General features: G+C 72.8%; 95 protein-coding genes (1 of these 95 running past the window's edge). 44 read left to right on the top strand and 51 right to left on the bottom strand.

The genetic code is table 11. The features are described from left to right. The 3 genes from ACFY01_RS01010 to ACFY01_RS01000 form a co-directional block, all read right to left on the bottom strand. Positions 1–188: the 5' end (the start) of a hypothetical protein gene (locus ACFY01_RS01010; RefSeq protein ID WP_390733491.1), read on the bottom strand. 1048 nt of this gene lie to the left of the window's left edge; 188 of the gene's 1236 nt are visible here — the first part of the coding sequence; it begins with the start codon at positions 186–188; the stop codon falls past the left edge of the window. Between the two features lie 237 nt (positions 189–425). Continuing rightward, a complete protein-coding gene (locus ACFY01_RS01005) occupies positions 426–1133 on the bottom strand; it encodes a DUF4232 domain-containing protein (RefSeq protein WP_390733490.1) in 708 nt (235 codons plus the stop codon). 151 nt (positions 1134–1284) lie between these two features. After that, complete coding sequence (locus tag ACFY01_RS01000) at positions 1285–2694, bottom strand: serine/threonine-protein kinase (RefSeq protein WP_390733489.1); 1410 nt, start codon at positions 2692–2694, stop codon at positions 1285–1287. Between the two features lie 46 nt (positions 2695–2740). Here ACFY01_RS01000 and ACFY01_RS00995 point away from each other — a divergent pair, with 46 nt between their 5' ends. Continuing rightward, on the top strand, positions 2741–3289 hold the full coding sequence (locus ACFY01_RS00995) for an RNA polymerase sigma factor (protein ID WP_390733488.1): 549 nt from the start codon (positions 2741–2743) through the stop codon (positions 3287–3289). A gap of 55 nt (positions 3290–3344) precedes the next feature. Here ACFY01_RS00995 and ACFY01_RS00990 read toward each other — a convergent pair whose 3' ends face one another. Further along, on the bottom strand, positions 3345–5747 hold the full coding sequence (locus ACFY01_RS00990; protein WP_390733487.1) for a SpoIIE family protein phosphatase: 2403 nt from the start codon (positions 5745–5747) through the stop codon (positions 3345–3347). Positions 5748–6004: 257 nt separating this feature from the next. On the opposite strand from ACFY01_RS00990, the gene ACFY01_RS00985 reads away from it, so the two are divergent. Both ACFY01_RS00985 and ACFY01_RS00980 read left to right on the top strand, forming a co-directional pair. After that, entirely contained in the window at positions 6005–9109 is a 3105-nt protein-coding gene (locus tag ACFY01_RS00985; RefSeq protein WP_390733486.1) for a glycoside hydrolase family 2 TIM barrel-domain containing protein, read from the top strand. A 123-nt stretch (positions 9110–9232) separates the two neighbouring features. After that, a complete protein-coding gene (locus tag ACFY01_RS00980) occupies positions 9233–11476 on the top strand; it encodes a glycoside hydrolase family 9 protein (protein WP_390733485.1) in 2244 nt (747 codons plus the stop codon). Positions 11477–11484: 8 nt separating this feature from the next. Here the strand turns inward: ACFY01_RS00980 and ACFY01_RS00975 are convergent, their stop codons facing one another. Then, entirely contained in the window at positions 11485–12207 is a 723-nt protein-coding gene (locus ACFY01_RS00975) for a 2OG-Fe(II) oxygenase (RefSeq protein WP_390734016.1), read from the bottom strand. 188 nt (positions 12208–12395) lie between these two features. Between ACFY01_RS00975 and ACFY01_RS00970 the strand changes: the two genes are divergently transcribed. The 3 genes from ACFY01_RS00970 to ACFY01_RS00960 all read left to right on the top strand — a co-directional run bounded on the left by ACFY01_RS00970 (position 12396) and on the right by ACFY01_RS00960 (position 15080). After that, positions 12396–12635 carry a hypothetical protein gene (locus ACFY01_RS00970; RefSeq protein ID WP_361445826.1) on the top strand — a complete coding sequence of 80 codons (240 nt, stop codon included), beginning with the start codon at positions 12396–12398 and terminating at the stop codon, positions 12633–12635. A gap of 3 nt (positions 12636–12638) precedes the next feature. After that, entirely contained in the window at positions 12639–13016 is a 378-nt protein-coding gene (locus tag ACFY01_RS00965) for a toxin Doc (protein WP_390733484.1), read from the top strand. A gap of 402 nt (positions 13017–13418) precedes the next feature. After that, positions 13419–15080, top strand: coding sequence for an RICIN domain-containing protein (locus tag ACFY01_RS00960; protein ID WP_390733483.1), 1662 nt, complete (start codon positions 13419–13421; stop codon positions 15078–15080). 9 nt (positions 15081–15089) lie between these two features. On the opposite strand, the gene ACFY01_RS00955 is transcribed toward ACFY01_RS00960, so the two are convergent. The 5 genes from ACFY01_RS00955 to ACFY01_RS00935 form a co-directional block, all read right to left on the bottom strand. Continuing rightward, positions 15090–16256: a lactate 2-monooxygenase gene (locus tag ACFY01_RS00955; protein WP_390733482.1), complete on the bottom strand. Its 1167-nt coding sequence runs from the start codon at positions 16254–16256 to the stop codon at positions 15090–15092. A 73-nt stretch (positions 16257–16329) separates the two neighbouring features. Continuing rightward, a complete protein-coding gene (locus ACFY01_RS00950; RefSeq protein WP_390733481.1) occupies positions 16330–17025 on the bottom strand; it encodes an alpha/beta fold hydrolase in 696 nt (231 codons plus the stop codon). A gap of 96 nt (positions 17026–17121) precedes the next feature. Further along, entirely contained in the window at positions 17122–17793 is a 672-nt protein-coding gene (locus ACFY01_RS00945) for a cyclase family protein (RefSeq protein WP_390733480.1), read from the bottom strand. Further along, entirely contained in the window at positions 17790–19385 is a 1596-nt protein-coding gene (locus tag ACFY01_RS00940; protein WP_390733479.1) for a purine-cytosine permease family protein, read from the bottom strand. Before ACFY01_RS00940 ends, ACFY01_RS00945 begins: the two co-directional genes overlap by 4 nt. Positions 19386–19541: 156 nt before the next feature. Beyond that, the gene (locus ACFY01_RS00935) at positions 19542–20105 is read right to left on the bottom strand and encodes a hypothetical protein (RefSeq protein WP_390733478.1); all 564 of its coding nucleotides are present in this window, start codon (positions 20103–20105) and stop codon (positions 19542–19544) included. A gap of 323 nt (positions 20106–20428) precedes the next feature. Here ACFY01_RS00935 and ACFY01_RS00930 point away from each other — a divergent pair, with 323 nt between their 5' ends. Continuing rightward, entirely contained in the window at positions 20429–20860 is a 432-nt protein-coding gene (locus ACFY01_RS00930) for a subtilase-type protease inhibitor (protein WP_390733477.1), read from the top strand. Positions 20861–21014: 154 nt separating this feature from the next. Here ACFY01_RS00930 and ACFY01_RS00925 read toward each other — a convergent pair whose 3' ends face one another. The 6 genes from ACFY01_RS00925 to ACFY01_RS00900 form a co-directional block, all read right to left on the bottom strand. Next, positions 21015–21251 carry a CDGSH iron-sulfur domain-containing protein gene (locus ACFY01_RS00925; RefSeq protein ID WP_390733476.1) on the bottom strand — a complete coding sequence of 79 codons (237 nt, stop codon included), beginning with the start codon at positions 21249–21251 and terminating at the stop codon, positions 21015–21017. Then, positions 21241–21894, bottom strand: a complete 654-nt coding sequence (locus ACFY01_RS00920; RefSeq protein ID WP_390733475.1) for a HemK2/MTQ2 family protein methyltransferase — start codon at positions 21892–21894, stop codon at positions 21241–21243. The genes ACFY01_RS00925 and ACFY01_RS00920 overlap by 11 nt, the downstream gene beginning before the upstream one ends. A 21-nt stretch (positions 21895–21915) precedes the next feature. Continuing rightward, complete coding sequence (locus tag ACFY01_RS00915; protein ID WP_390733474.1) at positions 21916–22941, bottom strand: iron-containing redox enzyme family protein; 1026 nt, start codon at positions 22939–22941, stop codon at positions 21916–21918. Positions 22942–22982: 41 nt separating this feature from the next. Beyond that, on the bottom strand, positions 22983–23162 hold the full coding sequence (locus ACFY01_RS00910) for a hypothetical protein (RefSeq protein ID WP_390733473.1): 180 nt from the start codon (positions 23160–23162) through the stop codon (positions 22983–22985). 49 nt (positions 23163–23211) lie between these two features. Beyond that, complete coding sequence (locus ACFY01_RS00905; protein WP_390733472.1) at positions 23212–24219, bottom strand: Ppx/GppA family phosphatase; 1008 nt, start codon at positions 24217–24219, stop codon at positions 23212–23214. A gap of 154 nt (positions 24220–24373) precedes the next feature. After that, positions 24374–25876 (bottom strand): MFS transporter, encoded by a 1503-nt coding sequence (locus ACFY01_RS00900; RefSeq protein ID WP_390733471.1) that lies wholly within the window; start codon positions 25874–25876, stop codon positions 24374–24376. 143 nt (positions 25877–26019) lie between these two features. On the opposite strand from ACFY01_RS00900, the gene ACFY01_RS00895 reads away from it, so the two are divergent. Continuing rightward, on the top strand, positions 26020–26556 hold the full coding sequence (locus ACFY01_RS00895) for an SRPBCC family protein (protein ID WP_390733470.1): 537 nt from the start codon (positions 26020–26022) through the stop codon (positions 26554–26556). A 4-nt stretch (positions 26557–26560) separates the two neighbouring features. Here the strand turns inward: ACFY01_RS00895 and ACFY01_RS00890 are convergent, their stop codons facing one another. From ACFY01_RS00890 to ACFY01_RS00870, 5 genes are all read right to left on the bottom strand, one after another. Continuing rightward, the gene (locus ACFY01_RS00890; protein ID WP_390733469.1) at positions 26561–29413 is read right to left on the bottom strand and encodes an NHLP bacteriocin export ABC transporter permease/ATPase subunit; all 2853 of its coding nucleotides are present in this window, start codon (positions 29411–29413) and stop codon (positions 26561–26563) included. A gap of 1 nt (position 29414) precedes the next feature. Next, positions 29415–31637, bottom strand: coding sequence for an NHLP family bacteriocin export ABC transporter peptidase/permease/ATPase subunit (locus ACFY01_RS00885; RefSeq protein ID WP_390733468.1), 2223 nt, complete (start codon positions 31635–31637; stop codon positions 29415–29417). Then, a complete protein-coding gene (locus ACFY01_RS00880; RefSeq protein ID WP_390733467.1) occupies positions 31634–32440 on the bottom strand; it encodes an HlyD family efflux transporter periplasmic adaptor subunit in 807 nt (268 codons plus the stop codon). Before ACFY01_RS00880 ends, ACFY01_RS00885 begins: the two co-directional genes overlap by 4 nt. Positions 32441–32536: 96 nt before the next feature. Beyond that, the gene (locus ACFY01_RS00875) at positions 32537–32752 is read right to left on the bottom strand and encodes a type A2 lantipeptide (protein WP_390733466.1); all 216 of its coding nucleotides are present in this window, start codon (positions 32750–32752) and stop codon (positions 32537–32539) included. Between the two features lie 456 nt (positions 32753–33208). Beyond that, positions 33209–33622 (bottom strand): PaaI family thioesterase, encoded by a 414-nt coding sequence (locus ACFY01_RS00870; RefSeq protein ID WP_390733465.1) that lies wholly within the window; start codon positions 33620–33622, stop codon positions 33209–33211. A gap of 225 nt (positions 33623–33847) precedes the next feature. On the opposite strand from ACFY01_RS00870, the gene ACFY01_RS00865 reads away from it, so the two are divergent. Continuing rightward, positions 33848–35326, top strand: coding sequence for a S1 family peptidase (locus tag ACFY01_RS00865; protein ID WP_390734015.1), 1479 nt, complete (start codon positions 33848–33850; stop codon positions 35324–35326). A gap of 117 nt (positions 35327–35443) precedes the next feature. On the opposite strand, the gene ACFY01_RS00860 is transcribed toward ACFY01_RS00865, so the two are convergent. Further along, a complete protein-coding gene (locus ACFY01_RS00860; protein ID WP_390733464.1) occupies positions 35444–37597 on the bottom strand; it encodes a SpoIIE family protein phosphatase in 2154 nt (717 codons plus the stop codon). Positions 37598–37895: 298 nt separating this feature from the next. On the opposite strand from ACFY01_RS00860, the gene ACFY01_RS00855 reads away from it, so the two are divergent. Then, the gene (locus ACFY01_RS00855) at positions 37896–38504 is read left to right on the top strand and encodes a LuxR C-terminal-related transcriptional regulator (RefSeq protein WP_390733463.1); all 609 of its coding nucleotides are present in this window, start codon (positions 37896–37898) and stop codon (positions 38502–38504) included. Here ACFY01_RS00855 and ACFY01_RS00850 read toward each other — a convergent pair. The 4 genes from ACFY01_RS00850 to lanKC form a co-directional block, all read right to left on the bottom strand. Next, a complete protein-coding gene (locus ACFY01_RS00850; protein ID WP_390734014.1) occupies positions 38481–40505 on the bottom strand; it encodes an ATP-binding cassette domain-containing protein in 2025 nt (674 codons plus the stop codon). The genes ACFY01_RS00855 and ACFY01_RS00850 overlap by 24 nt on opposite strands. Positions 40506–40507: 2 nt before the next feature. Next, positions 40508–42232: an ABC transporter transmembrane domain-containing protein gene (locus tag ACFY01_RS00845; protein WP_390733462.1), complete on the bottom strand. Its 1725-nt coding sequence runs from the start codon at positions 42230–42232 to the stop codon at positions 40508–40510. 97 nt (positions 42233–42329) lie between these two features. Then, positions 42330–42443, bottom strand: coding sequence for a SapB/AmfS family lanthipeptide (locus ACFY01_RS00840; RefSeq protein WP_390733461.1), 114 nt, complete (start codon positions 42441–42443; stop codon positions 42330–42332). Positions 42444–42519: 76 nt separating this feature from the next. After that, on the bottom strand, positions 42520–45132 hold the full coding sequence (gene lanKC, locus ACFY01_RS00835; protein ID WP_390733460.1) for a class III lanthionine synthetase LanKC: 2613 nt from the start codon (positions 45130–45132) through the stop codon (positions 42520–42522). Positions 45133–45318: 186 nt separating this feature from the next. Here lanKC and ACFY01_RS00830 point away from each other — a divergent pair, with 186 nt between their 5' ends. From ACFY01_RS00830 to ACFY01_RS00820, 3 genes are all read left to right on the top strand, one after another. Further along, the gene (locus ACFY01_RS00830) at positions 45319–47772 is read left to right on the top strand and encodes a SpoIIE family protein phosphatase (protein WP_390733459.1); all 2454 of its coding nucleotides are present in this window, start codon (positions 45319–45321) and stop codon (positions 47770–47772) included. Between the two features lie 91 nt (positions 47773–47863). Continuing rightward, positions 47864–48139, top strand: coding sequence for a hypothetical protein (locus tag ACFY01_RS00825; RefSeq protein ID WP_390733458.1), 276 nt, complete (start codon positions 47864–47866; stop codon positions 48137–48139). Continuing rightward, the gene (locus ACFY01_RS00820; RefSeq protein WP_390733457.1) at positions 48136–49638 is read left to right on the top strand and encodes a cytochrome bc complex cytochrome b subunit; all 1503 of its coding nucleotides are present in this window, start codon (positions 48136–48138) and stop codon (positions 49636–49638) included. The genes ACFY01_RS00825 and ACFY01_RS00820 overlap by 4 nt, the downstream gene beginning before the upstream one ends. 218 nt (positions 49639–49856) lie before the next feature. Here the strand turns inward: ACFY01_RS00820 and ACFY01_RS00815 are convergent, their stop codons facing one another. Continuing rightward, entirely contained in the window at positions 49857–50240 is a 384-nt protein-coding gene (locus tag ACFY01_RS00815; protein ID WP_390733456.1) for a cytochrome c oxidase subunit 4, read from the bottom strand. Further along, positions 50237–51919 (bottom strand): cytochrome c oxidase subunit I, encoded by a 1683-nt coding sequence (gene ctaD / locus ACFY01_RS00810; protein ID WP_390733455.1) that lies wholly within the window; start codon positions 51917–51919, stop codon positions 50237–50239. Before ctaD (ACFY01_RS00810) ends, ACFY01_RS00815 begins: the two co-directional genes overlap by 4 nt. 98 nt (positions 51920–52017) lie before the next feature. Here ctaD (ACFY01_RS00810) and ACFY01_RS00805 point away from each other — a divergent pair, with 98 nt between their 5' ends. The 6 genes from ACFY01_RS00805 to ACFY01_RS00780 all read left to right on the top strand — a co-directional run bounded on the left by ACFY01_RS00805 (position 52018) and on the right by ACFY01_RS00780 (position 56499). Next, positions 52018–52386, top strand: a complete 369-nt coding sequence (locus ACFY01_RS00805; RefSeq protein WP_390733454.1) for a DUF6479 family protein — start codon at positions 52018–52020, stop codon at positions 52384–52386. Between the two features lie 61 nt (positions 52387–52447). Beyond that, positions 52448–52624 (top strand): hypothetical protein, encoded by a 177-nt coding sequence (locus ACFY01_RS00800; RefSeq protein WP_390733453.1) that lies wholly within the window; start codon positions 52448–52450, stop codon positions 52622–52624. 135 nt (positions 52625–52759) lie between these two features. Continuing rightward, the gene (locus ACFY01_RS00795; protein WP_390733452.1) at positions 52760–53827 is read left to right on the top strand and encodes a glucose-1-phosphate thymidylyltransferase; all 1068 of its coding nucleotides are present in this window, start codon (positions 52760–52762) and stop codon (positions 53825–53827) included. Further along, a complete protein-coding gene (gene rfbB / locus ACFY01_RS00790) occupies positions 53824–54801 on the top strand; it encodes a dTDP-glucose 4,6-dehydratase (protein WP_390733451.1) in 978 nt (325 codons plus the stop codon). Before ACFY01_RS00795 ends, rfbB begins: the two co-directional genes overlap by 4 nt. After that, positions 54801–55694: a dTDP-4-dehydrorhamnose reductase gene (gene rfbD, locus ACFY01_RS00785; RefSeq protein ID WP_390733450.1), complete on the top strand. Its 894-nt coding sequence runs from the start codon at positions 54801–54803 to the stop codon at positions 55692–55694. Before rfbB ends, rfbD begins: the two co-directional genes overlap by 1 nt. Continuing rightward, positions 55681–56499, top strand: coding sequence for a hypothetical protein (locus ACFY01_RS00780; RefSeq protein ID WP_390733449.1), 819 nt, complete (start codon positions 55681–55683; stop codon positions 56497–56499). The genes rfbD and ACFY01_RS00780 overlap by 14 nt, the downstream gene beginning before the upstream one ends. On the opposite strand, the gene rfbC is transcribed toward ACFY01_RS00780, so the two are convergent. The 4 genes from rfbC to ACFY01_RS00760 all read right to left on the bottom strand — a co-directional run bounded on the left by rfbC (position 56484) and on the right by ACFY01_RS00760 (position 60475). Further along, complete coding sequence (gene rfbC, locus ACFY01_RS00775) at positions 56484–57089, bottom strand: dTDP-4-dehydrorhamnose 3,5-epimerase (RefSeq protein ID WP_390733448.1); 606 nt, start codon at positions 57087–57089, stop codon at positions 56484–56486. The genes ACFY01_RS00780 and rfbC overlap by 16 nt on opposite strands. A 4-nt stretch (positions 57090–57093) precedes the next feature. Next, on the bottom strand, positions 57094–59070 hold the full coding sequence (locus tag ACFY01_RS00770) for a glycosyltransferase family 2 protein (protein WP_390733447.1): 1977 nt from the start codon (positions 59068–59070) through the stop codon (positions 57094–57096). A gap of 122 nt (positions 59071–59192) precedes the next feature. Beyond that, positions 59193–59777 carry a hydrolase gene (locus tag ACFY01_RS00765; protein ID WP_390733446.1) on the bottom strand — a complete coding sequence of 195 codons (585 nt, stop codon included), beginning with the start codon at positions 59775–59777 and terminating at the stop codon, positions 59193–59195. A 251-nt stretch (positions 59778–60028) separates the two neighbouring features. Beyond that, on the bottom strand, positions 60029–60475 hold the full coding sequence (locus tag ACFY01_RS00760) for a MarR family winged helix-turn-helix transcriptional regulator (protein WP_390733445.1): 447 nt from the start codon (positions 60473–60475) through the stop codon (positions 60029–60031). A 170-nt stretch (positions 60476–60645) separates the two neighbouring features. Here ACFY01_RS00760 and ACFY01_RS00755 point away from each other — a divergent pair, with 170 nt between their 5' ends. The 6 genes from ACFY01_RS00755 (at position 60646) to ACFY01_RS00730 (ending at position 68702) form a co-directional block, all read left to right on the top strand. After that, entirely contained in the window at positions 60646–63690 is a 3045-nt protein-coding gene (locus tag ACFY01_RS00755) for an FAD-binding and (Fe-S)-binding domain-containing protein (protein WP_390733444.1), read from the top strand. A 64-nt stretch (positions 63691–63754) separates the two neighbouring features. Next, positions 63755–64864: an enolase C-terminal domain-like protein gene (locus tag ACFY01_RS00750; protein WP_390733443.1), complete on the top strand. Its 1110-nt coding sequence runs from the start codon at positions 63755–63757 to the stop codon at positions 64862–64864. 15 nt (positions 64865–64879) lie between these two features. Continuing rightward, entirely contained in the window at positions 64880–66637 is a 1758-nt protein-coding gene (locus tag ACFY01_RS00745) for a glycoside hydrolase family 15 protein (RefSeq protein ID WP_390733442.1), read from the top strand. Positions 66638–66639: 2 nt separating this feature from the next. Then, positions 66640–67665 carry an SDR family oxidoreductase gene (locus ACFY01_RS00740; protein WP_390733441.1) on the top strand — a complete coding sequence of 342 codons (1026 nt, stop codon included), beginning with the start codon at positions 66640–66642 and terminating at the stop codon, positions 67663–67665. 10 nt (positions 67666–67675) lie between these two features. Continuing rightward, a complete protein-coding gene (locus tag ACFY01_RS00735; protein ID WP_390733440.1) occupies positions 67676–68176 on the top strand; it encodes a metallophosphoesterase family protein in 501 nt (166 codons plus the stop codon). A gap of 61 nt (positions 68177–68237) precedes the next feature. After that, a complete protein-coding gene (locus ACFY01_RS00730; protein WP_390733439.1) occupies positions 68238–68702 on the top strand; it encodes an MFS transporter in 465 nt (154 codons plus the stop codon). 144 nt (positions 68703–68846) lie between these two features. Here the strand turns inward: ACFY01_RS00730 and ACFY01_RS00725 are convergent, their stop codons facing one another. After that, the gene (locus ACFY01_RS00725; protein WP_390733438.1) at positions 68847–69953 is read right to left on the bottom strand and encodes an XdhC family protein; all 1107 of its coding nucleotides are present in this window, start codon (positions 69951–69953) and stop codon (positions 68847–68849) included. Between the two features lie 178 nt (positions 69954–70131). Between ACFY01_RS00725 and ACFY01_RS00720 the strand changes: the two genes are divergently transcribed. Beyond that, complete coding sequence (locus ACFY01_RS00720) at positions 70132–72111, top strand: GTP-binding protein (protein ID WP_390733437.1); 1980 nt, start codon at positions 70132–70134, stop codon at positions 72109–72111. A gap of 100 nt (positions 72112–72211) precedes the next feature. After that, positions 72212–74089 carry a cellulase family glycosylhydrolase gene (locus ACFY01_RS00715; protein WP_390733436.1) on the top strand — a complete coding sequence of 626 codons (1878 nt, stop codon included), beginning with the start codon at positions 72212–72214 and terminating at the stop codon, positions 74087–74089. Positions 74090–74140: 51 nt separating this feature from the next. Here the strand turns inward: ACFY01_RS00715 and ACFY01_RS00710 are convergent, their stop codons facing one another. Then, positions 74141–75400, bottom strand: a complete 1260-nt coding sequence (locus ACFY01_RS00710) for a YncE family protein (RefSeq protein ID WP_390733435.1) — start codon at positions 75398–75400, stop codon at positions 74141–74143. A 137-nt stretch (positions 75401–75537) separates the two neighbouring features. Here ACFY01_RS00710 and ACFY01_RS00705 point away from each other — a divergent pair, with 137 nt between their 5' ends. After that, the gene (locus tag ACFY01_RS00705; RefSeq protein WP_390733434.1) at positions 75538–76197 is read left to right on the top strand and encodes a TetR/AcrR family transcriptional regulator; all 660 of its coding nucleotides are present in this window, start codon (positions 75538–75540) and stop codon (positions 76195–76197) included. Positions 76198–76240: 43 nt separating this feature from the next. Here ACFY01_RS00705 and ACFY01_RS00700 read toward each other — a convergent pair whose 3' ends face one another. Beyond that, positions 76241–77470, bottom strand: a complete 1230-nt coding sequence (locus ACFY01_RS00700) for a glycosyltransferase (protein WP_390734013.1) — start codon at positions 77468–77470, stop codon at positions 76241–76243. Positions 77471–77698: 228 nt separating this feature from the next. Between ACFY01_RS00700 and ACFY01_RS00695 the strand changes: the two genes are divergently transcribed. Next, positions 77699–79675 (top strand): ricin-type beta-trefoil lectin domain protein, encoded by a 1977-nt coding sequence (locus ACFY01_RS00695; protein WP_390733433.1) that lies wholly within the window; start codon positions 77699–77701, stop codon positions 79673–79675. 6 nt (positions 79676–79681) lie between these two features. Here the strand turns inward: ACFY01_RS00695 and ACFY01_RS00690 are convergent, their stop codons facing one another. From ACFY01_RS00690 to ctaD (ACFY01_RS00675), 4 genes are all read right to left on the bottom strand, one after another. Beyond that, the gene (locus tag ACFY01_RS00690) at positions 79682–84193 is read right to left on the bottom strand and encodes a hypothetical protein (RefSeq protein ID WP_390733432.1); all 4512 of its coding nucleotides are present in this window, start codon (positions 84191–84193) and stop codon (positions 79682–79684) included. Then, the gene (locus tag ACFY01_RS00685; protein ID WP_390733431.1) at positions 84190–84591 is read right to left on the bottom strand and encodes a hypothetical protein; all 402 of its coding nucleotides are present in this window, start codon (positions 84589–84591) and stop codon (positions 84190–84192) included. The genes ACFY01_RS00690 and ACFY01_RS00685 overlap by 4 nt, the downstream gene beginning before the upstream one ends. Before the next feature lie 96 nt (positions 84592–84687). Continuing rightward, positions 84688–85044: a hypothetical protein gene (locus ACFY01_RS00680; protein ID WP_390733430.1), complete on the bottom strand. Its 357-nt coding sequence runs from the start codon at positions 85042–85044 to the stop codon at positions 84688–84690. Then, positions 85041–86672: a cytochrome c oxidase subunit I gene (gene ctaD, locus ACFY01_RS00675; RefSeq protein WP_390733429.1), complete on the bottom strand. Its 1632-nt coding sequence runs from the start codon at positions 86670–86672 to the stop codon at positions 85041–85043. Before ctaD (ACFY01_RS00675) ends, ACFY01_RS00680 begins: the two co-directional genes overlap by 4 nt. 106 nt (positions 86673–86778) lie before the next feature. Between ctaD (ACFY01_RS00675) and ACFY01_RS00670 the strand changes: the two genes are divergently transcribed. Together ACFY01_RS00670 and ACFY01_RS00665 are read left to right on the top strand one after the other, a co-directional pair. Beyond that, complete coding sequence (locus ACFY01_RS00670) at positions 86779–87327, top strand: RNA polymerase sigma factor (RefSeq protein WP_390733428.1); 549 nt, start codon at positions 86779–86781, stop codon at positions 87325–87327. Continuing rightward, the gene (locus tag ACFY01_RS00665) at positions 87320–88294 is read left to right on the top strand and encodes a CU044_5270 family protein (RefSeq protein ID WP_390733427.1); all 975 of its coding nucleotides are present in this window, start codon (positions 87320–87322) and stop codon (positions 88292–88294) included. Before ACFY01_RS00670 ends, ACFY01_RS00665 begins: the two co-directional genes overlap by 8 nt. 350 nt (positions 88295–88644) lie before the next feature. Here the strand turns inward: ACFY01_RS00665 and ACFY01_RS00660 are convergent, their stop codons facing one another. Both ACFY01_RS00660 and ACFY01_RS00655 read right to left on the bottom strand, forming a co-directional pair. Further along, on the bottom strand, positions 88645–89007 hold the full coding sequence (locus ACFY01_RS00660; RefSeq protein WP_390733426.1) for a nuclear transport factor 2 family protein: 363 nt from the start codon (positions 89005–89007) through the stop codon (positions 88645–88647). A 117-nt stretch (positions 89008–89124) separates the two neighbouring features. After that, a complete protein-coding gene (locus tag ACFY01_RS00655) occupies positions 89125–90882 on the bottom strand; it encodes an ABC transporter ATP-binding protein (RefSeq protein ID WP_390733425.1) in 1758 nt (585 codons plus the stop codon). Positions 90883–91040: 158 nt separating this feature from the next. Between ACFY01_RS00655 and ACFY01_RS00650 the strand changes: the two genes are divergently transcribed. The 3 genes from ACFY01_RS00650 to ACFY01_RS00640 all read left to right on the top strand — a co-directional run bounded on the left by ACFY01_RS00650 (position 91041) and on the right by ACFY01_RS00640 (position 93745). After that, positions 91041–92126 (top strand): S-(hydroxymethyl)mycothiol dehydrogenase, encoded by a 1086-nt coding sequence (locus ACFY01_RS00650; RefSeq protein ID WP_390733424.1) that lies wholly within the window; start codon positions 91041–91043, stop codon positions 92124–92126. Then, positions 92126–92755: an MBL fold metallo-hydrolase gene (locus ACFY01_RS00645; RefSeq protein WP_390733423.1), complete on the top strand. Its 630-nt coding sequence runs from the start codon at positions 92126–92128 to the stop codon at positions 92753–92755. The genes ACFY01_RS00650 and ACFY01_RS00645 overlap by 1 nt, the downstream gene beginning before the upstream one ends. 75 nt (positions 92756–92830) lie before the next feature. Next, positions 92831–93745 (top strand): SDR family oxidoreductase, encoded by a 915-nt coding sequence (locus ACFY01_RS00640; protein WP_390733422.1) that lies wholly within the window; start codon positions 92831–92833, stop codon positions 93743–93745. Positions 93746–93897: 152 nt separating this feature from the next. Here ACFY01_RS00640 and ACFY01_RS00635 read toward each other — a convergent pair whose 3' ends face one another. After that, the gene (locus ACFY01_RS00635; RefSeq protein WP_390733421.1) at positions 93898–94437 is read right to left on the bottom strand and encodes a hypothetical protein; all 540 of its coding nucleotides are present in this window, start codon (positions 94435–94437) and stop codon (positions 93898–93900) included. A 50-nt stretch (positions 94438–94487) separates the two neighbouring features. Between ACFY01_RS00635 and ACFY01_RS00630 the strand changes: the two genes are divergently transcribed. Continuing rightward, positions 94488–95276, top strand: a complete 789-nt coding sequence (locus tag ACFY01_RS00630; RefSeq protein WP_390733420.1) for an SDR family NAD(P)-dependent oxidoreductase — start codon at positions 94488–94490, stop codon at positions 95274–95276. Between the two features lie 4 nt (positions 95277–95280). Here the strand turns inward: ACFY01_RS00630 and ACFY01_RS00625 are convergent, their stop codons facing one another. Further along, positions 95281–96669 carry a pyridoxal phosphate-dependent decarboxylase family protein gene (locus tag ACFY01_RS00625; protein WP_390733419.1) on the bottom strand — a complete coding sequence of 463 codons (1389 nt, stop codon included), beginning with the start codon at positions 96667–96669 and terminating at the stop codon, positions 95281–95283. Between the two features lie 189 nt (positions 96670–96858). Between ACFY01_RS00625 and ACFY01_RS00620 the strand changes: the two genes are divergently transcribed. Next, positions 96859–97554, top strand: coding sequence for a L,D-transpeptidase family protein (locus ACFY01_RS00620; RefSeq protein ID WP_390733418.1), 696 nt, complete (start codon positions 96859–96861; stop codon positions 97552–97554). Between the two features lie 4 nt (positions 97555–97558). Here the strand turns inward: ACFY01_RS00620 and ACFY01_RS00615 are convergent, their stop codons facing one another. After that, positions 97559–98770 carry a Gfo/Idh/MocA family protein gene (locus ACFY01_RS00615; RefSeq protein ID WP_390733417.1) on the bottom strand — a complete coding sequence of 404 codons (1212 nt, stop codon included), beginning with the start codon at positions 98768–98770 and terminating at the stop codon, positions 97559–97561. 99 nt (positions 98771–98869) lie between these two features. Between ACFY01_RS00615 and ACFY01_RS00610 the strand changes: the two genes are divergently transcribed. Further along, entirely contained in the window at positions 98870–100039 is a 1170-nt protein-coding gene (locus ACFY01_RS00610) for an ROK family protein (protein ID WP_390733416.1), read from the top strand. Between the two features lie 110 nt (positions 100040–100149). Further along, the gene (locus ACFY01_RS00605) at positions 100150–100335 is read left to right on the top strand and encodes a hypothetical protein (RefSeq protein ID WP_390733415.1); all 186 of its coding nucleotides are present in this window, start codon (positions 100150–100152) and stop codon (positions 100333–100335) included. A gap of 59 nt (positions 100336–100394) precedes the next feature. Here ACFY01_RS00605 and ACFY01_RS00600 read toward each other — a convergent pair whose 3' ends face one another. Both ACFY01_RS00600 and ACFY01_RS00595 read right to left on the bottom strand, forming a co-directional pair. Continuing rightward, positions 100395–101771 carry a S1 family peptidase gene (locus ACFY01_RS00600; RefSeq protein ID WP_390733414.1) on the bottom strand — a complete coding sequence of 459 codons (1377 nt, stop codon included), beginning with the start codon at positions 101769–101771 and terminating at the stop codon, positions 100395–100397. 128 nt (positions 101772–101899) lie between these two features. Next, on the bottom strand, positions 101900–102730 hold the full coding sequence (locus ACFY01_RS00595; RefSeq protein ID WP_390733413.1) for an SAM-dependent methyltransferase: 831 nt from the start codon (positions 102728–102730) through the stop codon (positions 101900–101902). A 154-nt stretch (positions 102731–102884) separates the two neighbouring features. Between ACFY01_RS00595 and ACFY01_RS00590 the strand changes: the two genes are divergently transcribed. The 3 genes from ACFY01_RS00590 to ACFY01_RS00580 are packed head-to-tail and all read left to right on the top strand — an operon-like array spanning position 102885 to position 105276. Beyond that, on the top strand, positions 102885–104063 hold the full coding sequence (locus ACFY01_RS00590) for a MalY/PatB family protein (RefSeq protein WP_390733412.1): 1179 nt from the start codon (positions 102885–102887) through the stop codon (positions 104061–104063). A gap of 58 nt (positions 104064–104121) precedes the next feature. Continuing rightward, entirely contained in the window at positions 104122–104880 is a 759-nt protein-coding gene (locus tag ACFY01_RS00585; protein WP_390733411.1) for a type 1 glutamine amidotransferase domain-containing protein, read from the top strand. Positions 104881–104889: 9 nt separating this feature from the next. Continuing rightward, positions 104890–105276 carry a PPOX class F420-dependent oxidoreductase gene (locus ACFY01_RS00580; protein ID WP_390733410.1) on the top strand — a complete coding sequence of 129 codons (387 nt, stop codon included), beginning with the start codon at positions 104890–104892 and terminating at the stop codon, positions 105274–105276. Positions 105277–105366: 90 nt separating this feature from the next. Here ACFY01_RS00580 and ACFY01_RS00575 read toward each other — a convergent pair whose 3' ends face one another. From ACFY01_RS00575 to ACFY01_RS00565, 3 genes are all read right to left on the bottom strand, one after another. Beyond that, positions 105367–108141 carry an alpha/beta hydrolase family protein gene (locus ACFY01_RS00575; protein WP_390733409.1) on the bottom strand — a complete coding sequence of 925 codons (2775 nt, stop codon included), beginning with the start codon at positions 108139–108141 and terminating at the stop codon, positions 105367–105369. A 180-nt stretch (positions 108142–108321) separates the two neighbouring features. After that, positions 108322–108735 (bottom strand): Zn-ribbon domain-containing OB-fold protein, encoded by a 414-nt coding sequence (locus ACFY01_RS00570; RefSeq protein ID WP_390733408.1) that lies wholly within the window; start codon positions 108733–108735, stop codon positions 108322–108324. 171 nt (positions 108736–108906) lie between these two features. Beyond that, positions 108907–109617, bottom strand: coding sequence for a TetR family transcriptional regulator (locus ACFY01_RS00565; RefSeq protein WP_390733407.1), 711 nt, complete (start codon positions 109615–109617; stop codon positions 108907–108909). 125 nt (positions 109618–109742) lie between these two features. Between ACFY01_RS00565 and ACFY01_RS00560 the strand changes: the two genes are divergently transcribed. The 3 genes from ACFY01_RS00560 to ACFY01_RS00550 all read left to right on the top strand — a co-directional run bounded on the left by ACFY01_RS00560 (position 109743) and on the right by ACFY01_RS00550 (position 111841). Next, positions 109743–110546, top strand: coding sequence for a peptidoglycan-binding protein (locus tag ACFY01_RS00560; protein ID WP_390733406.1), 804 nt, complete (start codon positions 109743–109745; stop codon positions 110544–110546). A 30-nt stretch (positions 110547–110576) separates the two neighbouring features. Further along, positions 110577–111059 (top strand): flavin reductase family protein, encoded by a 483-nt coding sequence (locus tag ACFY01_RS00555; protein ID WP_390733405.1) that lies wholly within the window; start codon positions 110577–110579, stop codon positions 111057–111059. 146 nt (positions 111060–111205) lie between these two features. Continuing rightward, entirely contained in the window at positions 111206–111841 is a 636-nt protein-coding gene (locus ACFY01_RS00550) for a LuxR C-terminal-related transcriptional regulator (RefSeq protein WP_390733404.1), read from the top strand. A 421-nt stretch (positions 111842–112262) separates the two neighbouring features. On the opposite strand, the gene ACFY01_RS00545 is transcribed toward ACFY01_RS00550, so the two are convergent. Together ACFY01_RS00545 and ACFY01_RS00540 are read right to left on the bottom strand one after the other, a co-directional pair. Next, entirely contained in the window at positions 112263–114722 is a 2460-nt protein-coding gene (locus ACFY01_RS00545; RefSeq protein ID WP_390733403.1) for a SpoIIE family protein phosphatase, read from the bottom strand. 195 nt (positions 114723–114917) lie between these two features. Beyond that, the gene (locus ACFY01_RS00540; RefSeq protein ID WP_390733402.1) at positions 114918–115298 is read right to left on the bottom strand and encodes a hypothetical protein; all 381 of its coding nucleotides are present in this window, start codon (positions 115296–115298) and stop codon (positions 114918–114920) included. Positions 115299–115343 lie beyond the last annotated feature (45 nt).

Below are 115343 nucleotides of genomic sequence, written 5' to 3'. Positions count from 1 at the left end.
GGCTGCGCCCCGGTGTCCGCGGTGGAACCGTCGCCGATCTTCTTCACCGGCCGGGCCTGCGCCGTGCTCCGGCCGCTCCCGGAGCCGCCGCCCACGGACAGCCCTCCGGCCGAGCAGGCGGACAGGGCGCCCAGCGCGCCCGCCGTCGCTCCCGCGGTCATGAGACGCCTGCGTGAGATGCCGCTCATGTCTCGTCCCCGATTCCCTCGTCGCGGCCCCGTCGGGGCCTTCTCGCTGTGCGGTCGACGGGTTCGATGGGCACTCGCGGCGGAAAGATCGGGGCGGACGGCGCCTGTTTCCGTCCTGTGACAGTCGGGACGCGGCCATGAAGAACCCCGCTGCCGGGGGAGTGGGGCAGCGGGGTCCGGATCAGGGGACACGAGGGTCCGGCGGGTATGCGCCTGTGTGTGGGGGGAGTGAGGGGATCAGGCGCCGGTGCCGGGGCTGAAGACGGTCAGGAAGACGGACGAGGAGTTGCCGGACACCGGCACTGGGCCGGCCGTCCACTTCACCTTCAGCTGGTCCCGCTCGTCCGGCGGGGTGACCAGGAGCGCGGCGGGGGACGCCGTCTTCGCGCCGCTGACCTCCGGGTTGGAGAAGGTCAGCCCCGCCCAGGCGCTCCCGCCGGGCTTCAGCGTGACCGTGGTGGCCTTGCCGGAGGAACGCTTGGGGTCCGGGCCGAGCTGGGTGCCGGAGGCGTTCACGAAGGCGGAGCCGGGATAGCCGCGCAGCGTGCAGGTCCGGGCCGACTTGTTGGTGAGCACGATGGGGAAGTTCTCCTGGCCCGCGCCCGGGTTGTTGCGGCCCACCGCCGCGCTCAGCTCGGAGGTGTGGCAGCGGGTGCTCGCGACGGTGTTCCCCGTGCCGTCGCCGCCCGTGCCCGCCTTGCCGGTCGGCGTCGGCGAGGACGGCGTACTGCCGCTCGGGGCGGCGGCGCTCTTCGACGCCGGGCCGCTGCCGCCCGCCGTGTCCGTCGCACCCGTCGGCCCGTCCGACGCGGGCGAGGCGTTGCCCGGAACCTTCTGCGGAGCACCGTTTCCGGTGTCGTTGCCGCAGGCGCTCAGAAGACCCAGCACGGCGACCGCGCTCCCGAGCACGACCGCTCGACGCAAGGACTGGGACGTGTACGCCATGTCTCTCAACACTCCTGCTGGTCGTGGCACGCGCCATGGGGCCGCGTGCCGTCGGCGCCTGGTGCGCCGTCATGAGAGTCCGATGCGCGTTCCGCCGGATAAGTTCGCGGTCCGCGCGGTTTTTTCACCCGTTCTTCCCCGTTCTCCACCCTCAGGTGACCCGCAGGGAGCGGAGTATGCGGTCCGTGGCGCCGGTGGCGCCGGTGTTGTCGGTTCGGCGTATCTGTACATACAGCTGCGGCTCCGCCTTGCCGCTCGCCGGGCGCAGCGCGCTCTCGCTGATCGAGCCGCCGCCCGGGCAGTCGCTCCAGCTGCGGACCCGGCCCTGCCAGTGCGCTCCGGTGTAGGCGCGGCCACCGTCGTAGTGGCAGCCGCTGTGGGCGAGGGCGTTCACCCTCGCCGTGACGTCGCCGTGCTCGCTCAGGCCGACGAACACGCCGTCCACGTCAGCGTCCAGATCCGGCCACTTCGCGAGGTCGTCGGCGACCGCGAGTCCGGGCTCGTGCCCGGTGGGCAGACCGAGGTCCTCGGGATTCCAGCCGGCGTCGCGCAGTTGACGGCCCCAGCCGGAGGGCACCTCGGCCACGATCCGGCCCGTGGAGTCCTTCACCCGCACCACGTCGGCCGGGGAACCCGACGAGGAGCGCTGGTGCAGCAGCGTCACCGTGCCGGCGGCGGCCGCGGCGGCGAGCACCGCGGCGACCGAGAGGGTCAGGACCCCGATCCTCCCGCGCACACCGTCGAGCCGGCGCCGGCGCGGGGGCACGGACACCCGCGCGGCCAGCCGGTCCAGCTCGTCGGCGAGTGCCTGCGCGCCCGGCCAGCGCCGCTCCCGGTCCGGCTCCAGCGCCCGCATCAGGGCGCGCTGCACATCGTCGGCGAGGTCCGGACGCAGCCGCTGCGGGGGTACCACCCGGCCCGGCGGGCCCGGCACCGTGCCGGTCACCAGCTCGTAGCCGACCGCGCCCAGGCCGTACACGTCGGCCCGGGCGTCGATGCCCGTGCCGGGCTGGGCCTGCTCCGGCGGCTGGTACCCGGCCGAGCCGGCGGCCAGGGTCAGCCCGGAGGCCTGCGCCAGGCTCTTGGCCAGCCCCAGATCGGCCAGCAGCACCCGGCGACTGCCGTCCGGCGCGGTGCGCAGCAGCACATTGCTCGGCTTGACGTCCCGGTGCACGATCCCCGCCTCGTGCAGGGCCGCCGCGCTCCGGGCGGCCAGCGCCGTCAGCCGCAGCGCCTCGGGCACCGGCAGCGGGCCGGCCGCCAGCCGGTCGGCGAGGGTGCCCGCGTCGGCGTACTCCATGACGAAGTACGGCCTGCCGTCCGGTAGTTCACCGATGTCGTAGACCTGCACCACCCGGCCGGAGTCGGCCTTGCGCAGCAGTCGTGCCTCGGACAGGAACCGGTCGCGCACATCGAGGCGGTGGGACCAGTTCTCGGCGAGGACCTTGACCGCCACCGGGGCCTCGAGCTGGTCGTCGTGGGCGAGCCACACCGTGCCGAACGCGCCGGAGCCCAGGCACCGTTGCAGGCGATAGCGGCCGATCCGCTCGAGGGAGTGCATAGGACTATCATGCCTGCTCGGAGATCGACTCGAAGGGGGACCCGCGGTGTACGACGCGGCGCTGACCGAAGACCTCGCCCGGCGCGCCGCCGCGGGGGACCGGGCGGCCCTGGAGCGGCTGCTGGCCGAGGTCCGGCCCGAGGTCGTCCGGCGCTGCGGACGCTTCCTGCCCTGCCGGGAGGACGCCGAGGAGGCCGCGCAGGACGTGCTGCTCCAGATCGCCCGGCGGATCTCCACCTTCGAGGGCCGCAGCCGCTTCAGCACCTGGCTGTACACCGTCGTCGCCAACTGCGCCCGGCAGAAGTATCGCGAGCTGAAGCGGCGCGCCGCCGAGCAGCCCGTCGTCATCGAGCCCGCCGAGCACGTCGACCCGCGCACCACGAGTGTCATCGCGGGCTCCCGCGTGGACCTGCTGGAGGCGCTGGACCGGCTGGAGCGGGAGCATCCGCACCTGGTCGCGCCGCTGGTCTACCGCGACATCTGCCAGCTGGAGTACGCCGAGGTCGCCGAGCGCGTCGGCATCCCGCTGGGCACCCTGAAGTCCCGGCTGCACGAGGCCCGCAAGCAGGTACGGCCCTGGCTGGCCGCGTCCTGAGCGACCGGGGCCGCCGGTACCGCTGACACCGCCGGTACCGCCGACCCGGCTGGTCCTACAGGTCCGCCTCGTACAGCGGCAGCTCCGCCCAGATCGTCTTGCCCTCCGCCGTGTGCCGGCTGCCCCAGCGCTGGGTGAGCTGGGCGACCAGCAGCAGCCCGCGGCCGCCCTCGTCGAAGGTCTTGGCGCGGCGCAGGTGCGGGGCGGTGTGGTTGCTGTCGGAGACCTCGCAGATCAGCGTGGCCGCGTCGTGGATCAGCCGCAGCCGGATGGGACGGGCGCCGTACCGGATGGCGTTGGTGACCAGTTCGCTGACCACCAGTTCCGCGGTGAAGGCGATCCCGCTCACCGACCAGCGGTCCAGCTGCTGGACGACCTGCTTGCGGATCGGGGCGACCAGGGCCGGGTCGGCGGGGATGTCCCAGGTCGCCACCTGGGAGGCGGGCAGTCCCTGGGTGCGGGCGAGCAGCAGCGCCACGTCGTCGGCCGAGCCCGCCTCCGGGAGCAGGGCGCCCAGGATCCGGTCGCAGGTCTCCTCCAGCGAGTCCGAATCCGGGTCCGCGCAGCCCGCCAGGGTCTCGGTCAGCAGCCGGTGGCCGGTCTCGCCGTCCCGGTCGCGGGACTCGATCAGGCCGTTGGTGTAGAGGGAGAGCACGCTGCCCTCGGGCAGGTCCAGCTCGGCGGACTCGAAGGGCAGCCCGCCGAGACCGAGCGGTGGCCCGGCGGGCAGGTCGATCTGCCGGGGCGCCTGGCCGGGCGGCAGCAGCACGGGCGCGGGATGCCCGGCGCGGGCCAGCGTGCAGCGGCGGGAGACGGGGTCGTACACGGCGTACAGGCAGGTCGCGCCGACCTCGCCGGTGCCGCTGCCCTCGCCGCCCGACTCCTCCGCCAGCCGGAGCACCAGGTCGTCGAGGTGGGTGAGCAGCTCGTCCGGGGCGAGGTCGATGTCGGCGAGGGTGCGCACCGCGGTGCGCAGCCTGCCCATGGTGGCCGAGGCCTGGATGCCGTGGCCGACGACGTCCCCGACGACCATGGCGACCCGCATCCCGGACAGCGGGATCACGTCGAACCAGTCGCCGCCCACCCCGGCGCGCGCCGCGGGCAGATAGCGGTACGCGGTCCGCAGGGCGGCCGTGCGGGGCAGGGAGCGCGGCAGCAGGCTGCGCTGGAGGGCGAGGGCGGTCTCGCGCTCGCGGGAGTAGCGGCGGGCGTTGTCGACGCAGACGGCCGCGCGGGCCGTGACCTCCTCGGCGAGCAGCACGTCGTCCGCCGTGAACGCCTCGGGCCGGCGGTGCCGGGTGAACACCGCGACCCCCAGGGTGAGGCCGCGGGCCCGGATCGGCACGGACATCGAGGAGTGGATGCCGTACTCCCGCACCCGATCGGCGCGCTCCGGGTGCCAGGTCAGCCACCGCTGAAGTTCGTCGGAGGGCATGGAGACGACGATCGTGCGGCCCGCCACGAGCGAGTCGGCCTGCGGGGACAGGGAGGGGTAGAGCTCGACCTGGCCCGGTTTGATCACCGCCTCGGGGGTGTTCGGCAGCAGGGACCGGTGCGCGATCCGGCGCAGCCGGACCGGCGCGGTGACCAGGGCGGGGAGCTCGCCGCCGAACTCCTGGGGGTCGAGCAGGTCGACGGTGACGAAGTCGGCGAGCGCCGGCACGCACACGTCGGCCAGCTCCTGTGCCGTACGGACGACGTCGAGCGTGCTGCCGATGCGTACGCTCGCCTCGTTGACGAGCTGGAGCCGCTCGCGCGCCAGGTACTGCTCGGAGAAGTCGTGCGCGGCCACGCACACGCCGCGCACCCGGCCGGTGTCGTCGGTGATCGGGGCCATCCTGGCCAGCCAGGCGTATCTGTGGCCGTCACCGCCGATCGGCAGGTACGTCCGCACATCGTCCCCGCGGCCGCTGGTGAGCACGTGGTGCAGATGCCGCTCGATGTCCAGGCTCTGCGGCCGGCCGCTCATCTCGGGCACCCGCAGCCCGCGCACGTTCTCCTCGGGCAGCCCGAGCACGTCGGCCATGGCCTCGTTCATCCGGCGCAGCCGCAGCCGGTCGTCGTAGATGGCGACGGCACAGGGCGACTGGAGGAGTTCGGCCCGCTCCAGCGGGTCGTCGGGGGAGTGGGGGCGGTCATCCCTCAGGGGCGTGACCACGAGCCAGTGGCCCGGGCCGTCCCCCTCCGGGGGCCGGTGGTGGGCGAGCACCCAGACGGACACCGCGGAGCCGTTGCGGTGGCAGAGCGTGAGGGTCCCGGACCAGCGTTCGTCCCGTGGGGTGAAGGACCCGGGTCCGTCCCCGCCGGCCAGCAGCCGCGCGGCGGGACGGCCCACGACGTCCGCGGCTTCCCAGCCCAGCAGGCGACGGGCGCCGCCGTTCCATTCGACAACCGTGCCGGTGTCGTCGACGACGGCCCGCGCCGTCGCGGCGTCGTCGAACGGGTACACCGGCCTCATCGTCGCCACTCCATCGCGCACACTCACAGTGAACAGGTGCGTCACTTGTGCTTCCAGCCTAGTGCGTCCGGCTCCCGTGCGAACGCGGGCCCCGAGGACCGTGCGGCCCCTCCGTCAAGAGCCGTTTTCCGCCGAAGTGACCCCGGTGGCGGGAGTACGGCCCCGCACCCTTGACGGACAGGTGTGGCTCCCCGTCAGAATCTGTTCGTTCGCGATCAGTTGTGAGTACTTCTGGGCCCTGATGAGGGAGAGCCGCCATGACGGTCACGCGCAGATCGGTTCTGGTCGCCGCCACGGCGGCCCCGACGGCCGGTGCGCTCCTCGGCGCACCGGCCGCCCGGGCCGCCGAGGTGTCCGGTGCCGCCGAGACCTTCGGTGCCGCAGGGGGGCGCAGTACCGTCCCCCTGCGTGACGGCTGGCGCTTCGCGCTGGTCGACCCGGGCGGGATCACCGATCCGACCGGCGCGTACGCCAACGCGGCCGATCCCGGGTACGACGACTCGGCCTGGCGCGAGGTCGCGGTGCCCCACGACTGGAGCATCGAGCAGACCCCGACCACCGAGCACGGCACGACCAGCGGCACCGGCTTCTTCCCCGGCGGCCTCGGCTGGTACCGCCTCGCCTTCACCCTGCCGCCGGCCTGTGCGGGCAAGCGGATCTCGGTGGAGTTCGACGGCGTGTACATGGACTCGTACGTGTACTGCAACGGCACCCAGGCCGGCCGTCACCCGTACGGGTACACCGGCTTCGCCCTCGATCTGACCGACCTGGTGCACACCGACGGCGCCACCGAGAACGTCATCGCGGTCAAGGTCCAGAACCAGCTGCCCAGCAGCCGCTGGTACTCGGGCAGCGGCATCTACCGCGAGGCCCGCCTGGTGGTGACCGACCCCGTGCACGTCGCCCGCTGGGGCACGTACGTCACCACCTCGGACATCACCGCCGAACGGGCTGTCGTGCGGGTGCGCACCGACGTGCTGAACGAGACCGGCGCCGGCACGGACGTCCAGGTCGTCTCGACGGTCCTCGACCCCGGCGGACACCAGGTCGCCCGTACGTCCTCCACGGCGGCCGTGTCCGGCACGGCGACCGAGACCCACGAGCTCACCGTCGCCCGGCCCCGCCTGTGGGACTTCGACACCCCGCAGCGCTACACCCTGGTGACCCAACTCCGCGTCGACGGCCGCACCACCGACACCTACCGCACCCCCTTCGGCATCCGTGCCTACCGTTTCGACCCGGACGAGGGCTTCTCCCTCAACGGCACCCACGCCAAGATCAAGGGCGTCGATCTCCACCACGACCAGGGCGCCCTCGGCGCGGCGATCAGCGTCGACGCGGTGCGCCGGCAGATGACCATCATGAAGTCGATGGGCGTCAACGCCTTCCGCACCTCGCACAACCCGCCCTCGCCGCAGATGATCGAGGTCTGCGAGGAACTGGGCATCGTGATGATGGTGGAGGCCTTCGACTGCTGGCGGACCGGCAAGACCAGGTACGACTACGGCCGGTTCTTCGACGAGTGGTGCGAGAAGGACGCCACGGAGATGGTCCTCGCGGCCCGGAACTCGCCCGCCGTGGTGCTGTGGTCGATCGGCAACGAGATCCCCGACTCCACCTCCACCGCGGGTCTCGCCATGGCGGACCGGATCATCGGCGCGATCAAGGCGGCGGACCACACCCGGCCGGTCGTCATCGGCTCGAACAAGTACCACGGCGTGCCCGCAACGGGCTCCGCGGCCGACCTCATGCTCGCCAAGCTGGACGGGCTCGGCCTCAACTACAACACCGCCAAGTCGGTCGACGCCCTGCACGCCAAGTACCCGAAGCTGTTCCTGTTCGAGTCGGAGTCCTCGTCCGAGACCTCGACCCGCGGCAGCTACCAGGAGCCCGAGCACCTCAACACCGGCGAGAACCACACGCCGGGCAGGCGGGAGGTCTCCTCCTACGACAACAACCTCGCCTCCTGGACGATGAGCGGTGAGTACGGCCACAAGAAGGACCGGGACCGCAAGTGGTTCGCCGGGCAGTTCCTGTGGTCGGGCATCGACTACATCGGCGAGCCGACCCCGTACGACGTCTTCCCGGTCAAGGCGTCCTTCTTCGGCGCGGTCGACACCGCGGGCTTCCCCAAGGACATGTACCACCTGTTCCGCAGCCAGTGGGTGAGCGAACCGATGGTGCACCTGCTGCCGATGACCTGGAACCACGAGCCGGGGGACACGGTGGAGGTCTGGGCGTACGCCAACGTCCCGTCCGTCGAGCTGTTCCTCAACGGGAAGTCCCTGGGCGTGCGGGAGTTCGACACCAAGAAGACCACCGACGGCCGCACCTACCTGGAGACCACCGAGGCCACCGGCGACGACAAGACCTTCACCGGTGGCCCCTACCCCGGCAGTTACACCAGCCCCAACGGCAGCGCGGGCAAGCTGCACCTCACCTGGAAGGTGCCGTACGCGCCCGGTGAGCTGAAGGCGGTGGCCCGGCGGGACGGCAAGGCGGTCGCCACCGACGTGCTGCGCACGGCCGGCGCGCCGCACGCGGTCCGGCTGACGGCCGACCGCGGGTCACTCGCCGCCGACGGGCGTTCGCTGGTCTTCGTGACCGCCGACATCGTCGACGCGCACGGGGTGGTCGTGCCCGATGCCGAGCACCTCATCGCCTTCCGGGTGAGGGGCGGTTCGCTCGCCGGACTCGACAACGGCCGTGAGGAGAGCGCCGAGCGCTATCAGTCGAGCACCCGCACCGCCTTCCACGGCAAGGCCCTGGCCATCGTGCGGTCCGGCACCGACGCCGGCACCCTCGAGGTCACCGCACGGGCGGACGGCCTGCGCAAGGGCACGGTGCGAGTGCGCACCACACCCGCCCGCTCGGCGGCAGGCACGCCCGCGCCCGGTTTCCGGCCCGACCACCCGACGCCCCCCGGCTACCCGCTCGCCGACGCCAGTTACTCCGGCCGCCCCGACACCCTCCCCGCCGCGATGCTCGACGGCGACCCGGCCACCGGCTGGTCCAACGCCTTCGCCAAGTCGGCGACCGCCCTGCTGCCCGCGTTCAACGGGGCCCGGGCCGAGGACTGGGTGTCCGTCGACTTCGGCCGCACCCGGACCGTCGACCGGGTCGAGGCCTCCTTCACCGTCGACGCGACGCACACCCTGCCCGCTTCCGTGGACGTCGCCGTGTGGAACGGGACGGCCTACACGCCGGTGACGGGCGCGAGCGTCGACTGGGCGACCGCCTCGGACAGTGCGACGGTGATCACCTTCGACGCGGCCCGTGGCTCGCGCATCCGGCTCAACCTGACCAGCGCCCACCCCGGCGAGACGAAGGGGGCGGTGCGGATCACCCGGCTCGACGTCTAGCCCGTCAAAAGGGTCCGGGCGGGAATTCGTCCCGTCCGGACCGTTGACGGGGTGTCATGTCTCGCACAGCATGGCGGGCGTACTGTATTTGGGAGCGCTCCCATGTCCTGGTGGGGAACCGACATGACACGACGCGGAACCGCCCTGCTCGCCGTGACCGCACTGCTCGCCGCGGCCTTCGCCGCGCTGCCCGCCGCCGAGGCCGGCGCCGACGAGGTCGAACAGGTCAGGAACGGCACCTTCGACACCGGCACCGAGCCGTGGTGGACGACCAGCAACGTCACCGCGGGCCTGTCCGGCGGACAGCTCTGCGCCGACGTGCCCGGCGGCACGGCGAACCGCTGGGACGCCGCCGTCGGGCAGAACGACATCACCCTGGTCAAGGGGGAGTCGTACCGGTTCTCCTTCAAGGCGTCCGGCTCCCCCGAGGGACACGTGGTGCGGGCGATCGTGGGGCTCCAGGTGTCCCCGTACGACACCTGGTACGAGGTGAGCCCGCAACCGACCCCCTCCGGCGACGGCTACTCCTACACCTTCACCTCACCGGTCGACACCGCCCAGGCCCAGGTCGCCTTCCAGGTCGGCGGCGGCGCGGACCCCTGGCGGTTCTGCCTGGACGACGTATCGCTGCTGGGCGGGGTGCCACCGGAGGTGTACGAGCCCGACACCGGGCCGCGCGTCCGCGTCAACCAGGTCGCCTACCTGCCGGACGGGCCGAAGAACGCCACCCTGGTCACCGCCGCCACCACGAAGCTTCCCTGGCGGCTGAGGAACGCCGGCGGCAGGACGGTCGCCCACGGCTGGACCGTGCCGCGCGGCACCGACGTGTCCTCCGCGCAGAACGTCCAGTCGATCGACTTCGGCGCCTACCGGGGCCACGGCAAGGACTTCACACTGGTCGCCGACGGGGAGACCAGCCGCCCCTTCGACATCGGCGCCGGCGCCTATGAGCGACTGCGGCTGGATTCGCTGAAGTACTACTACACCCAGCGCAGCGGCATCGCGATCAGCGACGCGCTCCGCCCCGGTTACGGCAGGCCCGCCGGACACCTGGGCACCGCCCCCAACCAGGGCGACACGAACGTCCCCTGCCGGCCCGGGCTGTGCGACTACACCCTCGACGTCACCGGCGGCTGGTACGACGCGGGCGACCACGGCAAGTACGTCGTCAACGGAGGCATCGCCACCTGGGAGCTCCTGAGCACCTACGAACGCTCCCTGCACGCCCGCACCGGCCGGTCCGGGAAGCTCGGCGACGGCACCCTCGCCCTCCCCGAGAGCGGCAACAAGGTGCCCGACGTCCTGGACGAGGGCCGCTGGGAACTGGAGTTCCTGCTGAAGATGCAGGTGCCGGACGGGCAACCGCTGGCCGGCATGGCGCACAGCAAGGTCCACGACGCGCAGTGGACCGGCCTGCCGCTGCTGCCCAGCGACGACCCCCAGAAGCGCGAGCTGCACGCCCCCACCACCCAGGCGACCCTCAACCTGGCGGCGACGGCCGCCCAGGCCGCCCGCCTGTACCGCCCCTACGACCGCGCCTTCGCCTCCCGTGCCCTGACGGCCGCCCGCAAGGCCTGGGCGGCGGCCCTCGCACACCCCGAGGTCTACCCCGACCCGGACGACGGCACCGGCGGCGGCGCCTACCCCGACACCGACGCCACCGACGAGTTCTACTGGGCGGCGGCGGAGCTGTACCTCACCACGGGCGAGAAGCAGTTCGCGGACCACGTCCTCGGCTCCCCGCTGCACACCGCCGACATCTTCGCCAGCCTCGGCTTCGACTGGGGCCGCACGGCCGCGGCCGGCCGTCTGGACCTGGCGACCGTGCCGAGCGGGCTCCCCGGCCGCGACAAGGTGCTCCGGTCGGTCACCAAGGCCGCCGACACCTACCTGGCGACCCTGAAGTCAGAGCCGTACGGCATGCCGTACGCCCCCGACGGCAACCGCTACGACTGGGGCTCCAACGCCCAGATCCTCAACAACGCGCACGTCGTCGCGACCGCCTACGACCTCACCGGCGCCGCGAAGTACCGCGACGGCGCGGTCCAGAGCATGGACTACCTCCTCGGCCGCAACGCGCTCAACGTCTCCTACGTCACCGGCTACGGCGAGGTCAGCGCCCACAACGAGCACAGCCGCTGGTACGCCCACGAACTCGACCCCGCCCTCCCGAACCCGCCCAGCGGCACCCTCGCCGGAGGCGCCAACTCGGGCATCCAGGACCCGTACGCACAGAGTAAACTCCGCGGCTGCGTCGGCCAGTTCTGCTACATCGACGACATCCAGTCGTGGTCGACCAACGAGACCGCCATCAACTGGAACGCGGCCCTGGCGTGGATGGCGTCGTTCGTCGCGGACCAGGGGTGAGCCCGGGATCAGGCCGCGTCGTGGAAGACCAGCCCCAGCGTGCGGCGGTGGCCGGAGCGGACGGTGCTCACGCCGTGCCGCATCGCTCCGGCCGACCAGCCGCGCCGGGTGCGGACCGGATGGTCGCGGGTGGTGAACACCAGGCCGTGGCCCTGGCGCAGGACGGTCGCGGAGCCCCGGGACTGGGCACGGGGCCGCTGTTCGACCATCAGGAACTCGCCGCCGGTGTAGTCGCTGCCGTACTCGTCGAGGGCGACGACGACCTGGAGCGGGAAGACCAGTTCGCCGAACACGTCGCGGTGCAGGGCGTTCCAGTCGCCGGGGCCGTAGCGCAGCAGGATCTGCGCCGAGCGGTCCTGTCCGGCGGCATGGCAGCGGGCCAGCCATGCGTCCAGGTCGTCGGGCCAGGGCGCCGGCCGGTCCAGCCGGGCCGCCCAGTCACGGGCGACCGGCAGCAGCCGCGGGTAGAGGGCGGCGCGCAGAGCGGCCACCGGGGCGGGCAGGTCGTGGGTGAAGTAGCGGTACTCGCCGGAGCCGAACCGGTGCCGGGCCAGGTCGACGGTGGTGCGGAACAGCTCCGGTTCGTCGTACAGGGCGGCCAGGTCACGGCACTCGGCGGGCGTCAGCAGCGGGGCCGTGGGCGCGCTGCCGTGCGCGTCCAGTTCATCGGCGAGTGCCGCCCAGTCGGTGGCGGCCACGCGACGGCGGGCCCCGTCGGGGGTGAGGGTCATGGTGGCTCCCTTCATGGCGGCTCCTGCCGCGGCGGACTCGTATGCGCCGGGAGTACCGAGTCTGCCGCCGCGGCGGACGCCGGACCGGCGGGATCCGGACCTGGAGTCCTGATTCCGGAGGTACCGTTGGGCATACCATCTGACCTGCGTCTATTTACGCGCAAGTACCCTCGCGCTACCGTTGGGGCATGCCAGCTCTCAACGTGGAGTTCAGTGAGCGCGAGCTAGAGGACCTGCGGCGGATCGCCAAGGAGCGGGGTACGTCGATGAAGGCCCTGGTGCGCGAGGCGGCCGCGGCCGACATCGCCCGGCACCGCGCGCTTCAGGAGGGCGCGGAGACGTTCCGCCGCTTCTTCGCCACGCACGCCGACGAGTTCGCGGCCGCGTTCCCGGACGATGAGCCCCCCGGCAGGGGCGAGGCCGCCTGACCCATGGCACCCGTCCTCCATATCGACGTCCCGTGGCTGCTCCAGCGTCATGAGGAAGTGCTGCCGGAACAGCCGGCCATCGACGACTTCTCGGCCCTGGTCGCCGCCGTCGCCCGGCACCGGGTCGACCCGCCGCGCCTCGGCGTGGACTCCGACCCGGCCTGGCGGGCCGCTGCCCTGCTGCACACCCTCGCCCTGCTCAAGCCGCTGCCGTCGGCCAACGCGCGGTTCGCCTGTGCGACGGCGGTGGCGTACATGTTCGTCAGCGGGGCCGGCATCGACCCGCCCTACGGCGCGCTCGTCGATCTCGCCCGGGACCTGATGACCGGCAAGGCCGATGTCTACGGCGCGGCCGACCGGCTGCGTTCCTGGCAGATCTGACCGCGGGACCCGGCCAGGGGACCGGACCTCGGCATCCACCACGGCACCCGCCCCCGTCGGCGGGGGAAGCCGTCCCGGGCCGGTGCGGGCCGGCCCGGGGCCGCCGGCCGAGGGCGGGAGGAGCGGGGCCGGCGGCCGGTGCCGCGCAGCAGAGCCGCCGTCCTGCGCGGGGCCTTGCGAGAAGGGCCGATACCCAGTGCACTACCCGGCGGCGGACGCCGGGAGCGTGCGCGGCGGGCCGGCGCGTGCGCGTATTTCACACGGGGCGCATGGAAAGGTGAAAGCACGCCTATAGCCTGACTTTCTGTCAAAACTATCGATGCCGCCGAACTCCTTGTTGGCCTTTGGGGACTTGTGCAAGGGTGAACCACTCGAGCGCACACGCACCAAAGGAATCACTCCGTGCCCACCCCCCACCCCCCACGTCCTCCCTATCCGCCGCCCGGAGGGGCCTTCGGAGAGTCCGACGAGTCACTCGCGGGCCGGCTGCGCGGGCGGTCGGAGGGAGAGACCGCCTCGTCCGTCGCCCTGCTGATGGCACGGCACTGGCAACCGGCCCACGACTACGCGGCCATCTGCCTCGACGCCGAGGACACCGTCGTCCACATGGCCACCGCCACCGCCTTCCACCGGGTCCTGGACCGGCTGGCGGCGGGCGAGCCGGCCGCCGCCCTCAGGCCCCGGCTGCTGGTGGCGGTGCGCGACACGCTCGCCCACTGGTCGGCCGACGACGGCCTGCCCGAGGTGCTGCCGGACCTGGCGAGACCGGCCGGGGGCCGCGGCATGCGCGCGGCGAAGTCCATGATCTCCGACAACCGTGTCCTCGCCGAGCGGTCCTTCCAGGGCCTCGCGCCGCTCGCCCGGTGCGTGCTGTGGCACACCGAGGTCGAGGCGGAACCGCTCACCGTCCCGGCCGGTCTGCTCGGCGTGGACGCCGACACCGCGGCCGCCGCCCTCGAACAGGCCCGGGAAGCCTTCCGCCAGGGCTGCGTCCGCGCCCACCGGGAACTGGCGCCCACCAAGGACTGCCGCTTCTACAACCGTCTCCTCGACGTGCCGATCCGGCGCGGCGGCGCCCTGCTGCCCGATGTGCAGCAGCACCTGGCCGAATGCCGCTACTGCCGGCACGCCGCCGAGCAGCTCAGCCACATCGAGGCCGGCACCGGCCTGCTGCTCGCCGAAGCGGTGCTCGGCTGGGGCGCCCGGCGCTACCTCGACTCCCGCCCGGGCCGGGCCGGTTCGGCCGCACCGCGCGGCCGGGGCACCTCCCGGCGCACCGGCGGACGGCCCGGCGGGGAAGGACGGCACCGGGTGCTGGGGCGGATGTCCCTCCCGGCGCGCCGCGCCTCCTCGGCGGCCCGGTCACCGAAGGCACTGCTCACCGGCGTCGGCCTGGCCTCGGCCGGACTGCTCGCGACGGTCCTCGCGATCAGCCTGCTGCCGGGCGGCGGGGACGGCACCGACCCGGTCGCCTCGACGGGCGCCTCCGGTGCCCGGGACACCGTGCCCGGCACCGGCTCCCGGGCCACGCCCGGCACTTCCGCCTCCCCGCCCGGTACGGCGGAACTGCCGGGCGCGGCCCGGCGGACGCGGCTGCGCAACGCCGCCGCCGGGCTCTGCCTGGACACCGACGGCAGGCCCGAAGCGGGCGGGAGCGTGCTGCTGGCGGCGTGTTCGTCGGCGGCCACCCAGCAGTGGACGTTCGAGTCCGACGGCCTGCTGCGCAGCGCCGCCGACCCCGACCTGTGCCTCGACTCGCACGCGGACGCGGGTGTGGCCGTCCTCGGCACCTGCGCGGACGAGAAGGCGGGCCGGGGCGACGACGTGCGCTACGACCTCACCGTGCGGGGCGAGTTGCTGCCCCGCTGGGACGAGACCCTCGCCCTCGCCGGCGCGGGCGAGGACGCCGGCGCCGACATCGTCGTCAAGGTCCGCGACAGCTCCGGCGGACAGCGCTGGCTGACCGACCCGCCGTCGGCGAGCCCCGGCTCCCTGTCGGTCACCGGGACCCAGGGGTCGTCGGCCCAGCCGGCGAACCTGCCGGACGGCGGTGCGCAGGGCTGACGGCAGGGTTCACGCCGGTTCCTCGAGGTCGTCGGCGCCGACGCCGGCCGGGCCGGCGTGCCCGGACAGGGCGAGGGTGAGGTCGAACTCGGCGAGCAGGCAGCGGATCACGTGCTCCACGCCCGCCTGCCCGTCGAGGCCGAGCCCGTACACGTACGGCCGCCCCAGCAGGACCGCCCGCGCGCCCAGGGCGAGGGCCTTGAAGACGTCGTCGCCGGTGCGCACGCCGCTGTCGAACAGCACCGTCAGCCGGTCGCCGACCGCCGCCGCGACCCGGGGCAGCGCGTCGGCCGCCGCGACGGCACCGGCCACCTGCCGCCCGCCGTGGTTGGACACCACGACCCCGTCCACCCCGGCATCGGCGGCCAGCCGGGCGTCGTCCGGATGCAGGACGCCCTTGAGGACGATCGGCCCGTCCCAGTGCTCCCGCAGGAACGCCAGGTCCGGCCAGGTGTGGCCGGCGTCCCCGAACAGGCCCAGGAAGTGCAGGACCGCCGCTTTCGGGTCCTCGTGCACCGGCTTGGCGAGCCCCGCCCGAAAGGCCGGGTCGGAGAAGTAGTTGGCGGTGCCCACCCCGTGCACGAAGGGCAGGTACGCCTGGTCCAGGTCCCGTGGCCGCCAGCCCACCAGCGGTGTGTCCAGGGTGACGACCAGTACCGTGAACCCAGCGGCCCGGGCCCGGCCGAGGAAGCTCCTCGTCACTTCCGGGTCCTTGCCCCAGTACAGCTGGAACCAGCGCTCGCCGTTCCCCATCGCCTCGGCCACCTGCTCCATGGGCGTACTGGACGCCGAGGACAGGATGTACGGCACGCCCTGCGCGGCGGCGGCCCGGGCGGCGGCCGTCTCCGCGTCCGGATGCATGATCGACAGCACGCCGACGGGGGCCAGCGCCAGCGGGGCGGGCAGGGCGCGGCCGAGCACCTCGACCGACAGGTCCCGCTCCCGCACGTCCCGCAGGACACGCGGGACGATCCGCCGCCGCTCCAGGGCGGCCCGGTTGGCCCGCGCCGTGCTGCCGTCTCCCGCGCTGCCCGCCACGTAGCCGACCGGACCGGGGCCCAGCCGGTGCTCCGCGAGCTCCTCCAGCCGGGTCAGATCGGTGGGCAGGCGCGGCACGGCACCCGTCATCCCGTTCAGGTAGATCTCGGACTGGAAGTCCGCCCAGTGCTTCGCCATCCGTACGTCCCGCCTCTCGTCGCCGGTCGTGCGCCGAGACGACGATACCGGCGGGTAGGCACGGCGGCCGGTATCAGGCGTCGCCGGCCGAATCCCGCAGGATCCCGGCCAGTTCGCGCGGCCGGGAGAACATCGGCCAGTGGCCGGTGCGGAGCTCGGCCAGGTCCCAGTGCCCGCTCCTGACCAGCTCGGCCACCGCGGGCAGCGGCGCGCGCCCGTCGAGGGTGCACTTGACGTACGTCGCCGGCAGTTCGCCCAACGGGCGCTTGAGGACGGCCGCTTCGGTCAGCGTGGCGCCCGGGTGCGGGGTGCCCTCGGTGATCAGGCGATGGATCTGCTCGTCTGTCAGGTCCTGGCCCGCGTAGGCGGCCGGGGGGAGGGGCGGCCAGACGCCGTCGTGCGCATCGAGGGCCTGCCATATGTGGTCACTGGGGAAGCCGTCGAGGAACGAGACCCCGTCGGCCGGCACGTTGGAGTCCACGAACACCACGCGCCGCAGCCGCTCGCCGATCCGCTCGGCGGCCTGCCCGACGGGTACGCCCGAGTAGCTGTGCCCGACCAGGACGACGTCCCGCAGGTCCAGCCGCTCGATCTCGTCGACGATGTCCTGGACGTGGATCTGCTGCCCGGTGGGCAGGTCCTTCTTCTCGGCCAGTCCTGACAGGGTGAGGGCGTGCACCTCGTGGCCGGCGGCGCGCAGGTCGGCCGCCACCTCGTCCCACGCCCACGCCCCGAGCCAGGCCCCCGCCACCAGTACGAAGTTGGTCATGGGGGGCACCGTACCGGAGGAAATCGTCAACTTCGCTTCAAATGAGCGGAGTTGACGATTCCGTTCGATCCGGCCGGGTCCGCCCGGGTCCTGCCGTCAGCCGGTTCGGGCGACCGCCCGTACCGGAGCGCCGTCGGCCCCGGGCAGCCGCAGGGGGAAGAGGAACACCTCGACCGCCTCCGCGCCCACCAGCCGGTCCAGCCCGGTGAGGTTCTCGGCGACCACCCCGCCCGCCCCGCACAGCACCCGGTGGGCCGGCAGGCCGGAGCCGGCGTGCGGATCGCCCGGCCAGGGAGTGGGATCCACGCTGAGCGCGTCCACGGCCACGGTGCGGGCCCCGCCCGCCACGACGGCTTCGGCGGCCTCGAGGGTCAGGTAGGGGTGGGCGAGGTACGCGTCCGTGCCCCAGTACGCCGACCAGCCCGTGACGAGCAGCAGCAGCGCTCCGGGTGCCGACGCGAGGGCGTCGAGCGCGGGTGCGAGCAGGGCCGGCGTGACCGGCGACCGGGCGGGCAGCCCACGGACGTCGGCCACGACCGCGGGCCCGGCGAACCGGTCCAGCGGCAGCTCGTCCAGGCGGGGCCAGGCGTCGTCCACGTGGTAGGGCGCGTCGACGTGGGTGCCGGACTGCGAACCCAGGTGCAGGCCCAGTACGTTGACGCCGTCGGCCGGGGCCCGCAGGGCGGGGGAGACCGTGACCTCGGGGTCACCGGGATACACGGGCATCCCGGTGACCACGGGCACCGACAGATCGAGCCAGCCGGTCATCGGCCGCCCTCGGCCGCGACCGCCGCCGGCACGTCGTCCGCCGGAGCGCCGGGACCGGTGATCGGCGGCACCGGTGCCTCGACGGTACGGGCCAGGCGCGCGCCCTGCGGCCCGTACGCCGCCCTGGGCTCGGGGAACAGCCGCAGCAGCGCGAGGAACAGCACGGCGGCCACCGCGAGCGAGAGCGGCAGGCTGATGTCGACGCCGTTCGCCAGGTCACCGAACGGACCGACGAACTGGCCCGGGATGTCGGTGAACAGCACGCCGACCACCGCCGCCACCCACCAGGCGGTCATGCCCCGCCAGTTCCAGCCGTGCGCGAACCAGTAACGGCCGCCGCGCTGACGGCGGTTGAAGACCTGGAGGGCGTCGGGGTCGTACCAGCCGCGGCGGGTGTGGAAGCCCAGCATCATCACGACCATCCACGGCGTGGTGCACGTGATGATCATCGTGGCGAAGGTCGAGATGGACTGCACGAGGTCCAGGCCGAACCGGCCGACGAAGATGAACGCGATGGACAGCACGCCGACCAGCAGGGTGGCCCGCACCCGCGACAGTCTGGGGAACACGGAGGAGAAGTCCAGTCCGGTGCCGTACAGCGAGGTGGTGCCCGTCGACATGCCGCCGATCAGGGCGAGCAGACACACCGGCAGGAAGAACCAGCTCGGCGAGATCGCCAGCAGCCCGCCCACGTAGTCGGGCGCGGCCGGGTCGACGTACTTCGGTGCCTTCGTCGCGATGATGCTCGCGGTCCCCAGACCGAAGACGAACGGCAGCAGGGTCGCGATCTGCGAGAGGAACGCCGCGCCCACGACCCTGCGGCGCGGGGTGTCCGCCGGGATGTAGCGCGACCAGTCACCGAGGAACGCGCCGAAGGACACCGGGTTGGACAGCACGATCAGCGCCGCGCCGATGAACGACGGCCAGAACAGCGCCTGCGTCGAGGCGTCCGCCGAGGCCGTGAAGACACCGGCGTACGACGGGTCGAAGTCACCGGCGAAGGCGACCGCGCCGAGCAGGAACAGGACCGTCGCCGAGGTGACCGCGATCTTGTTGACGAACAGCATGAACCGGAAACCGTATACGCACACGGCGAGAACCAGCCCCGCGAACAGCGCGTAGGCGACGACGTACGACAGCGTGCCGCGCTCCAGGCCGAACAGCCGGTGCGCGCCGCCGACCAGGGCGTCGCCGGAGCTCCACACCGAGATGGAGAAGAACGCGACGGCGGTCAGCAGCGACAGGAACGAGCCGACCACCCGGCCGTGCACGCCCAGGTGCGCGGATGACGACACCGCGTTGTTGGTGCCGTTGGCCGGGCCGAACACGGCCATCGGGCACAGGATCAGCGCGCCCGCGACGACCCCGAGCAGGGTGGCCGCGAGCCCCTGCCAGAAGGAGAGGCCGAACAGGATCGGGAACGCGCCGAGAACGCAGGTGGAGAAGGTGTTGGCGCCGCCGAAGGCGACCCGGAACAGGTCGAGCGGGGTGGCGCTGCGGTCCGCGTCGGGGATGCGTTCGACGCCGTAGGGCTCGACCTCCGTGAGGGACGGGGGCTCGGCGGTGGGGGAGGGCTCGGGCAGGGAGGACAAGGAGGCTCCAGCGGGGGACGGCGGTGGAGCGCGCAGTGGCGCGGCGGCGGTCCGGACGGGCCGTTCGCTGTCGCCGGGGTGTGCGGGGAACGGATGCCGTCCGCTAGGGGTGTGCCGACGGTAAGGCGGGCGGCGGTATCCGTTCCAGAGGATGTTTCATCCCTCTTCTCCGTCTTCGGTGGATGAATCGGCCACCTCCTCGGCGTCCGGCCCCTGGGCGCGTACCCGCTGGACGTGTTCGAGCGACTCCCGCAGTTCGGTGAGCCAGTCGTCGGTGTGCCGCTGGACCAGCCGTACGCACCAGGCGAGGGCGTCGCTGCGGCTGCGTGCGACGCCGGCCGCGATCAGGGTGTCGAGGACCTGGCGCTCGGGCTGGCGCAGCCGGGTCATGACGGGCGCGGCCACGTGCGTGAACAGGGCGCGCTCGCCGTCGCACTCCACTCCCCAGGACACCTTCCTGCGGAACCGGTGCTCGGCCTCGCGGGCCACGGCGATCCGGGCCTCCCGGGTGCGTTCCCGGAACTCCTGGACGCGGCCCTGGACGGCCGCCTCCCGCTCCGCCTCCGAGGCGCCCTCGGCGAGCCGGGGCGCGGGGATGCGGCCGATCACGGTGATCTCCTCGCGGTCGGCGGTGACCTCGACCAGTTCCTGGAAGAGGTCGTCGGGCAGTCGGCCGGTGAACCAGCCGCGCAGCTTCTCTCGCTGTTCTGAAGTAATCATGTAATGACGATTACTCGACTTCCGCATGAACACAAGGGGCCACGAGGAAGTGCGCCGACAGCTGATCCGGAATGTTTCAGGCCTATTAACGAACTGGTGAAATTCGGCCACTTGGCTGCTTGAGGCGATCAAGAACCGCTCAGTTCCGGCGTCGAGACGTTCGAACTCTGTGACTTCACGCCACTGCTTCAACACGCAAGGTTACTGAAACCCATGGGTTCGATGTGAGATTCGGCGGCGGACTCGGCAGAGTGGCGCACGCCGCCCCGGCGCCCACCGGTCCGGGCCGGCGACCCGTCTATTCGAGCGGAAGGATGCACACAATGCGGACCACCGCGCGCTGGGCAGCGACCATCGGTCTCACGGCCGTGACCGTCTGCGGACCCCTGACCGGGGCCGCCGTCGCCGCACCGGGCAGCGCCCCGTCGTCGCTCTACGCCCCCTCGGCCCTGGTGCTCACCATCGGCCACGGCGAGAGCGCCCTGACCGCGACGCCCGAGCGCGCCGTCACCCTCTCCTGTGCCCCGACGGCCTCCGGCACGCACCCGGCCGCCCCCCAGGCCTGCGCGGACCTGCGTGGTGCCGGCGGTGACCTGAACAGTCTCAAAAGCAGCGACGACGTGTTCTGCACCAAGCTCTGGGACCCCGTCGTCGTCACGGTCGAGGGCGTCTGGCAGGGCAAGCGCGTCTCCTACGAGCGTACCTTCGGCAACACGTGCGTGAAGGACACCTACGGGTCCGTCTTCGCGTTCTGAGGACCGGGATCGCCGGTCCCCGCGACCACCGGTACAGGCCCGCAGCTGGGGAGTGCGGACCCTTGTCCCGGGGACCTCGCGATCTCGCACCGGGGGACGGCGGGCGGAGTGGGGCCGCCCGCCGCCCCCCGGTTTTTCTGTTCGTGCGGCCGACTCAGGTCCTGCTCCGGTGACTGGTGTCGCACCAGGGATAGCGGCGGCTGCGCCGGCAGGTGCACAGCGCCACGCGGAACCGGTCCGAGGACACCGTGGTGCCGTCCTCCAGCTCGATCTCCACCGGGCCGTCGACGAGGATCGGACCCCGCCGCTGCATGCGGACGCGCCGGGGCGGGGCGGGGCGCCGCGCCTCGGGGCCGTCGGCGTCAGGGGAGTCAGGGGAGTCAGGAGACACGTTCGGCACGGACGACCACCAGCTCTTCCTTCTCGTCGGCCGCCGACAGCAGCCCCCGCTCCCGCAGCCAGCCGTGCCGGGCCCGCAGCACCGGCCCGAAGTCGATCCAGCGGCGGCGGGTCACCGTGGCCTTGAGTCCGGCCCCGCGCAGCAGCTCCAGGGTGTGCTCGGGGCCGCTCAGCGCGGAGTGGACGATCAGCAGCACCCCGCCGGGGCGCAGCAGCGCGGGGGCGTCCCGGCAGATGCGGTCGAGGATCAGGCGGCCGTCGCGGCCCGCGTCCCAGGCCCGGGACCGGCCGCGGGGCTCGGGCCGGGCGTCGGGCGACGGTACGTACGGCGGGTTGGCCAGGATCATGTCGAACGACCGTCCGTGCACGGGCCCGAACAGGTTCCCGCGCCGGATGCGCACCGGAAGCCCGGCCAGCCGCGCGTTGAGCCGGGCCGTCCACACCGCCCGCCGGGACACGTCCACCGCGGTCACCTCGGCGCCCCGCCGGGCGGCGACCAGGGCCAGGGCGCCACTGCCGGTGCCCACGTCCAGTACGCGGGCACCTGGTTCCAGCGGCTCCTCGGACAGGGCTTCGGCCAGCAGCTCGGTGTCGTCCTGGGGCGCGTACACGCCCGGGAATACCAGTGCGTTCACGCGACGCGGGTACCCGCATATTTAGGAGATATGGTGCATTTCCCGTGACTGCGACTGCGGCAGCGGTACGCGCAGGGAGGACCGTCCCGCCCGCCAGGCTTCCAGCAGCCGCCGGGCGAGGCGCTCCTCCACGTACCCGGTCGCGTCGATGCCGAAGGTGATGTCCGCCGCGAGCTCAGGCTCCTGATCGAGCAGTCCGCCGATGACGTCGTGGCGCACGACCTGCTCGTGCACCGCGTCCGCCTCCACGTGCTCGTCGTAGAAGAACTCCGCGGCCGGCCCGGCGCCCGTGCGGCGCATCGCCTCGGCCAGCCGCCGGGAGCCGGGGGAGGAGGTGATCTCCACCGCGGCGAAGTGGCCCACCAGGGCGCCGCGCAGCTCCCGGTGCAGGCCGAAGAGGGACATCAGGTTCACGGTCGCCAGCATTTCGGCCGTCGCCGCGTCCAGATAGCGGCCGTACGTGGTGTCCAGGCCCAGGTCCGTCATCAGGTCGGCGAACAGGCGGGCGTGCACCCGGTCGGCACGGCCGCCGCCGTACTCGTCGAACTCCACGGCGGCCATCGCCGCCTTGGCCCGGCCCCACAGGCGCGGCAGCACCCAGGCGTGCGGGTCGGCCTCCTTCAGGTGGTACAGGGAGCGCTGGGCCGCGTACTCCCGCAGCTGCCACAGTTCGCCCTCGTCGCGCAGGTAGTGGCTGACGCCCGTACCGTCGACGGGTTCCACGAGGATGTCCGCGAGAGCGTCGTCGAGGCTGTCGTGGACCGGGGTGCCGGCCCGCAGCGCGGAGAGGAAACGCCGCTCCATCACGGCCCGGGCGCGCAGCAGATCGGGGTCCCACTCGCGGTCCGGGGCCACGCCCGCGAAGCCGCGGTAGTGCAGCTCGTAGCAGAGGTAGAGGGCGAGCTGGAGGTCGTCGCCGTACACGTCCGCCGCCGCGATCGTCTCCTCGGACGGCGGCGGGCCGGAGCCGAGCAGGTACTCGCCGACGGCCGCGGAGACCGGGCCGCGGGCGGGGGGCAGCGCGGGTCCCTGGAGGTACTGTGCCATGCCGCCCGGGTACCCGGCCGCGCCCGTTCATCCCCGCCGGGTCATTCGCCCTGCGACTCCTCCTGGGCCCGGGTGTTGGGAGTGATCGCCTCCCCTGCCTCGCCCCGGCGCTCGTCGGCGTGGTCCGAGTCGGTGGTGCGCTTCTCGGCCCGGGCGGCCTCGTCGACGACCTCCCCCAGGGCCGTCTGCGGGTGCTCCTCGTGGTTCTTCGACTTGGACAAGACTGTCTCCTTCCGTACGTGGCTCGGTACGCCGGCTCAGTGCGCCGGCTCAGGGCGTGGTGCTCGCGACGCGCAGGGGCACCGGTTCGGGGGGCGGGGGCTCCTCGGAGCGCCGGGTGGTCTCCGCCCACCAGGCCGGGCCGTCCTCGATGCGCCGCAGCAGGACGCCCTCGCGGATCGCCCACGGGCACAGAGCGACCTCGCCGAGACCGGTCAGCTTCATCACGGTGTGCCCGACCACCGCCCCGGCCAGGCTCTGCGCGGCGCGCGGCGCGGAGATGCCGGGCAGACGGGCGCGCTCGGCGGTGGGCAGGGCGGCCAGCCGGCCGACCGCGTCGCGCAGGTCGGCACGGTGCAGCATCCGCTGCACGAACGGCCCGTGCCGTCCCGGCGGGGCACCGCACAGCCGTCCCAGCTGCTGGAAGGTGCGTGAGGTGGCCACCGCGGAGCGCGGGCCCTCCCAGCGGATCCGGGCGGCCACGTCCCGCAGCTGGTGGCGGACCTTGCGCCGCAGCGCGCGCAGCCGCTCGGCCGAGGGAGGGTCCTCGTCCTCGAAGAACTCACGGGTCAGCCGCCCCGCCCCGAGCGGCAGCGAGGCCACGAAGTCCGGCAGCCGGCCGCGGCCGAAGGCGACCTCGAGCGAGCCGCCGCCGATGTCCAGCACCGCCAGCGGCCCGGCCTGCCAGCCCAGCCAGCGCCGGGCGGCGAGGAAGGTCAGCTCGGCCTCGACCTCGCCGGGCAGGGTGCACAGGTCGACCCCGGTGCCCGTGCGGACGGCCCGCAGGACCTCCGCCCGGTTCGGTGCCGCGCGCACCACGGCGGTGGCGAAGGCCAGCGGCCCCGCCGCCCCCCACTTGGCGGCGGTCCTGTTCGCCGCGGCCACCGCTTCCACCAGTCTCTCCACATCCTCGTCGGGGATCCGTCCCCCGGGCCCGACCTGCTCCGACAGCCGCAGCCGCCACTTGGCGGTGTGCACCGGCAGGGGTACCCCGCCCTCCGCGTCCGCCACCACGAGCCGCACCGTGTTCGAGCCCACGTCCACCACACTGATCCGCATGGTCTGGCAAGTACCCGCTGAAGCCGTCCCATGCCCTTCGCCGCGTGCGGGAGGGAACGCATACGGCCACCCCGGGCACGCGTGGGGGCCGCCGTCTCCCTGTGGACGGCGGCCCCTCTGGCGGATCTGACAGAAGATCGTCAGCTGGTAGCACTCACATGTGGACGACCGGTGCGGCGTCCGCGTCCTGCTCCGGCACTCCCCGCCGGAAGACGAGGAAGCAGATCAGCGCACCCGCGGCGAAGAAGCCGGCCGACCACCAGAAGGCGGTGGTGTAGCTCTCGATGGTCGCCTGGGCCTGGACCAGCTTGCTGGCGGCGTTGCGGCCGGAGAGGTAGTCGGTCGCGGCGCTCGCCGCGAGGGTGTTCAGCAGCGCCGTACCGACCGAGCCGCCCACCTGCTGCATGGCGTTGACCGTCGCGGAGGCGACGCCCGCGTCCTCGGCGGCCACCCCGCCGGTGGCCAGCTGCATGGCGGGCGGCATGACCAGGCCGAGACCGATGCCGGTGACGACCAGCTGCGGCAACACCGCGCTCAGGTAGTGCGAGCCGACGCCGATGCCGGTCAGCCAGGCCATGCCGGCCGCGGCGACCGCGAAGCCCAGCGGGACGACCGCCTTCGGGCCGAGCCGCGGCACCAGGACGGTCGTACCGAGCTGGGCCGTCACCATCAGCGCACCGACCATCGGCAGGAAGGCCACGCCCGTCTTGGTGGGGCTGAAGCCCAGGTTCAGCTGGAGGTAGTACGTCAGGAACAGGAAGACCCCGAACATGCCCGCGCCGGAGATCAGTACGGCGAGGAAGGAGGCCGCCCGGTTGCGGTCGGTCAGGATGCGCAGCGGCAGCAGCGGGTGCGCGGCCCGGGTCTGCCACCAGGTGAAGGCGGCCAGGAGCACTCCGCCCGCGATCAGGAAGCCCCAGGTCAGCGGGGAGCCCCAGTCGTGGGTCTCGGCGTTGGAGAAGCCGTACACCACAAAGAAGAGGCCCGCGGCGACCAGGACCGTGCCGGGCACGTCGAGCTTGGAGTTCGCCGCGTCCCGGTGGTTGACCAGCAGGGCCTGGCCGCCGGCGAAGGCGAGGACCGCGATGGCCACGTTGACGTACAGCGTCCAGCGCCAGTCGAGCGCGTCGGTCAGCACCCCGCCGAGCAGCAGGCCCACCGCGCCGCCGGCGCCGGCGATCGCGCCGTACACGCTGAACGCCCGCGCCCGCTCCCGCGCGTCGGTGAACGTGGTGTTGAGCAGTGACAGCGCGGCCGGGGCGAGGAGCGCGCCGAAGGCGCCCTGAAGGGCGCGCGCCGTGACCAGCATGGCGAAGCCGTTCGCCGCGCCGCCGAGCGCGGAGACGGCCGCGAAGCCGACGACGCCTATGAGGAAGGCCGTCTTGCGGCCGAACAGGTCCGCGATCCGGCCGCCGAGCAGCAGCAGCGAGGCGAACGCCAGCGCGTACGCGGTCACGATCCACTGCCGGTTGCCGTCGGAGAAGCCGAGGTCGGCCTGGGCCGAGGGCAGGGCGATGTTCACGATGGTGGCGTCGAGGACCACCATCAGCTGCGCGAGGGCGACGACCGCGAGGATCCACCACCGCTTCGGCGAACCGCCGGGCGACGCCTCGACGGCACCCGGCCGGGCCTCGTCGTTAAGGGTCTTCTGTGACATCGGGAAGCCACTCCAGGGAAGTCGTTCGGAGCTTCGGGCAAAGAGGCCATAAACGAAACGGTTTCGTACACCTACTTGCCAGAGGCTAGACCACTTTCTGCGAAACGGCAAAGTTTCGCTGAGCCTCGAAGGAGTGCCCCGCCATGGCCGCCGAACTCACCGGAACCCGGCTCACCCTGGACGACGGCCGCCCGGCCGTCCGCTTCCGGCGCACCTACGACCACTCCGCCGACCAGGTCTGGCGTTTCGTGACCGACCCCGGCGAACTCGCGCGGTGGTTCCCCTCCCGCGCCGAGATGGAGCTGCGCCCCGGCGGCACCATCCGGTTCAGCGGAGATCCGAACATGCCCGCGTCGACGGGAAGGGTGATCGCCGTGGACCCGCCCCGGCATCTGTCCTTCGAGTGGGGCGGTGACGAGCTGCGTCTCGACGTCGAGGACGTGGGCGACGGCCGCACCGGCCTCACCCTCACCGACGTCCTGGCCGCCGAGGACACCGCCGCCCGCAACGCCGCCGGCTGGGAGGTCTGCCTGACCGCGCTGGACGCGAGGGCGAGCGGGGCCGGCGGGGAGGGGCCCGGGGGACCACACGCCGGGCCGGGTGTGCTCTGGAAGGACTTCTACGACGGCTACGTCGAGGCCGGCTTCCCCTCCGGCGCGCCCGTGCCCGGTCTGGACTGACCGCTCAGGCCAGCTGCCGCCGCACCAGCTCGTGCAGCCGGCCGCCGGTGTCCGCGAGGAGTTCGGCGGGCGGTCCCTGCTGGATGACCTTGCCGTCCTCCATCACGATCACCCGGTCCGCGTCCAGCACCGTGGACAGGCGGTGGGCGATGACGATCCGGGTGGCGTTGAGCCCCCGCGTGCTGTCGATGACCGTGCGCTGGGTGTCGTTGTCCAGGGCGCTGGTCGCCTCGTCGAAGAACAGGATGCGCGGCCGGCGGATCAGCGCCTGGGCGATCATCAGGCGCTGCCGCTGCCCGCCGGAGATCGCGCCGCTGCCCGAGACGATCGTGTGCAGGCCCATCGGCATGCGCTGGATGTCCTCCGCGAGCCCCGCCAGCTCCGCCGCGGCCATCGCCTCCTCCGGCGTGTACGGCTCGGTGCCGCAGATGACGTCCAGGATCGAGCCGGTGAACGGCTGGGCGTGCTGGAGCACCACCCCGCACTGCCGCCGTACCGCCGACTGGTCCAGGGCGGCCAGGTCCTGGCCGTCGTACAGCACGCTCCCGGACACCGGCCTGTCGAAGCCGATGAGCAGCCTCAGCAGCGTGGACTTGCCGCAGCCGCTGGGGCCGACGACCGCCACGAACTCGCCCGGCCGGACCTCGAACGACACGTCGTCCAGAACCAGCGGACCGTCGTCGGCGTACCGGAAGGACAGCCGCCGGGCCTCGACGGCCCCCGACAGCGGCCCGGGCCGGGTGCTCGCGGCCCGCACCTCCGGGGTCGCCTCCAGCACCGGCCTGATCTCCTCGAACAGCGGCAGCGCGGCCACCGCCGAGACGAAGGCGCCGGTCAGCTGGGTGACCGAGGTGAGCAGCATGGTCACCGAGGTGTTGAAGGTGAGGAACGCCGCCGCCGACATCGCGCCCCTGGCCGGGCCCGCCAGCAGCATGAACATCAGCAGGGTGCACACCGGGAGGTACACCGCGCCCAGCACCGTGGTGAGGTTCTTGATCCGGCCGACCCTCTGCTGCAACTCGCGGCTGCGCGCGAACTCGCCCGCCCAGGCCGCGTACGCGTAGTTCTCCGCCGCCGCGACCCGCAGCTTCGGCAGCCCGCGCAGGGTCTGGAACGCCTGGTTGTTCAGCTTGTTGCCGAGCACCACCAGACGCCGCTGCCAGCGCACCTGCCACAGGCCGAGACCGAGGAACACGGCGCCGATGACCACGAGCATGCCGATCGCCGCCATCGCCATCGGCACGCTGTACCAGAACAGCAGGCCGAGGTTCATCACGCCGACGGTCACCGACTGGGCGACCACCGGGCCGACGCCCGCCAGCAGCCGGCGGATCGCGCTGATGCCCATGGCCGCGCTGGCCAGTTCGCCGGTCGAACGCTGGGTGAAGAACTTCGTCGGCAGCCTCAGCAGCCGGTCCCAGACGGCCGGCTGGAGCGTGGCCTCGATACGGCCTTCGAGCCGGAGGATGGTCAGGTTCTCCAGGAGCATGAACGCGGCCGCCACCACACTGCTGACCATCACCGCCAGGCAGACCTGGACGATCAGCCCCTGCTGCGCCTTGGGCACGTACTCGCCGAGCACCTTGCCGGTGGCGATCGGCACCAGCGCGCCGATGGCCACCGTCACCAGCCCGGCGAGCAGCAGGTTCACCAGGTCGCCGCGGGTGCCGCGCATGCTGAACCGGAGCAGTCCGAGCGGGCCGAGGCGCCGTTCGGGCAGCGGGCGGTAGAACATCACCGCCCGCGGCTCGAACTCCTCGGCGTTGGCCTTCTCGATCGGCGTCTCCCGGCCGGTCGCCGGATGCACCGCGACATAGCCGCCGCGCCGCCACAGCAGCGCCACCGGCGCCCCCGACAGGGCCCGGTGCCCCACCAGCGGCCCGACGTTCTCCCGCCACCAGCGGCCGTCCAGCCGTACGGCCCTGGTACGCACCCGGGACGCCAGGGCCACCTGGTCCACCGGGTCGAGACGGTCCCCGCCGGTGCCGCTCTGCGCGGGCTCGGAGAGGGTGAACCCGGCCGCCTGGGCGACCAGCTTGCAGGCCGCGTAGCCGGCGTCGGCGTCGGCGGCCGTGGTGCGCTTGGCCGAGGGCCGGCCGATGGACGCGAGCAAGGTCCGGTCGGCCTGCGCGCGGACCGCCTCACCGGCCTTGATCCCGGCGGCGGTACGCGTCTCGTGGGTGCGCTCCAGCTGCTCGATCCACCGGTCCAGGGTGGTCAGCAGCCGGTACTGCTGGTCGACCATGCTCTGCCACACGGCGGGGTCCATCAGCAGGTCGGTGGCGGCCTCGGCGCCGTACAGCGACCCGTACTGCACGCTGCCCGGCGGGACCTGCATCCAGAACACGTCCTCATCCTCCCCCACGCTCGAATCCACTCGGGCGGGGGCACCCCCATCCCCGGAGGCCGGATCGCCCGCCATCGGCGCCTGGAAGAGGACCGACAGGCTGCGGCCGACACCGAGCGCGAGGGCGTACTCCAGCGGGCTGGTCGTCGGCGGCACGTACTGCGGGTTGCCGTACTCGTCGTACGACCAGGTCTGGGTGGACGCCGGCTGGTACAGCTCGCGCAGCCCGATGCGGTGCACCACGCAGTCGCGCAACGGGCGGGCGACCAGGGTGTGCTGCGGTCCGGGGACCGGGCCGAGCAGCAGCGAGCCCGCCTCCAGCCGGCCGAGGTGGTGCCAGTGGCCCTGCTGCCCGGCGTCCACCGCGAACAGGTCCACGGCGCCCGCCGCGACCAGCCACAGCACCTGCGGGCCCTGAAGGTCCAGCCGGTTCAGGCCGGCGCAGTCGACGGGGGTGCCCAGCGCGCCGAGCGCTCCGAGGACCAGGTCGCCTTCGGGTACGGACGTCATCTCACCGCTCCCTGACCAGCGCGGCGTACGCACCGCCGCGCGTCACCAGTTCGGCGTGCCGCCCGCGTTCGACGACCGTGCCGTGCTGGAGCACGACGATCTCGTCGCTGTCGCGCACGGTGCTCAGCCGGTGGGCGATCACCACACAGGCGCAGCCGCGCCGGCGCAGGTTGTCCATCACGGTCTGCTCGGTCTCCGCGTCCAGTGCGCTGGTCACCTCGTCGAGCACGAGGATGCTGGGCCGCCGCACCAACGCCCTCGCGATCTCGAGGCGTTGACGCTGTCCGCCGGAGAAGTTCCGGCCGTCCTGCTCGACCTTGCTGTGGATGCCGCCGGGACGGCGCATCACCACGTCGTACAGGTCGGCGTCCCGCAGGGCCTCCACCACGGCGTCGTCCGGGATCGACGGGTCCCACAGGGCCACGTTGTCGCGGACCGAGCCCTCGAAGAGGAACACGTCCTGGTCGACGAAGGAGACGGAGGCCGCGAGCGCGCCGCGCGGGATGTCCTCCAGCCGCTGTCCGTCGATGCGGATCACGCCCTCCCAGGGCGTGTACAGCCCCGAGATCAGCCGCGAGACGGTCGACTTTCCGCTGCCCGAGCCGCCCACGAGCGCGACCTGCTGACCAGGGCCGACGGTGAGGTCGAAGCCGGTCAGGAGCGGCTTGTCGAGGGGGCTGTAGCCGAACGCGATGTTCTCCAGCTCGACGTGCCCGTGCAGGCGCCGGGTGGAGTCGCCGCCGCCCGGGCGGGCGTAGAGCGGGTCGGCCTGGAAGTTCTCGACGTCCTTGAGGCGGGCCACGTCGGCCGCGAAGTCCTGGATGCGGCCCGCGACGCCGTTGAGCCTGGTCAGCGGGGCGGTGAAGCGGGTGACCAGCGCCTGGAAGGCGACCAGCAGACCGACCGAGACATGCCCCTCGACGGCCCGCATCCCGCCGATCCAGAGAATCAGCGCGCTGTTGAGGGTGGCGAGCGTCGGGGCGACCACGCCCAGCCAGGCGCTGGGCACACCGAGTCGCTGCTGCTCCTCCAGCGTGGTGGCGTGCTGGCCGGCCCACTTGCGGAAGTAGCCGTCCTCGCCGCCGGTCGCCTTCATCGTCTCGATCAGCTGGAGCCCGGTGTAGGAGGTGTTGGTCAGCCGCGCGGTGTCCGCGCGCAGCTTGGCGGTGCGGGTGGCGCGCAGCCGGACGACGAACCGCATCGCCACCACGTTGAGCAGGGCCACGCCGATGCCGACGAACGTCAGCTGCGGGTCGTAGGTGTACAGCAGCACCGCGTACAGCACGACCACGATCGCGTCCACGCCGGCCGCGGCGAGGTCGCGGGCCAGTGTCTCGGCGACCTGGTCGTTGGACTGGAGGCGCTGCACCAGGTCGGCGGGGCTGCGCTGGGCGAAGAAGGTCACCGGCAGCCGCAGCAGATGGCGCAGGAAGCGGGCGCTGGAGAGGGTGGAGGAGACGATCCGGCCGTGCAGCAGATTGGCCTGCTGCAACCAGGTCAGCACCACCGTCAGCAGCACGCAGGCGCCCATCGACGTGAACAGCACGCCCAGCAGCGAGGTCTGGCCGCCGATCAGGAACATGTCGATGTAGGTGCGGCTCAGCGCGGGCACCGCCGCGCCGACCGCCACCAGCAGCAGGCTCGCCAGGACGGCCGCGGGCAGCGTGCCCGCGGTGCCGCGCAGCCGGGCCGGCATCGCGCCGAGGACACCGGGCCTGCGTCCGCCCCGCACGAAGTCCTCGCCCGGTTCCAGCACCAGGACGACCCCGGTGAAGCTCCCGTCGAACTCCTCCATGGGCACGAACCGGCGGCCCTTGGCGGGATCGTTGACGTACACCCCGCGGCGGCCGAAGCGGCGGCCCATGCCGTCGTAGACGACGTAGTGGTTGAACTCCCAGAACAGGATGGCCGGCGCCTGCACCTCGGCGAGGGCGGCCAGGTCCATCTGCATGCCCTTGGCCGTCAGGCCGTAACCACGGGCCGCCTTCAGCAGGTTGCTGGCGCGCGAGCCGTCGCGGGAGACGCCGCAGGCGATGCGCAGCTCCTCCAGCGGGACGTGGCGGCCGTAGTGTCCGAGGACCATGGCGAGGGAGGCGGCGCCGCACTCGACGGCCTCCATCTGGAGCACGGTCGGGGTGCGCACGGCCCGGCCCCGGCTCTTGGGGACGGTGCGCCGGGGCGGGGCGGCCCGGCGCCGGCCGCGGGTTTCCTGGGCGGTGGTCACGGGAGCAGCCAATCGACGGGACGCTGGTCGGCCAGCCGGATCGAACCCGTGGCCAGGGTCATGGAGCCGAGCGCGTACGGCGGCCCCCCGGCAGAGCTCCACTTGTAACCGCTCTTGGTGCCAGGGGACTTGTCGAGCTCGACGAGCACGGCGACCGGGCGTCCCTTCTTGGTGAACTGCTCGCCCAGCTGACTGTCCCCGAGGAACGCGGCGATCGACTGGGCGGACTGGGCGGTGCGGTCCACCGACTTCACATGGCCGCGCAGCACCCCGTACTCCTGCGTGGACACCGACGACACGGTCAGGTCGACCGGGGCGTGCCGGGGGATCGAGGCGGCGTTCTCGGCGGGGACGTACACCGTCGCGTACAGCGGGTCGGAGGCATGGGCGATCTTCTCGACGGCGGCGACGTTCTCGCCGGTCCGGATGATCTGCCCGATGGTGGCGGCCAGCGCGGTGACGCGTCCGGCGGCGACCGTGCGCACGACCGATTCGCCCTGGGCCGTGCGGACCTTCAGGACGGGCGCGTCGGCCGGCAGCCGTTCGCCCTGCTTGGCGAGGACGGCGGTGACCTGCCCGGCGAACGGGCTCTGGAGGACGTAACTGCCCTCGGCGTGCGTGAGGATGGCGGGCGCGCCGACGGTGGAGGCGACCGAGCCGGTCACCGCCCAGACGGAGGCGGCCGCCATGGCGAGGACCGAGACGGACAGCGCGAGCCAGCCCTGGGGCCGGGCCAGCCGCACCGGAAGGTCCAGCTCTTCCGGCGACTGGAGCTTGGCGAGGGCCTGTTGGCGGAACTGCACGGGACTATCCCTCACCTGTGGGGCGGGACTGCTTACGGCATCGCTGAGTCCCGGAGCCGGGAGGCGGCTCCGGGACTCAGCGGCAACGAGGTGCGATCAGAGACCGGCGACCAGGCCGGTGACCGGCTGGGTGTTCAGGCCGGTGACACCCTCGACCGTGCCGATGGCGGTGTCGACCACGCCGGAAACCGGGGCGATGCCGTTCAGGGCGCCGGTGGCGGTGTTCAGGGCGTTCACGGAAAGGCCGCCGGAGACGTTGTCGAGCTCGGCGTCGGAGATCTCAACGGTCTCGACCTGGGGGGTGGAGTTCATGGTGGAACTTCCCTTCATATGGATATTTCACAAGGGGGGAGCGGCCCCCTCTGGGGGACAGATGGACGGCCGCGACCGCAGGGGCCCGAACGCCCGTTCCGGAAGCCCTGAGCGGCCCCCGCGGTGCGATGGATCAAAGCACGCACGCGGCTCGCGATTCCAATCAACCACCGCTCTCACCTGCGCACTTGACCTCGCGTCGGTCCCATCCGTGCAGGTGTGCGCACGGCTTGTCGGCCACTCCTTCACATGCCGCACGGCATCGTCGCGTACGAGCCCTTGCCCCGGCCGCGGCGAAACCGGGCACTCCGCGCTATTGGCATGACCGGGGGCGCGCACTTGTGCAGATCTCCCGTACGCCGTGACCCGCTTGGGTAATCGATGTGCAGATTCCCTGAAGCAGGGATTCCGCTCAGTGTTCTGAACGGACCGTTTCCGGGCCGTCGCTGAGCGTGTTCAGCCCAGAAGGGCGTACACCGTGCTCGCGCGGGCGGCGAGTCCGCCCGATTCGGCGTCGGTCATCGTGACGTCCGCGAACGCCGTCCGGCGGCCCAGTTTGGTCAGCACCGCTGTGATCAGGACGTCAGAACCGGTCACCGCCCGCTGGAAGGACGTCGACTGCTGGACCGTCGTCATGGGCACGAAGCCGCCGCGCGCGGCCGACACGGCGATGACCGTGGCGGTGTCGGCCGCCGCCATCAGCGCCTGCCCGGACAGGCCGCCGCCCTCCCGTGCCAGCCGGTCCGACCAGGGAAGACGCAGGACCGCGCGGTCCTCGCCCACCGCCTCGACGGTCAGCCCGAGTTCGAGGACCCAGGGCGCGAAGTTGGCGGAGAGGATCTTGTCGGCTTCGGCGGTGGTCATCGTCATATGGGGGATTGTTCCCGGGCCCGCCCCGCGACACGCGGTGGTCGACCGAGCCTGGCCGATTCACCGTCGCGCAAAGGTTTTTGGCAAAAGCAATTGAACGCATCGCGCACCCCCTGCGTACCAACTGCCAACCAGGCGCCCACGATCCACTGCCCCACAGCGGCACTGCCCCACGGTGGCAGACCCCCCGTTCCCAGGAGGTCGAGTAGTTTGAGTCACAAGCGAATGCCGAAGCGCAAGGCTGCGATAGCGGTGGGCGGCGTTGCGGCGCTCGGAGCGGCGGCCTTCCTGCTGCCGATGGCCAACGCGTCCCAGAACGGCGCCTCGGGTGACACCTCCGCCGCCGGCCCCAAGGTCCTGAAGGCGTCGGACGCCTCGGATCTCGCTTCGCAGTTGCAGAAGCTGCTCGGCGACGCCCTCGCCGGCTCCTACTACGACAGCAACAGCAAGCAGCTCGTCGTCAACTTGGTCAGCGGCGACAACAACGTGATCCTCCAGGCGAAGAAGGCGGGCGCGGCCGTCCGCCAGGTCCAGAACAGCACGGCCGAACTCCAGGCCGCCGCCAAGACCCTCAAGGCCAAGGCGACCGTCCCGGGCACCGCCTGGGCACTCGACCCCAGGACGAACAAGGTCGTCGTCACCGCCGACAGCACCGTCACCGGTGCCAAGTGGGACCGGGTGGAGTCCACGGTCAAGAGCCTCGGCTCCAACATGGCGACGCTCAAGAAGTCCGCGGGCAAGTTCACGACGAAGGTCTCCGGCGGCGACGCCATCTTCTCCCAGGTGCAGAACGGCACCGTCCGCTGCTCCCTCGGCTTCAACGTCACCGCCAAAGACGGCAGTCCCGCCTTCCTGACGGCAGGTCACTGCGGTGTCGCGGCCAAGGACTGGTCCGACTCCGAGACGGGGCAGCCCATCGCCACCGTCGACCAGGCCACCTTCCCGGGTAACGGCGACTTCTCGCTCGTGAAGTACAACGACGCCCAGACCCAGGCGCCCAGCGAGGTCAACGCGGGCAACGGCCAGACCGTCCAGATCACCCAGGCCCAGGACGCCACGGTCGGCGAGACGGTGTTCCGGATGGGGTCCACCACCGGTCTGCACAACGGCCAGGTGACCGGCCTCGACGCCACCGTCAACTTCCAGAGCGAGACCGACCCGGGCGGCGTCGACACCGTCAACGGCCTGATCCAGACCAACGTCTGCGCCGAGGCCGGCGACAGCGGCGGCTCCTTGTTCACCCAGGACGGCGGCGCGGTCGGCCTCACCTCCGGCGGCAGCGGCGACTGCACCGCCGGCGGCGAGACCTTCTTCCAGCCGGTCACCGCCGCCCTCCAGGCCACCGGCGCCACCCTCGGCGACGGCGGTGCGGGTGCGGGTGCCGGCGCGGGCGCGGGCGACCAGGCCGGCGGCGACGCGGTGGGCGGCAGCGCCGACCCGTCCGCTTCGGCAGGCGACCAGGCCGGTGCAGGCGACCAGTCGGGCGCGGGCGACGGGACCGGTGCGGGTGACCAGTCCGGCGCCACCGCCGACCCGTCGGCGACGGCGGGCGACCAGAGCGGCGCCGACCAGAGCGGCGCCGACCAGAGCGGCGCCGACCAGTCCGGCAACCAGTCCGGCAGCGGTGACCAGTCTGGCAACGGCGACCAGTCCGGTAGCAACAACCAGTCCGGCAACGGCTCGGCCGGCACCGAGTCCCACTGACCGGCCCTCACACAGGCCCACTGATCGGCCACACCCAGCGGTTCCGGCCGACGGTGGACGGCCCGGCCCTCCGGCGGGAGGGCCGGGCCGTGTCGTCTTTTCGTCCTTCCCCCCGGCCTACTCGCCCAGCGCCCGCAGCAGCAGCACGGCCACGTCGTCGACCCGTTCCCGGGCGGCCCGGCTGTGCCGGACCAGTTCGTCGGCCAGCCGGTCCAGGGGCAGGTCCCCGGTCTCGGTGAGCAGATCTCCCAGGTCGGCGAGGGAGTCCTCGATGTCCGTGCCGGGTGACTCGACGAGGCCGTCGGTGTAGAGGACGAGGACGGAGCCGCGGGCGATGGAGACCTGTGTGGTCGGGTACGTCGCCGACGCGTCGATGCCCAGCAGCGGACCCCCGGCCAGATCCAGCACCCGCACCTTCCCGTCCGGGCGCCTCAGCAGCGGCGGCGGATGCCCCGCACGGGACATCACGGCCCGCCCGTGCGGGGCGTCGAGCCGCAGGTACAGACAGCTCGCGAACAGGTCGGCGCCCAGGTCGATGAGCAGCCGGTTGGTGCCGCGCATGACCTCCTGCGGCGGCCGGCCGACCGTCGTGTACGCGCGCACCCCGGTGCGGATCTGTCCCATCAGCGCCGCCGCGGTCACGTTGTGCCCCTGGACGTCCCCGATCACCGCCGCGGGCAGGGGACGCGCGGGCACCAGGTCGTAGAAGTCGCCGCCGATCTCCATGCCGTGGGTCGCGGGCACATAGCGCGCGGCCGCCTCCAGGCCCGGCAGCCGGGCCAGCGAGCGCGGCAGCAGGGCCTCCTGGAGACCGTGCGCCAGCCGGTGCTTGGCGTCGTACAGCTGCGCCCGCTCCAGAGCCTGCGCGATCAGGCCGCCCAGGCTCGTCAGGACGGCCCGTTCCTCCGCGGGGAAGACGTGCGGTTCGTCGTAGGCGAGGACACAGGTGCCCACCGGCCGCCCGGACGCGATCAGCGGCAGGTACGCCCAGGCCGCGAAGCCGTCCGGGGTCTCCTGACGGTGCGGGTACACGCGCTCCAACTGCTCCCTGGAGTCGTAGAAGCCGGGGACGCCGCTGGAGAGGGCCTGGGTGCCGGGCGTCCGCTCGCCCAGCGGCACCCCGTGGAACCGCTGGACGACGTGCGGGTCCGCGTACCCGCGGTGTCCCAGCACGTGCAGCCGGCCGCCCCGCGAGCCGAGCATCACCAGGGCCGTGCTGCCCACGGCCGGGGCGATCTCGTCCGCGACCAGCTGGACGACGTCCTCCACGCCCGCCGCCTCGGTCAGCGCGCCGGCCAGGCTCAGCACCGTGGAGATGGTCACCAGCCGGGACGGTCCCGCGTCGGCGGACCTCGCCGTCTCCCGCGCCAGCTCCGCCACCGACCGGGCCCGGCTGATGCGCACGCTCAGCCCGGTCGTGCTCGGGTACAGCCGGAACGACAGCCAGGTACCCGGCGGGCGCAGCGCCACGAACGACGTGATGTGCTGGCTGATCAGCGCGCCCCGGTAGCGGTCCTCGTACACGGGGTCGTTCAGCCAGGTCACCGACGCCCACGGCTGGGTGCCGAGCAGGTCGCCGACCGGTTTGCCGAGCAGTTCGCCGGCCGCCTCGTTGGCGAAGGCGATCCGCCCGTGCAGGTCGAGCGAGACCAGGCCGTACGGCAGCCGCGCCACCATTCGGGCGGCCTCCACCGTGCCCACCGTGCCGGCCACGCCGGTCAGCGGGGGCGCCGCCAGCAGATCGGGTTCGCGGCGCGGCGGGCGGTCCGCCCGCGCGGCCCGCTCCAGTCGCCTCGCCAGCCGGTCGCAGGCCGCCGTCAGATGCTCCCGCTCCCAGTCGGACAGGGTCGGCGGGTGCGAGCCGGGCCAGGTCACGAAGACCGAGCCGTACACGGTGTCCGCGGTCGCCACGGGCAGGGCGGCCAGGGCGAAGGGGTACGGCAGCACCACCGCGATGCGCGGATAGCGGCGCGCCATGTCGTCCTCGCCGCCCACCCAGACCAGCCGCCGCTCGCGCACCGCCTCGGCGACCGGGATCGGCGCGCTCAGCCCCACCCGTTCCCAGGGCGCCGCGAACGCCCGGGGCAGTCCCGCCATCACGGCCATCTCCAGCACCGGCTGGTCGGGCGCCAGCAGGTACACCGCTCCGGAGTGCGCGTTGACCTCGTCCATCATCGCGGCCAGCGCCACCGACAGCACCGGCCGGCCGACCTGCGCCCCGGCGGCGGCCGGTGCCTGCCCGGACGTCTGCCCGTCGGACACGCCGACCACCTCCTCGCACGGCCGCGCGTCGCATTCCCAGAGGTCAAGGCTCCCTCGTGACCGCGCCCGGCGCACGGTGAGCCGCCCCGGCCGGCCCGGGTGCCTTCTTGTACCCCGTCCGTCCCGGACCATGCCCCCACAGTCGATGCGCGGGGCGGCGTACGAGCGCCGGGTATGCGCCCCCGCGCACCCTGATGGCCGGTTCTTCGCGCCCGGAAGCGGTCATGCCTGCCAACAATGGGGCACGCGCTAAGAGCCCGTCGGGGCTCTCACACCTGGACGAAGTACGGCGGCTGAAGGGGTGGCAGTGATCGGAGTGCTTCTGGTGCACGACGCGTGTCTGGTGCGATCGGTCCTGGCGGAGTGGCTGCGCCGGGATCCCGAGATACGGGTGGACGACACGTCGTGGCGCGGCGCCTCCGCACGGGTGCGGTCCTTACGGCCGGACGTGTGCGCGGCGGACCTGGAATACGCGGACGGCTTCGGCGTGCCGCCGCTGGGCGAACTGTGCCCGCGGGGCGCCGGCTCGGCGCCGCCACGGCTGCTCGTGCTGGCCGGCAAGAACCGGCCCGGGCTGCTGAGACGGGCGGTCGAGGCGGGGGCGCTCGGCTACGTGGACAAGGAAGGGGCGCCGGAGAGACTCGTGCGCGCGATCCGGCGTGTCGCCCAGGGGGAACGTTTCGTCGACGATTCGCTGGGCTTCGGCTTCCTCAAGGCCGCGCAGATGCCGCTGACGCGGCGCGAGCTGAGCGTGCTGTCGCTGGCGGCCGGGGGAGCGTCCATCGCGGAGATCGCAGGGAGCCTTCACCTGTCCCACGGGACGGTGCGCAACTACATGGCGGCGATAACCCGCAAGACCGGGGCGCGCAACCGGATCGACGCGATCCGGATCTCACAGGGGGAGGGCTGGCTGTGACGGCCCGGCGGCCGACGCGGGGGTCCAGCCGCCGACCAGGTCCCGGTACAGCGGGGAGGCCGCGAGCAGTTCGTCATGGGTGCCGTACGCCGTGCGGCGGCCGTCCATCACCAGGATCCGGTCCGCCCGGCGCGCGGAGCTGATGCGGTGCGCGACGACCACCAGGGTGCCGCCGGGGCGCTCGGCGAAGGCCCGCTCCGCGCGCGCCTCCGCCTCCGGGTCGAGATGACAGGTCGCCTCGTCCAGCAGCGCCAGCGGCGCGCGGGACAGGTACGCCCGGGTCAGCGCGATCAGCTGCCGCTCGCCGGCGGACAGCGACGCCGGCTCGACCGGCGCGCGGGGCCCGCCGAGGCTCTCCAGCACCGGCGTGAGCCCGACCGCGTCGGCGGCCGCCAGCAGTTCCTCCTCCGGCACCGGCCCGGCGCGGAAGTGCCCCAGGTTCTCGGCGAGTGTGCCGGTGTGGACGTACGCCTCCTGCGGGATCAGCACCCGCCGCGCGGTGGCCTCCTCGCTCGGTACGGGGCGCCCGTACACCCGGATCGCCCCGCCCCCGGGCGCCAGCAGCCCCGCGGCCAGAGCGGTCAGCGTCGACTTCCCGATCCCGCTCGGCCCCACGACGGCGAGGTGCCCACCGTCCGGCACGCGTAGGTCCAGTCCGTCGATCACGGGTTCACTGGCGGGCCCGTAGGCGAAGGTGACGGAGGCCAGCGCGAGGGCGTCCGGGGACGCGATCGGCCCGGCCGGGGGAGCCGGCTGCCCGTACGTGCCCACGGGGCGGGCGTGGCCCCCGCCGCGCCCAACGGTTGCGCCTGCGGCTCCCGCGCCTCCGCCCGGGGGCCGGGCGGGCGTCCCGGCGGGGCGGGCGTGGGGGCCCGAGAGGCGGGAGTCCGCCGCTCCTGAGCAATGGTGTGCCGCTCCGGTGCCGGCGTCCGCCGCTCGGGCGTCCAGCCCCTGGGGTTCGGTCTTCGGTGTTCCGGGCGGGAGTTCTCCCGCTTCGGACCCGCCCGCGAAGGTCCCGGCGGGCCCGGCCCCGGCAGCCGGGCCTGTGGTCCACGGGCCCCCGGGCGTCGGCGGGCGCGCTGCCGGCCGGTCCTGCGCCTCCCCCGGAGGGACCAGGCGGCGCAGGACCACCGTCAGGCGGGAACCGCTGGTGCCGAGGCCGTGGACGAGGTTCTGGAGGGCGGGCAGGAGGGACTGGGTGACGTAGGCGAGGGCGCCGACGAGGGCGCCGGGGGTGACGTCGTGGGCGAGCAGCCAGGGGGCGGTGGCGAGGAGGAGGACGACGGGCAGCTGTCCGCCGAGGGCCAGGGACGCCACCCGCAGGACGCCGAAGCGGGCCAGCGAGCGGGCGGCCAGCAGTTCGGCGTCGACGCCGGCCCGCAGGTCGGCGCCGGTCTGCGTCTCCGCGCCGGCCGCCGTCACGTCGCGCAGCCCGGGGCAGACCGTGCCCCACTGTTCGGCGAGGGCCTCGTCGGCGACGAGGAAGGCCTCCTGCCGCCGGGCCAGCGGACGCAGCGTCGCGGCGAACAGGCCGACCCCGGCGATCAGCGGCGGCGCGACCACCAGCAGCAGCCGTGGAGAGAGGGAGAAGAGACCGGCCAGCGCGCCCGCCGCGGTGAAGACGAACGACCGCGAGACCATGACCAGCCCCGCGAGGGTGTCCCGCGCGATCTCCACCTGCTGGGTGAGCCCGGACAGTGCCGCCCCGTCCGCCTCCCGCACCCCGCGCGCCACCACCCGCTCCACCAGCCGGTCCCGCACCGGCTCGACCAGCGCGGCGACGGCCCCGTACACCCGCCCGGTCCCGTACGCCCCCAGGGCCACGCCCAGCGCCGCCACTCCGAGCCACAGCAGGCCGGCCCGGGCCCGCCCGGCCAGGAACCCCTCGTCCAGGGCCCGCGCGAGCGCCCACCCGACCAGGAAGGTCTGCCCGGCCTCCAGCACCGACCAGCCGGCCAGCCGGGCCAGCACCCGCCACCGCAGCAGCCCCAGCGCCCGCACCGTCACCGTGGCAGCCCCTCCTCGACGCCGAACACCGCCCGGTACGCCGGGTCCCGCCACAGCCGCGTGTGCGGCCCGACCGCCCGTAACCGCCCCCCGTCCAGCCAGGCCACGGTGTCGGCGCGGGCTGCCGTCGCCGCGCGGTGGGCGACGAGCAGCCGGGTAGGGCGGGTGTCGCCGGTCAGCAGGGCCTCGGTGACGTGGTGCTCGGTGACCGTGTCGAGGCTGGAGAGCGCGTCGTCGAGGATCAGCAGCCGCCCGCCGTGGGCGAAGGCCCGGGCGAGGCCGAGGCGCTGGGACTCGCCGCCCGAGCGGGGCGCGTCCCGGCAGGCGGTGGCGTAACCGCGCGGCAGCCGGCGTACGAACGCGTCGGCGCGTGCCCGGCGGGCCGCGGCGCGGACCTCGTCGGGAGCGAGAGCGGGCCGGCCCAGGGCGATGGTGTCCTCGATGGTCGTGCCGAGCAGGGCGGGGCGTTCGAAGGCGTAGGAGACGGCCGCCCGCAGGTCGTCCGGCGCGATCTCGCGCAGCGGCACGCCGTCCAGCAGCACCTCACCGGCGTCCGGATCGGCCAGCCGTCCGGCGACGGCCGCGAGCAGGGATTTGCCCGCGCCGGAGCGGCCGACCACCGCGAGGGTCGTGCCGCCCGGGACGTCCAGGTCGACGCCGTCGAGCACGGTGCGCCCGGCGCGCCGGGCGGTGACGCCGCACAGCCGAAGGCCTCCCGGGCCGGGCGGCAGCCGGCGCGTGCCGGGCGCGGGCGCCGGTTCTGCCAGTACCTCGCCCAGCCGGCGCGCCGCCGCCCTCGCCCGGGACAGCGCGGCGACCCGGCCGACGAGTACGCCCACACCGCCCGCGAGGACGGCGTACCGGGAGGCGGCGAGCACCTCGCCCACGGACAGCCGGTGCCGGGTGAGCAGGAACCCGGCCACGGCGACGACGGCCAGTTGCAGCAGCGGCGCCACGGCCACGGCCCGCGCCGCGGCCCGGCCCTGCACGCGCCACATGCGGTGCCCCGCGCGGGACAGCTCGGGCAGTGGCCGCAGGATCCGCGCCGTCTCCCGCTCCTCGGTGCCCGCCGCGCGGATCGTGCGGGAGCCGCCGACCGCTTCCGCCAGGGCCGTCGCGATCCCGCCCTGCACCCGCTGGTAGTCGGCCGCACAACCAGAGGTGTCGCGGGCGAAGGCGCGCAGCAGCAGCGCGAGGAACGGCGCCCCGGCGAGCAGCACGGCCGCCAGCCGCCAGTCGATCAGGCCGAGCGCCACGACACCCCCCACGGGCCCGGCGAGCGCCGCGAGCAGCGCGGCGAGGGCGCCGGGCGCCGTCCCGGCCTGCGCGCCGCCGCCGACCAGGCGGGCGACGAGATCACCGGGGCCGAAACGGTCCGTGGCGCGCGGGCCCAGCGCCAGCACGTGCCCGGCGAACCGCCGCCGCAGCCACGCCGTGGCCCGCGCGTCGACCGTGCCGGCCAGCACGCTCTCGCACCCGTCGAGGACGGCCAGCGCCACCACCAGCCCCGCGCAGCACCACACCCAGCGGGCCGCCGCGCCGTGCGCCAGCAGCAGATCGAGGGTCCGGCCCAGTACGGCCGGAAGCAGCAGACCCGCGGCGGTGGTGGCGCAGCTCACCGCGCACAGGGCCGCACATCGGGCCGCGTCGTGCCGGGTCGCCCCGCGCAGCAGCGCGCGGGTCGGGGCGGCCACCGGGTCGTCGTCGGCGGGGGTCGTCATCGGGCTGCGGGCCTCGCATCATCGAGGAAGAGGTGAAGCCCCGGGCGGTCCCCCTCCCGTGGGAGAGGGCCGCCCGGAGCCGTGGGCGCGGTGTGCGTCAGAGACAGAGGCTGACGCTCGCCGCCGAGACGCACGAGAGCAGGCTCAGCGTGCTCGCGCCGCCGTGGGTGTGCTCGTCGGACTCCATGGTCTGCAGGTCGAGGAGTGCCATTTGGGTGTCCTTTCGTCGGTTGTGCGTCGGATCCCTTGAACCCCTTGGCGGGGACGGGGGTGGTGTCACGACTCCGTCAGATCGTGGAGCCGCGTGGTGGGGCCGCCGGTGGCGGCGGGAGGAACGGCAGGTGTGCGGTGTGCGCGCCGTCGAGGGCCGCCGCGAGCGCGAGCAGGCACCCGGCCGTTCCGGTGGCGAGGTCCATGGACAGCCGCATCATCTGGTGCCCGGGGAAGGCCAGTTGGCCCTGGTAGGCCATGGCGAACCAGCCGAGCCCGGCGATCTGTTCGTCGAGCCGGGCGGGCGTCGCGCCCGGTGCGGTGGTGCGGCTGAGGTGCAGGATCATTCCGGCGCGGCCCTGGAAGAGGCCGGGCTGCGCGTAGAAGCGGGAGGTGGCGCAGGTGAGGATGCCGGACCGGGCCCGTTCGAACTCCTCGGTGTCGCCGCCGGCGTGGGCGAGGAAGTCGTCGAGGACCAGGCCGATGCCGGCGCTGCCGTCGCCGAGGTAGGGCATGGTCCGCCAGCCCTCGTCCACCTCCAGGCCGCCGGTCCTGGCCTGTAACACACAGCGCGCCAGGTCGCGGCGCAGCGCCTCGGCGGCGGCCGTCAGCAGCCGGGGCTCGCCGGTCGCCTCGTACCGGCGCAGCAGGAACAGCGCCGGCCCGGTGGCGCCCCGCAGCAGACCCGCCCGCCGTTCGGGGCTGTCCGGGACCGGCTCGGCGAGGCGGCCGACGAGGAGGTCCGCGGCCTCGGCGGCCCGCTCGGCGAGTTCCCGCTCGCCGGTCGTGCGCGCCAGCCCGTCCAGGACCAGGCCGAGGCCGGCCAGTCCGCCGTGCAGGTCGGAGGAGAGGCGCTGCCATCTCTCGTGAAGGATGACGTCGACCAGGTCCAGGGCGCGCTGCCGGTGCCCGAGCCGGTCGAGGACGTGGGCGACGCCCGCGAGACCGTCGTACAGGCCGAGCGGGGTGCCGGGCGGCGGCGCCGCGGTGCGGGCCAGCAGCCAGCGCTCGCCCTCGTCGTGGCGGCCCGCGCCGGTCTCCGCGAGCGCGTACAGCACGCCCGCCGCGCCGTGCGCGAGACCGAGTCCGCCGCCGTCGTCGAACTGCGCGATGTCGCCGGGGAAGAGCCGGTCGTCGCGCTCCGGCGTGGCCGAGGCGAGGATCGCCTTGACCATGGAGTCCCGGCTGTACGGCCAGTCGCCGGGCTCCACCGGCTGGATCGGCCCCACCGCGCGGGCCGCGCCCGCCGCGTCCCGGGTGATCTCCGCGACCGCCTCGTCCAGGAAGGCGCGCGGCACGTCGGGGAACTGCTCGGCGACGACCTCGGCGAGATGGGCCGCCTTGCCCCGGTCGACCACGAACAGCGTGGTCACGGGCAGGAACAGGGCCAGCCGCAAGCAGGCCAGCGCATAGCGGTCGACGTCCTTGCCGCGCCGGTCGGGCGGTGCGAAGAAGCCGGGGTGGGCGACGACCTGGCGGCCCATCTCCTCGGCCGGGGCCGCGGCCTCGAAGTCGATGAGGAACACCGACTCCTCGTCGGGCGCGACCATGATGTTGAAGACGTGCAGGTCGTTGAAGACCAGCCCGCGCGCGTGCACCGCCTCCACGGCCCTCTCCACCGCCCGGTGGATGCGCAGCGCCCACGCCGTGTAGTCGGCGACGGCCTTCGGATCCGGGTCCGAGGTCAGCAGCGGGTGCCGCTGTGCGAAGAAGGAGTTGAGCGGCCGCCCCTCAAGGAAGTCCATGACCAGGAAGCTGTGCTCGCCGAGGGTGAACCAGTCCCGCACCTCGGGCACCACTCCGGTCCCGGCGACCCGTTCCAGTGCGGCCTTCTCGCGCTCCAGCCGCGCCACCGCGTCCGCGCCGTCCGCGGCGAGCCCCGCGTGCGGCCGCCCCTCCTTGAGCACCACCCGGCGTCCGTCGCGGGTGTCGGTACCCGCGTACACGCCGCCGCCGTTGGAGAAGTGCAGCGCCTTCTCGATGCGGTACGGCAGTTCGCCGACCGTCGTGGTGTTGCGGGCCGCGAGATGCGGCTCCAGGAAGGACGGCAGGGTCACCCACTGAGGGACCTGGAACGACGGCGCGCGCCGGTCCGGCACCAGCCGGCCCTCGCCGTCGCGCACCGCCAGGACCAGCGAGCCGCGCTCGTCGACGACATAGGCGCGGGCGAAAGCGCCGTAACGGACGTACAGCGGACCGTCGTGCCAGCGCAGATCGGTCAGGATGTACGGTCCCTCGAAACCCGCGAGCAGTTCCCCGAGCTCGTTCAGCACCCGGTGCAGCTGCTCCTCGTCGGCCGGGTAGACGGTGACGAACTTGCCGCTGGCGTCGCGGCCCGCGTACTTGGCGTTGCGCAGGTGCAACAGGTGCGGGGCCGGCACGAACTTGAACGGGATGCGGCGCGGCACGCAGTAGTCCCACACGATCTCAGCGATCCGCTCCGCGTCCGCCCGGGTCGCCGAGGCATGGATCTTCCAGCCCTGCGCCGGCGACGGCAGCGGCGCTCCGTCCGCGTCGAGCGGCGTCAGCGTCAGCCAGTCACCGGTGCGCCCCGTGCGCCAGCCCTCCGGGACCTCGCGGCGCGCCGTGGCGTACAGCGGCGCGGCGTCCGGATCGGCCGCGGACAGCCGGTCCGGCGTGTCGTAGAAGTGCCTGTCGGCGAGCGCGTACACCTCGTACCGCTTGTCCATGCCTTCCCCTCCTTGGCCCGGAGACGAACTTTCCAGGCCCGGGTGGTCGCGGACAGTCACCGCTGTCACGAGATCGCCGTGCGGAACGCATGCGTCAAGACATGTTCGGTGCGTTTCGAGCGCCGGCCGGCCCCGGGCTCCCTCGAACCGTCACAGGGGCTGCGCAGGGCCTCCATAAGCGCTGTAATGGCGAACGTGGTCAGTGAGGGTGCGGCGGTGCGCAGAACGAGAACGGAGCGTGCCGAACTTGCCCTTGAAACGGTCACCGCCGATCTTGGTTCTCCCGACCGGCTGCGCCGCGTACTCGAACAGGCCCTCGTCTTCGCCGGTGCGGCGTTCGCCGGCGTGTACACGCCCGGTGAGAACGGCGACTCCCTGTGCCTCCTGGAGTCGGCCGGGCTGCCGCGCACGCTGTACGGGCTGCGCGACAGCTATCCCACCGCCGGCCGGTCCCCGGCCGCCGCGGTCCACCGCGAGGGCCGGCCGGTGTGGCTCGGGCCCGAGGAACTCGCCGGCTCCCCCGAGGCGCGGCGCACCCCCTACCCGGACTTCTCGCTGGCCGTCCTGCCGGTTCCCATGGACGCGGGCGGCTGCCTGGTCGCCGTCACCGAGAGCCCCGGGGGCTTCGGCGCCGAGGACCGCGCCTGCCTGGTACTGGTCGCGGAGGCCGTCGCCTGGCGCGCCCCGGCCCGCGACGCCGACACCGGCGAGCTGCCCGGCGACGCCTTCGGCCTGGCCATGGACACCGGCCGCATCGAGGTCGGCGACGGGATCCTGGAACTGTTCGGGATCGACCGGGCGGAGTTCGACGGCAAGGTGGAGACCCTGCTCGGCCGGACCGTGCCGGAGGACCTGCCCGCACTGATGTCGGCCGTCGAGGCCGACCACATGTCCATCGGCGACCGTGAGCTGGAGTTCCGCATCCTCCAGCCGTCCGGCTCGCCCAGATGGCTGCGGCTGCGCGGCCGGCTGCTGCCCGGCGGCGAGGGGGCGCCGGCCCGCCTGGTCGGCACCGTCGCGGACGCCTCCACACTGCGCTCCGACGTCACCGACGTGGCCCGGGTGCAGCGCCTCGCCGCCGCGCTCGCCACCGCCGGCACCGTCAAGGACGTCAGCCAGGCCGTGGTCGCCGCGCTGCGCAGGCCGCTGCACGCCGACCGGATCGCCCTGGCCGAGCTGGAGAACGACCGCCTGGTGGTCACCGTCCTGGACCCGCCCGAACCGGAGGTCTGGCCCGAGCTGTGGCGCACGGAGTGGCGGACCGAGTGGCCCGACGCGCCGGTCCGGGCGATGCCCACACTGGCCGCCGCCCTGCGCGAGGGCCGCCTCCACATCTGGCCGGCGGGCACCTCACTGGAGCCCGCCCTGGCCGAGGTCGGCCCCGGCGGCCTCGCCGTCCTGCCGCTGCCCGCCGGGGGCCGGATGGCGGGCGCCTGCCTGATCGGCTGGGACCGCCCGCACGACTTCGGCCCCGACGAGCGCGCCCTGCTCACCGCCGCGGCCACGCTGGCCGGTCACGCCCTGATGCGCGCCCACGCCTTCGACGCCGAGCACGAACTGGTCGGCATGCTCCAGCGCACCCTGCTGCCGCGCCGCCTGCCCAAGCTGCCCGGCGGGGTCGCCGTCGCCCGCTACCTGCCCACCACCGCCGGGCTGGAGGTCGGCGGCGACTGGTACGACGTGATCCCGCTGCCCGACAACCACGTGGCCCTGGTGATCGGCGACGTACAGGGCCACAACGCGGGCGCCGCGACCCTCATGGGCCAGATGCGCACCGCGCTGCGCGCGTACGCGGCCGAGGGGCACCCGCCGGACGTGGTGGTGGCCCACGCCAACCGTCTCCTGATGGAGCTGGAGACGGACCTCTTCGCCACCTGCGCCTACATCGACGTCGACATGGAGGAGGGCTCCGCCTGGTGCGTGCGGGCGGGACACCTGCCACCGTTGCTGCGTCTCCCGGACGGCTCGACCACCATCGTGGAGACGGAGGGCGGCCCGCCGCTCGGCGTGCTCGCCCAGGCCGACTTCCCCATGACCCCGATCCGGCTCCAGCCCGGCACGGTGCTCGCGCTGACCACGGACGGCCTGGTGGAGTCCGCCGAGGAGGACATCGACGCCGGCCTGGACCGGCTCGCCCACGACCTGTCCGCCTCCGACCCCGCCCACCTCGGTGTCGTCGCCGACACACTGCTCGCCGGCGCCCACCGAGAGGACGACGTCGCCCTGCTGCTGATGCGCTACGACGGCATGGCCGTCCGCCCGCTCAGGGAGGGCTGGACGGTGTGGCGGGTCCCGGAGGCCGTCCGGCACGCCCGCCGTTTCACCCGGCGCACCCTGCGCGCCTGGGAGGTGCCCGCCGACGACATCGACGTCGTGCTGCTGGTCGTGTCCGAGCTCGTCACCAACGCCCTGGTGCACACCGACGGCCAGGTCCGCCTGGACCTCACCCTCGTCAACCACCGGATGCGCGTCACCGTCACCGACGCCTCGCCCCGCACCCCGGTGAAGCCCACCAGCGTCGGCTGGGAGGCCACCGGCGGCCGCGGCATCCTCCTCGTGGAGGCCATGTCGGCGGCCTGGGGCACGCTCCCGGTGAGCGGCGGCAAGCAGGTCTGGTCCGAACTCGTGCTCGACAGCTGACCCGTGCGGGCCCCCGCCACACGGGTGCGCGTGCGCGGTGCCTACGGCAGGTCGCCGGGGTCCGTACCGCCGCCTTGCCTAGGGTCCTGCCGTGGCACACACCTTCGAAGAGCTCGTGGAGAAGCAGCGCGCGGCCGAAGCGGCGCACGCGAGGGCCATGGCCCTGCGCGAGGCGTACGGCCCTCCGGCCCAGGCACAGTGGACCGGCGCCCAGTCGTCGACCTACGAGACAGCCCTGCGGGCCTGGCGCGACCTGGCCCGCGAGGTGCAGACGGCGCTGGGCGAGTACGCGAAGGAGACGGGCAGGTCCCGGACCGAGACCGAGGCGGAGGTGCAGCGGGCGGCCGCGGAACCGGAGGAGACGTGACATCGCCCGGGCCGCCCGGACGTGGCCGCGCATCCCGTGGTGAACGGCTCGCCGACGCCGTGGACGCCCGGCTGCCGGTCGTCGAGGGCGGGTCGCTGCTGCGCAAGGTGTTCCCCGAGCACTGGTCCTTCCTCCTCGGCGAACTCGCGCTGTACAGCCTCCTCGTACTGGTGCTCACCGGCATCTGGCTGACCTTCTTCTTCGATCCCGAGATGCGCGAGGTCGTCTACACCGGCTCGTACGCGCCCCTGCAAGGGGTACTGATGTCGGCGGCCTTCGACTCCACCCTGCACATCAGCTTCGAGGTGCGCGGCGGCCTGCTCGTGCGGCAGACGCACCACTGGGCCGCGCTGGTCTTCGTCGCCGCGATCGGCCTGCACATGCTGCGGATCTTCTTCACCGGCGCCTTCCGCAGACCCCGCGAGGTGAACTGGGCCATCGGGATCACCCTGTTCGTGCTCTCCCTCGCCGAGGGCTTCGCCGGCTACTCGCTCCCCGACGACCTGCTCTCCGGCACCGGGCTGCGCATCGCGCAGGGCATCATGACCTCCCTGCCGGTGGTGGGGACGTACGTCGGCTTCTTCGTCTTCGGCGGTGAGTTCCCCGGCCACGACATCATCACCCGGCTGTACCCGGCGCACATCCTGCTGCTGCCCGGCGCGCTGATCGCGCTGGTCACCGTGCACCTGATCCTGGTCTTCCACCTCAAGCACACCCAGTGGCGCGGGCCGGGCCGGAGCAACGCGAACGTCCTCGGCAAACCGCTCTACCCGCAGTTCACCGCGTCCTCCGTCGGGCTGTCCCTCACCGTCTTCGGCGTGCTGGTGCTGCTCGCCGGCGTCGCCCAGATCAACCCGGTCTGGGTGTACGGCCCCTACCGGCCGGACCTGGTCTCCACCGGCTCCCAGCCCGACTGGTACGTCGGCTTCCTGGAGGGCGCGCTGAGGCTGGTACCGCCGTGGGAGACGAACGTCGCCGGGCACACCCTCATGTGGAACGTGCTGCTCCCCGCGGTGGTGCTGCCCGCCCTGCTGTTCCTCGTGCTGTACGCGTACCCCTTCGTGGAGCAGCGCCTGACGGGGGAGTGGCACCTGGAACGGCACCTGTGCGACCGGCCGCGCGAGCGTCCCGTACGGACCGGCCTGGGCGTCGCCGGGACCGTCTTCTACGGCGTGCTGCTGCTGGCCGGCGCCAACGACATCGTGGCCCAGTCCTTCCGGGTCTCGGTGAACACCCTGACCTGGGTGCTGCGCGTCGCGCTGGTGCTGGCACCGGTGGCCGCGTTCCTCCTGACCCGGTGGGTGTGCCTGGCCCTGGTGGAGGCGGAGCGGCACCGGCTGGCGGAAGGGGTGCCGACCGGCGAGATCCGCCAGACGGTGGCGGGCGGTTACGAGACCGACCACCAGCCCGTCGACACCTTCCCCCCTGGCGCCCCGAGGCGCCCCCTCACCGGCCCCCGCGCCGTGACCCGCCGCCCGCCGACCCGCCGGGACCGATGACGGACGGCCGCGGCCCGGACGCGGCGCCTTCGCCGCCGCCGCGAGGCCCTGGTGTGGGCGGTGGGTCGTCGGTCCGGGTGGCGGAGACCGTCGGGCACACGTGGTCCGTCGGCATGCCGGTGCCGGTGAGGGGCGGCGGCAGCTCGGGTGCGGTGCCGGGCGCGGGCGGTGGCCGGACGGGGAGGTGGTCGTGGGCGGGGCGAAGGCCGTGACGTGGGTCATCTGTCCGCGTACTGGAACACCATCCCGAGCACCCCGGCCACCAGCACGCCGAAGCCGATGAGGAACAGCCACAGCCCGAACACGACCCCGGTGGCCGCGAGCGCGAAGCCCAGGGCCGCGAGGACCGGCCAGTGGCTCTCGTCCGGGAAGAACTCCACCGGCCCGGCGCCGTCGGCGATCTCGGCGTCCTTGCGGTCCTGGGGCCGTGTCCCGCGGCGCCGGTACTGCACCGCGCAGAAGAACCCGACCACGGCCGCCATCCCGGAGGCGACGATCAACGCCGCGGTGCCCGCCGGTTCGCGCGACCACACACCGTAGAGCGCGGCGGTGCCGGCGAAGAACAGCGCGACACCGCCGAACAGCAACGCCTCGGCCTTCACCGCAGTCCCTCCTCCTCGGCCTGCCGGACGATCGCGGGATGGCGCATGTCGAAGGCGGGCGACTCGGACCGCACCCGGGGCAGTGCGACGAAGTTGTGCCGCGGCGGCGGGCAGGACGTCGCCCACTCCAGACCGCGCCCGTATCCCCAGGGGTCGTCCTCCGTGACGGCGGGCGCCCGGGTCGCGGTGCGCCAGACGTTGTAGAGGAACGGCAGCGTGGAGACGCCGAGCACGAGGGCCCCGGCCGTCGAGATGGTGTTGAGCAGTGTGAACCCGTCGTCGGCAAGGTAGTTCCCGTACCTGCGGGGCATCCCGGACTCACCCAGCCAGTGCTGCACCAGGAAGGTCAGCTGGAACCCCGGGAACAGCAGCCAGAAGTGCACCTTGCCGAGCCGTTCGTCGAGCATCTTCCCGGTGAACTTGGGCCACCAGAAGTAGAAGCCCGCGAACATCGCGAAGACGACGGTGCCGAACAGCACGTAGTGCAGGTGCGCCACGATGAAGTACGAGTCGGTGAGGTGGAAGTCCAGCGGCGGCGAGGCGATCAGCACCCCGCTCAGTCCGCCCAGCAGGAACGACACGAGGAAGCCCATCGCCCACAGCATCGGCGTCTCGAACGACAGGGAACCGTTGCGCATGGTCCCGATCCACGCGAAGAACTTGATCCCCGTGGGCACCGCGATCAGGAACGACATGATCGAGAAGAAAGGCAGCAGCACCGCGCCCGTGGCGAACATGTGGTGCGCCCACACCACCGCGGACAGCATGGTGATCGCGATGGTCGCCCCGATCATCGGCAGATAACCGAAGAGCGGTTTGCGCGAGAAGACCGGGATGATCTCGGAGACGATGCCGAAGAACGGCAGCGCGACGATGTAGACCTCCGGGTGCCCGAAGAACCAGAACAGGTGCTGCCACAGCAGCGCGCCCCCGTTCGCCGCGTCGAACACGTGCGCCCCGAACTTCCGGTCCGCCTCCAGCGCCAGCAGCGTCGCCGTCAGCACCGGGAACGCGGGCAGCACCAGGATCGAGGTGAACAGCACGTTCCAGGTGAAGATCGGCATCCGGAACATGGTCATGCCGGGGGCGCGCAGACACGTGATCGTGGCGATGAAGTTCACCGCGGTCAGGGTCGTCGACACACCCGACACCACCAGCCCCATCGCCCACAGGTCACCGCCCGCGCCGGGGGAGAAGTAGGCGCTGTTCAGCGGCGCGTACGCGAACCAGCCGAACGCCGCCGCCCCGCCGGGCACCAGGAAGCCCGACACCACGATCAGGCCGCCGAAGAGGTACATCCAGTACGACAGCGCGTTCAGCCGGGGAAAGGCCAGGTCCGGGGCGCCGATCTGGAGCGGCATGACGGCGTTGGCGAACCCGGCGAACATGGGCGTCGCGAACAGCAGCATCATGATCGTGCCGTGGACCGTGACGAACTGGTCGTAGCCCTGGAGGCTCAGGAACTGAAGGCCCGGCCGGGCCAGCTCGGCGCGCATGGCGAGCGCCAGCAGCCCGGCGAGGAGGAAGAAACAGAACGACGTGACCATGTAGAGCCGGCCGATGACCTTGTGGTCGGTGGTCGTGGCCCAGCGCACCAGGGCCCGGCCGGGGCGGGGCGCTGTACGGGTGTACCGCTCGAGGACGTCGCCGTCGTCCGGAATTTCCGATAGTTCCGACATCGTCCGTGACGTTACTCCGGCGGTGGAGCGGCCCGCCCGTCGCCACGCCGGATCGCCCGGCCAGGCATCCGCCGCGCCCGCCCGGGTACCCGCCGTCCATGGACACTGCCATCAGCGAGGCCGCCGGAGGCGTCTCCGGCCTCGGGTACATCGTCATTCTCGTCGTGGGCATCGTCGTCGCCGCGGGCCTGCTCTGGGCCTTCCGCCTGGGCTTCAAGGTGCGTCGGCGCGAACCGACGCCGCCCCGGCCGGAGGAGCAGCCCACACGCCCGGTCTCCGGGCCGGTGCAGGAGGAGCGGCAGGTGCGCGCCTGGGACGACGTGCCCCGGGCGGCGGACGAGAGCGAGCGCCTCACACCGCACGAGCTCAACCCCACCGGCACCAAGCGGGCCGCCGACCAGCGCCGCCCGCGCTGGGAGCCGGGTTCGAGCGGATCGTTCGGCGGTGGCGGCGGAGGCCGTACGTGAAAAGGCGGCAAGAACCCGCAAAGAACGCAGCAAGAAGGCAGCAGGAAAGAAGTGAGATGTCGTGACCGCGCAGAGCAGTGAGAAACCCGTCGCCGGCATAGCCGAGACGGGCTGGTCGAAGGCCCGTCGGCGGCGGGGCAAGGGAGTGCGGACCTGCCTGCCCGCCATCCTGGACCGAGGCGCCGCACGGGAGGCGGCCCAGGGCCAGGACGGCACCATCGTCCGAGGCGAGGACTGAAGGGGACTGAACCTGAACCCAACCTGAACCGATTCATCACCGCGCGGACAGCCCGTAGTGCCAGAGCCATACTGTCGTAACGATCCGGCAAGGAACAAAGGTCCGTTACGGACGATCACCGATAAGGTGTGGCAGATGAAGGCTCTGGTGCTCTCCGGCGGTGCAGGAACCCGGCTGCGGCCGATCACGCATACGTCGGCCAAACAACTGGTCCCCGTGGCCAACAAGCCGGTGCTCTTCTACGGACTGGAGTCCATCGCCGCGGCCGGGATCACCGAGGTCGGCATGATCGTCGGCGACACGGCCGCCGAGATCGAGGAAGCGGTCGGTGACGGCTCCAAGTTCGGCCTGGCGGTCACCTACATACCCCAGGAGCGGCCCCTCGGCCTCGCCCACGCGGTGCTGATCGCGCGGGAGTTCCTCGCCGACGACGACTTCGTGATGTACCTCGGGGACAACTTCGTCGTCGGCGGCATCCGGGACCTGGTCGAGGGTTTCCGAGCGAGCCGGCCCGACGCGCAGATCCTGCTGACCCAGGTCCCCGACCCCCGCTCCTTCGGTGTCGCCGAACTCGACCCGGCCGGGCAGGTGATCGGCCTGGAGGAGAAGCCCGAGCACCCCAAGAGCGACCTCGCCCTGGTCGGCGTCTACCTGTTCACCCCCGTGATCCACGAGGCGGTGCGGGCCATCAAGCCGTCCTGGCGGGGCGAACTGGAGATCACCCACGCCATCCAGCACCTCATCGACATCCGTGCCGACGTCCGCTCGACGGTCATCAAGGGCTACTGGAAGGACACCGGCAACGTCGGTGACATGCTCGAGGTCAACCGCGCCGTGCTGGAGGGCGTGCAGCGGCGCATCGACGGCGAGGTGGACGAACTGTCCGAGATCGTCGGACACGTGGTCGTCGAGGAGGGGGCGCGGATCGTCGACTCGCGGATCGTCGGCCCCGCCGTCATCGGGTCGGGGACGGTCGTCGCCGACTCCTACGTCGGCCCGTTCACCTCGATCGCGGAGAACTGCCGGATAACGGACAGCGAGCTGGAGTTCTCCATCGTGCTGCGGGACTCCTCCATCGACGGGGTGGGCAGGATCGAGTCCTCGCTGATCGGCCGGCACACGGAGGTGACCCCGGCGGCCGGCCTGCCCAGTGCCCACCGACTCGTCCTCGGAGACCACAGCAAGGTGCAGATCCGTTCATGAATCTCCTCGTCACCGGCGCCGCCGGGTTCATCGGCTCCACGTACGTCCGCACGCTCCTCGCCGACGACGCGCCCGACGCGCCGCGCGTCACCGTGCTGGACAAGCTGACCTACGCGGGCACGCTCGCCAACCTCCCCGCCGGCCATCCCCGCCTCCAGTTCGTCCAGGGCGACATCTGCGACGCCGATCTGGTCGACAAGCTGATGGCGGAGGCCGACCAGGTGGTGCACTTCGCCGCCGAGTCCCATGTGGACCGCTCGATCGCGGGGGCGAGCGAGTTCGTGCTCACCAACGTGGCCGGCACCCAGACCCTGCTGGACGCGGCCCTGCACCACGGCGTCGGCCCGTTCGTGCACATCTCCACCGACGAGGTGTACGGCTCCATCGACTCCGGTTCCTGGCCCGAGACCCACCCGCTCGCGCCCAACTCCCCGTACTCCGCCTCCAAGGCGTCCTCCGACCTGCTCGCCCTGGCCTACCACCGCACCCACGGCCTCGACGTGCGGGTCACCCGCTGCTCCAACAACTACGGGCCGCACCAGTTCCCCGAGAAGGTCATCCCGTTGTTCGTCACCAACCTCCTCGACGGCCACAAGGTCCCGCTGTACGGCGACGGACGCAACGTACGCGACTGGCTGCACGTCGACGACCACTGCCAGGGCGTGGAACTGGTGCGCACCAAGGGCCGCCCCGGCGAGGTGTACAACATCGGCGGCGGCACGGAGCTGAGCAACAAGGAACTCACCGGGCTGCTCCTCGACGCCTGCGGGGCGGACTGGGACCGGGTGGAGTACGTCGCCGACCGCAAGGGCCACGACCTGCGCTACTCCGTGGACTGGAGCAAGGCCCGCGACGAACTCGGCTACCGGCCGCTCCGCGACTTCGCCACCGGCCTCGCCGGCACGGTCGCCTGGTACCGGGACAACCGCGCCTGGTGGGAACCGCTGAAGCGGCGCGCCCAGCAGGGGCTCTGATGCGGTGGCTGATCACCGGCGCGGGCGGGATGCTCGGCCGTGACACCGTCGGGGAACTGCTGCGGCGCGGCGCGGATGTGACGGGACTGGACCGCGCCGCCCTGGACATCACCGACGCGGGCGCCGTCCGCCGGGCGTTCGGGGAGCACCGGCCCGAGGTCGTCGTCAACTGCGCCGCGTACACGGCCGTCGACGACGCCGAGACCGACGAGGCACGGGCCCTCGCCATCAACGGCGACGGGCCGCGGCTGCTCGCCCGCGCCTGCGCCGAGCACGGCGCCCGGCTGGTCCACGTCTCCACCGACTACGTCTTCTCCGGCGAGACCCGCACCGCCCCCTACCCGGAGGACCATCCCCCCGCGCCGCGCACCGCGTACGGCCGCACCAAGCTGGCGGGGGAGCGGGCGGTCGCCGAGGAACTCTCGGGCGCGTCCGCCGTGGTGCGCACCGCCTGGCTGTACGGCGTCCACGGCCGCAGCTTCGTCCGTACGATGCTGGAGCTGGAAGCCCGCCGGGACACCCTCGACGTGGTCGACGACCAGCGCGGGCAGCCCACCTGGAGCGCGGACGTCGCCGCCCGGATCGCGGACCTCGGCGAGAGGCTCGCCCGGAACCCTGGCGCACACGGCGTCTTCCACGCCACCAGCTCCGGCGAGGCCAGCTGGTACGAACTGGCCCGGGAGGTGTTCCGGCTCGCCGGCGCCGACCCGGACCGGGTGCGGCCCACCGACAGCCGGACCTTCACCCGGCCCGCGCCCCGGCCCGCCTACAGCGCCCTCGGACACGACCGGTGGCGGGAGATCGGTCTGGCACCGCTCAGGGACTGGCGCTCCGCCCTGCACGAAGCACTGCCGCACATTTCGAAGGGAATATCCAGCGATGTCGATGCGTGAGACCGTGAAGTCCGTACTGGGCGAGAAGAACATGCGGGTGCTGCGCCGGCTCAAGCGCCGGGTCAGAAAGCTGACCCAGCCCGCCAAGCCCGTCAAGCCGACCGGACTCGACGCGATCTCCGACGATCTCAACAAGCTCGCCGTGCACTTCAAGACGGACAAGTGGGGGACGCACCGTTACACCCAGCACTACCAGCGCCATCTCCAGCACCTGAAGAAGGAGTCGTTCAACCTTCTGGAGATCGGCGTCGGAGGGTACAGCCGGGCCGGGCAGGGCGGCGCGTCGCTGCGCATGTGGAAGGCGTTCTTCCCCAAGGCGCAGATCTTCGGAATGGACATCCAGGACAAGTCGTTCGTCGACGAGGACCGCATCACCACGTTCATCGGCGACCAGTCCGACCCCTCGTCGCTGAACGCCGTCGCCGACAAGATCGGTGACCTCGACGTCATCATCGACGACGGCAGCCACCGCAGCCCGCACGTGCTCACGACGTTCGCCACGCTCTTCCCCCGGCTCAAGGACGGTGGCATCTACGCCGTCGAGGACACGCAGTCCTCGTACTGGCCCGAGTGGATGGGCAGCGAGGACCGCGACGCCCCGAACACCAGCATGGCGATGCTGAAGCGGCTGGCGGACGGGCTGAACTACGAGGAGTTCGTCGACGAGAACTACCAGCCGACCTACACGGACCTCAACGTCGTGGCGGTGCACTTCTACCACAATCTGGTGATCATCGAGAAGGGCCGGAACGCGGAGGGCACCAACAAGCGCAGTGCCCTCAAGCAGCGCTACGCCAAGTCCTGACCGCGCAGCCGCTCGTAGTGGGCGGAGCAGTCCGCGTAACGGGGAAGCAGCCCGGACCGCTCCGCCTCGGCCAGTGACGGGGCCGCCGCGTCCTTCTCGGACAGCAGCGGCTCGATCCTCTCCGGCCACGCGATGCCCAGGCCGGGGTCGAGCGGGTGCACCCCGTGCTCGCGCCCCGGCGCGTATCCGGCCGAGCACAGGTACACCACCGTGGCGTCGTCGGTGAGCGCCATGAAGCCGTGCCCCAGCCCCTCCGCGAGGAACACGGCGTGCCGGGTGTCGTCGTCCAGGCGTACGGCCTCCCAGCGGCCGAAGGTGGGCGAGCCGACGCGGATGTCCACCACCACGTCCAGGACGGCGCCCCGGACGCACGTGACGTACTTGGCCTGGCCGGGCGGTACGTCGGCGAAGTGGATCCCGCGCAGCACGCCCCGCCGCGACACCGAGCAGTTGGCCTGGGCGAGGTCGAGGTCGTACCCGGTGGCCTCGCGGAACTCCTCGCCCCGGTACCACTCGTGGAAGCTGCCCCGGGCGTCCGGGAACACCTTGGGTTCCAGCACCCAGGCGCCCGCTATCTCCAGTGCCCGCACGTCGTCACGTCCTCCGCGTCTCGTCCGTGGGTGTCATCCTCCGCCGGGCCGCGCCCGCGATCCGCCGCACCGTGCGCAGCAGCCGTCGCACCGGGCCGGGCACCGGCGGCCCGGACACCTCGACGTCCCCGGACCGGCTCACCCGCAGGGCCAGCGGCAGCGCGAGGAAACGAGGCGTCTTCGCCTGCGGCGCCAGGCACAGCTCCGGCCGCCACACCGCCCCCTGCATGGCGGACAGCGGCAGCCCGGTCCGCAGCAGCGAGCCGTTCCCGTCGGCGGGGGTGAGCGTCGCGGCCTCCTGGAGGGGGGTGCGGGCGGAGCCGCCCGACGCGGTGCCGGTCCAGCGCAGCCGGACGTCGGTGCGGTCGGCGACGTACAGCGGCAGGGCGAGGCTCAGCAGCCCGTCGCCGGAGACCGCCGCGTCCTCGGGGGTGAGCGCGGTCAGGCCCAGGGACTTGCTCGCCCGGTCCACGTCCAGGGAGAAGTTCTCGTGCTGCTTGGTCCAGTACGGCAGCACGACCCGGCCGGCGATCACGCCCGCGGGCGGTGCGGGACGGTCGTGGCGCGGGGCCGGGCCGAGCCGGCAGTCCTTGGACCAGCCGCCCAGGCCGACCCGGACGTACATGTCCCACAGGCCGGTGTGCAGCGGGGCGCCGCCGGCCGCAGCGGCGGGGTCGACGGTGGCCGTGGCGCGCAGCACCAGCCGGATCCGCCCGTCCTCGGCCGGGACGCGGCTGCGGGTGAGCTCGGCCCGATGGAGGAAGGAGGCGGAAGTGGCGCGGTCGCGCAGGATCAGGTCGGCGGTGGCCTTCTCGAAGCCGTTCACGGCGGCCGCGCCGAGCCAGGCGATCGCCTCGTCGAGATCGCGGGGCACACCGTCGGCGGGCGCGCCGGTGCCCTCCGCGGCGAAGGTCAGCGGGCGGCCGGCGGAGTGGTACTCGGCGGTGAACTCGACCCGCAGTCCGCCGTCGCGCCACTCGGCCGCGGTCGGTGCGGCCTTGGGGGCGATGCCGCTCTCCCACTCGGCGTGTGCGACCAGCTCGTCGTAGCGGTCCTCGCGGAGCAGCGCGGCGACGATGCGCTGTCCGGGGCGCAGTCCGGCGGCCACGCCGGGCCCGAAGCGCTCCAGGATCACCCCGCGGATCTCCTGGAAGAGGTCCCGGCGGTAGTCGTCCGGCAGCGCCAGCAGGCGGCGCCCGCTCATCCGGTCGACCATCTCGACGCGCAGCCAGCGGCGCAGCAGCCGGTCGCGCAGCGGGCCCGGTTCGGTGTACCGCTCTACGACGTCCAGGGCCTCGCGGAGGTTCTTGAAGTAGCCGACCGGGTCGAAGCGCTGGAAGCCCGCGTTCGAGGCGTCGTCCCGTTTGACGTGGTAGTAGCAGACGTAGTCGCTGAGCACCGAGACGTTGTCGGCCCGCAGGTACGCCTCGGTGACGAAGACGTGGTCCTCCAGGCGGCGCCGGCCCTCCGGGAAGCGCAGACCGGTGCGGTCCAGGAAGGCGCGGCGGAGCATCTTGTGCGGGGTGAGGCTGTCGATCAGGGGGGCGTTCTCGACGGTGGCGTGCGGATGGTTGCGGCGGAACAGCTCCACCGGTACCGGGCGGCCCTTCCCGGCCATCTTTCCGACGACCACATCGGCCTTGTTCGCCACCCCGTATTCATACATACGTTCGAGGGCTGAATCGCCGAGGTAGTCGTCGTTGTCGACGAACATCACGAACTCGCCCCGGGAGGCCTCGATGCCGACGTTGCGGGGCTTGCCCGACCAGCCGGAGTTCTCCTGGTGGATGACCTGGATGTGCGGGTGCTCGGCGGCGAGGGCGTCCAGGCGGGCCGGGGTGCCGTCCGTGGAGCCGTCGTCGACGAAGATCACCTCGAACTCGTCGGGGGGCAGCGACTGCCGCAGCATCGAGGCGATGCAGTCCTCGATGTACGGCCCGGGGTTGTACACGGGGACGATGACGCTGACCTTGACCGGCATCCGGTTTCCAAGCCCCCTTAGTTCGCCACCCGTTGCCTGGGTGGCACCTGCGCGTGGCCGAATGCTAACCCGGCCCCTTGCCTGGACGTTTGTTCGCCCTCCGCGAGGGGCCCGGCCGGCGGTCAGCCGTGCGTCTTGGTAAGAATCTCCAGCACCTCGGCCGTCGTGCCCGACTCGCCGAGCCTCGGGAAGATCCGCTCGACGCTTCCCCGGTGCGCCTCGGGGTCGCTGTCGGCCATCGCGTCCGTGGCGAGGGTGACGTGGTAGCCGTGGGCGTAGGCGTCACGGGCGGTGGACTCGACGCCGATGCTGGTGGCGATGCCGGTCAGCACGATCTGGGTGACGCCGCGACGGCGCAGCTGGACGTCGAGGTCGGTGCCGTGGAAGGCGCTCCAGTTGTGCTTGGTGACGCGGATGTCGCCGGGGTGGCCGCTCAGCTCGTCGACCACGGTGTCCCAGCCCTCCGGGAAGGCGAGACCGCGCGCCTGGCGCTCGGTGCGGCCGGGGACGGCGTCGGCCCAGTCGGGGGCGAAGGACACCCGGACCAGGACCACGGGCAGGCCGTGCGCCCGGAAGGCGTCGGCGAGCTCGGCCGTGCGGGCCACCACGTCCGGGCCGGTGTGCGGCTGGGTCGGCATGCCCACGATGCCGTTCTGGAGGTCGATCGCGACGAGGGCGGTACGGGGGTCCAGGGCGGTCAGTGCCACGGTCGGGCCTTTCGGGAGATGAGGGGCCGCGGGAACGGCCCGGGAGGACCGCCGCCGGCGGCGGTGCCGGGCGGGCGGGTGTGAATCGGGTGTGAACAGGGCAAGGCCGTGCGGTTGCGTGGTGAGGGGTGGCAAGGGGTACCGGCCGGCCGGTCACCGGCCGGCGGACGTCGCCCGGCCCGCGGTGGCGGCCGGGCGGAGTGCCGGGCTCGGCCGGACGCCCCGCGCGCCGCACCGGGCGAGAGTCGGTGTCAGGGCTGCGAGAGCCGCTCCAGGAGTGCCAGCGCCGCCAGCACCGTCTGCCGCTCCTCCTCGGTGTACCGGTCCTGGAAGGCGCGGGCCAGCCACTCCTCGCGGACCTGCCGGTTGCCCTCGACGCGGGCCTGGCCGGCCTCGGTGAGGGTGACCAGTTGACGCCGGCCGTCGTCCGGGTCGGGGGCCCGGCGGATCAGGCCGTGCTGGTCCAGCGCGGCCAGTGTGGTGGCCATCGACTGCGGCCGCACACCCTCGGCGGCGGCCAGGGCGCTGGCCGTGGCCGCGCCGTGTTTGCCGACCAGGGTGAGCGCCGACTCCTGCGACGGGGTCAGGACCCTGTTGTCCTCGTCCCGCGCGATCTCACGGATGCGACGCCGCAGCCGGCTGAAGACCACCCGCAGGTCGCGCGCGGTGCGGGCCGCGGAGTCGGAGATGTGCTCCATGCCGTCCACCCTAGAGCCGTCAGGTAAGGCTGTCCAGTTGAAACTGTTCAGTCATGCCTGACTATATGTCCGGACGGTCGGCGCGACGCTCCGTTCCACCCGGCGATCCCTGGGTACTCGCCCGCCCGTGACCGGGCAGGACCGTCGGGCGATATCGAGGATGTGAGCAGATGACCCCTCCGGACGTGACCGGCCTGGAGACGGCCCTGCGCGCCGAGGTGGACGGCGAGATCCGCTTCGACGCGGGCAGCCGCGGCGCCTACGCCACGGACGGCTCGAACTACCGGCAGGTCCCCATCGGTGTCGTCGTCCCCCGCACCGTCGAGGCGGGGGCGCGCGCCGTGGCGGTCTGTGCCCGGTTCGACGCCCCCGTCCTCTCCCGCGGCGGCGGCACCAGCCTGGCCGGACAGTCCACCAACACCGCCGTCGTGATCGACTGGACCAAGTACTGCGACGCGCTGGTCTCGGTGGACCCCGAGGCACGTACCTGCGTGGTCGAGCCCGGCATCGTGCTGGACGAACTCAACCGCCAACTGGCCGGGCACAAGCTCCAGTTCGGACCGAAACCGTCCACGCACAGCCACTGCGCGCTCGGCGGCATGATCGGCAACAACTCCTGCGGCGCCTCCGCGCAGGCCTACGGCAAGACCGTGGACAACGTACGCCGCCTGGAGATCCTCACCTACGACGGCGTCCGCGCCTGGGTGGGACCGACGTCCGCCGCCGAACGGGAGCGGATCACCGCCCAGGGCGGCCGGCTCGCCGACCTCTACGACGGCCTGGACCGCATCGCCACCGAGTACCTGGCCGACATCCGCCGCGGCTACCCCAAGATCCCCCGCCGGGTCTCCGGCTACAACCTCGACTCCCTGCTGCCCGAGAACGGCTTCGACGTCGCCCGGGCCCTGGTCGGCAGCGAGGGCACCCTGGTGACCGTCCTGCGCGCCGAACTCGACCTGGTCCCGGTGCCGCCGTACAAGTCGCTGCTGGTGCTCGGCTACGACGACATCTGCGCCGCCGCCGATGACGTGTCGCACCTGCTGGAGCACTGCTCGCCCAGCCAACTGGAGGCCCTCGACGGGCGGATGGCGCAGCTGATGCGCGAGGAGGGCGCCTACCTGGACTCCCTCGACGTCCTTCCCGAAGGCGACAGCTGGCTGATGGTGCAGTACGCCGGCGACAGCCAGGACGACGTCGACGAACAGGCGCACGCCCTGCTGCGCGCCATCGGACGCGACGAGAAGGACGCGAACGTCGCCTTCTCCGACAACCCGGACCGCGAGGAGAAGATGCTCAAGGCCCGCGAGGCCGGGCTCGGCGTCACCGCGCGGCCGCCCGACGACCGCGAGACCTGGGAGGGCTGGGAGGACTCGGCCGTCCCGCCGGAACGGCTCGGCGACTACCTGCGCGACCTGAAGACCCTGTTCGAGGAGTTCGACTACGACCACCCCTCCCTGTACGGGCACTTCGGGCAGGGCTGTGTGCACACCCGCATCCCCTTCGGGCTGAAGACCGCCGACGGCGTACGGGACTTCCGCCGGTTCCTGGAGCGCGCCGCCGACCTCGTGGCGTCCTACGGCGGCTCACTGTCCGGCGAGCACGGCGACGGCCAGTCCCGGGGCGAACTGCTCACCCGGATGTTCGGCGAGCGGCTCGTCACCGCCTTCGGCGAGCTGAAGACCCTGTTCGACCCCCGCGACCGGATGAACCCGGGCAAGGTCGTCCGCCCCAACCCCGTCGACGGACAGCTGCGCCTCGGCCCCGGCTGGCGCCCCGCCACGCCCGACACCCACTTCGGCTATCCGGAGGACGAGAACTCCTTCACGCGCGCGGTCATGCGCTGCGTCGGCATCGGCAACTGCCGCGGCCACTCCGGCGGCGTGATGTGCCCCTCGTACCGGGCCACCAAGGAGGAGGAGCACTCCACGCGCGGCCGGGCCCGGCTGCTGTTCGAAATGCTCGACGGGCACGCGGACTCCGCCGTCAAGGACGGCTGGCGCTCCACCGAGGTCCACGACGCCCTCGACCTCTGCCTGGCCTGCAAGGGCTGCAAGTCGGACTGCCCGACCGGGGTCGACATGGCGACACTCAAGGCGGAGTTCCTCGCCCACCACTACGAGGGCCGTACACGCCCCGCCGCCCACTACTCGATGGGCTGGCTGCCGCTGTGGGCGAGGCTGTCGCGGATCGCCCCCTCGCTCGTCAACAGCGCGCTGCACGCGCCCGGCCTCGCCCGGCTGGGCAAGCGGCTGGCGGGCGTGGACGGGGCCCGGCCGGCGCCCGTCTTCGCCGAACAGTCCTTCGTCGAGTGGTGGCGGCAGCGCGGCACCGAGGAACCCGACCCGGCCGACCCGCGCACCGTGGTGCTGTGGCCCGACACCTTCAGCACCTACTTCCACCCCTCCATCGCGATGTCGGCCGTACGCGTCCTCGAAGACGCGGGCTTCCGGGTCGCCGTCCCCGACAAACCGGTGTGCTGCGGCCTCACCTGGATCTCCACCGGGCAGCTCACCGTCGCCAAGAAGGTGCTCGGCCGCACCCTGGACGTGCTGCACCCCTACCTGGAGGCGGGCACCCCGGTCATCGGCCTCGAACCCTCGTGCACCGCCGTGTTCCGGTCCGACGCGCCCGAACTGATGCCTGCCGACCAGGACGTGTGCCGGCTGGCCGGGCAGGTCCGCACCTTCGCCGAGCAACTCGTCCACCACGCGCCCGACGACTGGCGGCCACCGCGGCTCGCCCGGCAGGCGACCGTGCAGACCCACTGCCACCAGCACGCCATCATGAAGTTCGACGCCGACCGCGAACTGATGCGCCGCGCCCACCTCGAAGCCGACGTCCTCGACGAGGGCTGCTGCGGCCTGGCCGGCAACTTCGGCTTCGAACGCGGCCACCACGAGGTCTCCATGGCCGTCGCCGAACAGGGCGTCCTGCCCGCCGTCCGCGCGGCGGCCCCCGGCAGCCTGCTCCTCGCCGACGGCTTCAGCTGCCGCACCCAGATCGAGCAGGGCGACACCGGCCGCCGCGCCCTGCACCTCGCCGAGGTGCTGGCCCTCGCGATGGACGGCAACCTGCCGAGCGACCGGCCCGAGCGCCTCGCCGACCGTCCGCCGGAGCCCTCCCGCGCCGCACGCTGGGCGACCACCGCCTCCCTCGCCGCCCTCACCGGCGCGGTGGCCGGCGGGGCCGCACTGCGGCTGCGGCGCCGCGCCTGACCCGGGAGCAGCACCACCGCACCACCGAACACGCCCGCACACGGGCCCACTTCAGGGAGGAGACATGACGGACCAGCCGGTCGTCGAACAGGTCGACAGCTCCGTCTACACCGTGCCCACCGACGCGCCCGAGGCCGACGGCACCCTGGCCTGGGACAAGACCACCCTCGTCCTGGTCACCGTCCGCAGCGGCGACGTGAGCGGGCTCGGCTACACCTACGCCCCCGCGGCCACCGCGGAACTCGTGGACGACCTGCTGGCCGGTGTCGTCACCGGCTCCCCGGCGTTCGACGTGCCCCGGCTGAACGAGGACATGTGCCGCGCGGTGCGCAACGCGGGCCAGCCCGGCATCGGCGCGCAGGCCGTCGCCGCCGTCGACATCGCCCTGTGGGACCTCAAGGCCCGCCTGCTCGGCCTGCCCCTGGTCAGCCTGCTCGGCGCGGCCCGCGACGACGTGCCGGTGTACGGCAGCGGCGGCTTCACCACCTACGACGACCAGCGGCAGGACCGGCAGCTGCGTACCTGGGCCGAGGACCAGGGCATCCCCCGCGTCAAGATCAAGATCGGGGAGTCGTGGGGCACCCGCGAGGACCGCGACCTCGAACGCGTCCGACAGGCCCGCGCGAGCGTCGGCGACACCACCGCCCTGTACGTCGACGCCAACGGCGGCTACGGCGCCAAGCAGGCCCTCCGCGTCGCCGACGCCCTCGCCGGCCACGGCGTGACCTGGTTCGAGGAACCGGTCTCCTCCGACCACCTCACCACCCTCGCGGGGATCCGCGCCCACGCCCCCATGGACGTCACCGCGGGGGAGTACGGCTACACCCTTCCGTACTTCGAGCACATGCTCGCCGCCGAGGCGGTGGACTGCCTCCAGATCGACGTCACCCGCTGCGGCGGCATCACGGTCTGGCTACGCGCCGCCGCCCTCGCCCACGCCCGCGGCCTTGACGTCTCCGGGCACTGCGCGCCGCACGCCCACGCGCAAGTCGCCGCCGCGGTGCCCAACCTGCGCCATCTGGAATGGTTCCACGACCACGTCCGCATCGAGCGCATCCTCTTCGACGGCGTCCTCGACCCGGCCGGCGGCAGCATCGCCCCGGGCACCGGCGGCCCGCCCGGACTGGGGCTCACCCTCGACGCCGAGCGCGCCCGGCCCTACCGCGTGCGCTGACCGAGGAGAACCCCCATGAGCAGCCACTTCGCACCCCACGCACTGCACGACTACGCCCTGCTCGCCGACGGCGAACGCGGCGCCCTGATCGGGCCCGACGGAGCCGTCGTCTGGCTGTGCGCGCCCACCTGGCACGACGACGCCCTGTTCGCCTCCCTCATCGGCGGCCGGGGCGGCTACGCCGTCACCCCGCGCGCCCCGTTCGTCCCCGGCGGCTACTACGAGAACGGCAGCCTGATCCGGCGCAGCCGCTGGGTCACCACCGAGGGCGTCGTGGAATGCCGGGAGGCGCTCGCCTTCCCCGGCGAGCCCGGCCGCGTGGTCCTGCTGCGCCGGCTGCACGCCGTCGGCGGGCCCGCGCACCTCACCGTCGTACTCGACCCGCACGCCGACTACGGCCGCGCCCCCCTCGACTCCGCCCACCGCGACGACGGCGGCGTGTGGCACCTGTACACCGGCCACCACCGGCTGCGCTGGCAGGGCGCCCCCGCCGCGACGCTGCGCGAGCAGGGACTGACCGCCGAGCTCGTGCTGAAGCCCGGGGAGACCCACGACCTGGTCCTGGAGTGCTCCCCCTCCCCGCTCCCGCGCGCCCTGCCGCACGCCGAGCAGGCCTGGGCCGCGACCGAACAGGCCTGGCGGCACGCGGTTCCCGCACTGGACCACACCATCGCCCCCGGCGACGCCCGCCTCGCCTGCGCCGTGCTGCGCGGCCTGACCACACAGGGCGGCGGCATGGTCGCGGCGGCGACCACCAGCCTCCCGGAACGCGCCGAGGAGGGCCGCAACTACGACTACCGGTACGTCTGGATCCGCGACCAGAGCTACGCCGGACAGGCCGCGGCCGCCGCGGGCGTCCCAGAACTCCTCGACGCCGCCGTCAGGTTCACCGCCGAGCGGCTGCGCGCCGACGGCCCCCGCCTCGTCCCCGCCTACACCGTGCACGGCACGCCCGTCCCGGACCAGCGGGAGCTCGACCTGCCCGGCTACCCCGGGGGCTTCGACCGGATCGGCAACCGGGTGGAGAAGCAGTTCCAGCTCGACTGCTTCGGCGAGGCCCTGCTGCTGTTCGCCGCGGCGGCCCGGCACGACCGGCTCGACGCCGGCGCGGCCGAGGCCGCCGAAGCCGCCGTACGCGCCATCGCCGACCGGTGGCGCGAACCGGACGCCGGGATCTGGGAGCTGTCCCCACGGCAGTGGACCCACAGCCGCCTGATCTGCGTCGCCGGACTGCGCGCCCTCGCCGCCGCCGAACCGCGCCACCCCCGCGCCGAGACCTGCGCCCGGCTCGCCGACACCGTCCTCGCCGCCACCACGGCCACCTCCCTGCACGCCGACGGACACTGGCAGCGCAGCCCCGACGATCCCACCGTGGACGCCGCCCTGCTGCTGCCCGCCGTACGCGGCGCCCTGCCCCCGGACGACCCCCGCACCCGCGCCACCCTCGACGCCTGCCGCCGCTCGCTCGCCGAGGACCACTTCCTGTACCGCTTCCGCCACGACGACCGGCCCCTCGCGGACGCCGAGGGCGCCTTCCTGCTCTGCGGATTCGTCATGGCGCTGGCCGAACACCAGCAGGGACGGACCGTCTCGGCACACCGCTGGTTCGAGCGCAACCGCAGTGCCTGCGGCGCCTCCGGCCTGTACGCCGAGGAGTACGACATCGCCCAGCGCCAGCTGCGCGGCAACCTCCCGCAGGCCTTCGTGCACGCGCTGCTGCTCCAGACCGCGGCCCGGCTGGGCCAGGACCACCCCCACCCCGAGAGGAGCTGACCATGCCCGCCACCGTCGTCATCACCGGTGCCAGCGCCGGCATCGGCCGCGCCACCGCCCGCCTCTACGCCCGGCGCGGCGCCGACGTCGTGCTCGTCGCCCGTGGCCGGGGCGGACTGGAGGCCGCCGCCGACGAGGTCGCCGCGCTCGGCGGCCGGCCCCTGGTGCAGGTCGCCGACACCGCCGACGCCGATCAGGTCGAGGCCGTCGCCGAGGCCGCCGAGAAGGAGTTCGGCCCCATCGACGTCTGGATCAACTGCGCCTTCACCAGCGTCTTCGCGCCCTTCGACGAGATCGGTCCCGAGGAGTACCGGCGGGTGACCGAGGTGACCTACCTCGGCTTCGTCAACGGCACCCACACCGCGCTGAAGCGCATGCTGCCCCGCGACCGGGGCACCATCGTGCAGGTCGGCTCCGCGCTCGGCGAGCGGGCGATCCCGCTCCAGTCCGCGTACTGCGGCGCCAAGCACGCCATCAACGGCTTCACCTCGTCACTCCGCGTCGAACTGCTGCACCGCGGCAGCAACGTGCACGTCACCCTCGCCCAGATGCCCGCCGTCAACACCCCCCAGTTCGACTGGGTGCGCTCCCGCCTGCGGGGGCACCCCAGCCCCGTCCCCCCGATCTACCAGCCCGAGGTCGCCGCCCGGGGCGTGCTCTACGCCGCCGACCACCCGCGCCGCAAGCAGTACTACGTCGGCGCCACCACCGTGGCCACGATCTGGGCCAACCGGCTCGCCCCCGCCCTGCTCGACCGCTACCTGGCGCGTACGGGCTTCGACGCCCAGCAGACCGACAAGGAGGCCCCGACCGGCCGCAGCAACCTCTTCGAGCCCGTCGACCGGCTGCCCGGCGAAGACCACGGCGCCCACGGCGTCTTCGACGACACCGCCCACGGCCGCTCCTGGCAGGCCGCCCTCGCCCACCACCCCGCCGCCACGGCCCTCGGCACCGGCCTGGCCGCGGTGACCGCGGTGCGCGGCATCCGGCACCTCGCCAGGTCCGGCGTGCTCCCGAAGGCTCGATAGGCTGACCTGCGTGCGCCTGCTCCTGATGTCGGACACGCATCTCCCCAAGCGCGCCAAGCGCCTGCCGGACCAGCTCTTGGCCGAGCTCCCGGACGCCGACGTCGTGATCCACGCCGGGGACTGGGTCGACGCCGCCACCCTCGACCTGCTGGAGAGCCGCAGCCGCCGGCTGGTCGGCGTGTACGGCAACAACGACGGACCGGACCTGCGCGCCCGCCTGCCCGAGGTGGCCTACGCGGACCTGGGCGGCCTGCGCTTCGGCGTCGTCCACGAGACCGGCCCCGCCCAGGGCCGCGAGGCCCGCTGCGCCGCCCGCTTCCCCGGCCTCGACGTCCTGGTCTTCGGCCACAGCCACATCCCGTGGGACACCACCGCCCCCGGCGGCCTGCGGCTGCTCAACCCCGGCTCGCCCACCGACCGCCGCCGCCAGCCGCACTGCACGTACCTGACGGCGGCCGTCACCGACGGCGCGCTCACGGACGTGACGCTGCACCGGCTGCCGCGGCGGTGAGTGCCGTCGGCGACGTCCGAGGGCCGGGAGTTGCGCCGGTGCCGCGTGGTACCCGGGAGGCATGGCTCAAGCACCGGCAGCCCTCCTCCGACGCGCGGTGAGTCCCGGCCGGCACGCCGGCTCGCCACGCACCGTCCTCGTCGTCATGTGCGCCGGGTACTTCCTGGTGCTGCTCGACGTGACGATCGTCAACGTGGCTCTGCCCGCCATCGGCTCCGGCCTGGGCGCGGATGTCGGGGGGCTTCAGTGGGTGGTCGACGGCTACGCCCTGGCGCTCGCCTCGCTGATGCTCACCAGCGGCACCGCGGGAGACGGCTACGGGCACCGGCGCGTCGTGCTGACCGGCCTCGCCGTCTTCGGCGCCGGGTCCCTGGCCTCTCGGCTCCGCCGGCGTCTACGCGGTCGGGGCCGTTCTCGCGATCGGCCTGCTGCCGGGGTCGCTCGTACCCGTCGGGCGGCCCGAGAGGTGACGGGACAGAGATCCGGGCCGCCCCGCGATTGGGGACGACCCGGGCACTGTGGATGATGCGCTGTCACGGACCTCCTTCCGGGAAGTGCCGTAGACGGACATGCATGCCATCCGTTGCTGTTGCGCCGCCTACCCGCCCGTGCGTCGCCTCACACACCGATTACGTCAATGTCCGGAAAAAAAATCCCCGGGCACCGGTTTCTACGCCCGCCCCCGCGGATGAATGGCACCGTCCGTCACCGTCAGCGGCGCCCCGCTCCCGCCCCAGCGCAGCGCGATGATCTCGGCGGCCACCGACACGGCGACCTCCTCGGGTGTGCGGGCCCCGAGGTCCAGGCCCAGGGGAGAGCGCAGCCGGTGCAGGGCGGCCGGGGCGAGTCCCGCCTCCGCCAGGTGCCGCATCCGGTCGGCATGGGTGCGGCGGCTGCCCATCGCCCCCACGTACGCGGCCGGCCGGCGCAGCGCCTCACGCAGCAGCGGCACGTCGAACTTGGGATCGTGGGTGAGCACGCAGATCACCGTGCGCTCGTCGGTGTCCGTGCCGCGCAGATAGCGGTGCGGCCAGTCCACGACCACCTCGACGCCCTCCGGGAATCGGGCCGGGGTGGCGAACACCGGCCGGGCGTCGCACACGGTGACCCGGTAGCCGAGGAAGGCGCCGATGCGGGCCACCGCGGCGGCGTAGTCGATGGCGCCGAACACCAGCATCCGCGGCGGCGGCGCGAAGGAGTGCAGGAAGACGGTGACGGAGTCCTCGCGGCGCTCCCCGCCCGGCCCGTAGTGCCTCAGGGCCGTCGCGCCCAGGGCCAGCTCGCCCCGGGCGTCGGCGGCCACGGCCACGTCCAGCCCCCGCGAGCCCAGCGCCCCGGCGGCCCGCTCGGGCCACACCGCAAGGGTCGCCCCGCGCGGCGCGGGCCCGTCGGCCACACTCGCCACGGTCACCGGCTCCCCGGCCGCGACCGACGCGGCGACCGCCCCGAAGGACGGGTCCAGCTCGGGTGTGACGGGCCGGATCAGCAGGGTGATCTCGCCACCGCAGGTGAGCCCGACCGCGAACGCGTCCTCGTCGCTGTAGCCGAAGGTCTCCAGCCGGGCCTCGCCGCCGGCGGCGGCCTCCCGGGCGAGTTCGAAGACCGCGCCCTCCACGCACCCCCCGGACACACTGCCCACGACCTCGTCGTCCGGGCCGACGGCCATCGCCGACCCCGGCCCACGCGGCGCGCTGCGGCTGACCGCGACGACCGTGGCGAGCCCGAACGGCAGGTGAGCGGCGTACCAGCCGCTGAGCACCGGGAGAATGTCCCGCATCGTCGGCTCCTCCGCTCACCCCCCGCGGGGTTTGTTGAACGTTAATCCGTTGGCGGGCCGGCCGCCGTTCTGCTGCACTGCACCGGTCGAGTTCCCCGCACCCCAGGAGCAGTGATGCGCGCACCGTTCATGTCCACCCAGGAAGGAATGACCCACACTCTCAAGGACATGACACTTGGTGCACTTGCTCAATCTGGGGATCCTCGCGCACGTCGACGCGGGTAAGACCAGCCTGACCGAACGGCTGCTGCACACGGCCGGCGTGACCGAGGAGATCGGCAGCGTCGACGCGGGCACCACCCGGACCGACACCCTCGCGCTGGAGCGGCAGCGCGGCATCACCATCAAGTCGGCCGTCGTCTCCTTCCCGCTCGACGGCGTGACCGTCAACCTCATCGACACCCCCGGCCACCCGGACTTCATCGCCGAGGTCGAGCGGGTGCTCGGCGTGCTGGACGGCGCGGTGCTGGTCGTCTCGGCCGTCGAGGGCGTGCAGGCGCAGACCCGCGTCCTGATGCGCACGCTGCACCGGCTGCGCATCCCCACCCTGGTCTTCGTCAACAAGATCGACCGGCGCGGCGCACGGGACGAGGACGTGCTGCGGACGATGGCCCGCCGGCTCACCCCGGCCCTGGTGCCGATGGGCACGGCCACCGGACTCGGCACCCGCACGGCCCGGTTCGTCCCGGGCCCCGGCCCGGCCGCCGCGCTGGACGTCCTCGCCGAGCACGACGACCGGCTGCTCGCCGCGTACGTGGAGGGCGCCACCGTCCCGCCCGGCCGCCTGCGCGCAGCCCTCGCCGACCGCACCCGGCAGGCGCTCGCGCATCCCGTCTACTTCGGCTCGGCCGTCACCGGCGCGGGCGTGCCCGAACTGGTAACTGGTATCCGGGAGTTCCTGCCCGGCGCCGCAGGCGACCCCGAAGGGCCGCTGTCGGGCACGGTGTTCAAGGTGGAGCGGGGGCCGGCGGGGGAGAAGGTGGCGTACGCCCGGATCTTCTCCGGCACCCTGCGCACCCGTGACCGGATCCCGTTCGGCGAAGGAACCGAGGACGGCAAGGTCACCGCGATCGGCGTCTTCGAGCACGGCACCGAGGTCCGCCGGGACAGCGTCGGGGCGGGCCGGATCGCCCGGCTGTGGGGCCTCGGCGGGATCCGGATCGGCGACACGCTCGGGGCGGTGCGCAAGGCGGCGTCCGAACGCCACTTCGCGCCGCCGACCCTGGAGACGGTCGTCGTCCCCGGGCCGGGCACCGACCGGCGGTCGCTGCACCTCGCGCTCACCCGGCTCGCCGAACAGGACCCGCTGATCGACGTCCGGCACGACGAGGTGCGGGGCGAGACCTCCGTCTCCCTCTACGGCGAGGTGCAGAAGGAGGTCGTCCAGGCCACCCTCGCCGACGAGTTCGGCCTCGACGTCACCTTCCGGGAGACGACGACGATCTGCGTCGAGCGTCCCGTGGGCACGGGCGCGGCCGTCGAGTTCAACAAGAAGGACGGCAACCCGTTCCTCGCGACAGTCGGCCTGCGCGTGGAGGCGGCCCCGGCCGGCTCGGGCATCGGCTTCCGGCTGGAGGTGGAGCTGGGGTCGATGCCGTACGCCTTCTTCAAGGCCGTCGAGGACACCGTCCGCGAGACGCTCGCCCAGGGGCTGCACGGCTGGCAGGTGACCGACTGCACGGTCACCATGACCCACTCCGGCTACTCGCCCCGGCAGAGCCACGCCCACCAGGGCTTCGACAAGAGCATGTCGAGCACGGGGGCCGACTTCCGCGGTCTCACCCCGCTCGTGCTGATCGAGGCGCTGCGGCGCGCGGGCAGCCGGGTGTACGAGCCCATGCACCGCTTCCGCATCGAGGCCCCGGCGGACACGCCCGGTGCCCTGCTCCCGGTGCTCGCCCGGCTGGGCGCGGTACCGGGGACCACCACCACGCGGGGCGCCGTCTGTGTCCTCGAGGGCGCGGTCCCGGCCGCCCGGGTGCACGAGCTCGGGCAGCGGCTGCCGGGGCTCACCCGGGGCGAGGGCGAGCTGGAGAGCGCGTTCGACCACTACGCGCCGGTCACCCGCGGCACGGTCCCCGAGCGGCCCCGCACCGACCACAACCCGCTGAACCGCAAGGAGTACCTGTTGAACGTGACGCACCGGGTGAGCGGCTGATGAGCTGAGGACCAAGGGGGGCCGAGGGGCGGCCGAGCCCGAACTTACTCCAGAGTCAGAGGTGTTGACTGTGTCTTGACATCGCCGGACTGTAGTGGACATGTCGAAAATCCGGGCACGTCTGATCGTTGTCCTGGTTGTCCTCTGCGGATTCCTGACGGTGGCGGGTGCCCAGCCCGCCACCGCCGCCACCCCTGCCACCCCTTCCACTCCCTCCGATTCCCTCTGGTTCGACGGCACCCCCCTCACCGTGCAGAACGGCCGCTTCACCGACGGCCAGGGCCGCGAGGTCGTCCTGCGCGGCTACAACGTCTCCGGCGAGACCAAGCTGGAGGAGAACGGCGGTCTGCCCTTCGCCTCGGTCGCCGACGCACAGAAGTCCGCCACCGCCCTGCGTGCCCTCGGCGGCGGCAACGCGGTGCGCTTCCTGCTCTCCTGGGCGCACGCCGAACCCGTGCGCGGCCAGGTCGACACCGCCTATCTGGCCGCCGTCACCGGCCAGATGCGCGCCTTCCTCGACGCCGGCATCCGCGTCTACCCCGACTTCCACCAGGACCTCTACTCCCGCTACCTCTTCAACTCCGGAAGCTGGTACACGGGCGACGGCGCCCCCGAGTGGGCGGTGGACGCCGGTAGCTACTCCGCGGAGTCGTGCGGCATCTGCCTCTTCTGGGGACAGAACATCACCCAGAACTCGGCGGTGACCAAGGCGAGTTACGACTTCTGGCACAACGACTACGGCCTCCAGGACGCCTTCCTGACCACGGCCCGGTCGACGATGGCGTACCTCGTCCAGCACCTGAGCGACGCCGAGTTCGCGGGCGTCGTCGGCTTCGACCCGTACAACGAGCCGTACGCGGGCACGTACGAGTCCGGTCAGAGCAGCCGCACCTGGGAGCGGGACCTGCTGTGGCCCTTCTACCAGAAGTTCCGGGCCCGCATGGACGCGGCGGGCTGGCAGGCCAAGCCCGCCCTGGTCGAACCCAACCTCTTCTGGAACTCCAACATCGGCTCCCAGAAGCAGGAGGGCGGCCTGCTGGACGCGGGCACCCTCGGCTCACGCTACGTCTTCAACACCCACTTCTACGACCAGAAGGCCATCTCCGGCATCCTGATGTGGGGCAAGGCGGGCGACGGCCAGTACGCGACCGACTTCGGCACCGTCCGTGACCGCGCGTCGGCAGCGCAGAGCGCCGCACTCGTCAGCGAGTTCGGGCACCCCTTGTCGGGCACGGTGTCGGACAAGGCGCCGACCGTGCTCAAGGCGATGTACCAGGCCCTGGACTCCCGCCAGCCCGGGGCGAGTTGGTGGTCGAACCCGGCCTCCTCCGGCCCCGTCCTGTCCGGCACCCAGTGGCAGTGGGACATCTACAACGGCCGTCACCACGAGCTGATGAACGGCAACGCCGGCAAGGTGCTCACCTCCGGCGACGCCTGGAACGACGAGGACCTCTCCGCCGTACGCCTCGACGACTCCCGCACGGTGACACTGCGTCAGGACGCCCGCCTCCTCGACCGGCTCTACCCGGCCGCGACGGCGGGGACCACGCTCGCCTTCACCTACGAGGACCGCTCCCGGGACGGCTCGACGACCCTGACCTGGAACCCGGTGCCCAGCTCGCTGCCGAACGTCTCGCGGCTGGTCGGCTCCGGCCAGTACGGGCTGCTGGTGTGGCGCTCGGGCAGCGGCACGGCACCCACCGAACTGCACCTCCCGGCGTCCTTCCCGACCTCGGCGACCACGGTGGTCTCCGACCTCGGCACCGCGTACGCGCCCCCGTCGTACACCGCCTCGACCCCGGTCGGCACGGCCCCCGAGCCGGGCGGCACCGGCAGCCGCCGCCTGCTGCTCACCGACACCGACTCCGGGGTGCAGCACTACGCGCTGGTGACCAACGGCACGACGAGCACACCCTCCGCGGACCTGCTGAGTGCGGCGAGGTCCGAGCTCGCGGCGTGGGCGGCGGCGCACTTCTGACCCGTGCCGGCCTCCGGGGCGCCGCCGCACCCCGGAGGCGGCTCAGGGACGTCAGCTGCCCGACAGCCCCGTCCAGTCGGCCTGCACGTGCCCCAGCCGGACGCGCTGCGGGTGGTCGCCCACCGCCACGGACGTCACCTTCTGGCCGGTGGCGAAGTCGATGGCCGTGACCTGGTCGGCGCCGCTCTCGGAGATGATGCAGTCCTTGCCGTCGCCGCTGACCGTGGCCCAGTACGGCTTGGAGGCGGTGACCAGCGGCCCCTCCTGGAGGGTCGAGCGGTCGACGACGGTCGCGTAGTCGTCCATGGTGCCCGCCACGCACAGCTTGGTGCCCGAAGGGTTCATCGAAATGCCGTGGTGGCGCGAGTCGTTGACCCAGGTGGTGCGGTCCTCGCTGGTCGCCGGGTTCTTCGGCAGCGTCTTCATACGGGTGATCTTGTCGGAGGCGACGTCGTACTCCAGGAAGCCGTTGAAGAAGGACACCTGGAAGTACAGCTTCGACTCGTCGGGGGAGAAGACCGCCGGGCGGACGGCGTCGGAGAAGTCCTTCAGCCCGAAGGCGTCCAGCCGGCTCCGCATGTCGATGATCTTGACCTGCTTGAACGTCGTCGCGTCCACCACGGTGATGTGGCGGTCGCCCTTGGTCCAGTCCCAGCCGGGGTCGTCGAGGGAGGTGTTGACGTCCCCGATGGCCATGTTCCAGATGTACTTGCCGTCCTTGCTGAAGATGTTCTCGTGCGGCTTGTCGCCGGTGGCGAACGAGCCGAGCTGCTTGCCGGTGTTGATGTCGAGCACGTGCACGGTGTTCGCGGTCGACGCGGAGACCGCGACCCGGGTGCCGTCGGGGGAGACGGCCATGTGGTCGGCGCGGTAACCGGACACCGGGAAACGCCAGTTGACCTTCCCGGTGGCCAGGTCGATGGAGACCACATCGGCGAAGCTCGGGCGGGAGACCACCACCGACTTGCCGTCGGGCGTGGAGTACATGTCGTCCACGAACTGGTCGTGGCCCTCGCCGACGCTGTTGCGGATCGCCTGGAAGTAGATCCACTTGATCGGATCGGCGTTGATCGCCGCCATCCGGGCGTCCTTGTCCGGTACCACGTTGATCCGTCCGACCTTCGCGAAGTCCCCGGAGGACTTGATGACATCCGCGGTGCCGTCCCAGTTGTTGCCCACGAACATCACCTCGCGCAGGGCGGAGGCGTCCGAGGCCGCGGCCGCCGCGGACGCCGCAGTGGCGGGGCCGGCGGCGGTCAGGACGAGGGCGGCGGCTACGGAGCAAAGGTGCCTGGATCGGAAGGCGGGCATGACGGCTCTCTCCTCTGAGAAATCTGAACACAGGCGCTTTCAAAGTTACTTACTGGAAGGTAAGGAGGGGGCGGCCTACTCGACAAGATGCGTGCACGACAAGATTGGCCATCGGCGGGATGAAGGAGGGGGGAAGCGTGGCGGGCAGACTCAGGGCACCGAAGGGCCGCTACGGCGGCAGGTCGGCCGAGGAACGGCAGGCCGAGCGGCGCCGTCGTTTCCTGGAGGCGGCGCTGCGACTGTTCGGCGACAGCCCCGGTTTCCGCGCGACGACCGTCGCCGCGCTGAGCCAGGCCGCCGGCCTGTCGACCCGTCAGTTCTACGAGGAGTTCCGCACCCTGGAGGACGTGCTCGCCGCGCTGCACCTGGAGGTCAACGACTGGGCCGAGCAGGCCGTGCTGGCGGCGCTCGCCGAGGCGGAGACGCTGCCGCTGGCCGAGCGCGTCACCGTGCTGTTCCGGGCCTACGCCCGCGACGTCACCTCCGACCCGCGCCGCATCCGCATCACCTTCGTCGAGATCATCGGCGTCAGCCCGCGCCTGGAGGAACAGCGGCTCGCCCGCCGCGCCCGCTGGGTCGACCTGATCTGCGCCGAGGCCACCGCGGCCGCCGCACACGGGGACGCCGCCCGCCGCGACTACCGCCTCGCCGCGACCGCGTTCATCGGCAGCGTCAACGGCCTCCTCCACGACTGGAGCGCGGGCTGGGTGGACGCCACCCTGGACGAGGTGGTCGACGAACTGGCCCGGCAACTCCTCGGGATCCTGCGGCCGGAGGGCTGGGCCCGGAAGCGCTGAGCCCGCCTCGACCGCCGGCGCGGCGGTCCCTTCGGCCAGGCGGTCAGGCGGTCAGGCGGTTCACCGCCTCCATCACCGGGGCCACCCCGTCCTCCGCCCGGATGCGGGTGCCGAGGGCGCGGGCGCGTTCGCTGTAGCCGGGGTCGCGGGTCACCTGGACGAGGGCGGTGGTCAGTGCGTCGGTGGTCAGGCCGCGCAGGGGTACGGCGGTGGGGGCCACGCCGAGGGAGGCCAGACGGGCGGACCAGAAGGCCTCGTCGAACTGGACGGGGACGGGCACGGCCGGCACCCCGGCCCGCAGACCCGCGGCGGTCGTCCCCGCGCCCGCGTGGTGGACCACGGCGGCCATGCGCGGGAACAGCGCGGAGTGCGGGACCTCGCCGATGGTCAGCATGTCGTCCCCGTCGGCCGCGAGCCCGCCCCAGCCCCGCTGGACGACCCCGCGCAGCCCGGCCCGCCGCAGCGCCGTCACGACCTGCTCGCTCACCCGCTCGGCGTCCGGCACCGTGGCGCTGCCCAGGCCGACGAAGACCGGCGGCGGGCCCGCGTCGAGGAAGTCCCGGAGTTCGGCGGGGAGCCGGGTGTCACCGTCGTACGGCCACCAGTAGCCGCAGACCCCGAGTCCCGTCCGCCAGTCCCGGGGCCGGGCCACCACCAGCGGGCTGAAGCCGTGGTGCACCGGCCACCGCTGCCGCTCCCGTGCCCGCCGCCCCTCGGCGGCCCGCGCCCGGGGCAGCCCCAGCCGTTCCCGTACGGCAGGGACGGCGGCGGCGAAGATCCGCCCCTCGGCCAGCAGCACCCCGTGCCCGGCGATCCGGTTCCCGGTCCCGCCCCAGGAGCCGCCCCCGAGCACCGGCGGCGCGAACTCCCGTGTCGGAGCAAGCGGTTGCAGGTACACGCCCATGCTCGGCAGTCGCAGCCCCTCGGCGATGGCGTGCCCGAGCGGCCCCAGCGAACCGGACAGCAACAGCACGTCGCTGGCTCGGGCCGCGGCCACCAGGTCGTCGGTCAGCCGGCCGACCAGCCGCCGCGCCATCTCCACCACCCGCAACAGCTTCCCGGCACCACTGGCACTGCGGTGCAGCCCACGCCCTCGCGGGGACTCCAGCTCCGCCCGCGGGTCCACCGGCAGCGGACGGAACCCCACGCCCGACCCCGCCACCAGCGGTGCGAAGCAGGCGTGAGTGACCAGGGTGACCTCGTGCCCGGCACGGCTCAGGCCGTGACCCAGTCCGGTGTACGGAGCCACGTCACCCCGGGATCCCGCCGTCATGATCGCTACGCGCACGACGGCAAGTATGGCGGCGCGGTACCCGAGGCGGCACGAACGACCCGGCGCGTGCGTCGACTTCACGCCTTCGGCCCTCGCCCGTTCACTCCTGCCGCATCCGTTGACTTACCCCTCCGGCGGCTCTACGGTCGGCGCGCGATGCGTTCGGACTTCCGATCCATGTTCGAAATATCGTGCGCGCTGAAGAGTGTGAACCCCCTGAGGAGCCGCATGTACCCCCCACTCCGTTCCCCGCGCCAAAGCCTCGTACGGCGCTTCCGGCGCTTCAGAGCCGGGGCCGTACGCGCCCTCGCCCTGGCCCTGACCGCGACCGCCGCGCTGCTCTTCGCCCAGCCGGGCACGGCGCAGGCCGCGACGACCCGTCAGGTATCCGTGCCCACCGCTCCCATGGGCTGGGCCTCCTGGAACAGCTTCGCCGCCAAGATCGACTACAGCGTCATCAAGAAGCAGGTCGACGCGTTCGTCGCCGCGGGACTGCCGGCGGCCGGGTACAAGTACATCAACATCGACGAGGGCTGGTGGCAGGGCACCCGTGACAGCGACGGCAACATCACCGTCGACACGTCCGAGTGGCCCGGCGGGATGAGCGCCATCGCCGACTACATCCACAGCAAGGGCCTCAAGGCCGGCATCTACACCGACGCGGGCAAGAACGGCTGCGGCTACTACTACCCGACCGGCCGCCCCGCCGCCGCCAACACCGGCAGCGAGGGCCACTACGACCAGGACATGCTCCAGTTCTCGAAGTGGGGCTTCGACTTCGTCAAGGTCGACTGGTGCGGCGGTGACGCCGAGGGCCTCGACGCGAAGACCACGTACCGGTCCATCAGCGACTCGGTGGCCGAGGCGACGTCGGAGACCGGTCGTCCGCTCACCCTGTCGATCTGCAACTGGGGCAACCAGAACCCCTGGAACTGGGCACCGGGCCAGGCCCCGATGTGGCGGACCAGCACCGACATCATCTACTACGGCAACCAGCCGTCGATGACGAACCTGCTGTCCAACTTCGACCAGACCCTGCACCCCACGGCCCAGCACACCGGCTACTACAACGACCCGGACATGCTGATGGTCGGCATGGACGGCTTCACCGCCGCCCAGAACCGCACCCACATGAACCTGTGGGCGATCTCCGGCGCCCCGCTCCTGGCGGGCAACGACCTGACCACGATGACCTCGGAGACCGCGGGCATCCTGAAGAACCCCGAGGTCATCGCCGTCGACCAGGACGCCCGCGGGCTACAGGGCGTCAAGGTCGCCGAGGACACCAGCGGGCTCCAGGTGTACGGCAAGGTGCTGTCGGGCAGCGGTGACCGCGCGGTCGTGCTCCTCAACCGCACCTCCGCCGCCAAGAACATCACCGTGCGCTGGTCCGACCTCGGCCTGACCAACGCCTCCGCGACCGTCCGTGACCTGTGGGCCCGCTCCGACATCGGCAGCTACAGCACGAGCTACACGACCAGCGTCCCGGCGGGCGGCTCGGTGATGCTCACCGTCACCGGTGGCACAGAGGCGTCGAGCAGCACGTACTCGGGAACGTCGAGCTTCACCGGGGTGGTCGCGGGCAGCACCGGCGTGAAGACCGTCGACGTCTCCTACACCAACACCGCCTCCACCGCCCGCACGGCCACGCTCCAGGTCAACGGCCAGGGCAGCACGACGGTCTCCTTCCCGCCCACCGGTTCGAGCGCGGGCACGATCTCCGTCGCGGTCGCCCTGTCCAAGGGCTCGTCCAACAAGCTCACCTTCTCGAACGCCCCGACGCTCGACTCCATCACCGTCAGACCGCTGTCCGGCACGAACGGCACCCTGGTCGTCGGCAAGCAGTCGGGACGCTGCCTCGACATCTACAACAACACCCTCACCAACGGCACCCAGGCCGAGCTGTGGGACTGCAACGGCGGCCAGAACCAGTCCTGGACGTACACCTCCCGCAAGGAACTCGTGGTGTACGGCGACAAGTGCCTGGACGCCTACAACCTCGGCACCACCAACGGCACCAAGGTCGTCATCTGGGACTGCAACGGCCAGAGGAACCAGCAGTGGAACGTGGGCAGCGACGGCACGATCACCAACGTCAACGCGGGACTGTGCCTCGACGCGAACAACGCGGGGACCGCGAACGGCACTTCGATGGTGCTGTGGTCCTGCGGCAGTGGCGACAACCAGAAGTGGACGCTGAACTGAGGGTCGTCATCGGCACGGTGGGTCGTACGGCTCGCCTGGTACGTATGTCTTCCATTCCGGGCGCGTGATCTCATCCCCGATGCTCTTGCAGAGGATGTAGGTCAGGTCCGAGGGTTTGGTGGACCAGACGTCGACGGTGGAGCCGGCTGCGGCCAGCAGGGGCTTCGTTCCGGAACTGTACGACAGGCTCCCGAAACCCGTGAAGCTTCCGCTGCCGTAGGCGAACGCGCCCTGGTAGTCAGGAGCCTTTGGGGTGCTGACATCCCACAGCTCGATGTGACCGTTGGTCTGTCCGTCGATACTGTTGAGGTTGCCGGTGCTTCCCCAGGCGAGGGTCCGGCCGTCGGGGCTGAAGGCGATGCTTCCGTCCGAGCCGATGGTGCGGATCACGACGGGGTCGCCCGTGATCCGGCCGTCCTCGATCCGCCAGAGGCGAGTGGTGTCCTTGGTGTCGGTGGCCGCGAGGAGGCTTCCGTCAGGACTGAACGCGGTCCGCGACACCAGGGCACCCCGTGTGAGCCATTGGGTCGGCTGGGCCACGGGGTGCCGCGGGTTCGACACCGTCCAGGCGAGCAGCTTGTCGCTGGTGTTGGCGACCAGGAGGTGGTTCTTCGGGGCGAAGGCGACGAAGAAGACGTCACCTTTCATGGACGCGGTCTGGCGAGGGTGCGAGACGGTGGTGATGTCGAACACCCTGACGGACGGCGGCTCGGTCACGACGGTGGTGTGGTCGTTGTTGTCGGCGACGGCCAGCAGGTGTCCGTCGGCGCTGAAGGAGATGTCCTCGACTCCGTTGGCCACGTCGGTGATGGTGCCGATGACCGGGGCGCCGCGTCGGCTGGTGTCGCGCAGCCGGACGACATGCTTTCCACCGCTGAGCTCGCTCAGCGCGAGGATCCGTCCGTCGGGGCTGAAGGCGGCTGCCTCCGCGCCGATGTCACCGCTGCCGGGCAGGTGGGCCAGGCTCTTGTGGAGCAGCGCCGAACCGCTCAGGTCCCACAGCGCACCGCCGTTGGCGCCGTGAATGACCAGCAGCCGCCGGGCACCGCCGCTGAACCTCGCGGTCGTCTGGAAGCCGGAGGGGGTCTGTCCGAAGCTGGCCGCGGCGGTGGGGGTCGCCGAGTTCTCCACGTACCAGAGCAGGACTCCGTGGGTCGTGGCGCGCAGTACCCGGTGGCCGCGCGGCGCGAACAGGACCGGCCCCGTGTCGCCGTCGGCGCCTTTCAGCGGGCCGGACTTCTGAAGGCCATGACGGATGACGTCCCAGAGGGAGGTGTCACTCCCGCAGCCGGTGGCGAGGATCTTCCCGTCCGGACTGAAGGAGGCGGAAGCCAGACCGGTCGAGCAGGAGGAGGCCCACTCCTCCTTCGCCGTGCCCGCCGGTGTCGGCTGCGCCCGGCCCCGCGTCTTCCACAGGCGGACGCCGATCTTGTTCCCGTCCCCGGGGCCTGCCAGAAGCCGGCCGTCGGGGCTGAACGCCACCCGGTGCAGCGGCTTGTCGATCAGGTCGTACGTGTGGGAGTCCGTCTTGAGACCAGGAAGTGCGGCCAGTGCCGAGGCGCGCCGCCGGTCCGACGTGTCCCAGAGCCGTACCTTGCCGTCGCTTCCGGCGCTGGCCAGGAGGTGCCCGGTCGGCGCGAAGGCGAGTGAGTCGACGTTCCCGGTGTGGCCGCTGAGGGTGTGCAGCGCGCGTGGGGCGGACCGGTCGGTGATGTCCCAGAGTTGAATGCGTCCGTCGACGCGGCCCAGAGCGAGGGTGTGCCCGTCCCGGCTGATCGCCAGGGACAGGGTTTTGACCGTCTGCCGCTCGGGGAGTTGGACGCGGCGCGGGTGCTCCGGCGAGGTGACGTCCCACAACTCCGGCCGGCCGCCGACCTTGCCGCTCTCCCGCACGACGGCCATGAGACGCCCGTCGGGGCTGAGTGCCACAGCCCCGGTGCTCATCTGCCCGATCGGATCCACGTATTTCTTGCCGTGGACCGTGTCCCACAGGACGACGTCAGAACCGGTGGAGATGGCCAGTATGTCGCCGTCGGCGTTTAGCGAGATGTCCTTGGCGGGGGTGTCGGCGTTGAAGACGCCCGGCAGCTCCAAACTGGCGAGCATCGGCGCCGTGGCGGTGCGTGGATCCAGCCGGTTCGCCACCAGGCTGAGCTGCTTGGCCAGCTCCGGCCGGTTCGTCCGCAGATGCTCCGCCTCCACGGCGACCAGCCGGGCGACGGCGTGCCGCCGCTGGTCCGCCTCCCGCTGCCCCGAGACCCACGCCAGGACCCCGCCCGTCCCGGCCAACAGGGTCAGCACGCACAGGCAGGCGATGACAGCCGTTCGGATGCGCCCCGCACGGCGTTCCTGGAGCCACGACCGGTGCAGGAACTCCGTGAGCCGCGGTTCGAGTCGGGCGTCGGCGTACTCCGCCCCGCCCGCGCCGCCCCAACCGGCGTCCGGGTCGGTGACACCGAGGCGTTCACGGGCGGCCGTCAGCCGTGCGCCGCGGTAGAGCAACGAGGTGTCCTTGCCCGCCTGCCACCAGGCGTCGGCGTCGACGGCGACCTGCTGACGGGTGCGCAGCCAGTCGCGGTCCGTGTCGATCCACTCGCGCAGCGACGGCCAGGCGGTCAGCAGGGCGTTGTGGCTGATGCGGACGGTACGCTCGTCGAGGACCAGCAGCCGGGCCGCGGCCAGTGCGTGCAGTGCGCGCTCGGCCGCCTGTGGGTCCGGCAGGCCGTCCAGCAGTTCGCTCCGGTCGACCGGGCGGCTGGTGTCGGGTGCCTCGTCGTCGATGCGCACCAGGCGCGGCAGCATGCGGCGCACGGCGGCACGGCCGGCGTCGTCGAGGAGCGCGTAGGTCTCGTCGGCCGTCCGTCTGATGGCCTGGTCGATGCCGCCGCTGGCGCGGTAGCCCGCGACGGTCAGCCGGCTGCCGCGCCGCTGCCGCCAGGTCGCCCACAGCGCGTGGGAGAGCAACGGCAGGGTCCCGGTCTGCGACTGGGCCGGTCGGGCGGCCCCCAGTTCGTGGATCAGCAGGTCCGCCAGGCCCTCGTCGAGTTCGAGGCCGACGGCCGCGGCCGGGCGTTCGATCGCGGCCCTGAGTTCCTCCTGCCGCATCGGGCCGACGAGCACCTGGTGGTCGCGCAGCACCGAAGCCAGCTCGGGTAAGGCCTGGGCGTGCCCGTAGAAGTCGGCTCGGAGGGCGGCGACCACGAGCGTCCCGGCCTCGGCCATGGCCGCCAGTGCGCTGAGGAACGCCGTCTGCTCGGAGCGGCTGCGGCAGGCGGTGAACAACTCCTCCAGCTGGTCCACGACCAGGACCAGTCGCCGCTCGCCTTCCGGGACGAGGTCGCGGACCCACTCGGCGGCCGTCCGCGGGTCCTCGGGCGGAGGAGCCGCCTCAGCCGTTCCGTCGGGCCGGAGCGCGGCGGCCAGACTCCGGACGGGGTGCTCGCCGGGGGACATGACGACGCAGGGCCAGGCGGCCGACCCGGGCAGCAGCGGGCTTCCGCTCCGCAGGGCGGCGAGGAGGCCGGCGTGCAGCAGCGAGGTCTTGCCGGCGCCGGACGGCCCGACCACCGCGAGCGGCCGGCCTTCGTCGACGGCCCGGCTCGAGGCGCGGAGCAGCTCCTCGACCAGTTCCGCACGGCCGTGGAAGAACCCGGCGTCGTCCACGGTGAACGCTTCGAGGCCCGGGTACGGGCAGGGGCCGGGCGCCGGTTCCGGTGCGGGGGTGCCGTCCGGTTCGGCGGGCGCCGGAGCGGAGGCGTTGACGGCCATGACCAGCCCGCCGGAGCGGTCACCGGCCTGGCGGCGCGGCAGCGGTCCACCGCTCGCCCGCAGCGCCCGGAACAGGTGGTCGTAGACGTCGTCCAGGGTGAGCAGCCGGGGCGCGCGCGGGTCACCCTCCTTCAGCAGGCCGATCAGCTCTCCGCTCAGAGCGGTGTACTCGGCGTCCTCCGGGGCCAGGGCGAGCCGCTCGGCGGATCCCATCAGGTACATCCCGTGACCGGCGGGCAGGCTGAAGGCCGCGGGCTGCGGCACCCCGGCGCCGAGTCGGGCCCGTCCGGAGAAGCAGCAGTCCAGGACGACGATCACCGAGGCGGCGCGGCACAGCGTGAGGGCCTCCCGCAGCGCCGAGAACGGCAGCGCCTGGTGCGCGGCGAGGCCCGGGGTCAGCCGGTCGGTGGCGCAGGCGGCGAGGTACAGCTCGTCGCCGGGGCCGATCAGGCCGTGCCCGACGTAGTACACGAGCAGGGTGCTCTCCGCCTCCTGGGCGGCTTCGGCGATCGCCAGGGCCATGGTCCGGGCGTCCGCCGGGTCCAGGAGGGTGTGCAGCCGCTCGGGTGCCGTTCCGCAGTGTTCGACCAGTGCGTCCGCCAGGGCGGCGACGGTGCGGGGCACCGCCGGTACGGACGTCAGCGTCGGACCCTGGTGCGTACCGGTGCCGATGAGGAGCACCCGAGCGCCGGAGGAGGCCAGCGCGGTGGTGGGGGAGGACACGGCCGGGGGCTCGACGGGCTTTGTCATGACCCGCTGCCGTCCGGTTCCCTGCCGCCGTCGAGCATCCGGGACGTGTCGGCCACGAAGGCCCTCAGTTCCTGGGGCGTCATCGGCCTGACGAGTTTCGTGGAGATCTCCATCGTCGCGCCGTCCGGCCGGGTCGCCTTGACGGTGACGTCGCCGTGCCGGCCGCGGATCCACGCCACCAGGGCGGTGGTGAGTCCGGTGGCCGCCCCACCCGAGCCGAGCGCGACCACCAGGCCGTCCAGCACCGGCCCCAGCGTGCCGGGCACCGGTGGTCTCTCGTGCGGGGTGACCCTGCCCCGCAGCTCGTCCTCCTCGGTGAGCCACGCGAGCAGTGAGCGCGTCCCGTCGGCGTCAGCGCCGGCGTCGGCTCCGGCCCGGACTTCCACGCGTACGTCCACAGGTTCCCCCGATCCTGTATCCCGGCTGTCGGACACCAGGGTAGGGGAGCGGGCGGAGCCTGACGCTCGATCCACGATCCATGTGACTCGAACTAGTCACCGCCGGCACAGGGACAGCATCACCAGGTCCGCCGCCGCCAACAGGGCGCACCCCAGCACGAACCAGGCCGACAGCCGCTGCCGCAGGCGACGGTACGCCGTCTCGTAGGTCCTGCGCAGCTCCTCGCCGCGCTGGGCGGTGCGGCGCCACGAGGTGCCGGCCAGCGCGAGGTACTCGGTCTCCAACTGGTCGGTCAGGTCCTGGCGTTGAGCGGCCGTCAGCCAGCCGAGCCGGGCGGTCACCCGGTCCGCGGCCGTGCGGCCCTCCTCCCGGGCGGACGCGAGCAGCAGGTGGCCCTCGATCTCGTGGACGAGGGCGCGCGCGTCGGAGGAGTCGTCGTCCATGGTCGTCATGACGCGGTCGACTCCCGTGCCGGGGAAGGGGTTTCCAGCTCGGGGTGATGCAGGTCGAAGGCCGGGGACTCGCTGCGGATGCGGGGGAGGGTGACGAAGTTGTGGCGGGGCGGTGGGCAGGAGGTCGCCCACTCCAGGGAGCGGCCGTAGCCCCAGGGGTCGTCGGTCTCGATCCTCTCGCCGTACCTGGCGGTCTTCCAGACGTTGTAGAAGAAGGGCAGCAGGGACGAGCCCAGCAGGAAGGAGAAGACCGTCGAGACGGTGTTGAGCGTCGTCAGGCCCTCGACCGCGAGATAGTCGGGGATCCGGCGCTGCATGCCGTTCACGCCCAGCCAGTGCTGGACCAGGAAGGTGCCGTGGAAGCCGGTGAACAGCGTCCAGAAGGTGACCTTGCCGAGGCGTTCGTCCAGCATCCTGCCGGTGAACTTCGGCCACCAGAAGTGGAATCCGGCGAACATCGCGAAGACCACGGTGCCGAAGACGACGTAGTGGAAGTGGGCCACCACGAAGTACGAGTCGGAGATCGCGAAGTCGAGCGGCGGCGAGGCGAGCATGACGCCGGTGAGCCCGCCGAAGACGAACGTGACCAGGAAGCCCATGACCCACAGCATCGGCGTCTCGAAGGACAGGCTCCCGTGCCACATGGTGCCGATCCAGTTGAAGAATTTCACCCCGGTCGGGACCGCGATCAGGAAGGTCATGAAGGAGAAGAACGGAAGGAGCACGCCACCGGTGACGTACATGTGGTGCGCCCACACCGTCACGGACAGACCGGCGATCGAGATGGTCGCGGCGATCAGCCCCGTGTAGCCGAACATCGGCTTCCGTGAGAACACCGGGATGATCTCGCTGACGATGCCGAAGAACGGCAGGGCGATGATGTACACCTCCGGATGGCCGAAGAACCAGAAGAGGTGTTGCCACAGCAGCGCCCCGCCGCCCGCGGCGTCGAAGACGTGGGCACCGAACTTGCGGTCCGCCTCCAGGGCGAACAGGGCCGCGGCCAGGACCGGGAAGGCGAGCAGGACCAGGACACCGGTCAGCAGCACGTTCCAGGTGAAGATCGGCATGCGGAACATGGTCATGCCGGGCGCGCGCATGCAGATGATCGTGGTGATGAAGTTGACCGAGCCGAGGATCGTGCCGAAGCCGGAGAAGGCCAGACCCATGATCCACATGTCGGCGCCGACGCCGGGGCTGCGGATGGCGTCCGACAGCGGGGCGTAGGCGAACCAGCCGAAGTCGGCCGCGCCCTGCGGCGTGAGGAAGCCGCCCACGGCGATGAGCGAGCCGAACAGGTACAGCCAGTAGGCGAACATGTTCAGCCGCGGGAAGGCGACGTCCGGCGCGCCGATCTGCAACGGCATGATCCAGTTGGCGAAGCCGGCGAACAGCGGGGTCGCGAACATCAGCAGCATGATCGTGCCGTGCATCGTGAACGCCTGGTTGAACTGCTCGTTCGACATGATCTGAAGGCCCGGCCGGGCCAGCTCGGCGCGCATCAGCAGCGCCAGCACGCCACCGACGCAGAAGAACGCGAACGACGTCACGAGGTACAGCGTGCCGATCGTCTTGTGGTCCGTGGTCGTCAGCCACCGGACGGCCCTGATGTCTCTGATCCTCTTCACGCCACGCCTGTGTCCGCGACCCCCACCCGGCGTCACACCCCGGGGACGCGAGGAGAATCACGGACACAGGTGTGACGATCGAGCGGGTGCCGGACACGAACCGAACATGAGCAACGACGAGACCTTCGCCGCTGCCTATCGCGAGCACTACTGGGCGGTCAGCCGCTATGTCGCGCGGCGACTGGACGGGCGGACCAGCGAGGTGGAGGAAGTGGTGGCGGATGTGTTCACGGTCGCCTGGCGGCGCCGGGCGGACCTGCCGCCGTCACCGCTGCCCTGGCTGTACGGCGTGGCACGTAACTGCCTGGCGAACGCGGTACGCGGATACGGGCGCCGGCGCCGGCTGGTGGACCGGCTGGGCAACGACGAGACCGCGCACGGCAGGCACATCGTGGACAGCCCCGACGCCGAGGCTCCCGGCGCCTGGGTGCACGACGCGCTGGCCCGGCTGTCCCCGGCCGATCAGGAGGTGCTGCGGCTGACCGCGTGGGAGGAGCTCGGCGTCGACGAGGTCGCCGTCGCCCTCGGCTGCGGCAGACGCGCCGCGGCGATGCGCCTGCACCGGGCCCGCCGCCGGCTGAGAGCCGAGATCGACCGAACGCAACCCGCCGGCGCCGCCGCGGCGGCATCCACTGAGGAACACCGCCATGGCTGACGAACTCGACCTGCTGCGCGACGCCAACCCGGTGCCCGCCGACGGCCCCCACTTCGGCGACGGCCCGCTGGACCACCACGCCGAACGGCACCTGAACCGGCTGCTGCACGACGCCCACCCCGGCCGGCGCCACCCGCACCCCCGGCTGGCGTGGGGCCTCGCGGCCACCGCCGTCGTCGTGGCGACCGCCCTGACCGTGCTGCTCGGCGGCCCCGGTCCCACCCCCGCCGTGGCCGCGCCCCGCCCGCTCGTGGTCGAGGCCGGCTCCAGGCCCGTACCACTGAAGCAGCTGGCCGAACTGGCCGCGGCGGCCGCGTCGGACGGCTCCCCGGGCCTGCGCAAGGGCACCCATGTGCAGATGTGGGCCATGGGCATGAGCGACGACAAGCCGCCCGTCACGCTGCCCGAGGAACGCGTGGTCCGCTGGCGGGCGGACGACAGCCACACGGAGCTCGTCGTCGCCACCGACCCGCTGCACCCCGGCCGCCCGGTCCTCAGCGACGACGGCGACGAGCCGCACCTGGTCGAGGACGGCCACGTCATCAGCAGACAGACGTATCCGCCCAGCTGGAGCGACGCCCCGCCCGAGGCCCGGCCCCCGCACGATGCCGCACGACTGCGCGCCTACCTCACCGAGACCGTACGCTCCGACTCCCTGACCACGCCCGAACTGATGGACGCCGTCCAGGAGTTGCTCGACCACTGGACACTCGGCGCCCGCGAGTCCGCGGCGCTCGTCCGGCTCCTCGCGGACGCCGGGGACCTGCGTCCGGCCGGCCGGGTGACGGACCGGCTCGGGCGGCCCGGCCAGGCCTACGTCTACGAGGGCATGGGCAGCCGGCGCATGCTGATCCTGGACCCGGCCACCGGCGCCGTCCTCGGCCTGGAGTTCATGGCCACCGCGGCCGACCCCGAGTACGGCCTGAAGGCCGGGGACGTCATGGAGTACAGAGCCTGGATGCGCTGACCACACCCGCGGCAGGCGGTGCCGGCCCGCATCGCCGGGGGAGCGTGCCGGGGAACCGGTCGCGTTTCAGGGCGACTTGGGACGCCGCAGAAGCGCGAGGCCCGCGGTTCACCGCGTCAGAGCGCGCCGCCTTCGCAGCGCGTGCCGCCTCGGCGGAAGCGGACGCGGCCGCGGCCGGGGGCGCGCCGCTCGCAGCACCGACCGGAGGAGAGCGGCGGACACCGTCCGACCTGCCGCGGAAGCCGGCCGCAGCCGCCGAGGCCGAGCGCGGCGCGCGTGTCCCAGGGCCGCCCGGGCCGAGAAGGTCCAGGTCAGCCGGGAGCTGACCTGGACCCGCGCGGTTCTGCTGCCTATTCGTCCCATGCCTGGATCATGATCTGTTCGGCGATCTTCCCCTCGCGCAGGGTGATCATCGACTCGGCGAGGACCCGGACGCCGTCCGCGTACTCGCAGGACTCGCTGAAGGCGGCGCGTTCGCCCTGCACGACGCAGCCGTCCAGCTTGTGCGTCATGTCGCGGCTGTACACGTCGTCCAGCATCGCCGCGATCTCGCCGCGGCCGTGCAGCACCTTCGGGTGACTGGGCTGGGAGTCGCGGTCGACGATGCGGATCTCCGCGTCGTCGGCGTAGAGCGACAGCAAGGTGTTCTTGCCGCCCTCTATCCCGCGACGCAGGGTGTCGGTGTCGAAGGTGGAGCCTGTCGCGCTGCCCATGGTGACCTCCTTCGGAGCCCGCGGCCCGAGGCGGAACGGGCCGCGCCGGTCCCTCCTTCGAGACTCCTCCGCCCCCGCGGCCTCGGCAAGCGCAGGGGGCGCGCCCCGCGCCCGGCGTCAGCCGGCCGTCGCCAGGAACTGTGTCGCCGCCAGTTCCGCGTACAACGGATCGGATGTCACCAGTTCCCGGTGCGTGCCCAGCGCGCGCACCCGGCCCGCGTCCATGACCACGATCCGGTCGGCCATGGTGACCGTGGACAGCCGGTGCGCGACCACCAGGACGGTCGTGGACCGCGCCACGTCGGCGACCGTGTCCCTCAGCGCCGCCTCGTTCACCGCGTCCAGCTGCGAGGTCGCCTCGTCCAGGAGCAGCAGCCGCGGCCGGCGCAGCAGCGCCCGGGCGATCGCCACCCGCTGCCGCTCGCCGCCCGACAGCTTGGTCCCGCGGTGCCCGACCAGCGTGTCCAGACCCTGCGGCAGCCGGGCGACCAGTCCGTCCAGGCGGGTCGTCTTCACCACCCGCGCCACCGCGTCCTCGTCCGCCTCCGGATTGCCCAGCAGCAGGTTGTCCCGCAGCGAGCCCGACAGCACGGGCGCGTCCTGCTCCACGTACCCGATGGCGGACCGCAGCCGGGGCAGCTCCCAGGCCGCGAGGTCGAGACCGTCGAGGGTGATGACACCGGAGTCGGGGTCGTAGAACCGCTCGATCAGCGAGAACACGGTGGTCTTGCCCGCGCCGGACGGCCCGACGAAGGCCGTCATGCCGCGCGCCGGTATCTCGAAGCTGACCCCGTGGTGCACGTACGGCAGGTCGTCGGCGTACCGGAAGCGTACGTCCGCGAAGGCGAGCGAGGCCGGTTCGGCCCCGGCGGACGGCAACGGGACGGGCCCGGACTCCGGTTCGGCCGGCAGCCGCAGTGCCTCCTGGATACGGGCGAGCGCGCCCGCGCCCGTCTGGTACTGGGTGACGGCGCCCACGACCTGCTGGATCGGCGACATCAGATAGAAGACGTACAGCAGGAACGCCACCAGCGTGCCCACGTCGATCGAGCCGGTCGCCACCCGCGCCCCGCCGACCGCGAGGACCGTGATGAAGGCGATCTGCATGGCCAGCCCGGCCGTGTTGCCCGCCGCGGCCGACCACTTGGCGGCCCGCACGCTCTGCCGCCACGACTCCTCGGCCGCCGCGTGCAGCGTGGCCTCCTCGCGGTGCTCCGCGCCCGACGCCTTCACCGTGCGCAGCGCGCCGAGCACCCGCTCCAGTGAGGCCCCCATCACCCCGACCGCGTCCTGCGCCCGCCGGCTGGCCCGGTTGATGCGCGGCACGATCGCCCCCAGCACGGTGCCCGCGGCCACGACCACCCCCAGCGTCACGGCGAGCAGCACGGGGTCGACCAGGCCCATCATGACCACCGTGGCGACCAGCGTGAGCCCGCCGGTGCCGAGCGCGACCAGCGAGTCGGTGGTGACCTCGCGCAGCAGGGTGGTGTCGGAGGTGATCCGGGCCATCAGGTCGCCCGGCTCGCTGCGGTCCACCGCGACGATCCGCAGCCGCAGCAGATACGACGACAGGGTGCGCCGCGCGCCCAGCACCACCGACTCGGCGGTGCGCCGCAGCACGTACGAACCCAGCGCGCCCACCACCGCGTTGGCGACGACCAGACCCGCCATGCCCAGCAACGGACCGGTGATCGACCGGTCGTGCGCCAGGTCGCCGATGAGTCCCCGCGCCACCAGCGGCAGCAGCAGCCCGGTCGCCCCGGTCAGCAGGGAGAGCACCGCGCCCGCCAACAGGGCCCAGCGGTGGGGTCTTGCGTAGCCGAGGAGCAGCCGCCACGCGGGCGGCTGTGTCGTGTCCGTCGCCGGGTCGCTCACAGGGTTCCCTGTCCTCAGGAGGTGAGTGGAGGCTCCAGGCTAGGTCGGTCGTGAGCCCGGTGGAGAAAGATTTCTCCGGTGGGCGCCGCTCCCTGCCGTACTGATCAGTCACGCGTAGGGTCGGCAGTGCAGGAGCATCGACGGAAGGAGCCGGCACCATGGCGCAGGAAGTACGCGGCGTGATCGCACCGGGCAAGGACCAGCCCGTGCGGATCGAGACGATCGTCGTACCGGACCCGGGACCGGGGGAAGCCGTGGTACGGGTCCAGGCCTGCGGCGTCTGTCATACCGACCTGCACTACAAGCAGGGCGGCATCAGTGACGACTTCCCCTTCCTGCTCGGGCACGAGGCGGCGGGCGTGGTGGAGTCGGTGGGCGACGGTGTCACCGATGTGGCGCCCGGGGACTTCGTGGTCCTCAACTGGCGTGCGGTGTGCGGCCAGTGCCGGGCCTGTCTGCGCGGGCGGCCCTGGTACTGCTTCAACACGCACAACGCGAGGCAGAAGATGACCCTGACCGACGGCACCGAGCTGTCTCCGGCCCTGGGCATCGGCGCCTTCGCGGAGAAGACGCTGGTCGCGGCCGGGCAGTGCACCAAGGTCGACCCGTCGGTCTCCCCGCAGGTGGCCGGCCTGCTGGGCTGCGGCGTGATGGCCGGCATCGGGGCCGCGATCAACACCGGGAACGTCGGCCGCGGCGACTCGGTCGCCGTGATCGGCTGCGGCGGCGTCGGGGACGCGGCCATCGCCGGGTCCGAGCTGGCCGGCGCGGCGAAGATCATCGCGGTGGACATCGACGACCGCAAGCTGGACACGGCCCGGGAACTGGGCGCCACCCACACGGTCAACTCCCGGCAGACCGACCCGATCGAGGCGATCCGCGAGCTGACCGGCGGCTTCGGCGCCGACGTGGTCATCGAGGCGGTCGGCCGCCCGGAGACGTACAAGCAGGCCTTCTACGCCCGCGACCTGGCCGGCACGGTCGTCCTGGTCGGCGTGCCCACCCCGGAGATGAAGCTCGAACTTCCGCTGCTGGACGTGTTCGGCCGCGGCGGCGCCCTGAAGTCCTCCTGGTACGGCGACTGCCTGCCGAGCCGTGACTTCCCCATGCTGATCGATCTGCACCTCCAGGGGCGGCTGCCGCTGGAGAAGTTCGTCACGGAGACCATCCAGCTCGACGAGGTGGAGAAGGCGTTCGAGCGGATGCACCACGGCGACGTGCTGCGCTCGGTGGTGGTGCTGTGATGGCCGCGCGCATCGAACGCCTCGTCACCTCCGGGCAGTTCACCCTCGACGGCGGCACCTGGGACGTCGACAACAACGTGTGGCTCGTCGGCGACGACCACGAGGTCGTCGTCATCGACGCGGCCCACGACGCCGACGCCATCGCCGAGGCCGTCGGCGACCGCCGGCTGACGGCGATCGTGTGCACCCACGCCCACAACGACCACATCGACGCCGCGCCCGCCCTCGCGGACCGCACCGGCGCCACGATCTGGCTGCACCCCGACGACCTTCCCCTGTGGAAGCTCACCCACCCCGGCCGCGACCCCGACGCCCACCTGGCCGACGGGCAGGTCATCGAGGCGGCCGGCGCCGACCTCACCGTGCTGCACACGCCCGGCCACGCGCCCGGCGCGGTCTGCCTGTACGACCCCGGTCTGGGCGCCGTCTTCACCGGCGACACCCTCTTCCAGGGCGGCCCCGGCGCCACCGGCCGTTCCTACTCCCACTTCCCGACCATCATCGACTCCATCCGTGACCGTCTCCTCGCCCTGCCGCCGGAGACCAAGGTCCTCACCGGCCACGGCGACCCGACCACCATCGGGGACGAGGCACCCCACCTGGAGGAGTGGATCAAGCGCGGCCACTGAAAGGCGACAGAAGGTGTCCGGTTTCCCGGCGAACCTGGACGGTGACAGCAGTCGTACGCGTACGGGAGGCCGGACATGCCGGGTCCACTGGAAGGCAAGGTCGCGCTGGTCGCGGGGGCGACGCGCGGGGCGGGGCGGGGGATCGCCGTGGAGCTCGGCGCGGCCGGCGCCACCGTCTACGTCACCGGACGCAGCACGCGCGCGCGACGCTCGGAGTACGACCGCCCCGAGACCGTCGAGGACACCGCCGACCTGGTCACCGAGGCCGGCGGCCGGGGCATCCCCGTGGCCGCCGACCACCTGGACCCCGTGCAGGTCCGCGCCCTCGTCGACCGGATCGCCCGCGAGTCCGGGCGCCTCGACGTCCTGGTCAACGACATCTGGGGCGCCGAGCACCTCTTCGCCTGGGACACCCCGGTCTGGGAGCACGACCTCGACAAGGGCCTCAGACTGCTCCGCCTCGCCGTCGAGACCCACGCGATCACCAGCCACCACGCCCTGCCGCTGCTGCTGCGCCGCCCCGGCGGGCTGGTCGTCGAGGTGACCGACGGCACCGCCGACTACAACCGCGACACCTACCGGGTGAACCTCTTCTACGACCTGGCCAAGGCCTCCGTCCTGCGCATGGCCTTCGCCCTCGGTCACGAACTCGGCCCGCGCGGTGCCACCGCCGTGGCGCTGACCCCGGGCTGGATGCGTTCGGAGATCATGCTCGACACCTTCGGGGTACGGGAGGACAACTGGCGCGACGCCCTCGCCCGCGAGCCCCACTTCGCCATCTCCGAGACCCCCCGCTACATCGGCCGGGCCGTGGCCGCCCTCGCCACCGACCCGGACGTCGCCCGCTTCAACGGCACGTCCCTCTCCAGCGGCGGCCTCGCCCAGCAGTACGGCTTCACGGACCTCGACGGCAGCCGCCCGGACGCCTGGCGGTACCTGGTGGAGATCCAGGACGCGGGCAAGCCGGCGGACGCGGCGGGCTACCGCTGACCGCGGGGCCGTGTGGCAGCCGTCGCGTCCGGCGCGCTGGTGTTCCGGCGTTTCCGGCCGGGCCTGGGCGTGGTGCGTGCGTTTGCGCATGAGACGGCAGTCGGGTGGACGTCGGCGACGACGGGTGGAGGCAAGCCGGCCGGCACGGCGGGCTACCGCTGACCGTTCACCGGCGGCAGGGGCCAGCGGGCCGAGTGGCCCGGTGGGAGGGCCAGGTCCTCGCGGACGGCCGTGTAGTAGCCCTCGCGGCCGGCCCGCTGCCGTTCCAGGAGTTCCTGCCAGGCCTCGGGGTCGCGAGTCCGTTCCCGCAGGAACCGCTCCATCTCCATCAGTGTCACGACCCACACCCGGGCCTTCTCCACCACCGCCGTGCTGCCCAGCAGGAGCAGCGCCTCCCCGGCGGGGTCCCGGGCGAGGCCGGCCTCGGCCAGCAGGGGTGCCGCCTCCTGAGGGGACAGCGGATGCGGGTGCGGGTCGTTGCCGAGGTGGGCGGCGACCCGGTACGTCAGCGTGACCGCCTTCTTCAGCGTGCGCGCGTAGTCGGTGTACACGGCCAGCCGCCGCTCCTCCCAGCGGGCCGCCTGCTCGCGCCGGAACCGTGCCTGGTCTCCCCGTACCACCGCCAGGTACGATCCGAGCGCGCCGATCACGACGCCTATCAGGGCCGGGAGTTGCTGTATGAACGCGGACATGCGCGCACGCTACCTGCCCTGTTGATCGTCCCGCCCGTACCGTCTGTCCCATGACCGATCTCAAGCGCTTCGCAGGACAGGGAGTTCTCGTCACGGGCGCCGCCCGCGGCATCGGCGCGGCCGTCGCCCGGCGCCTCGCGGAGGAGGGCGGACGGGTAATGGCGACCGACCGGGACCTGCCCGAGGCGGAGCGGACCGCGGCCGGGCTGCGGCAGCGGGGGCTGGCGGTGGAGGCGTACGCGTGCGACGTCGCCGGCCGGGAGTCCGTGGAGGCGGCCGTCGCGCACGCCGTCGGCGCCCTCGGCTCGCTCGACGTGCTGGTCAACTGCGCCGCCCACTGCACCCCGGACGTGCCGCTCTTCGAGGACGACCCCGACGAGGCGTGGGCCCGCGACCTCGACATCACCCTCACCGGCGCCTACCGCTGCTGCCGCGCCGCGCTGCCCCATCTCGCCGCCTGTGGACGTGGTGCCATCGTCAGCGTGGGCTCCGTCAACGGCCTGCGGGACTTCGGCAACCACGCCTACAGCGCCGCCAAGGCCGGTCTCGGCTCCCTCACCCGGACCCTCGCCGGGCACGCGGCGGCCCGTGGTGTCCGGGTGAACCTCGTGGCGCCGGGCACGGTCCGCACCTCCGCCTGGGAAGGACGGGACGACGACCTCGACGCCGTCCGCGCCCTGTACCCGCTGGGCCGGGTCGGCGAACCGGACGACATCGCCGCCGCGGTCGCCTTCCTCGCCTCCGGCGACGCCGCCTGGATCACCGGCACCACCCTGGTGGTCGACGGCGGACTCACCGCCGTGCACACCGGGTTCCATGCCGCTGTCCACCAACGCTGACCGCTCAGAGGGCTGTTGCCGCCAGCACGTCCACCACCCGCCGCGTATCGGCATCCGTGGTACGCCAGTTGGAGAACGCCGCCCGCAGCCCCGGCACCCCGCCGTACACGGTCGGCGTGAGGAACGCCTCGCCGGAGTCCGCGACGGCCCGCGCCAGCGCGTCCACCCGCTCCGGCGTGGGATCGTCGGCGAGGGTGAAGCACACGACGTTGAGCCGGACCGGAGCCAGCAGCCGCAGCCCCGGCAGGGCGTCGACGGCCGCGCCGAGCCGCCGGGCGAGGGCGATGTTCCGCTCGACGATCTCGCGATGGCCCTCGCGGCCGTAGGCGACCAGGGAGAACCAGGCGGGCAGGGCACGCAGCCGCCGGGAGTTCTCCGGTGTCAGATGCAGGAAGTCGGGCTCGCCGGCCGGGAGGCCGAGATAGGGCGAGGCGTTGTGGAACACCGCCACCTGGAGATCGCGGCGGCGGGTGAACTGGACGGCGGCGTCGTAGGGGACGTTGAGCCACTTGTGCAGGTCCACGCAGACCGAGTCCGCCCCGTCCAGCCCGTCCACGAGGTGCGCGTACGCGGGGGACAGCGCGGCGAAGCCGCCGAACGCCGCGTCCACGTGCAGCCAGAAGTCGTACCGCTCCTTCAGGGCGGAGATCGCCCGCAGGTCGTCGAAGTCGACGGTGTTCACGGTGCCCGCGTTCGCCACCACGATCGCGGGCCGGCCGCCCAGTTCGGCCAGCGCGGCGTCGAGCGCGGCCACGTCGACGGCCTCGCGGCCGCCCGGCAGCGACGGCACGGTCCGCAGCCGACCGCGCCCGATGCCGAGGACGGACATCGCCTTGGACACGCTGGAGTGCGGGGTGCCGGAGAGCACGTCGACCGGGCCGAGCGCGGCGGCACCGTCCCGGGAGACGTCCACGCCCAGCCGCTCGCCCAGCCACTCCCGGGCGATGGCCAGGCCCACCGTGTTCGACACGGTCGCCCCGGTGACGAACGCCCCGCTGTGCGCCTCGCCCAGCCCGAACAGCTCCCGCAGCCAGGCCACCGTCTCGCGTTCCAGAGCCGCCGCCCAGGAGCCGGCGGCACCGGAGGCGTTCTGGTCGAACACGGCCGTCAGCCAGTCCCCGGTGACGGAGGCGGGCGTCGCACCGCCGGTGACGAAACCCAGGTAGCGAGGGCCCGCCGAGCCCGAGAAGCCCGGCGCCCACCGCTCGGCGAAGCGCGCGAGGGCACCCTCCGCCCCGGCGCCCTCGGCCGGCAGGGGCGCCCCTTGCGGCGCCGACTCCGCGTGGGCGACCGGCCGTTCGGCCAGGCCGTCCAACTCTCGGGCGGCGAAGTCGCGTGTGGAAGCCAGGAGTTGGGGGAGCCGGAAGAGGTCGTCGGCGAGAGTGGGGTGCATGAGCCGCAGCGTACGAGGGACGGGAGGCCGGCCACCCGGTCCACTTCGGGAGAACTGGCCTGATACACGGTGACGAAATTCACCGGTTCGTCACAGAGTGATTGTTCCTACAACCGTCGTCACCCGACATCGGTCTAGTCATCGGGCATCGTGGGAATGATGACCGGGACAGAAGGGCGGAAGGTAGGCATGGGGGACATACGCAGACGCAGCGCTGTAGCGCTGGGCATCACCGGAATCGTGGCACCGCTCACCCTCGCGCTGGGCACCGCTCCGGCGCAGGCGGCGAGTTGTACGACGCAGGCGGGTCCGTACCAGAAGCAGGTGGAGAAGTTCCTCGGCCGTCCGGTCGACGGGAAGCAGTCCTCCGCCGACTGCAAGGCGATCCAGGCCTTCCAGAACAAGCACGGCATCACGCCCGCCGTCGGCTACGCGGGTCCCGTCACCTGGGGCGTGATGGACCTCATGAACAAGCAGAAGGCCGTCGGGAACGACCCCAACAAGGACGGCAAGTGCCCGGTGAACAAGGGCCGCATCGCCTGCGTGAACCTCACCCTCCAGCTGAGCTGGGTCCAGGACGGCGACAAGCTGGTCTACGGCCCGGTGCCGGTGCGCACCGGCCGGAACGGGTTCGAGACCCGCACCGGCCTGAAGAAGATCTACTGGCGGGACATCGACCACGTCTCGAGCGTCTACAACGTGCCGATGCCCTACAGCCAGTTCTTCGACGGCGGCCAGGCCTTCCACTCGGTGAACCTCAGCATGTGGAACCCGCCGGGCTCGCACGGCTGCGTCAACATGACCACCAAGGACGCCAAGAAGTACTGGTCGCTGCTGAAGACCGGCGACGACGTCTTCGTCTACGGCCGCAAGCCGGGCACCTGACCCGTCATCCCCGGGGCGCGTCCCCGAAGTCCGGGATCTCCAGCCTGACCCCGCCCTGCCGCGCGGACTCGTGCGCGACGATGCCCGGCAGGGTGTAGCGGGCCGCGACCCAGGCGTTGACCGACGGCAGGGTGCGGGTGCCCACGGCGGTCACGAAGTCGTCCACCAGGAAGTGGTGGCTGCCCTCGTGGCCGTTGTGCAAGTGGTCGAACGCCCTCGGCAGCCGGGACCGGTCGTGCACCGGCGCCGACCCGGAGGTGAAGGCCGCCCGCAGCTCCGGGGCGATGTGCTGGAGCGAGGGGTCGTCCGGAGACATCGTGGGCTTGGGCTCCAGCAGCTCCGTGATGTCCTTCACGCCCTTCTTGTCCTGCCACAGCGCGACCGTGGCGAGCTGCTCCATGCTCGCCTCCGTGCCGAAGAACCTAAAGCGCGATTCCCGTATGTGGGAGGGGTAGCCGACCCGCCGGAACTCGTTCGTACGGAACGATCCGCCGCCCGCCACCTCGAACAGCGCGGTCGCGTTGGAGAAGTCGTTGCCGAACTGGCTGACCTCCTTGTCGAACACGCCGTCCCCGCGCTCGTCGACCACGCCGATCGCCGACACGCTCACCGCGTGCGTCCCCCAGGCGCCGAGCACCCCGCCCACCGAGTGCGTCGGATACAGCAGCGGCGGATAGCTGGCGGTCGCCTTCCAGTTCTCGCCACCGCTGTACTGGTACGCCTCGTAGAACCCCAGGTCCATGTCGTGGACGTAGTCGCCCTCGGCGTAGAACAGCCGCCCGAAGGCGCCCTCGGCGATTCTGTTGCGGGCGTGCACGGTCGCCGGGTTGTACTGGCTCGTCTCGCCCATCATGTAGGTCAGCCCGGTCGCCCGGACCGCTTCGATGATCGCCGCGATCTCCTCCGTGCTGATCGCCATCGGCACGGCGCTGTACACGTGCTTCCCGGCGTTCAGCGCCCGCAGGACCAGCGGGCCGTGGGTCCAGCGCTGTGTGAAGATCGCGACCGCGTCCACCGTCGGCGACTCCAGCATGGCCTCGTACGAGGGGAAGGTGCCGGCGAGTCCCTGCGCGGCGGCGAGCCGCTCGGCCCGCTCCGGCAGCAGGTCGGTGACGAACACGTCGCCGACCCCTGGGTGGGCCTGGAACAGCGTGGCGAACTGGCCGGAGAACTGTCCGGCTCCGACGATGCCGAGGGAAAAGGTCTTGGGTGTCATGTATTTACTTTTGAAGCAAAAGAATCTAGGTGTCAAGAGGCCTGCGGACGCGCGCATCCGTCTTCCTGTTGCTCGGCCTGGATGGCAGACTTATTTCTGATGCAAAAACAATCCACGAGCCTCGGATGGCACCCACTGAGCCCCGCGGAGCGCTCCGTGGCGATCGAGGTGCTCGTCCACGGCCCCCTCTCGCGCACCGAGCTCGCCCGACGGCTGCACCTCTCGGCGGGCAGCCTCACCCGGCTGACCAAACCGCTGACCGAGTCCGGGCTGCTGGTCGAGGCGCCCGAGGCGGGCACCGCGGACCGGACCCGGCAGGGGCGCCCCTCGCAGCCCCTGGACATCGTGGCCGGATCCCGGGCCTTCCTCGGGTTCAAGGTCACCGGCGACATGGTCTACGGCGTCGTCACCACGCTGCGCAGCGAGGTCGTCGCCCGGCTCGACCGCCCGCTCACCGGTCATGACCCCGCCGAGGTGGCCGACGTGCTGGCCGCGATGGCGGCCGAGCTCGCCGCCGGCGCCCCCGCCCCGCTCGCGGGCATCGGCATCGGTGTGGGGGGCCTGGTGCGGGAGCGCGCCGTGGTCGGCGAGTCGCCCTACCTGGGCTGGCGGGACGTGCCCCTGGCCCGGCTGGTGGGGGAGCGCACCGGGCTGCCGGTGGTGGTCGAGAACGACGTCGCCGCCCTAGTGGAGGCCGAGACGTGGTTCGGGGCGGGCCGCGGCCTCGACCGCTTCGTGGTGCTGACGATCGGGGCCGGCATCGGCTACGGGCTGGTGCTCGGCGGCAAGCGGGTGCCCCACGCCGAGGAGGACCACGGCTTCGGGCGCCACTGGATCATCCAGCCCCACGGGCCGCTCACCCCGGACGGCGCGCGCGGCAGCGCCGTGTCCCTCCTCACGATCCCCAGCATCCGCTACCAGATCCGGGCCGCCACCGGCCGCGACGCGACGTACGAGGAGATCCTCGCCCGCGCCGCCGACGGGGAGCCGATGGCCGCGCGGGTGATCGACGAGGCGGCGCGGGCGCTCGGCACGCTGGTCGCCCAGATCGCCAACTTCGTGATGCCACAGAAGATCCTGCTCGCCGGGGAAGGGGTCGGGCTGATGGACGTGGCCGGCACGGCGGTGCACGAGGGCATCGGGGCGGGCCGCCATCCGCTGGCCGCGCCGGTCGCGCTGGAGACGAAGGTCTCCGACTTCCACGACTGGGCGCGGGGGGCGGCCGTGCCGGCGATCCAGGTGCTGGTGCTCGGCGGCGTCGGGAGCTGAACTCGCCGTAGCTCTCCGCTCTCTTGAGCTCTCTTGACGTGACGAGTAACACGGTCCGTAATGTCCGGATTCCCCGTACTTACTCACGGCGCCTTCACGTCGATCGGCATATGCTTCACACCATGTCCACCACTGTTGAAGCCGCCTCCGAGCGATCGGCCGCGGAGGTCAACGAGGAGATCCGGGCCCTGTGGCTCCGGTCGGGCGGGACACTGACCACCGAGCAGCGCGAGGAGTACCAGCGGCTCGTGATGGAGTGGGCCGCCGCCGCTCCTCCGTCGGACCACGCGGCCTGATCCGCCGACCCCTCCGGCACCGTCCAGGGCACCCGTGAGCACACGGGTGCCCTTCTTCGTCAGCCCCAGGTCGCCGAGTAGTACCGCTGGTACGCCCTGCGGTCCTGCTCCGAGCGGATGTAGCGCGTCGCGACCAGCGCGATCAGGCTGCCCGCGATCACCAGCAGGCCGGGGCCGACGTTCCTGGTGTCGGTGAGGCTGGACAGGAAGGTGGTCCCCTGCGCGGTCCCGGTGGCCGGGGCCGACGAGCCGGGGGAGGCGGCGCTGGGCGCGACGGCGCTCTGGGTGGCCGAGGACGAAGGCGCGGACGGGGCGTTCTGGCCGCCCGTGGCGTTCTGCGCCGACACGATCAGCTGGACGCCGAGCGCCGACATGGCCTTGGTGATCGGCTGGAAGAAGGTCGTACCGCCCGCCGTGCAGTCACCGCTGCCGCCCGAGGTCACGCCCAGCGCGATGCCCTCCGAGAACATGGGGCCGCCGCTGTCGCCCGGTTCGGCGCACACATTGGTCTGGATCAGGCCGGTGACGGTGCCCTCGGGGTAGTTCACGGTCGCGTTGAGCCCGGTCACCGTCCCGTCGTGCAGCCCGCTCGTGCTGCCGCTGCGGAACACCCGCTGCCCGACCGTGGGATCGGCCGCGCCGGTGATCCGGACGCCGTTGCCGTTGCCGATGGCGACCACGTCGGCACCGTCCCCGGCCTTCCCGGACGCGTACTGGATGAGGGAGAAGTCGTTCCCGGGGAAGTTGCTCTGGAGCGTCGTACCCAGCTGCTGGTTGCCCTGGTTGTCGGCGAACCAGGTGGACCCGGAGGGACCGCAGTGGCCCGCCGTGAGGATGAAGTCGCTCTTGCCGTTGGTGACGTTGAAGCCCGCCGAGCAGCGGCCGGTGGTCGACAGGATCGGCTGCGCCCCGTTGAGGCGGGTGGTGAAGGTGTTCTGGGTGCGCTCCATGCGCACATAGCCGCCGATGCCCTTCGCCACCTTGGACAGCCGCTTCCAGTCGGCGGCCGACACGGTCTTGTCGGCCTGCACCACGACCTCGTTGGTCTTGTAGTCCACGGACCACGCCGTGCCGGCCACGCGGGGCGCCGCACGCAGTGCGGCGGTGGCCGACTTCAGCTCGTTCATGCTGTGGTCGACGACCTTCGGCTCGGCCCCCGCCTTCTTCACCATGGCCGCGGCCTTGTCGTCGGTGACCGCGACGACCGGATTCCCGTCCGCGCCGATCCAGCTGCCCGCCGTACGGGAGGTGCCGAGCTTCGCCACCAGCGCGGTGCCGGTGTTCCCGGCCCGCTCCGCCGTACTGAACGGCGCGGCGGACGTGCCGGGAGTCTCACTCGCCATGGCCTGGGTGACCATGACGCCTCCCAGCAGGAGTCCGCCGACCGCCGCCAGCTGTGTCACCCGCCGGACGACCCGTCGTCGTGCGTGCCTCATCGCATGGCTCCCGAACCCCGAACGCGCGGTGCCTGGACAACACCGCGGGGCCCTCCGGTCGTTGAGCGCCCTGTCCTTCATACGTGGCCCGGGGCGAGGGCGTTCACCGCACCGGTGATCTTCTTCGGTCAGCTCTTGCGGCCCACCCCGCCGAACATGGCCACCTCCTCCGGCTCGGCCCCGTGGGCGTGCTCCGGGCGCCAGCGCGAGCAGGACACCACGCCCGGCTCCAGCAGGTCGAGGCCGTCGAAGAAGCGGGCGACGTCCTCGGGGGTGCGCTGGGTGAGCTTCGGCGTACCGTGCTCGTTCCAGAACTTCACCGCCTCGTCCACGTCGGGCATCGCCGGGCTGGTGACGGTGTGCGACAGCACCAGGTGGCTGCCGGCGGGCAACCGGTCCACCAGCCGCCGGACCAGGCCGTACGGATCCTCGTCGTCGCCGACGAAGATGACCACGCCGAGCAGCATCAGCGCGACCGGCTCGCCGAAGTCCAGCGTCTTCGCGGCGTGCTCGAAGATCGCGTCGACATTGCGCAGGTCCTCGTCGAGGTAGTCGGTGCGGCCCTCGGGAGTGCTGGTGAGCAGGGCCCGCGCGTGGGCGAGGACCAGCGGGTCGTTGTCGACGTACACGATCCGGCTCTCGGGGGCGACACGCTGGGCGACCTCGTGCGTGTTGTCGGCGGTGGGCAGGCCGGTGCCGATGTCCAGGAACTGGCGGATGCCGACGTCACCCGCCAGATGCCGCACGGCCCGCCCCAGGAACAGCCGGTCAGCGCGGGCGTACTCCCCGATCCCCGGGTGCAGCGCGCGGATCTGGTCACCGGCCGCGCGGTCGACCTCGTAGTTGTCCTTGCCGCCGAGCCAGTAGTTCCAGATCCTGGCCGTGTGCGGCTGGTCGGTGTTGATGCGGGCGCGCAGCGACACGGCGACGTCGTTGGTGACTGCCGGGTTCTCGGTCACTTCGGTCAGCTCCTGTGGGCCTGATGAGTGGTACAGGGGTCAAAAGGCAATCTAGACGCCGGAGTTGATCTCCGCCGGTCGTCCGGCGCTTTGCACGGCACGCGGCGGCCCCGCCCCGTACCGGGTCGCGCCCCGGGCCGCCTATCTTGGCCTCATGACCAGCACCCCGCACGGCACACCGGGCGAACCCGACCCCCTGCGCGTGCTCACCCTCGACCGCCTCCGATGTCGTACGAGCATGAAATGGCGCACCTATCCCGAGGACGTGCTGCCGATGTGGGTCGCCGAGATGGACGTGCCGCTCGCCCCGGCCGTGGTCCGCGCCGTCACCGACGCGCTGGAACTCGGTGACACCGGCTATCCGGCGGGCACCGCCTACGCCGAGGCGCTGGCCGCGTTCGCCGACGGGCGGTGGGGCTGGGACGGGCTCGCCGTGGAACGCACCGCGATCGTGCCCGACGTGATGCTGGGCGTCGTCGAGATGCTGAAACTGGTCACCGGGCCCGGTGACCCGGTGGTGGTCAACCCGCCGGTCTATCCGCCGTTCTTCCAGTTCGTCACGCACATGGACCGGCGCGTGGTGGAGGCCCCGCTCGGTGCGGGGCTGCGGATCGACCTCGGTGTCCTTCAGGAGGCCTTCCGTACGGCGGTCGCCGGCGGCGGGCGGGCCGCGTACCTGCTGTGCAGCCCGCACAACCCGACCGGTACGGTGCACACCGCCGAGGAACTGGCCGCCGTCGCCGCGCTCGCCGCACGGTACGGCGTGCGGGTCGTGGCCGACGAGATCCACGCCCCGGTGGTCGCCGCCGGCGCCGCCTTCGTGCCGTATCTGAGCGTGCCGGGCGGGGAGCACGGCCTGTCGCTGATGTCGGCGTCCAAGGCCTGGAACCTGGCCGGGCTCAAGGCCGCGCTGGCCGTCGCCGGACCGTCGGCCGCCGCCGACCTGGCCCGGCTGCCCGAGGAGGTGAGCCACGGCCCGAGCCATGTCGGCGTCATCGCCCACACGGCCGCCCTGCGGGACGGCACGCCCTGGCTGGACGCCCTGCTGGCCGGCCTCGACGACAACCGGCGGCTGCTCGCCCGGCTGCTGGCCGAGCACCTGCCCGCGATCCGGCACCGCCCCGCCGAGGCCACCTACCTGGCCTGGCTCGACTGCCGGGCCCTCGGCCTGGGGGACGACCCGGCGGAGGTCTTCCTGGAGCGTGGCCGGGTCGCCCTCAGCTCCGGCATCCCGTTCGGCACGGGCGGAGCCGGGCACGTACGGCTGAACCTGGCGACCTCACCGGAGGTGATCACGGAAGGGGTGCGGCGGATGGCGGCGGCGCTCGGATGACGGCGGTGCTCGGGCGGCGGGTGCCGCTCGGGTGACGCGGTCCTGACATGATGGGCCCATGCGCGTGCTGATGCCGCTCCCCGACCGGGACTTCGACGTGACCGAGGTGGCCGTGCCCTGGCGGCTGCTGACCCACGCGGGGCACGAGGTCGTCTTCGCCACCGAACACGCCGGGACCCGGCCCGCCGCCGACCCCCGGCTGCTCACCGGCGTCCTGTTCGGGCAGCTGGGCGCGGCGGACGAGCCCAAACGGTTCTACGAAGCGCTGTGCGCGGCACCGGAGTTCACCGCCACACAGGGCTGGGCGGACGTGGACGTGGCCGACTTCGACGGCCTGCTGCTGCCGGGCGGACACGCACCCGGCATGCGGCAGTACCTCGGCTCGGCCGTACTGCGTTCCCAGGTCGCCCGGTTCTGGACGCTGGACCGTCCCGTCGGAGCGATCTGCCACGGCGTCCTGGTGGCGGCCCGCACCGAGGACCCGGCGACCGGCCGCAGCGTGCTCGCGGGACGGCGCACGACCTGCCTGCCCAAGTACATGGAACGCTCCGCCTACTGGACCACCGCCTGGCGGCTGGGCCGCTACTACCGCACCTACCCCGCCTACGTCGAGGACGAAGTGCGCTCCGCCCTCGACGACCCGGCCCGGCAGTTCGCGCGTGGACCCCGGGAGCTCACCCGGCGCGGCACCGCGGACGACGACACGCACGCCTTCACCGTGCAGGACGGTAACTACCTGTCGGCGCGCTGGCCGGGCGACGCCTACCTCTTCGCCCGCCGCTATCTCGCCCTGCTCGGCCCGGCGGCGTCCTCCTAGACTGCGGGTATGGACGACTCGTCGCTGGATCGGCTCTCCGCGGGCAAGTACCTGCTCGTCACCAGCTACCGCAAGGACGGCTCCCCGGTCGCCACTCCGGTCTGGGTGGTGAGGGACGGGGCCGCGCTCGGCGTCTGGACGGTCGCGGACTCCTGGAAGGTCAAGCGCATCCGCCGCCGCCCGGACGTCCTCGTCGGCCCCTGCGACGTGCGCGGCCGGCCGACCGGCGACCAGGTTCCCGCCACCGCGGAGATCGGCGACGCGGCCACGGCCGAGCGCTACCGGGGCCTCATCGCCCGCAAGTACGGCATCGCCGGCCGCCTGACACTGCTGGGCAGCCGGCTGCGCCGGGGGCGGGAGGGGACCGTGGGCATCACGGTCACCCTCACGCCCTGACGGAGCGGGCCGCGAAAGGCCGACGGGGCCGCGGCTCGTGCGCCGCGACCCCGCCGGTGTGCCGTACGTGCCGTACGTGTGCGTACGCCGTTACGAGGCGTCCAGCACGGTGCCGTCCAGGACCAGCCCGCCGGACTGCGGGTCGCCCTGCTCGTCGAGCTGCTGGAAGCGCACCGTCTCAGCGGACTCCGCGACCCGGTCCTTGACAGTGGGCAGGGTCACGTCGGTGCTCAGCTTGCCCGCCGGGACGTCCACCCACAGGTACAGGCCGTCCACCTTGGACAGCGGCCGCTCCGGGTCCGGCGACGCGCCCGAGGTGTCCCTGAGCCACGCCGGGTCGACGTCCTTGGTGGACAGCTCCGTCCCGGAGACCGGGACCGCCGCGAACGCCGTCCCCAGGTCCACGTCGGCGGCCTCCGACAGGGAGACCCGCCACTTCAGGGCCTGCCCCTCGGTGACCCGGCCGGCCACCGGGGTCACGGTGATCCTGGGCGCGGGGTCGTCGTCGTGGACGGTGATCCCACCGTGGTGGGAGCCGACGACCGTGCCCTTCACCGCCTTGACCAGGATGTCGTGCGGCACGTCGGCGCCGTACCGCGTGTTCCCCTCGACCTTGACCGGTACGTCGATGTCGTGACCGCCGGGCCGGACCGTCACCAGCCGGTCCTTCGCCTGCCCGGTGGCCGGGTCGACGACGTACACGCGCACCTGGCCGCTGCCCTGCCCGGACACCTGGACCGGCACCCGGTAGGTGCGCACGCCCGAGTCGCCCTCGTCGACCGTGGTCCGGCCGACGTCCACGCGCGACAGCTTCGCAGTGCCCGCCGCCGGTGTGCCGGGCCGCCAGCCCCAGGCGTCCATCAGCCAGGCCTGCCCCGACCGTGAACGCGGCGTCAGCCGCAGGGACTTGACGTGGCGCAGGTCGAGCCCGGCGCGGCCGGCCGCCGCCAGCGGCACGTGCAGTTCGCGCGCCCAGTACGACGCGGTCCGGTCACTGCCGGGCAGCCCGTCCACCCGCACCCGGCCGAGCGTCGCGGTGCGGCCGGAGGCGTCGGTGAGAGCCACGTCCAGCTGCGTCCCGGAGGTGTTCGGCGGGACGATGACCCGCAGCGCCAGCGCCTTGGCGCCGCCGAGGGAGACGGGCCGGGCGGTGCCGATCCGCGCCGGGGAACCGGACGACGTCCAGCGCAGCGCGACCGCGTGCCGACCGGACTCCTTCCCCGTCTCCCACATGGCGAAGTGCGGCGAACTGCCCTTGGTGTTCCGGCCGAGGCAGGCGACGGCCGGAGCGGGGTCGACCGCGGAGCACAGCCGCGCGCCGGACACGAGGACCTGGCCGGCCGGGTCGTCCGGCAGGAACCGGGCACCCCGGTTCGCGCCGACCGCGTGGCTGAGCACCCGCGCCGGGTCCGCCGACGGGGCCCGCCGGCCCGAACCGTCGAGCAGTGGACGCACCCGGTCGTCGCCGGCGACGAACAGCCGGGCGGCGGCCGCGATGTAGGTGGAGCCCGCCTTGTGCTGCTGGTTCGCGGTCAGCCGGGTGGCCGCGCCCTTCTTGCACACCGGGTCCGGGTGGTCCGGGTCGTCCCCGAAGTCGTCCTCGGCGGGGGCCTGCGCCTGCCCCGGCGTCCACTCGGTGTTGAAGAAGTTGTGGTTGGCGCCGATCACGTAGACCGCGCTGTGCAGGGCGGCGCCCCGGCTGACCCCGCGGGTGCCGTCGACGTACACCTCGCCCTGGAGGTCGGAGACGTCACCGTCGCAGCCGGGCAGGACCGACACCGACGGCACGTCGGCGACCGGGTTCTGGCCGAAGACGGTGGGGCCGATCAGTGCGGTGCCGCTGATGTGCCAGCGCACCGGGCCGTGGTAGCCGTCCTGGTCCGCGGGCGGCGGGTAGAGACTGTCCATCGCGGCCCGGTTGACACCCTCGCCGCCCCGGGAGTGCCCGACCAGCAGGACGCGGGACAGATCGGCGCGCGGCGCGTCACGGACCACCGCCGGCGCGGTACCAGGGTGTTCGGCCCAGTCGGCCCACCGCGCCAGGTGCAGCCGCACCAGCGACGAACGGGCCTGCGCGCCGCCGTCCTCGGCGGCCCAGTCCTGGCCGTTGATGCCGTTGGCGGAGATCGACACCGTCACATAGCCCTGCGAGGCCAGCAGCTTCTGGTCGCGCAGGTAGCCGCGGTGGCTGGGCACCGGCTTGGTGCCCCTCTTGCAGGGCCAGTCGCCGGTGGCGTCGCCGTTCGCGGCGTAGCAGGTGTAGTGACGTCCGTGCAGGAACAGCGCCAGCGGCCTGCGCCCGGTGGCCCCGGACGGCGCCACGACCACGCCCTTCATCTCGACCGGCTCCGAAAAGCCGGGGATCCGTACCGACTTGAGCGTGTACTCGCCGGTCACGGTCCGGTACCGGCCGGGCTTGCCGGGGTCGACGCCGTTCGCGGGCAGCGGGGCGGGGAGCCGGGCCGCCGCCGTGCCGGGGTCCTGTGCCGCGGTGTCCGCCCCCGCGTCCAGCCGCCGCCCGCCCGACCACACTTGAAGGTTCTTCAGGTCGGCCGGCCGCGCGCCGTCGAGGCCGAGCCGGAAACTGTGCCCGTCCTTCCCCGGCGCCGGAACGCCCAGCAACCGTCCCGCGGTACGGAACTCCACGCGCGCGTCGCCCATGGGCACCCGCGCGGCCGACCGCCACACCAGCTCCGGTGCCGAGCGGGCACCGGCGATGCGCCAGCCCGGTGGCAGCCCCTCGTCGGCCGCGTTCACCGACGGCCCTGCGCCTGCCCGCTGTCGAGCCTGTGCCAGCCCTGGAGATCCTGCCGCCACCGCGAGTAACACCGCGGCGGTGACCCATATTCGCCGGGCACGGACCACTGTTCCCCTCCTCGGACGCCGAGTTCGGGCACCCCGGCCGTCCCGGGGGCCCCTCGCGTTCCGGAGGACGGGAAGAGGCGACTGCGGGTTGCCTGTGAGGCGGAGGTGAATCCCGCGGTGATCCGCGGTGATCCGCGGTGGTCGTCGATGTCCTCAGTGGTCGAACCCGGAGGGGAGACGTCAGCGCCAGGCGCGGTACGGCTCGTCGAGCAACTGGAAGACGGGCTCGCTCCGCACCGGGTCCTTCGCCGTGGACAACTGCACACGGTCCCCGCTGTGGATGCCGATGGGCGGCCCCATCACCCGTCCCCGGACCACGAAGCCCTCGGCCATCTCGATCAGGGACACATTGCGCGCGGCGGGCGTGTTGCGGTGCACCACGGTCGAGTGGCGGACCGTGCCCACGCCCTCGCTGCGCTCGGTGCGCAGGTCGCTGCCCTGACAGACCGGACACAGCAGCCGGTGGTACATGGCGGTGCCGCACCAGTTGCAGCGCTGGAAGACGAGGGCGCCCGAGTCCGCGGCCTGGGGGTCGAGGACGCCGGTCGCGGAGCCGCCCGCCGGACGAGCGGAGCTTCCTGAATGGTGGTACACGCTGGTCAACTCCCTGCGCTCGGCCGGAATCCGCGTGCCCGGCACCGGCCGCGCACACGCGTGCCCGGTTCACCGTGCCACCGTGCACGCCGACAGAGTATGGCACTCAGTGCCACTCGTAAAGGCACTCCGTACCCCCAATTTGTGTAGGGTTCCGGGGCACGTACCGGATCAGCCCCGGCCGAGCGCGGACTCCAGCTCCTGCACCACCCGCCACAGCGGCGCCCCGCGCCTGGAGACCAGCACGATCACGTCCTCGGACCGCTGCTCGCCCGGCACCACCACGGAGGGCCGGCCGAAGGCGGACTGCACGTACCCCAGCGCGTGGTCCACCGTCGCGCTCGCGTCGCTCTCGCCGCCCGAACGCAGCCAGGAGCGCAGCGCGTTGTTGTGCGCCGCGACCACCGCCGCCGCGATCACGTCGGCCCGCAGCGCACCCTCGGGCCGGCCGGCGAAGCGGCCGCGCAGATACTCGGCGAGCGCCCGCTCGTAGCGCCAGACCACCGACAGTTCGTACGCGCGCAGCCCCGGCACCTTCTTGGTGAGCCGGTAGCGCTGCACGGAGAAGTCGGGGTTCTCCGCGTACATCCGCAGCACCAGCCGGGCCGCGTCGCAGACCCGCCGCACCGGCTCGTGCTCCTCGCCGCCGGCGGCCAGGAAGGCGGTCATGTCGGACAGGCAGCGCTCGTGGTCGGGGAAGACCACGTCCTCCTTGGAGGGGAAGTAGCGGAAGAACGAGCGCCGGCCGACCCCCGCGAGGGCCACGATGTCGTCCACCGTGGTCTGTTCGTAGCCGCGTTCCAGGAACAGCCGGAAGGCCGCCGCCACCAGGGCGTCCCGCATGGGCGGCTTCGCGGCCGCCGCCGCGCTGCTGGAGCTCATGGACGTGAACGTAGCACTCGTCCGGGTCTCATGGCACTCAGTGCGGCTTCGGGGGAACTGAGTGCTTTCTGAACTCCGGGGGCGGTGCGTGCGTATCTCTGCTCGGGGACGGAAGGAGAGCGCTTGTGTCGACACCGCACGATCAGGGCGGGCCGAGCCGTGGCCCGGTCCTCGAACCCATCCGCGTCCTGCGTCCCCGCCGGCTCGACGCGCTCGCCGAGCTGATGCGGGAGATGGAGCAGGACGCGGCCCGGCCGGAGACCTCGCCGGGGCCGTCCGGCTCGGACGACTTCGCGGGTCCGTCGGCCACCGGTGCCTCCGCGCGCCCGTCCAGCGCGGACGACTTCGCGGATCCGTCCGGCCCGGAGGACTGGGCGGGGCCGCCCGTCGAGGACGACACCCAGGAACTGCCCCGCGTCGCCGACAAGGCGCGGGCCGACGCCCCGCCCGGGCGGTCGCGGTCCGCCGCGCGTCGCACCGGCGCCTTCGGATTCGGCCCGGGGCTGCGCCGCGCGGCCGTCGTAATCGCCGTCACCGCGGCCGCGCTGGTCGGCTTCGCCTGCGCCCTGCTGCTGCCCGGCCGCCAGGACACCGCCTCCGCCGCGCAGCCCTCCGCGCCGGCCACCTCCGCCGCCCCCGCCAAGTCGGCCGGCACCGCGCCCACCGCCGTCGGCACCGCCGACCCCGACGGTGCCGGCACGCTCCGCGAGGGCGACAGCGGCCCCGAGGTCACCGAACTGGAGCAACGCCTGCTGCGCGTCCCGGACGTCTACCGCGGCGGCTCCACCAGCGGCACCTATGACGCCGAACTCACCGCGGCGGTGGCCCGCTTCCAGCTCTGGTACGGCATCAGCGGCGACGAGACCGGCGTCTACGGCAACGACACCCGCCGCTCCCTGGAGTCCCGTACCAGCCTCACCACCGGGTGAGGCGGGGGCGACCGGGGGCACCCGTGGGGCATGACGGACCTCGATGTGTTCACCCGCCGGCTCGACCCGGACATGTGCGTGGTCACGGCCGCGGCGGGCGGGGAGCGCTCGGGCTGTCTGGTCGGGTTCTCCTCGCAGTGCTCGCTCGACCCCGTGCGGTTCGTGGTGTGGCTGTCCAAGGTCAACCACACCTACCGGGTCGCCCTCGACGCCGAGTGCCTCGCCGTCCACCTGCTGACCCGCGAGCAGTACGAGGTGGCGGCCCTGTTCGGCGGGGAGACCGGCGACCGGGTCGACAAGTTCGCCCGCGTGCCCTGGACGCCGGGCCACGGCGGAGCGGTCGTCCTCCAGGACGTGGCGGCCTGGTTCGTCGGCACCGTGGTGGGGCGCGTCGACGGCGGGGACCACGTCGGCTTCCTCCTCGACCCCGTGCGGTGGGGCGAGCGGCGCGCGGGGAGCCTGCTGCGACTCGGCGACGCGCTTGCCATCGAACCGGGTCACCCGGTGGACTGACCCGGCCCGGCACCCGCTCGTACCGGCACCCCACGACGACGACCACGGACCCTGCCCCGTCCCCCGGACGGGTCAGTCCGGCGCGCCCGCTCCGAGCTTCCGCCCCACGCTGAGGGCAGGACGTCCGCGCGAGATCGGAGATGCCCATGAGCGGTGGCCTCCGGGCCGCGGGGGCGGGACCGGCCACGCGCGTGCGCATCGCGGTCATCGGAGACTGCCCGGTCTTCCGGCACGGCGTCTCCCACCTGGTGGCGACCGCGCCCGATCTCCGGCTGGTCGTCACCGTGCCCTCGATCGAGGTCGCGAACGGTGATCTGCGGGGCGCGGAAGTGGTCCTCATGGACCTCCAGGAGCCCCCCGCCGCACTCACCGCGGCCGTGGCGGACCTGCGGGAGCGGGGGCACGCCGTCATCGTCGTGTCCTCGTCGCCGCAGATCGACGCCGTCCGGGTGATCCGGGCGGGTGCCAGCGGCTATCTGAGCCGGCACGCCGAGGGGGAGGAGCTGCTGACGGCGATCCGGTGCGTGGGTTCGGGCCGCGGCTACGTGTCCGTGCCCGCCGGCCACCTGCTCAGGACGTCCCCCCATTTCACGGACCGGGAGCGGGAGGTGCTCGGCCTCCTCGCGGGCGGCGCGACGGACCAGGAGATCGCCCGCCGGCTCTCCATCAGCACCCACACCGTCCACTCCCACCTCGACCGCATCGGCGAGAAGACAGGTTCCCGGCGCAGATCCGACCTGACCCGCCTGGCGATCGAACACGGCCTGACCGACCGGGGCTGATCCTCTCGGACGCCCGAGGCTGACTCCGGGCTCGTCGTCCGCCCGCCGTCCGGCAAGCCACGGCGGGCCGGGTGAGGCCCGGGTCGAGGCTCTCGCCGGGCCGTTCGCCCCTGCCCCGGCCGGCGGCGGCCGGTCACGGGGTCCGCCCGCCGTCCTTCACGCCGGAGGCCGTGTGAGTCGGCACTCGTATGCTCGGTGCGCAGACCTCGTCGCGCACCGAATCCGGGCTCGTCGTCCGCCCGCCGTCCGGCAAGCCACGGCGGGCCGGGCGAGGCCCGGGTCGAGGCTCTCGCCGGGCCGTTCGCCCCTGCCCCGGCCGGCGGCGGCCGGTCACGCGGTCCGCTCGCCGTTCTTCACGCCGGGGGCGTCGGTCGGTCCTGGTCCGGCCGGCGCTCGGCTCCCGTCGGCCGGGCGTCGTGGCTCAGGTCGTGTCGGGCGGTACCCGTATGTCCAGTACGCATACGTCGTCGCGTCGTTCGCCCTCCAGCATCGAGGTGAGGAGGGACTCCAGGGCGCCGGGTCCGTCGGTGTCCTGGGCGAGGACGGCCGCGGCCAGTCGGGCGAGGCCCGCGTCGATGCCCTCGCCGGGCCGTTCGACCAGGCCGTCGGTGTACAGGAGCAGGCGGTCGCCCGGTTCCAGGCGGCACTCGGCGGCGTGGTACGCGGGCGAGGCGGACGCGCCGAGCAGCATGCCGTCGGGCCGGTCGAGGAAGCGGGCCTCGCCCCCGCGCAGCAGCAGCGGCGGCGGATGACCCGCCTGGGCCCAGGCCAGCCGGCGCCCCTCGGGCTCATAGCGGGCCAGGACCATGGTCGCGGTGCCGTGGCTGTCCCGGGAGTGCAGCAACAGCATGTTCAGCCGGGCCAGCGCACCGGTCAGCGACGAACCCGTGCTGACCATGCCCTTCGCGGTGAAGCGGAGCTGGGCCATGGTGGCGACGGCGCCGATGCCGTGCCCCGCCACGTCGCCGACCACGAACAGCGCGTTGCGGTCGGGCAGTTCGATGGCGCTGAACCAGTCGCCGCCGACGTGGATCTCCGACTGTGCGGGCACATAGGCCACGTCGACCCGCAGCCCGGCCAGCTGGACCGGCTTGCTCGGCAGCGGCAGCAGCGCGTGCTGGAGCCGGACGGCCATCGCCCGTTCCGCCTGGAGGATGCCGCGCTGCATCAGCACCGCCCGCTCGCTCTCCACCAGCGCCAGTTCGGCGCTGCGCTGTGCGGTGAGGTCCTGGACGAACCCGTGCACCTCGACGGGGGTGCCGTCCTGGTCCGCCACCGCCTCGGCGACCGCCCGCAGGTGCCGGACCCCCGACGCGGTCCTGATCCGGAACGGCACGTCGAACGGACGTCCGTCGCGGACGATGCCGGTGACGGCACGCGAGACGGCGGCGGCGTCCTCCGGCAGCACCAGATCCGGCAGGTGCTCCAGGGCGACGGGGCCGCGTGCGGGGTCCCGGCCGAGGACGGAGTACGCCTGGACCGACCACAGGGCCTCGTAGGTCACCAGGTTCCAGTTCGCCCAGCCGAGCTTGCCGAGCCGCTGCACGTCCGCCAGCCGCTGCTCCTGGCGCTCGGAGGGGTCGTGCCGGATCCAGCTGACCACCAGCCCGTCGCCCAGCCGTGCGGCCCGCACCGAGTAGGTGACGGTCTGCGGCACCTCGGCCGTCATCTCCTGGTACGCGAAAGGCTCACCCTCGTACGGTTCCCCGGTCGTGAGCGCCGAGAGGTACCCCTGCCACAGGGGCTCGCCCGCGACGGACGGGTAGCACTCCAGGATGCGCAGGCCGATCAGCTCGCGTCCGGTGCGCTCCAGGACGTCGATCGAGTCCGGGGTCGCGGCGTCGATGCGGTAGTCCTCCACGTCGCCCGACGGTGAACGCAGCGGGGTGAGCAGGACCGCCGCGCCCGGGAGCACGTCGAACACGGCCTGCACGGCGTCGGCGACGCTCGGGGTGGCATCCTCCCGGGGCGAGTCGAAGGCGCGCAGCCGTCCGGCGCATAGCCGGGCCACGGCCAGCAGGAACTCGCGGGTGCGGGGCGCGAAGGGTTCATCGCGTCCGCGCAGCACCCCGAGCGCCACATCGGCCGTCTGCCCGGTCGACACGGGCAGCCAGGCACGAGACCGCCACCGCTCGGGCGGGTCCCCCATCAGCAGGTAGCGCGACCGGTCCGCGGCCAGGTCTTCCAGCCAGCACGGCTCCCGGTTCTGCAGGGCGTGCAGCGGGGCGACTCCGTCGAGCGGAGGGACCCGGTGCCACTGGGCGGCCAGGGTGTCGCCCACACCGGCGTGCCCGATCAGTTCGAGCCCGCCCTCCGGCAGCCGCCTGAAGAGCAGTACGGCGTCGGCCCCCACCTCCGGCCCGAGCCCCTCCAGCAGGCGCACCGCGAGCTCCTGCGGCGTGCCCACCCGCACCAGCGCCTTGCCGAGCCGTCCCAGCGCCTCGGAACGGTCGTCGGGCCCGGCGGCCGGCAGAGCGGCGCCGGTCCGGACCGGGACAGCGGTGACCGCCCGGGCCGCCGGGGCCGGGTCCTTCCCGTCATCCGCGGCCGCCACCGCGCGCGGCCCCGTGTGCCCGGCCGAGCGCGCCGCGTCGTCGAAGTCTTCCAGTGGCGGCATCAAGGCGCCGAGGGTCAGCCAGCACTCCTCGATGAGGGTGCGGCTCCCGGCCTTGGCGCGGTGGACGAGTTCCTCGTGGGCATGGTCGGGCGAGCAGCCGGTGAGCGCCATCAGGGCGCCCTTGGCCCGCTCCACGACGGCCGACGTAGCCGCCAGGTCCTGGAGCCGGTCCATCTCCGCGCGCTGCCTGGCCACGATCCTGGCCAGCGCCGCCAGGTCGGGGACGCCGCCGGTCTGCGGGGGAGGCGCGGGCTCGCTCGTCACGCGAACGAGCATTGCACACCGGAGCCGGTCGGATCACACCTGCGGCGGACCGGAGTTCCCGCGGCCGTGCGCCCGAGGGGGCGCGCTGGTGTGCCCGGGGCGGACGGCGGCCCGCGGGGCGAGCGGGCGATCGAGCGCCCGGTACGGGCCGGCGTGTCCGTCGTGCCTGGTCAGCGGCCGGTGCTGTGCGCCTGGTCAGCGGCCGGTGCTGTGCCCGACCAGCGCCTCGGTGACCGCCCGGACGCTGCGGGCGATGTGCTGGAGCTGGAGCACCTCGGCCGCGTACATCTTGATCGTGTGCTCGATGACCGACTCGGGCAGGCCCAGCGTGGGCAGTTCGGCGCGCGCGGTCTGGAGCGCGGTCCGGGCCACCCGGATCTCGTGCTGGACCTGGATCTGGGCGTGCCGGGCGAGCAGCACGGGGTGGCGCATCAGCACCGGGTAGCTGCCGTAGCGGGCCGGGACCAGCTCGCGCAGCCACCTGGCCGCCGAGCGCTCCCAGTCGTAGCTGCCGGGCGTCTTGACCTGGCAGGGCCAGTCCGGGCGGGTGCGCGTGGTCGTGAGGGTCATGGTCATCGCTTCCGGGTGTGCGGCGTCGTGAGGGGTGGTCCGACGGGGGTG

This window comes from Streptomyces sp. NPDC001480, from assembly GCF_042894725.1.
GTDB lineage: Bacteria > Actinomycetota > Actinomycetes > Streptomycetales > Streptomycetaceae > Streptomyces.
Note: the sequence above shows the minus strand (reverse complement) of the source record. Positions and strands in the feature narration are given on the sequence as shown.

Coding starts and splice junctions, on each gene's coding strand:
- ACFY01_RS00660 (WP_390733426.1), bottom strand. CDS start 89,007: ATGGGCAGCGCGACAGGCTCCACCTTCGACACCGACACCCTGCGTCGC.
- ACFY01_RS00890 (WP_390733469.1), bottom strand. CDS start 29,413: ATGACGTCCGTACCCGAAGGCGACCTGGTCCTCGGAGCGCTCGGCGCG.
- ACFY01_RS00565 (WP_390733407.1), bottom strand. CDS start 109,617: ATGAGCTCCAGCAGCGCGGCGGCGGCCGCGAAGCCGCCCATGCGGGAC.
- ACFY01_RS00650 (WP_390733424.1), top strand. CDS start 91,041: ATGGCGCAGGAAGTACGCGGCGTGATCGCACCGGGCAAGGACCAGCCC.
- ACFY01_RS00585 (WP_390733411.1), top strand. CDS start 104,122: ATGCGCGTGCTGATGCCGCTCCCCGACCGGGACTTCGACGTGACCGAG.
- ACFY01_RS00760 (WP_390733445.1), bottom strand. CDS start 60,475: ATGGAGCACATCTCCGACTCCGCGGCCCGCACCGCGCGCGACCTGCGG.
- ACFY01_RS00715 (WP_390733436.1), top strand. CDS start 72,212: ATGTCGAAAATCCGGGCACGTCTGATCGTTGTCCTGGTTGTCCTCTGC.
- ACFY01_RS00795 (WP_390733452.1), top strand. CDS start 52,760: ATGAAGGCTCTGGTGCTCTCCGGCGGTGCAGGAACCCGGCTGCGGCCG.
- ACFY01_RS00670 (WP_390733428.1), top strand. CDS start 86,779: ATGAGCAACGACGAGACCTTCGCCGCTGCCTATCGCGAGCACTACTGG.
- ACFY01_RS00805 (WP_390733454.1), top strand. CDS start 52,018: ATGGACACTGCCATCAGCGAGGCCGCCGGAGGCGTCTCCGGCCTCGGG.
- ACFY01_RS00870 (WP_390733465.1), bottom strand. CDS start 33,622: ATGACGATGACCACCGCCGAAGCCGACAAGATCCTCTCCGCCAACTTC.
- ACFY01_RS00985 (WP_390733486.1), top strand. CDS start 6,005: ATGACGGTCACGCGCAGATCGGTTCTGGTCGCCGCCACGGCGGCCCCG.
- ACFY01_RS00645 (WP_390733423.1), top strand. CDS start 92,126: ATGGCCGCGCGCATCGAACGCCTCGTCACCTCCGGGCAGTTCACCCTC.
- ACFY01_RS00970 (WP_361445826.1), top strand. CDS start 12,396: ATGCCAGCTCTCAACGTGGAGTTCAGTGAGCGCGAGCTAGAGGACCTG.
- ACFY01_RS00640 (WP_390733422.1), top strand. CDS start 92,831: ATGCCGGGTCCACTGGAAGGCAAGGTCGCGCTGGTCGCGGGGGCGACG.
- ACFY01_RS01005 (WP_390733490.1), bottom strand. CDS start 1,133: ATGGCGTACACGTCCCAGTCCTTGCGTCGAGCGGTCGTGCTCGGGAGC.
- ACFY01_RS00700 (WP_390734013.1), bottom strand. CDS start 77,470: ATGACGGCGGGATCCCGGGGTGACGTGGCTCCGTACACCGGACTGGGT.
- ACFY01_RS00905 (WP_390733472.1), bottom strand. CDS start 24,219: ATGCGGATCAGTGTGGTGGACGTGGGCTCGAACACGGTGCGGCTCGTG.
- ACFY01_RS00555 (WP_390733405.1), top strand. CDS start 110,577: ATGACGGACCTCGATGTGTTCACCCGCCGGCTCGACCCGGACATGTGC.
- ACFY01_RS00600 (WP_390733414.1), bottom strand. CDS start 101,771: ATGAGGCACGCACGACGACGGGTCGTCCGGCGGGTGACACAGCTGGCG.
- ACFY01_RS00730 (WP_390733439.1), top strand. CDS start 68,238: ATGGCTCAAGCACCGGCAGCCCTCCTCCGACGCGCGGTGAGTCCCGGC.
- ACFY01_RS00710 (WP_390733435.1), bottom strand. CDS start 75,400: ATGCCCGCCTTCCGATCCAGGCACCTTTGCTCCGTAGCCGCCGCCCTC.
- ACFY01_RS00990 (WP_390733487.1), bottom strand. CDS start 5,747: ATGAGGCCGGTGTACCCGTTCGACGACGCCGCGACGGCGCGGGCCGTC.
- ACFY01_RS00635 (WP_390733421.1), bottom strand. CDS start 94,437: ATGTCCGCGTTCATACAGCAACTCCCGGCCCTGATAGGCGTCGTGATC.
- ACFY01_RS00895 (WP_390733470.1), top strand. CDS start 26,020: ATGGCCGCCGAACTCACCGGAACCCGGCTCACCCTGGACGACGGCCGC.
- ACFY01_RS00745 (WP_390733442.1), top strand. CDS start 64,880: ATGAGCAGCCACTTCGCACCCCACGCACTGCACGACTACGCCCTGCTC.
- ACFY01_RS00965 (WP_390733484.1), top strand. CDS start 12,639: ATGGCACCCGTCCTCCATATCGACGTCCCGTGGCTGCTCCAGCGTCAT.
- ACFY01_RS01000 (WP_390733489.1), bottom strand. CDS start 2,694: ATGCACTCCCTCGAGCGGATCGGCCGCTATCGCCTGCAACGGTGCCTG.
- ACFY01_RS00845 (WP_390733462.1), bottom strand. CDS start 42,232: ATGACGACCCCCGCCGACGACGACCCGGTGGCCGCCCCGACCCGCGCG.
- ctaD (WP_390733455.1), bottom strand. CDS start 51,919: ATGTCGGAACTATCGGAAATTCCGGACGACGGCGACGTCCTCGAGCGG.
- ACFY01_RS00865 (WP_390734015.1), top strand. CDS start 33,848: ATGCCGAAGCGCAAGGCTGCGATAGCGGTGGGCGGCGTTGCGGCGCTC.
- rfbB (WP_390733451.1), top strand. CDS start 53,824: ATGAATCTCCTCGTCACCGGCGCCGCCGGGTTCATCGGCTCCACGTAC.
- ACFY01_RS00780 (WP_390733449.1), top strand. CDS start 55,681: ATGTCGATGCGTGAGACCGTGAAGTCCGTACTGGGCGAGAAGAACATG.
- ACFY01_RS00605 (WP_390733415.1), top strand. CDS start 100,150: ATGCTTCACACCATGTCCACCACTGTTGAAGCCGCCTCCGAGCGATCG.
- ACFY01_RS00755 (WP_390733444.1), top strand. CDS start 60,646: ATGACCCCTCCGGACGTGACCGGCCTGGAGACGGCCCTGCGCGCCGAG.
- ACFY01_RS00580 (WP_390733410.1), top strand. CDS start 104,890: ATGGACGACTCGTCGCTGGATCGGCTCTCCGCGGGCAAGTACCTGCTC.
- ACFY01_RS00975 (WP_390734016.1), bottom strand. CDS start 12,207: ATGACCCTCACCCCCGACGGGGCCCGCCGTCGCGTGGCCGCCACCGAC.
- ACFY01_RS00550 (WP_390733404.1), top strand. CDS start 111,206: ATGAGCGGTGGCCTCCGGGCCGCGGGGGCGGGACCGGCCACGCGCGTG.
- ACFY01_RS00770 (WP_390733447.1), bottom strand. CDS start 59,070: ATGCCGGTCAAGGTCAGCGTCATCGTCCCCGTGTACAACCCCGGGCCG.
- ACFY01_RS00590 (WP_390733412.1), top strand. CDS start 102,885: ATGACCAGCACCCCGCACGGCACACCGGGCGAACCCGACCCCCTGCGC.
- ACFY01_RS00830 (WP_390733459.1), top strand. CDS start 45,319: ATGGCGAACGTGGTCAGTGAGGGTGCGGCGGTGCGCAGAACGAGAACG.
- ACFY01_RS00750 (WP_390733443.1), top strand. CDS start 63,755: ATGACGGACCAGCCGGTCGTCGAACAGGTCGACAGCTCCGTCTACACC.
- ACFY01_RS00900 (WP_390733471.1), bottom strand. CDS start 25,876: ATGTCACAGAAGACCCTTAACGACGAGGCCCGGCCGGGTGCCGTCGAG.
- ACFY01_RS00740 (WP_390733441.1), top strand. CDS start 66,640: ATGCCCGCCACCGTCGTCATCACCGGTGCCAGCGCCGGCATCGGCCGC.
- ACFY01_RS00980 (WP_390733485.1), top strand. CDS start 9,233: ATGACACGACGCGGAACCGCCCTGCTCGCCGTGACCGCACTGCTCGCC.
- ACFY01_RS00680 (WP_390733430.1), bottom strand. CDS start 85,044: ATGACGACCATGGACGACGACTCCTCCGACGCGCGCGCCCTCGTCCAC.
- rfbD (WP_390733450.1), top strand. CDS start 54,801: ATGCGGTGGCTGATCACCGGCGCGGGCGGGATGCTCGGCCGTGACACC.
- ACFY01_RS00540 (WP_390733402.1), bottom strand. CDS start 115,298: ATGACCATGACCCTCACGACCACGCGCACCCGCCCGGACTGGCCCTGC.
- ACFY01_RS00955 (WP_390733482.1), bottom strand. CDS start 16,256: ATGGCGAAGCACTGGGCGGACTTCCAGTCCGAGATCTACCTGAACGGG.
- ACFY01_RS00930 (WP_390733477.1), top strand. CDS start 20,429: ATGCGGACCACCGCGCGCTGGGCAGCGACCATCGGTCTCACGGCCGTG.
- ACFY01_RS00950 (WP_390733481.1), bottom strand. CDS start 17,025: ATGACCAACTTCGTACTGGTGGCGGGGGCCTGGCTCGGGGCGTGGGCG.
- ACFY01_RS00665 (WP_390733427.1), top strand. CDS start 87,320: ATGGCTGACGAACTCGACCTGCTGCGCGACGCCAACCCGGTGCCCGCC.
- ACFY01_RS00625 (WP_390733419.1), bottom strand. CDS start 96,669: ATGCACCCCACTCTCGCCGACGACCTCTTCCGGCTCCCCCAACTCCTG.
- ACFY01_RS00610 (WP_390733416.1), top strand. CDS start 98,870: ATGCAAAAACAATCCACGAGCCTCGGATGGCACCCACTGAGCCCCGCG.
- ACFY01_RS00615 (WP_390733417.1), bottom strand. CDS start 98,770: ATGACACCCAAGACCTTTTCCCTCGGCATCGTCGGAGCCGGACAGTTC.
- ACFY01_RS00620 (WP_390733418.1), top strand. CDS start 96,859: ATGGGGGACATACGCAGACGCAGCGCTGTAGCGCTGGGCATCACCGGA.
- ACFY01_RS00630 (WP_390733420.1), top strand. CDS start 94,488: ATGACCGATCTCAAGCGCTTCGCAGGACAGGGAGTTCTCGTCACGGGC.
- ACFY01_RS00840 (WP_390733461.1), bottom strand. CDS start 42,443: ATGGCACTCCTCGACCTGCAGACCATGGAGTCCGACGAGCACACCCAC.
- ACFY01_RS00935 (WP_390733478.1), bottom strand. CDS start 20,105: ATGATTACTTCAGAACAGCGAGAGAAGCTGCGCGGCTGGTTCACCGGC.
- ACFY01_RS00945 (WP_390733480.1), bottom strand. CDS start 17,793: ATGACCGGCTGGCTCGATCTGTCGGTGCCCGTGGTCACCGGGATGCCC.
- ACFY01_RS00690 (WP_390733432.1), bottom strand. CDS start 84,193: ATGACAAAGCCCGTCGAGCCCCCGGCCGTGTCCTCCCCCACCACCGCG.
- ACFY01_RS00725 (WP_390733438.1), bottom strand. CDS start 69,953: ATGCGGGACATTCTCCCGGTGCTCAGCGGCTGGTACGCCGCTCACCTG.
- lanKC (WP_390733460.1), bottom strand. CDS start 45,132: ATGGACAAGCGGTACGAGGTGTACGCGCTCGCCGACAGGCACTTCTAC.
- ACFY01_RS00915 (WP_390733474.1), bottom strand. CDS start 22,941: ATGGCACAGTACCTCCAGGGACCCGCGCTGCCCCCCGCCCGCGGCCCG.
- ACFY01_RS00695 (WP_390733433.1), top strand. CDS start 77,699: ATGTACCCCCCACTCCGTTCCCCGCGCCAAAGCCTCGTACGGCGCTTC.
- ACFY01_RS00875 (WP_390733466.1), bottom strand. CDS start 32,752: ATGAACTCCACCCCCCAGGTCGAGACCGTTGAGATCTCCGACGCCGAG.